This window comes from Oribacterium sp. KHPX15 (genome assembly GCF_900107835.1).
Taxonomy (GTDB): domain Bacteria; phylum Bacillota; class Clostridia; order Lachnospirales; family Lachnospiraceae; genus Oribacterium.
The window spans coordinates 1-115,343 of sequence record NZ_FNRG01000001.1; the positions used below are offsets into that span (position 1 = coordinate 1).

At 44.1% G+C, this 115,343-nt stretch carries 91 protein-coding genes and 1 riboswitch (1 of these 92 running past the window's edge); of the genes, 76 read left to right on the top strand and 15 right to left on the bottom strand.

Features of this window, described 5'->3' with window-relative positions; translation table 11 throughout:
• Positions 1–692: 692 nt before the first annotated feature.
• The 4 genes from BLV86_RS00005 to BLV86_RS00020 all read left to right on the top strand — a co-directional run bounded on the left by BLV86_RS00005 (position 693) and on the right by BLV86_RS00020 (position 6,170).
• The gene (locus tag BLV86_RS00005; RefSeq protein ID WP_090814666.1) at positions 693–1,067 is read left to right on the top strand and encodes a CidA/LrgA family protein; all 375 of its coding nucleotides are present in this window, start codon (positions 693–695) and stop codon (positions 1,065–1,067) included.
• Positions 1,064–1,771 (top strand): LrgB family protein, encoded by a 708-nt coding sequence (locus BLV86_RS00010; RefSeq protein ID WP_090814667.1) that lies wholly within the window; start codon positions 1,064–1,066, stop codon positions 1,769–1,771. Before BLV86_RS00005 ends, BLV86_RS00010 begins: the two co-directional genes overlap by 4 nt.
• Positions 1,772–2,065: 294 nt before the next feature.
• Positions 2,066–4,321 (top strand): hypothetical protein, encoded by a 2,256-nt coding sequence (locus BLV86_RS00015; RefSeq protein WP_090814668.1) that lies wholly within the window; start codon positions 2,066–2,068, stop codon positions 4,319–4,321.
• 250 nt (positions 4,322–4,571) lie between these two features.
• Positions 4,572–6,170: an ATP-binding protein gene (locus BLV86_RS00020; protein ID WP_090814669.1), complete on the top strand. Its 1,599-nt coding sequence runs from the start codon at positions 4,572–4,574 to the stop codon at positions 6,168–6,170.
• A 162-nt stretch (positions 6,171–6,332) separates the two neighbouring features.
• Here the strand turns inward: BLV86_RS00020 and BLV86_RS00025 are convergent, their stop codons facing one another.
• Complete coding sequence (locus tag BLV86_RS00025; RefSeq protein WP_242873198.1) at positions 6,333–8,090, bottom strand: L,D-transpeptidase; 1,758 nt, start codon at positions 8,088–8,090, stop codon at positions 6,333–6,335.
• A 206-nt stretch (positions 8,091–8,296) separates the two neighbouring features.
• Here BLV86_RS00025 and BLV86_RS00030 point away from each other — a divergent pair, with 206 nt between their 5' ends.
• The 7 genes from BLV86_RS00030 to BLV86_RS00060 all read left to right on the top strand — a co-directional run bounded on the left by BLV86_RS00030 (position 8,297) and on the right by BLV86_RS00060 (position 15,256).
• Entirely contained in the window at positions 8,297–9,409 is a 1,113-nt protein-coding gene (locus BLV86_RS00030; RefSeq protein ID WP_090814670.1) for a DegT/DnrJ/EryC1/StrS family aminotransferase, read from the top strand.
• A gap of 10 nt (positions 9,410–9,419) precedes the next feature.
• Complete coding sequence (locus tag BLV86_RS00035; protein WP_090814671.1) at positions 9,420–10,442, top strand: ATP-grasp domain-containing protein; 1,023 nt, start codon at positions 9,420–9,422, stop codon at positions 10,440–10,442.
• A 122-nt stretch (positions 10,443–10,564) separates the two neighbouring features.
• Entirely contained in the window at positions 10,565–11,278 is a 714-nt protein-coding gene (locus BLV86_RS00040) for a glycosyltransferase family 2 protein (RefSeq protein WP_090814672.1), read from the top strand.
• A 5-nt stretch (positions 11,279–11,283) separates the two neighbouring features.
• Entirely contained in the window at positions 11,284–12,555 is a 1,272-nt protein-coding gene (locus BLV86_RS00045; RefSeq protein WP_090814673.1) for a lipopolysaccharide biosynthesis protein, read from the top strand.
• Positions 12,542–13,465, top strand: coding sequence for a glycosyltransferase family 2 protein (locus BLV86_RS00050; protein WP_090814674.1), 924 nt, complete (start codon positions 12,542–12,544; stop codon positions 13,463–13,465). The genes BLV86_RS00045 and BLV86_RS00050 overlap by 14 nt, the downstream gene beginning before the upstream one ends.
• A 35-nt stretch (positions 13,466–13,500) precedes the next feature.
• Positions 13,501–13,926: a DUF2304 domain-containing protein gene (locus BLV86_RS00055; RefSeq protein WP_090814675.1), complete on the top strand. Its 426-nt coding sequence runs from the start codon at positions 13,501–13,503 to the stop codon at positions 13,924–13,926.
• Between the two features lie 28 nt (positions 13,927–13,954).
• The gene (locus BLV86_RS00060) at positions 13,955–15,256 is read left to right on the top strand and encodes an acyltransferase family protein (protein WP_139297862.1); all 1,302 of its coding nucleotides are present in this window, start codon (positions 13,955–13,957) and stop codon (positions 15,254–15,256) included.
• A 338-nt stretch (positions 15,257–15,594) separates the two neighbouring features.
• Here the strand turns inward: BLV86_RS00060 and BLV86_RS00065 are convergent, their stop codons facing one another.
• Positions 15,595–17,076 (bottom strand): DUF2142 domain-containing protein, encoded by a 1,482-nt coding sequence (locus BLV86_RS00065; protein WP_175456403.1) that lies wholly within the window; start codon positions 17,074–17,076, stop codon positions 15,595–15,597.
• A 370-nt stretch (positions 17,077–17,446) separates the two neighbouring features.
• Here BLV86_RS00065 and BLV86_RS00070 point away from each other — a divergent pair, with 370 nt between their 5' ends.
• The 29 genes from BLV86_RS00070 (at position 17,447) to pepT (ending at position 55,059) form a co-directional block, all read left to right on the top strand.
• Complete coding sequence (locus BLV86_RS00070) at positions 17,447–18,631, top strand: acyltransferase family protein (protein WP_090814678.1); 1,185 nt, start codon at positions 17,447–17,449, stop codon at positions 18,629–18,631.
• A 100-nt stretch (positions 18,632–18,731) separates the two neighbouring features.
• The gene (locus BLV86_RS00075) at positions 18,732–19,547 is read left to right on the top strand and encodes an ABC transporter permease (RefSeq protein WP_090814679.1); all 816 of its coding nucleotides are present in this window, start codon (positions 18,732–18,734) and stop codon (positions 19,545–19,547) included.
• A 117-nt stretch (positions 19,548–19,664) separates the two neighbouring features.
• Positions 19,665–20,414: a lysophospholipid acyltransferase family protein gene (locus tag BLV86_RS00080; RefSeq protein WP_090814680.1), complete on the top strand. Its 750-nt coding sequence runs from the start codon at positions 19,665–19,667 to the stop codon at positions 20,412–20,414.
• A gap of 33 nt (positions 20,415–20,447) precedes the next feature.
• On the top strand, positions 20,448–21,590 hold the full coding sequence (gene pheA, locus BLV86_RS00085; RefSeq protein ID WP_090814681.1) for a prephenate dehydratase: 1,143 nt from the start codon (positions 20,448–20,450) through the stop codon (positions 21,588–21,590).
• Positions 21,591–21,604: 14 nt separating this feature from the next.
• Positions 21,605–23,824, top strand: a complete 2,220-nt coding sequence (locus BLV86_RS00090) for an RNA degradosome polyphosphate kinase (protein WP_090814682.1) — start codon at positions 21,605–21,607, stop codon at positions 23,822–23,824.
• A 24-nt stretch (positions 23,825–23,848) separates the two neighbouring features.
• Entirely contained in the window at positions 23,849–24,550 is a 702-nt protein-coding gene (locus tag BLV86_RS00095; protein ID WP_031548240.1) for a response regulator transcription factor, read from the top strand.
• 180 nt (positions 24,551–24,730) lie between these two features.
• A complete protein-coding gene (locus BLV86_RS00100) occupies positions 24,731–25,945 on the top strand; it encodes a sensor histidine kinase (RefSeq protein WP_330373075.1) in 1,215 nt (404 codons plus the stop codon).
• On the top strand, positions 25,929–28,505 hold the full coding sequence (locus BLV86_RS00105) for a hypothetical protein (protein WP_090814683.1): 2,577 nt from the start codon (positions 25,929–25,931) through the stop codon (positions 28,503–28,505). The genes BLV86_RS00100 and BLV86_RS00105 overlap by 17 nt, the downstream gene beginning before the upstream one ends.
• Complete coding sequence (locus BLV86_RS00110; RefSeq protein WP_090814684.1) at positions 28,505–29,467, top strand: ABC transporter ATP-binding protein; 963 nt, start codon at positions 28,505–28,507, stop codon at positions 29,465–29,467. Before BLV86_RS00105 ends, BLV86_RS00110 begins: the two co-directional genes overlap by 1 nt.
• On the top strand, positions 29,445–30,167 hold the full coding sequence (locus tag BLV86_RS00115; RefSeq protein WP_049962222.1) for an ABC transporter permease subunit: 723 nt from the start codon (positions 29,445–29,447) through the stop codon (positions 30,165–30,167). The genes BLV86_RS00110 and BLV86_RS00115 overlap by 23 nt, the downstream gene beginning before the upstream one ends.
• A gap of 141 nt (positions 30,168–30,308) precedes the next feature.
• Complete coding sequence (locus BLV86_RS00120) at positions 30,309–30,776, top strand: VanZ family protein (RefSeq protein ID WP_175456404.1); 468 nt, start codon at positions 30,309–30,311, stop codon at positions 30,774–30,776.
• Positions 30,777–31,064: 288 nt separating this feature from the next.
• Positions 31,065–31,685 carry a uridine kinase gene (gene udk, locus BLV86_RS00125; RefSeq protein ID WP_031548252.1) on the top strand — a complete coding sequence of 207 codons (621 nt, stop codon included), beginning with the start codon at positions 31,065–31,067 and terminating at the stop codon, positions 31,683–31,685.
• A gap of 68 nt (positions 31,686–31,753) precedes the next feature.
• Entirely contained in the window at positions 31,754–33,235 is a 1,482-nt protein-coding gene (gene thrC / locus BLV86_RS00130; protein WP_090814686.1) for a threonine synthase, read from the top strand.
• A 313-nt stretch (positions 33,236–33,548) separates the two neighbouring features.
• Entirely contained in the window at positions 33,549–34,412 is an 864-nt protein-coding gene (fba, locus tag BLV86_RS00135; protein WP_031548256.1) for a class II fructose-1,6-bisphosphate aldolase, read from the top strand.
• A gap of 186 nt (positions 34,413–34,598) precedes the next feature.
• Positions 34,599–36,734 carry a glutamine synthetase III family protein gene (locus tag BLV86_RS00140; protein ID WP_031548257.1) on the top strand — a complete coding sequence of 712 codons (2,136 nt, stop codon included), beginning with the start codon at positions 34,599–34,601 and terminating at the stop codon, positions 36,732–36,734.
• Positions 36,735–37,712: 978 nt separating this feature from the next.
• Positions 37,713–39,629, top strand: a complete 1,917-nt coding sequence (locus BLV86_RS00145) for a sugar phosphate nucleotidyltransferase (RefSeq protein ID WP_090814687.1) — start codon at positions 37,713–37,715, stop codon at positions 39,627–39,629.
• A gap of 67 nt (positions 39,630–39,696) precedes the next feature.
• Complete coding sequence (locus tag BLV86_RS00150; protein ID WP_090814688.1) at positions 39,697–40,986, top strand: PspC-like choline-binding domain-containing protein; 1,290 nt, start codon at positions 39,697–39,699, stop codon at positions 40,984–40,986.
• 89 nt (positions 40,987–41,075) lie between these two features.
• Positions 41,076–43,031, top strand: coding sequence for a BMP family ABC transporter substrate-binding protein (locus BLV86_RS00155; protein WP_044915898.1), 1,956 nt, complete (start codon positions 41,076–41,078; stop codon positions 43,029–43,031).
• Positions 43,009–43,722, top strand: a complete 714-nt coding sequence (locus BLV86_RS00160) for a metallophosphoesterase family protein (protein ID WP_090814689.1) — start codon at positions 43,009–43,011, stop codon at positions 43,720–43,722. Before BLV86_RS00155 ends, BLV86_RS00160 begins: the two co-directional genes overlap by 23 nt.
• Positions 43,712–44,380: a uracil-DNA glycosylase gene (locus BLV86_RS00165; protein ID WP_031548266.1), complete on the top strand. Its 669-nt coding sequence runs from the start codon at positions 43,712–43,714 to the stop codon at positions 44,378–44,380. The genes BLV86_RS00160 and BLV86_RS00165 overlap by 11 nt, the downstream gene beginning before the upstream one ends.
• A 23-nt stretch (positions 44,381–44,403) precedes the next feature.
• Positions 44,404–45,237 carry an undecaprenyl-diphosphate phosphatase gene (locus tag BLV86_RS00170; RefSeq protein ID WP_090814690.1) on the top strand — a complete coding sequence of 278 codons (834 nt, stop codon included), beginning with the start codon at positions 44,404–44,406 and terminating at the stop codon, positions 45,235–45,237.
• 142 nt (positions 45,238–45,379) lie between these two features.
• A complete protein-coding gene (locus tag BLV86_RS00175) occupies positions 45,380–46,180 on the top strand; it encodes an N-acetylmuramoyl-L-alanine amidase family protein (RefSeq protein ID WP_090814863.1) in 801 nt (266 codons plus the stop codon).
• 433 nt (positions 46,181–46,613) lie between these two features.
• Positions 46,614–47,633 (top strand): type I glyceraldehyde-3-phosphate dehydrogenase, encoded by a 1,020-nt coding sequence (gene gap / locus BLV86_RS00180; protein WP_090814691.1) that lies wholly within the window; start codon positions 46,614–46,616, stop codon positions 47,631–47,633.
• Positions 47,634–47,858: 225 nt separating this feature from the next.
• Positions 47,859–49,076, top strand: coding sequence for a phosphoglycerate kinase (locus tag BLV86_RS00185; protein WP_031548274.1), 1,218 nt, complete (start codon positions 47,859–47,861; stop codon positions 49,074–49,076).
• Positions 49,077–49,191: 115 nt separating this feature from the next.
• A complete protein-coding gene (tpiA, locus tag BLV86_RS00190) occupies positions 49,192–49,941 on the top strand; it encodes a triose-phosphate isomerase (protein WP_031548276.1) in 750 nt (249 codons plus the stop codon).
• A 247-nt stretch (positions 49,942–50,188) separates the two neighbouring features.
• Positions 50,189–50,299: riboswitch (SAM riboswitch) on the top strand.
• Between the two features lie 192 nt (positions 50,300–50,491).
• A complete protein-coding gene (gene metK, locus BLV86_RS00195; RefSeq protein WP_031548278.1) occupies positions 50,492–51,550 on the top strand; it encodes a methionine adenosyltransferase in 1,059 nt (352 codons plus the stop codon).
• A 296-nt stretch (positions 51,551–51,846) separates the two neighbouring features.
• Positions 51,847–52,566: a hypothetical protein gene (locus BLV86_RS00200; RefSeq protein ID WP_090814692.1), complete on the top strand. Its 720-nt coding sequence runs from the start codon at positions 51,847–51,849 to the stop codon at positions 52,564–52,566.
• 109 nt (positions 52,567–52,675) lie between these two features.
• Positions 52,676–53,698: a homoserine O-succinyltransferase gene (locus BLV86_RS00205; RefSeq protein ID WP_090814693.1), complete on the top strand. Its 1,023-nt coding sequence runs from the start codon at positions 52,676–52,678 to the stop codon at positions 53,696–53,698.
• 110 nt (positions 53,699–53,808) lie between these two features.
• The gene (gene pepT, locus BLV86_RS00210) at positions 53,809–55,059 is read left to right on the top strand and encodes a peptidase T (RefSeq protein ID WP_090814694.1); all 1,251 of its coding nucleotides are present in this window, start codon (positions 53,809–53,811) and stop codon (positions 55,057–55,059) included.
• Between the two features lie 960 nt (positions 55,060–56,019).
• Here pepT and BLV86_RS00215 read toward each other — a convergent pair.
• Positions 56,020–56,433, bottom strand: a complete 414-nt coding sequence (locus tag BLV86_RS00215; RefSeq protein ID WP_031548285.1) for a type II toxin-antitoxin system HicB family antitoxin — start codon at positions 56,431–56,433, stop codon at positions 56,020–56,022.
• A 28-nt stretch (positions 56,434–56,461) separates the two neighbouring features.
• A complete protein-coding gene (locus BLV86_RS00220) occupies positions 56,462–56,644 on the bottom strand; it encodes a type II toxin-antitoxin system HicA family toxin (protein ID WP_031548288.1) in 183 nt (60 codons plus the stop codon).
• A gap of 543 nt (positions 56,645–57,187) precedes the next feature.
• Between BLV86_RS00220 and BLV86_RS00225 the strand changes: the two genes are divergently transcribed.
• The 4 genes from BLV86_RS00225 to BLV86_RS00240 all read left to right on the top strand — a co-directional run bounded on the left by BLV86_RS00225 (position 57,188) and on the right by BLV86_RS00240 (position 60,734).
• The gene (locus BLV86_RS00225) at positions 57,188–57,451 is read left to right on the top strand and encodes a DUF5640 domain-containing protein (protein WP_090814695.1); all 264 of its coding nucleotides are present in this window, start codon (positions 57,188–57,190) and stop codon (positions 57,449–57,451) included.
• Between the two features lie 322 nt (positions 57,452–57,773).
• The gene (locus BLV86_RS00230) at positions 57,774–59,108 is read left to right on the top strand and encodes an MATE family efflux transporter (RefSeq protein WP_090814696.1); all 1,335 of its coding nucleotides are present in this window, start codon (positions 57,774–57,776) and stop codon (positions 59,106–59,108) included.
• 71 nt (positions 59,109–59,179) lie between these two features.
• A complete protein-coding gene (locus BLV86_RS00235; protein ID WP_090814697.1) occupies positions 59,180–59,836 on the top strand; it encodes a 5-formyltetrahydrofolate cyclo-ligase in 657 nt (218 codons plus the stop codon).
• A gap of 142 nt (positions 59,837–59,978) precedes the next feature.
• Complete coding sequence (locus tag BLV86_RS00240; protein ID WP_090814698.1) at positions 59,979–60,734, top strand: NAD-dependent protein deacylase; 756 nt, start codon at positions 59,979–59,981, stop codon at positions 60,732–60,734.
• Between the two features lie 123 nt (positions 60,735–60,857).
• Here the strand turns inward: BLV86_RS00240 and BLV86_RS00245 are convergent, their stop codons facing one another.
• The 3 genes from BLV86_RS00245 to BLV86_RS00255 all read right to left on the bottom strand — a co-directional run bounded on the left by BLV86_RS00245 (position 60,858) and on the right by BLV86_RS00255 (position 63,370).
• A complete protein-coding gene (locus BLV86_RS00245) occupies positions 60,858–61,832 on the bottom strand; it encodes an RluA family pseudouridine synthase (RefSeq protein ID WP_090814699.1) in 975 nt (324 codons plus the stop codon).
• A gap of 71 nt (positions 61,833–61,903) precedes the next feature.
• Positions 61,904–62,512 (bottom strand): dTDP-4-dehydrorhamnose 3,5-epimerase, encoded by a 609-nt coding sequence (rfbC, locus tag BLV86_RS00250; protein ID WP_090814700.1) that lies wholly within the window; start codon positions 62,510–62,512, stop codon positions 61,904–61,906.
• A gap of 84 nt (positions 62,513–62,596) precedes the next feature.
• On the bottom strand, positions 62,597–63,370 hold the full coding sequence (locus tag BLV86_RS00255) for a ZIP family metal transporter (RefSeq protein ID WP_334292859.1): 774 nt from the start codon (positions 63,368–63,370) through the stop codon (positions 62,597–62,599).
• Between the two features lie 276 nt (positions 63,371–63,646).
• On the opposite strand from BLV86_RS00255, the gene BLV86_RS00260 reads away from it, so the two are divergent.
• Positions 63,647–64,189, top strand: coding sequence for an NADH peroxidase (locus tag BLV86_RS00260; protein ID WP_029201912.1), 543 nt, complete (start codon positions 63,647–63,649; stop codon positions 64,187–64,189).
• A 5-nt stretch (positions 64,190–64,194) separates the two neighbouring features.
• A complete protein-coding gene (locus BLV86_RS18420; RefSeq protein ID WP_256377651.1) occupies positions 64,195–64,326 on the top strand; it encodes a hypothetical protein in 132 nt (43 codons plus the stop codon).
• A 424-nt stretch (positions 64,327–64,750) separates the two neighbouring features.
• On the opposite strand, the gene BLV86_RS00265 is transcribed toward BLV86_RS18420, so the two are convergent.
• Both BLV86_RS00265 and BLV86_RS00270 read right to left on the bottom strand, forming a co-directional pair.
• On the bottom strand, positions 64,751–65,599 hold the full coding sequence (locus tag BLV86_RS00265; RefSeq protein WP_090814702.1) for a TFIIB-type zinc ribbon-containing protein: 849 nt from the start codon (positions 65,597–65,599) through the stop codon (positions 64,751–64,753).
• 505 nt (positions 65,600–66,104) lie between these two features.
• Positions 66,105–67,313, bottom strand: a complete 1,209-nt coding sequence (locus BLV86_RS00270; RefSeq protein ID WP_090814703.1) for a tyrosine-type recombinase/integrase — start codon at positions 67,311–67,313, stop codon at positions 66,105–66,107.
• Between the two features lie 569 nt (positions 67,314–67,882).
• On the opposite strand from BLV86_RS00270, the gene BLV86_RS00275 reads away from it, so the two are divergent.
• The 4 genes from BLV86_RS00275 to BLV86_RS00290 all read left to right on the top strand — a co-directional run bounded on the left by BLV86_RS00275 (position 67,883) and on the right by BLV86_RS00290 (position 71,431).
• A complete protein-coding gene (locus BLV86_RS00275) occupies positions 67,883–68,140 on the top strand; it encodes a type II toxin-antitoxin system prevent-host-death family antitoxin (protein ID WP_031548303.1) in 258 nt (85 codons plus the stop codon).
• A complete protein-coding gene (locus BLV86_RS00280) occupies positions 68,133–68,657 on the top strand; it encodes a cyclic nucleotide-binding domain-containing protein (RefSeq protein WP_031548305.1) in 525 nt (174 codons plus the stop codon). Before BLV86_RS00275 ends, BLV86_RS00280 begins: the two co-directional genes overlap by 8 nt.
• Before the next feature lie 171 nt (positions 68,658–68,828).
• Positions 68,829–70,373 (top strand): 2,3-bisphosphoglycerate-independent phosphoglycerate mutase, encoded by a 1,545-nt coding sequence (gene gpmI, locus BLV86_RS00285; protein ID WP_090814704.1) that lies wholly within the window; start codon positions 68,829–68,831, stop codon positions 70,371–70,373.
• A gap of 170 nt (positions 70,374–70,543) precedes the next feature.
• Positions 70,544–71,431, top strand: coding sequence for a DegV family protein (locus BLV86_RS00290; protein WP_090814705.1), 888 nt, complete (start codon positions 70,544–70,546; stop codon positions 71,429–71,431).
• Positions 71,432–71,484: 53 nt separating this feature from the next.
• On the opposite strand, the gene BLV86_RS00295 is transcribed toward BLV86_RS00290, so the two are convergent.
• Positions 71,485–72,402 (bottom strand): hypothetical protein, encoded by a 918-nt coding sequence (locus tag BLV86_RS00295; protein ID WP_090814706.1) that lies wholly within the window; start codon positions 72,400–72,402, stop codon positions 71,485–71,487.
• Between the two features lie 371 nt (positions 72,403–72,773).
• Here BLV86_RS00295 and BLV86_RS00300 point away from each other — a divergent pair, with 371 nt between their 5' ends.
• The 9 genes from BLV86_RS00300 (at position 72,774) to BLV86_RS00340 (ending at position 86,584) form a co-directional block, all read left to right on the top strand.
• A complete protein-coding gene (locus BLV86_RS00300) occupies positions 72,774–74,864 on the top strand; it encodes an FAD-binding protein (protein WP_090814707.1) in 2,091 nt (696 codons plus the stop codon).
• 261 nt (positions 74,865–75,125) lie between these two features.
• Positions 75,126–75,389, top strand: coding sequence for a 30S ribosomal protein S20 (gene rpsT, locus BLV86_RS00305; protein ID WP_090814708.1), 264 nt, complete (start codon positions 75,126–75,128; stop codon positions 75,387–75,389).
• 225 nt (positions 75,390–75,614) lie between these two features.
• Positions 75,615–77,144 carry an alpha/beta hydrolase gene (locus tag BLV86_RS00310; protein WP_031548315.1) on the top strand — a complete coding sequence of 510 codons (1,530 nt, stop codon included), beginning with the start codon at positions 75,615–75,617 and terminating at the stop codon, positions 77,142–77,144.
• A gap of 162 nt (positions 77,145–77,306) precedes the next feature.
• Positions 77,307–78,365, top strand: coding sequence for an extracellular solute-binding protein (locus BLV86_RS00315; protein ID WP_090814709.1), 1,059 nt, complete (start codon positions 77,307–77,309; stop codon positions 78,363–78,365).
• Between the two features lie 112 nt (positions 78,366–78,477).
• Positions 78,478–80,172 carry a sensor histidine kinase gene (locus BLV86_RS00320; protein ID WP_090814710.1) on the top strand — a complete coding sequence of 565 codons (1,695 nt, stop codon included), beginning with the start codon at positions 78,478–78,480 and terminating at the stop codon, positions 80,170–80,172.
• A gap of 137 nt (positions 80,173–80,309) precedes the next feature.
• Positions 80,310–81,065 (top strand): response regulator transcription factor, encoded by a 756-nt coding sequence (locus BLV86_RS00325; RefSeq protein ID WP_090814711.1) that lies wholly within the window; start codon positions 80,310–80,312, stop codon positions 81,063–81,065.
• 338 nt (positions 81,066–81,403) lie between these two features.
• On the top strand, positions 81,404–82,822 hold the full coding sequence (locus BLV86_RS00330; protein WP_090814712.1) for a hypothetical protein: 1,419 nt from the start codon (positions 81,404–81,406) through the stop codon (positions 82,820–82,822).
• A 280-nt stretch (positions 82,823–83,102) separates the two neighbouring features.
• Positions 83,103–84,929, top strand: a complete 1,827-nt coding sequence (locus tag BLV86_RS00335) for an ABC transporter permease (RefSeq protein WP_090814713.1) — start codon at positions 83,103–83,105, stop codon at positions 84,927–84,929.
• Between the two features lie 2 nt (positions 84,930–84,931).
• Positions 84,932–86,584: an ABC transporter ATP-binding protein gene (locus BLV86_RS00340; protein WP_090814714.1), complete on the top strand. Its 1,653-nt coding sequence runs from the start codon at positions 84,932–84,934 to the stop codon at positions 86,582–86,584.
• A gap of 72 nt (positions 86,585–86,656) precedes the next feature.
• Here the strand turns inward: BLV86_RS00340 and BLV86_RS00345 are convergent, their stop codons facing one another.
• Both BLV86_RS00345 and BLV86_RS00350 read right to left on the bottom strand, forming a co-directional pair.
• Positions 86,657–86,878 (bottom strand): hypothetical protein, encoded by a 222-nt coding sequence (locus BLV86_RS00345; protein WP_090814715.1) that lies wholly within the window; start codon positions 86,876–86,878, stop codon positions 86,657–86,659.
• A gap of 413 nt (positions 86,879–87,291) precedes the next feature.
• Positions 87,292–89,877, bottom strand: coding sequence for a DNA internalization-related competence protein ComEC/Rec2 (locus BLV86_RS00350; protein ID WP_090814716.1), 2,586 nt, complete (start codon positions 89,875–89,877; stop codon positions 87,292–87,294).
• A gap of 202 nt (positions 89,878–90,079) precedes the next feature.
• On the opposite strand from BLV86_RS00350, the gene BLV86_RS00355 reads away from it, so the two are divergent.
• Positions 90,080–90,898 (top strand): mechanosensitive ion channel family protein, encoded by an 819-nt coding sequence (locus tag BLV86_RS00355; protein WP_044915910.1) that lies wholly within the window; start codon positions 90,080–90,082, stop codon positions 90,896–90,898.
• A gap of 671 nt (positions 90,899–91,569) precedes the next feature.
• On the opposite strand, the gene lepA is transcribed toward BLV86_RS00355, so the two are convergent.
• Positions 91,570–93,393 carry a translation elongation factor 4 gene (gene lepA, locus BLV86_RS00365; RefSeq protein WP_090814718.1) on the bottom strand — a complete coding sequence of 608 codons (1,824 nt, stop codon included), beginning with the start codon at positions 93,391–93,393 and terminating at the stop codon, positions 91,570–91,572.
• A gap of 492 nt (positions 93,394–93,885) precedes the next feature.
• Here lepA and BLV86_RS00370 point away from each other — a divergent pair, with 492 nt between their 5' ends.
• The 15 genes from BLV86_RS00370 (at position 93,886) to prmA (ending at position 112,728) form a co-directional block, all read left to right on the top strand.
• Positions 93,886–95,298: a hypothetical protein gene (locus BLV86_RS00370; protein WP_090814719.1), complete on the top strand. Its 1,413-nt coding sequence runs from the start codon at positions 93,886–93,888 to the stop codon at positions 95,296–95,298.
• 150 nt (positions 95,299–95,448) lie between these two features.
• A complete protein-coding gene (locus BLV86_RS00375; RefSeq protein WP_090814720.1) occupies positions 95,449–96,474 on the top strand; it encodes a branched-chain amino acid aminotransferase in 1,026 nt (341 codons plus the stop codon).
• 178 nt (positions 96,475–96,652) lie between these two features.
• Positions 96,653–97,846 (top strand): radical SAM family heme chaperone HemW, encoded by a 1,194-nt coding sequence (gene hemW / locus BLV86_RS00380; protein WP_090814721.1) that lies wholly within the window; start codon positions 96,653–96,655, stop codon positions 97,844–97,846.
• 11 nt (positions 97,847–97,857) lie between these two features.
• On the top strand, positions 97,858–98,448 hold the full coding sequence (locus tag BLV86_RS00385; RefSeq protein ID WP_090814722.1) for a TetR/AcrR family transcriptional regulator: 591 nt from the start codon (positions 97,858–97,860) through the stop codon (positions 98,446–98,448).
• 262 nt (positions 98,449–98,710) lie between these two features.
• Entirely contained in the window at positions 98,711–100,306 is a 1,596-nt protein-coding gene (locus BLV86_RS00390; protein WP_090814723.1) for a sodium/proline symporter, read from the top strand.
• Between the two features lie 303 nt (positions 100,307–100,609).
• Entirely contained in the window at positions 100,610–102,052 is a 1,443-nt protein-coding gene (locus BLV86_RS17685; RefSeq protein ID WP_090814724.1) for a hypothetical protein, read from the top strand.
• A 101-nt stretch (positions 102,053–102,153) separates the two neighbouring features.
• Positions 102,154–103,170 (top strand): DNA polymerase III subunit delta, encoded by a 1,017-nt coding sequence (gene holA, locus BLV86_RS00400; protein WP_090814725.1) that lies wholly within the window; start codon positions 102,154–102,156, stop codon positions 103,168–103,170.
• Positions 103,171–103,416: 246 nt separating this feature from the next.
• Positions 103,417–104,007 (top strand): 3D domain-containing protein, encoded by a 591-nt coding sequence (locus BLV86_RS00405; RefSeq protein ID WP_049962226.1) that lies wholly within the window; start codon positions 103,417–103,419, stop codon positions 104,005–104,007.
• A gap of 229 nt (positions 104,008–104,236) precedes the next feature.
• The gene (gene hrcA / locus BLV86_RS00410) at positions 104,237–105,268 is read left to right on the top strand and encodes a heat-inducible transcriptional repressor HrcA (RefSeq protein WP_031548361.1); all 1,032 of its coding nucleotides are present in this window, start codon (positions 104,237–104,239) and stop codon (positions 105,266–105,268) included.
• Positions 105,269–105,339: 71 nt separating this feature from the next.
• The gene (grpE, locus tag BLV86_RS00415) at positions 105,340–105,984 is read left to right on the top strand and encodes a nucleotide exchange factor GrpE (protein WP_242873199.1); all 645 of its coding nucleotides are present in this window, start codon (positions 105,340–105,342) and stop codon (positions 105,982–105,984) included.
• Between the two features lie 109 nt (positions 105,985–106,093).
• Positions 106,094–107,959 carry a molecular chaperone DnaK gene (gene dnaK / locus BLV86_RS00420; RefSeq protein ID WP_090814726.1) on the top strand — a complete coding sequence of 622 codons (1,866 nt, stop codon included), beginning with the start codon at positions 106,094–106,096 and terminating at the stop codon, positions 107,957–107,959.
• An 80-nt stretch (positions 107,960–108,039) separates the two neighbouring features.
• Positions 108,040–109,164, top strand: coding sequence for a molecular chaperone DnaJ (gene dnaJ, locus BLV86_RS00425; protein ID WP_031548367.1), 1,125 nt, complete (start codon positions 108,040–108,042; stop codon positions 109,162–109,164).
• A gap of 155 nt (positions 109,165–109,319) precedes the next feature.
• On the top strand, positions 109,320–110,129 hold the full coding sequence (locus BLV86_RS00430) for a 16S rRNA (uracil(1498)-N(3))-methyltransferase (RefSeq protein ID WP_090814727.1): 810 nt from the start codon (positions 109,320–109,322) through the stop codon (positions 110,127–110,129).
• Positions 110,130–110,292: 163 nt separating this feature from the next.
• Positions 110,293–111,450 carry a cysteine desulfurase family protein gene (locus BLV86_RS00435; RefSeq protein ID WP_090814728.1) on the top strand — a complete coding sequence of 386 codons (1,158 nt, stop codon included), beginning with the start codon at positions 110,293–110,295 and terminating at the stop codon, positions 111,448–111,450.
• Between the two features lie 213 nt (positions 111,451–111,663).
• A complete protein-coding gene (gene prmA / locus BLV86_RS00440) occupies positions 111,664–112,728 on the top strand; it encodes a 50S ribosomal protein L11 methyltransferase (protein WP_090814729.1) in 1,065 nt (354 codons plus the stop codon).
• A 500-nt stretch (positions 112,729–113,228) separates the two neighbouring features.
• Here the strand turns inward: prmA and thiI are convergent, their stop codons facing one another.
• Together thiI and BLV86_RS00450 are read right to left on the bottom strand one after the other, a co-directional pair.
• Positions 113,229–114,428, bottom strand: coding sequence for a tRNA uracil 4-sulfurtransferase ThiI (gene thiI, locus BLV86_RS00445; protein ID WP_090814730.1), 1,200 nt, complete (start codon positions 114,426–114,428; stop codon positions 113,229–113,231).
• A gap of 97 nt (positions 114,429–114,525) precedes the next feature.
• Positions 114,526–114,768 (bottom strand): HPr family phosphocarrier protein, encoded by a 243-nt coding sequence (locus BLV86_RS00450; RefSeq protein WP_029200623.1) that lies wholly within the window; start codon positions 114,766–114,768, stop codon positions 114,526–114,528.
• 195 nt (positions 114,769–114,963) lie between these two features.
• Between BLV86_RS00450 and mtaB the strand changes: the two genes are divergently transcribed.
• Positions 114,964–115,343, top strand: the beginning of a protein-coding gene (gene mtaB / locus BLV86_RS00455) for a tRNA (N(6)-L-threonylcarbamoyladenosine(37)-C(2))-methylthiotransferase MtaB (protein WP_090814731.1). 1,183 nt of this gene lie beyond the right edge of the window; the window shows 380 of its 1,563 coding nt (coding positions 1–380); it begins with the start codon at positions 114,964–114,966; its stop codon lies off the right edge, out of view.

The following is a 115,343-nucleotide window of genomic DNA, read 5'->3' on the forward strand; positions in this document are numbered from 1 at the left end:
GAGAGTCGTTCCCGAAAAGGGAAATGGTCTCACATGTATCATGATGACCATGAGGCAGGCGATGATACGCAGGAGCTCGACATTAAGATCTCGGGAACTGTGCCGTATGCCATGATTGCTATTTGGATTTGATTCTGACATTCTATTTATCCTTTGTATGTATTTCTGATTTACGATTCAAGATTATATCATGACAGAGTAGGAGTATACAAATGACGGTAACTATAGTGCGGGACTTGTTCCTAGCTTTCACCGGAAAGGAGGTAAATGCAGATGTTGACGATAGAGGGATTAATCGCAGTGATTAGCCTTGCGCTGACCGCGTTCGGTCTTGGATACGCCATCGGACGCAATAGCAAAAACACACGAGAATAGCCGCCCCGGTCGGTCAAACTTAGGCGGCTACTCTTGTAGTTAATTCTTAAGGAAGCCTGCCGTTACCGGTGGCATCCTTTTTATTTCTTTTTACATTCTCATCTTACCATCAGCATAGAAATCTGTCAAACAACCATCAGTCAGATGAAAATACAGTCTCAAATTATACACACATTATTTAGGCTTTTCGTATCTTAATTTGTCTAAATATCATCTTGTTTTGATGTTTGCAGTGGACTATGCTTTCTCTGTTATTATTCTGAGACCTGTCATCACAGATCTGTATACAAACATTATCAAAAGAAGGTGTGTTTAAAATGAAATATGTAAAAGAGGTGGCATGGATCATGGCTTTCACCTTTATCGGGGAGGCTCTGAACAAACTGCTGCCATTACCGATTCCTGCGGGAGTTTACGGGCTTGTCCTGCTACTTGCCGGGCTCATTACAGGAATAGTAAAGCTCGAGGATGTTGAAACAACCGGAGGATTTCTTCTGGATACTATGACGCTAATGTTTATTCCCGCTGCTGTTGGAATCATGAGCGTGACGGACATTCTTCTTCCTGTACTCGTGCCCTATCTTGTGATCATAATAGCCTCAACCGTTATCGTAATGACTGTTACAGGCATCGCTGCATCATTGATCCTCAGGCGGTCTGAAAAAAAGGAATATAAGGAGGTTGCGAAATGAAAGAAACACTGATAAGTGCTGCAGCATGCTCCGACTATTTCGGACTATTTCTCAGCATCGGCCTTTTCATCATTGCCCTGAAACTTAAAGCCAGGTTTAAATTTGCCATCCTGAACCCTTTGCTGGTCTCGACGGTACTTTGCATAATTGTTCTTGTGGTGCTGGACATTCCCTACGAAACCTACCGCGACAGCGCAAAGATGCTCAGTTACCTTCTGACTCCGGCTACGGTATGTCTGGCGGTGCCAATGTATAAGCAGCTGAAGCTTCTCAAAGATAATCTGGCTGCTGTGGCCGTTGGAATAACAACCGGAACCTGCTGCTCCATTCTGAGCATTTTGCTCATGGGAAAGCTTTTTGGTCTTACAGGTGACCACATAGCAACATTACTTCCCAAGTCCATCACAACCGCCATAGGCATGGGCGTATCGGAGGAAGCCGGCGGCATTGTGACCCTTACGGTTGCGGCAATCATCATAACCGGTATTCTCGGAAACATGATAGCCGAGACTATATTCAAGATTTTTCGTATCGAACATCCGGTGGCAAAAGGCCTGGCTCTCGGAACCTCAGCCCATGCGGTTGGAACCGCGAAGGCACTTGAACTTGGAGAGGTTGAGGGAGCCATGAGCTCATTAAGCATCTGTGTAGCCGGAATACTTACGGTTATTCTTGTCCCTTTGGTAAGCGGGACAATTCATTGATGGAAAAACAACGAAAGATATTGTGTTAAAAGAGATAAGAGTTCTTGTTAGAGAGCAGTTGTGGGAAAACCACAGCTGCTTTTTATGTTCAAAGAATGGGTGGTAATGCAACTTGTATTTTGGTAAATTATGCAGAAACCTATCAATAATAGGCGTTATATTTATTAAAAAATAGTAAAATATTGACACTGTTGCTTTAAAATATAAGTATTATTAGATAAAATGTGAACCAGAGAAAAAGCGTGGTTTTAACCGGTGGATACGGAAATCCCGGTTAAAGAAAGGAGAATCCTAGTGAAAAGAAGGAACTTATGTAACACAAAGAAACTTATGGCGGTGATTCTTGCAGCATCAATGATGATGAGTTCAGGGGTTACGGCGTTTGCTGATGCTTTGAGTTTGGGTAGTATAACGTTATCCGAGGATGATAATGTCAAAGTGGCAATAGGCAGTGATAAAATAACTGATGGTAGTGCTAATGATAGTAATAAAGAAGGCGGCAAGGTTGAGACAGAAAAAACCGGTGACGTTAAAGGCGGCGTTTATGCGAGTAGCGAAGATAACAATGATAGTGCAGATAAGGATGCAACGGCTAAGGTAACTGTCGATGGAGATGTTACAAAAGATTCCAGTGGTACCGCAGGTGTTCATGCTGTATCAGATTCAAATTCAAGTACTGGTACAAAAGCGTCCACCGATGTTACCGTAAAGGGTAGTGTTGATGTCGAAACTGATTATGATGCTACCGGCGTTTATGCCAGCGCTTCCAGTAGCGGTACAAAATCAAATGCCACAACAACTGTTGAAGTGAAAGAGGCTGTAACAGCTGTGGGTGAAGAAAGTGCAGTTGGTTTGTCAGTAGTCTCAAATATAAATAATTATGAAGGAAGTGGCAATGCTTCTGCTAATGTTCATGTAGGCAGTGTATCTTCTAATTCAGAAGGAACTTCAGTTGGTATTAGAATTGCTGCGCATAATGAATCAGAAAACCCCACAGCTACCAGCACTGCAACTGCAATAGTAGATGGAAATGTAAACGTTACATCAGATGATGGATCCGCATATGGAATTCAAACATTTGTTACTGATATATATGATGGTTTTATAGATGGAGTTTCTGAAGGTGCAAAGGCTAAAGTTAATATCGGAGGCGATTTAAAGGCCACCAGCAATGCAGATAGTAATTCATCTGCGGTTGCAGAAACAATCTTAGTCGGAGGTGTTTCCGGTGAGCTCAATATAAATGTAGACGGAAGTGTAATACAGAGTGGAAAGAAGGGCGCTGCCATTAGTCTGCCAGACAGTTCTGACGGTAAGATAACCATCACTGTCGGAGAGGATGTTACAGCGACAACGACAGCAGTGAATATCAATGAAGGAGGTGAGGCCTCAGACGGTATAGTAGAGCTCACAGTTGGAGATGAGATTTCAGGTGGAGAACACAATATCGTTTTAAACAATACCGCATCTCTTGATAATGTGAGTATCGCTGTATGGAAGGTTGACACATCTGATGGTAAGAATGTTGTAGATAAAGTTGTTCCTGATGAAGCTTCTTTTAAAGCTGATCATGAAAAATGGGATGCCGCAATGAAAGCTGCGGAATCAAATTATGATAAAGAAGAAATTTATAGACTGAAGGAGAAAGAGCCTAAGCCGTGGGATTACCAAAAATATGAACAGGATACTGAAGCCGAAAAGAAAGTAAACTACATCATCAGCGTACAGTCAGACGTTTCAATCGCTTCAGGTACCAGAGAAGTTAATGGCTATGACACAGCTCATCAGGGTGAAACAGTTACCTTTGCAGTAACAGTTCCTTCCGGTTATGAAATTGAGAATTTCTATAATGTAAGCCCCGGACATATCATTAGCCTTAACAAGGGCTCTGCTGACGGAACCTATCTCCTTACTGTTCCAAGAGGCGGCGGTGTTGATATCGGTGTAACCCTGAAGAAGATTCAGAATGATGTTCAGGCCACTACAAGCAATTCGAATATTCCGGCTACTTTAACCAGCAGTGACAACAGTAAGAAGCATGAGTCAGATGATACAACCGGCACAACCGGCGTACAGAACTGGTCAGTTGGAAATTATTCTGATCCTAATGCGGCTGCAACCATGCAGGCAATACAGGGACTTCAGGTGCATGCTTTGAATCTTGGCGGAGCAGATATGGTTCAGAATGTAGCTGATGTTCTTACACCGGTAGATACCATAACAGCTCTCAACAATTTCTCGGCAAACAATGTAAGTACTCTGGGAACAAATAACATAATGGGTACCGGAGTGGTAGACTTCAAGAGCATGTTCCTTACAGCGGTTACTGATACAGTTGATGTTCCTGTGGCAGCAAGCGTAGCAGCAGGTCAGTCTTACACTGTTATGTTCAGTGATGGAACAAGCGTAGTAGTTCCGTGCTTAGCTAATGGTGTGCTTAACATTCCATTCAATAAGAATGCAGAAGGACTTACCTACATCATTTACGGACTTCAGATGGATCCTACAATGTCCATGGGAATGCCTGCGACAAGCGAGTGGACATATTGATAGATACTGAATAATGGTATCAGGAAATTATTGCAAGACGATTTAAGGCATGATGATATGTTCAGAGCATTCTGAATATCAATATACCTTCTTTTCAAAACAGGACCTCTGTTTCGATTACGGGACAGAGGCCCTGTTTTTTTATTCAACTTAATTGATGTAGGGGGAATCGCTATGCGTTTACTATAATTATGGTATTTAGTATACTGTTATCAAGACGAGTGTTTGAATCATAAAGGAGCGCTGGACCATGGGAGAATTTATCAGAAAACTGCCTGTAGGTATACAGGGATTTGAGAAACTAAGGACTGATAATTTCCTTTATGTTGACAAGACAGAATATATCTACAAACTGGCTCATAATAATGTTCCTTATTTTTTGTCTAGACCCAGGAGATTCGGAAAGAGTCTTTTGCTTTCTGCTATGAAGGCATATTGGGAGGGGAAGAAGGAATTATTTAAGGGACTTGCAATAGAAGAGCTGGAGAAGGATAATGCAGAGGCCTGGAAAAGATATCCCGTATTTTATCTGGACTTTAATGGTGACAACTATTTACAGACCCCTATTGAAACAGTTCTTGATGGAATGCTTTCGGATTGGGAAGCAATTTATGGTGAACAATATAAAGACCGAACCCTGGGGGATCGTTTCCAAAAAGTCATGGAACTGGCTGCTGAAAAGACCGGGTTGAGAAGCGTAGTTCTGATCGATGAATATGATAAGCCGTTATTGGACACGATAAATAACCCGGAATTGCAGAATCATATCAAAGAGGTATTCAAAGGCTTCTTCAGCAGATTGAAGAAAGCCGATGAATCAATTCAGTTTATCTTTATTACCGGCGTTACTAAATTCCATAAAGTCAGCATTTTCAGTGACCTTAATCAACTCAAAGATATTTCCATGGACAAAGAATATGCTGCGTTATGTGGAATTACTGATAGTGAGATAACGAACTTTTTCGACCGGGAATTACAAATGTTGGCGGATTGTCATGGCCTAAGTATTGATGAGTGTCTGGATGCTATCAAAAAACAATATGATGGTTATCGGTTTTATCCATTCTCTGAGGGTGTTTATAATCCCTTTAGTCTGTTGAATGCATTTTTCTCAAAAGAGTTTGGTTCTTACTGGTTTGAAACAGGGACACCGACATTTCTTTTAAGTAAAATAAAGGAAAGCAGATTTGATGTCCGGAAGTTCACAAACAGAACAATTTATGCAGACGAAGCGACCCTGAAGGATTATACGGGAGATACATTGGATCTTATTCCTCTTCTCTATCAGACGGGATATCTTACAATAGCTGATTTTGATAAAAGGCGCAGAAGATATACATTATGCTTCCCGAATGATGAAGTGAAATATGGCTTTGTCGATAGCCTTTTGAAATATTATGTGCCAAAAGCAACATCCGGAAACGGTCTAGATATCTTTACTTTAGATGAATACATAGAAAGCGGACAATTGGATAAAATCAGGGATGTGCTGTCGGGATTGTTTGCCAGCATCACCTATACACGAGAAGATGATCCTTTTGAGCATTATTTTCAGTCAGTAGTCTATCTGCTTGTCATATTGCTTGGGAAGTATGTTGACTGCGAGAGACAGATTTATGATGGACGCATTGATCTATGTATTCAGACAGAGGACTACATTTACTTGTTTGAATTCAAGAGGGATGATACGGCAGAGTCTGCACTTGCACAAATAGATACCAAGGAGTATGCATTGCCGTATATTGCTGACGGAAGAAAGCTCTACAAGATTGGTGTTTCGTTTGATTCACAGTCAAGGAAGCTCGTAGGATGGAAGGTGGCAGAAGCTAGTGATGATCCCGTAGAATAAAGGCCAAGGGAAATGAATTGTGAAAGCAGTTGTGGGAAACCACAGCTGCTTTTTATGTTCAAAGAATGGGCTGTGATGCTGTTTGTTTGGAATTTTGAAGCAAAAAAGAGGTTTGCCGCATTCATGCGACAAACCTCTTTTGGATTAATTGAAACTTTTATTTTACTGTGGCTCTCCGCCAGTCTCACTGGCAGCGGCAGCGGCAGCAGCTTCAGCAGCAGCCTTGGCTGCAGCGTCCTGAGCAGCTGTTACTAAAGGATCTGTAGGATCGAAGGTCTGGTTTCTCGGGATAGCCTGCTGGATGGCATCCTTCTCGATAGGACCCTTGTCCCACTTGTCATTGTAAACTGTAACGGTTGTGCCGTTTGGACAGTTGTTGTAGATCCAAGCACAGTCTACAGCACGGAGACGGATACATCCTCCGGACATTGAGTCATCCATGTAGTTGTAGTAGATGGCATCCATTGTGTTGTAGTCAGGTCTTGAGTAAAGCAGTGAGTGAAGCAGGTAGTGACCCTTAAATCTTGAAAGGAACTGGCAGTAGCAGTCTGTGTGCATGAAGTGCCATCTGTACTTCTCATAGATGCTGAAGGAACCGATAGGAGTATCATCACCAACTGTTACCATGAGTGTCTTGTAAGGAATTGTGAAGTTTCCTGTAGAATCCTGTGCAAGAACGTACATGGTTCTGGTTGCCTTGTTGATTCTCAATGCATAAGCTCCCGGTGCACCCATAACTTCTGAAAGATCCTTAAGAGCTACACCGTTCTCATCAAAGTAAATGTTGTAGCCGTTGACCACATTCCATCCTGTTACCGCAACACCATCGTTGAAGTAGTACTGGTTGGAATCACTGTCAAAGCCCCATCCTGTATAGGAACGACCATCAGCTGTTACATAAATAGTGCCTGATGAGGTATGGTAAACACCTTCGTTAGAAGCATTAGTCATAGGCTTCTCTGTTGAATCAAAGAACTGAACGCCCTTCTTCCAAAGAGCAAGCTTGATACCTACGATATAGCGGTCATCACCGATGGAACCTACTGCCTGACCTTCCTTAGCCCAGTCAGTAACAGTACCGTCATTAAGAAGTGCTCTGTAGTAAAGATCACCGAGGTTGTGTGTATAACCCTTTACACGGATCTGCATTGCGGAAATGATACCCTGGTTAGGTGTAGCCTCCTTTGAGGTTGCCCATGGGCCCCAGCCTGTGCCATTGGAGTAGGTTCTGTAGTACCATCTTCCTACATTTGCATGCTCAAGCATGAAGCTTGTGAAACCGATTGAAGAATATGCGAAGGAATCATTCTTGGAAGTGGTTCCCCAGTCGAGGCGCTTTCCTGATCCGTCATAGATGAAGTAAGAACCCATCGGTACAAGGTTCAGAACAGGATCTGCCTCCATGTTTCCTTCGTTAGGGGTTGTCATGTAGTTGTAACGGATGCCTTCAACATCTGTAGGATCTACAACAGGAAGTGTTTTTGAGCTTGAGCTTGCTCCACTATTATCGGCAAATGATCCTGTTGACTGAGTTGTTGTGGCTGCAGGAAGTGTATTTCCTGTAACTGTTTCGGTATTCTCAGGTGTTCCGGTACTTTCAGTGGTTGTCTGCGGATCCGCAGAAATAACTGCGCCGTCACCTGTGGGCCCTTCAACTGCACCCGGTGTAATGCTTCCTGCAGAAGAGTCCTGAACAATTACTCCTGTCTGACTCTGGTCTATAACCTGGTCTGAGGTTACAGCAGGATCTGCTGCTGTGACAGCATTGGTGGTGATTACGGATGAGTTTGTCGTGGTGTCATCTGCAATTTCAAACTGAGGGACGAGATTGTCGCCGGGGGTTGCAGCAAGTACAGACATGGGCTGAACCATCATGGCAGCTGCTGCAAGGATAGCGACAGTACGTTTCATACTAATCATTTTTTATCCTCCAAAAATATGGAAACTATTTCCTTATTAAAAAATGCACGCATACACTTTAACACAAGCTTTTGGAAAGTGCTAGACGGGATTTACTTTTTATAGGGCATATTATAAAATCGTAAAGTATTGGCAACAAACCTTATCTATTTTTTATAAATATTTCGGAAGAAAACTATGATAAGGAATAAATTTTTGGAGATAAAATGTCAGATATAGAAAAAAATATCATAAATGTAACTAAGGCAAGCCTCCCTCCTCTGGATGAATACACTCAGATGCTGAGGGATATATGGGATTCTGCATGGCTTACCAATATGGGTAAGTATCACGAAGAGCTCAGGGAAGAACTTACGAAGTATCTTAAGGTTGGTTCCCTGCAGCTTTTTGTCAATGGCCACAGCGCCCTTGAGTTCCTGATTCAGGCCATGGAGCTTTCCGGAGAGGTCATTACCACTCCTTTTTCTTTTGCGTCCACAACACATGCCATCGTAAGAAACGGGCTGAAGCCGGTCTTTTGTGACATTAGTTTAAAGGACTATACCATCGATACAGATAAGCTGGAGTCCCTTATAACCGAAAAAACCTCTGCCATAGTTCCCGTGCATGTTTACGGTAATGTCTGTGACGTGGAAAAGATACAGGAAATTGCAGACAGGCATCACCTCAAGGTTCTTTATGATGCTGCCCACACATTTGGTGAGGAGTATAAGGGAAAGGGAATCGGTACCTTCGGGGACGCTTCAATGTTTTCCTTCCATGCCACTAAGGTTTTCAATTCTATTGAAGGCGGCGCTGTTACAACAGGAGAAAATAACGAGAAGCTCATGGCCAAGCTCTATGAGCTTAAAAACTTCGGAATCCTCGGCCAGGAGGAAGTGGCTTCCGTAGGAGGTAACGGCAAGATGAATGAGTTTGCCGCCGCCATGGGGCTTTGCAATCTCCGCCATGTTTCGGAGTATATCGAAAAACGTAAGACAGTATTTGAGAGATATATGGAGAATCTCAGCGGCGTTCCCGGAATCATACTTCCTGAGGAAAATCCGGACCTTAAGCCGAATTATGCCTACATGCCGGTGCGTTTCCACGAGTTCGGAAAATCCAGAGACGAGGTCTGGAAAGCTCTTAAGGGTGGTAATGTTAACGCCCGTAAGTATTTCTACCCATGCATCAATGCCTACGGCTGCTACAAGGATCAGTATGATGTTAATGATACTCCCCGGGCGCTTCTCGCATCTCTTGAGATACTTACACTTCCGATCTATCCGGATCTGAGCCTTGAGGATGTGGACCGTATCTGCATGATGATACTTAACTGAGGAGAACAAAATGAACGAACAAAGAACAGCGCTGGTCACAGCCATCGGCTCCTTTTCCGCGGACGCGGTTATAAGAAGTCTTCATGAGATGGGCTATAAGGTAGTGGGCAGCGACATATATGATAAAGAGTGGGTTGCAGCCTCCCTTGATGTGGACATGTTTTACAAAGCACCCTACGCAAGTGATGAAGAAGCCTACATTTCCTTTATAAAAAAGGTATGTGAAGAGGAGCATGTGGACCGCATCCTTCCACTCATCGATGTGGAGATTGACGTACTTAACCGCCACAGAGAAGAACTGGAAAACGAAAAGGTAACCATCTGCATGTCTTCGAAAGAAGCCATCGAGGTACTGAGAGACAAGTACCTCATGAGCCGTCTGGTTGAAGGTGTTCTTAATGAGATAGAGGAGCCTGAGGTAAAGGGTGCTGTCAGGATCATTCCCACAAAGCTTGCTGAGGAAGTGGATTTTGAGCAGGTTACTTATCCACTTATCCTTAAGCCTGTGGACGGAAGAAGCTCCGGCGGACTTTACCGAATCTACCATGAGGATCAGCTGGGCTTTGCATTTTCAAACATCATCGATCCCGAAAAGCTGAATGATACAAATCTTACCAGATACATCGTTCAGCCTATGATAAAGGGTAATGTTATCACCGTGGACATCCTTCGCGATACCAAAGGAAACTGCAGGGCGGTACCGAGAGAAGAGCTTCTCCGTACGGCAAACGGTGCGGGACTCAGCGTAAGGATAATGGAGGATGAGGTTCTTCAGGATGTATGCTGCAGGATAGCTGAGCGCGCCGGTATCACGGGCTGCGTTAACTTCGAGTTTATCCGCGGTGAGGGCTCAGGAGTTTATTATTTTGTTGAATGTAATCCCCGATTCTCCGGAGGCGTAGCCTTTACGGAGCTTTCAGGCGTTCCCATGATAAAGAATCATATGCGGATTTTTGACGGGGAGAAGATGGAAGAACTTCCAAAACAAAAATGCGGCTTTATGACCAGAAAATATATGGAAATAAAGATGTAGTGTGAAAAATATATTCCATCACTATTTGTGCCGCAGCTTGAAGGCAGAATGGAGATTAATGTGAAAAATACTTTTCAATGCTATATGTGCTGCAGGTCAATTGCGGCGGAATGGAGATCTGTATGGCGGAAGCATTAAAGGAAAATTCAAATAGAGAAAAAGTGCTTTTGGTCATACCTGCCTATAATGAAGCGGAGAATCTTCCGAAGGTTGTGGCAGACATCAGGGCGCAGAAGTTTCCCATGGATTACATCATCATTTCCGACGGTTCAACCGACGGTACTGTGGAGCTTTGTGAACGGGAGCATTATAACTATATATCCCTTCCTGCCAATCTCGGACTTGCGGGCTGCTTCCAGACAGGTATGAAATATGCCTACAGGAAGGGCTACAGCTACGCCGTTCAGTTTGACGGAGACGGGCAGCATCGTGCCGAAGATATAGAAACACTGTATGAGAAGATGAAAGAAGGGGATTATGACATTGTCCAGGGTTCCCGCTTTCTTGTAAAGAAAAAGGGTGGCTCCATGCGTGAGATAGGCTCGAGACTCATTTCAGTGGCTATCAAGATCACCACCGGAAAGACCATAACCGATCCCACCTGCGGATTAAGGATGTACAGCGGACGCGTTATCGACAGCTTTGCCAACAGGCTGAATTACGGGCCGGAACCGGATACCATTTCATTTTTGATCAAAAAGGGTGCAAAGGTTACCGAAGCTCCCGTGACTATAGATGACAGGCTTGCAGGGGAATCATATCTGAAGCCTATGAACGCAATGAAATATATGGCAAGGATGCTCATATCCATACTGGTCATACAGAGCAGCAGGTAAGATTCATGAAAAATATCATTATTGAATCCAACAGAGATTTTATATGGAATGCGTTAGGAAGTCTTATCTATGCAATGGCTTCCATAGTTCTCGCCTTTGCGGTGATACGTATTGCAGGACCTTCAGAGGGAGGAATATTCGGTTTCGGCTTCTCAACCCTTGGGCAGCAGATGTTCATCATTTCCTACTTCGGCATCAGACCGTTTCATATAACGGATATGAAAAGACAGTTCAGCTTCTCGGATTATCTTCTTACCAGGCGGATCACATCGCTTCTGGCTTTTTTGGGAAGCCTTTTGTTCGTCGTCATACAGATGATGGAAGGAAATTATGATATCCATAAGTCGATGATCCTTGTTTTGCTATCCGTATATAAAATCATAGATGGTTATGCCGATGTTTATGAGTCAGAGCTTCAGCGACAGGATAAGCTGTACCGTACAGGACAGTCCCTTGCGTTCAGAACAAGTCTTTCTGTTCTGACATTGCTTCTTGTGCTGCTTGTGTCCGGAAATCTTCTGATTGCGGTTGCTGCAGCAGATGTGATGCAGATTATGGGAACAAAACTTTTTGCCGTGAGAGTTCTCGGAAAGGGACTCGCTCCATCAGAGCGTGAATTCAAAAAATCCTACGAGCTCATATCCTCAACAGCTCTTTTGTTCCTTAGCGTTTTTGTGGATTTTTACATTTTCTCGGCCTCGAAGTATGCCATTGACGCCGAGCTTTCAGATGCGGCTTCGGGGTACTTTAACGTACTTTTCATGCCCACATCATTTATTTATCTCATCGCGAATTTTCTTATCAGGCCAATGCTTACAAAACTGGCGACCTTCTACAGCGAGAACAATAAGAGGGCCTTTGACCGGACTTGTATTTACATGGTAAAGGCGGTTGCGGTCCTTAGTATTTTGATTTTGATCCTGACCTTTATATTCGGACGTTTCGGGCTTGGAATATTCGAATTTCTCCTGGGACCTTCCGCTGATGGAAAGCTGGTGTCAGAATTTATGACATTTGCACTTCTCATAGTTGGCGGCTCACTTTATGCCTTTGCCAATGTTATGTACTATATTCTTGTGACCGTCCGGAAACAGCTTCAGATATTTATAGGTTATGTGATGACGGCTGCGGTGGCGATATTAACGGCAGGCCCCATGGTGAGAAATCAGGGAATGTTTGGCGGCGCTCTTAACTATGTTATGCTGATGTCACTCCTTACGGTTATCTTTACACTGTATACAATAGTTTCGGTGAGGAAAATCAATGAAAACAGTTGATGTTATCATCCCGACCTACAAACCGGGATCCAAGTTCATAAGGCAGCAGGAAATGCTCCAAAAACAGACTTATCCTGTGAACCGCGTGATCATAGTTAACACAGAAGAAAAATTCCTGGACCGAAGTCTCCTTCAGGATTATGAGAATGTCTCCGTGACAGATATTTCGGCTATGGAGTTTGATCATGGCGCCACCAGAAATCTCGGAGTTTCCAAATCACGGGCGGATTATTTCCTTATGATGACAGATGATGCTGTGCCGAAGGACGAACATCTGGTGGAGAATCTTGTGAAGATGATGGAATCATCACAGGATAAGGAAATCGGGGCGGTTTACGGAAGGCAGCTTGCGACGGGAGAGAGCTCAGAGGATGAAAAGTATTCAAGGAACTTTAATTATCCGGCACAATCTTTCGTAAAAACCATTGAGGATCTGCCGCGGCTTGGCATCAAGACCTATTTTGAGTCCAATGTATGCTGTCTTTACAGAAGGGATATTTTCGACAGGCTTGGTGGATTTATTGACCATACTATCTTTAATGAGGATATGATCTACTGCTGCAGGATGCTTAAAGCAGGTTACGCCAGTGCCTACTGTGCCGAAGCAGCGGTTTTTCATGCACATAATTACACCGGCATGCAGCAGCTGAGAAGAAACTTTGATCTGGGAGTTTCTCAGGCGGATCATCCGGAGGTATTCGGAGGCCTCAAGTCAGAGGGCGAAGGCATTAAACTGGTAAAGGGTAATGCGGCTGCACTTATGAAAAAAGGAAAGCTTTTTTCGGTGGTTAGACTCATTTGGGTTTCCGGATGCAAGTATATAGGTTTCAGGTTGGGAAGGAACTATAAGAAGCTTTCAAAGAAAACCATATTGAAGCTTACTATGAATAAACACTATTGGGGAAATTGATTTCTAAACAACTATTTTTGAGGAGAAACAGTATTATGATGACACCGCTTTTCAGAGCTGTACTGGTGGTCGCATCTGTCGGAACATTGACAGTGGTCCTTAACAGGATACACAAGGCAAAACTGAATATTGAGGATTCTATATTCTGGATTCTTTTGGTATTCATGTTCGTAGTGTTCGCGGTATTTCCTGTGGTGCCGGATGCCCTGGCAGGACTTCTGGGTATTTACAGCACTGCCAATTTCCTGTTCCTCTTCATGATATTTATCCTGATCATGAGACTTTTTTCCATGAGTATGAGGGTGAGTTCTCTGGAGGACAAGCTCAGGAATCTGGTTCAGGAGCTGGCGCTTAAAGAAAAGAATGAAATGGATGATAAAACATTGAGATCCTCAGATGATCGGGGAGTCTCTTCAGTGAAGGCTCATGAAAGACTTGAAGATGAAAAGCCGGCAAAATAAAACGGGACATCAGAACAGGGTGAAGGAAATGACATCAGTTAAGGGCGAGAAACAAAGATATCTTTTATGGGATATATTTAAGGGCTTTGGAATAGTGTTTATCGTTTTCGGTCACACCGGAAAGGTTGGCGGAGCCATAGTATATCTTTTTCATCTGGCTCTGTTCTTTTTTGTTACGGGATACTTTTTCAATGAAGAAAAGTATGGACGGGATCCTTTCAGGTATTTTGGGAAACGTATAAAGGGAACCTGGGGAAGGTACATGCTGTACTGCATTTTCTTTGCAATTACCCACAACTTCTGTGTGGTACACGGTCTAATGACACCCGGTTCAGTGATTTATGACGGACCTGAGTATCTGAGATCCATCATGGGCAGTATGGTTCTTGAAAGACCTGAGCTTTATTCGGGCCCCATGTGGTTTGTGCCTCTGTGGCTTTTGGGTTCGGTGCTTTTTGCCGGAGTTATATATCTTTCAAATAAGATTTCCGGTGCTTTCACAGCAGCTGCCGCTGCAGATGAAAAGAGTCTCAGAGATGATGAGGAGTTATCCAATGTGAAATCCGCATCGGATCTAAAGACCGGAGGCATGGATGTAAAAAAGCTTGTGGATTTAGCCAATATACGTAAAAAAGCTGTATCACAGGAATATCGGACATTTAAAAACATAAGTATAGTTGTGATGTCTCTCTTATGCCTTATTGTAGGACTCTATGCGGTTGATAAGGGCATTAACATTCTCTATCATATGGAGCTTGCTTTTGTGATAGAGCCGTTTTTTGCTTTCGGATATTTCATGAAGAAATACCTTCCGAACTGGCAGGACAAGCTTGGCTGGCCCATAATGATTCCGGCAGTGGTATTGATCTATTTCATCTTCAATAAATTCATAGATGCGGGAATATGGTTCGATCTTGCAAGCCAGGATATCTTTGGGTGCTGGTACTATGTTGGCGGAGTTCTCGGAATACTCTTCACCATTATGCTTTCAAAGCTTGTTGAGAGAGTAGAGGTCAATGATAAGCTTCCGGAAGACAGTAAGCTAAAACTCTGCCCGCTGTTTACGAAGGGACCGAATCCTGTAGCGGCGCTTCTTGCAGCTGCAGGTAAATACAGCTTCGATATCATGGCACTCCACATCTTTGTTTTCAAGATGCTTGATATGCTGCTCAGGAAATTATATTACAGGGATCCGGGTATGGATCTGTCTCAGTATCCTTCGCCTTTATCTCAGCAGTGGTGGGTGCTTTATCTGGTGGTGCCGGTGCTGGTACCGATGCTCGTGGGCATCATGATTGACAGAATAAAGAGCAGGATACGAGGGAAATAGTCCCATTTAAAAATATTTGGGATATTTGACCCTCAAGAAGATATCCGGAATTGAGGTCAACAATATTAAGCTCCCATATTGACTCATATCTAATGTTTGCAGATTTGTAGTCAATATGGGAGCTTTATATTTTTGACTCAATAGCAGGATTTTAATAATTGCGGTCATGATGATACTTCACAATCGTTGACTTGCTTTGGAATTTTACATAATTTGAGTCAAAGAGGCACTAGGAGATAGATGACCTCTTTTGGAAAAAGCATGATTTGAGTCAAAGAGACACCTTCAAAGTGTCTCTCGTGACTATTTATTTATATCGTGGATGAGTGGTTATCTGACTACAGCATTCTTGAAACGACAGTCTGGTAGCATCCTACAAGCACTATTCCATCCATCAGGATTTCCAACAGGAGGAAAAGGTTAGGTACGGATACTATAGCATTCGTTGCAGTTCCGCTATTTATCTTCAATGTCTTACTGGATTTTTCTGCCAAATTCCTGATCCACTTTGCCCGGAAGCAAAGCAGCAACACTGGCAGGTAGGGGAGGAAGTACCTTCCCTGGACTCCTAAGATGTAGAAGGTGTCTGCCGGGGTGTAGGATAGCAGCATGCTGGTGAGCAGTATAAAGGTCAGGAAAACAACGGTTCCTGCCATGATAATTCTTTTCCATATTTCCGGAACCGGTTCATCATGGTCATATGCTCCGGTGAGTATCGCGCCTATCCAGAATACAAAAAGGAAAGGTGTAGGTGTTATCAGGCCTCTGTCAAAAGCTCCAAGCCACATACCGACTGTGGTGCCCAGATATTGGGTGCCAAGAATCTGGAAGGTATTTCTGATGATGCGGAACACCAAAGTTTTATCCCGGAGGAGCTCCGAAAGATCATGAAGCTTTACAGTGTTTACTTCTCCTGAAGAAGTTAGCTCCGGTGCCTGGGTCACGCCGGAAGCATTGATATAACGAAGCACTTCACGGAGATTCACAAGCACGATGGAGCCGATTATCAATGCTCCGATAAGCAAAACTGTCATACCCCATCTCACAAAGCTCGGCTTCTTCCACTTTTTTATCGGAATCATGAGGCATAATGCAAAAAGCGTTGAGTATATCATCTTGCAGGGAGACAGAAGCACCGCAAGAAGCCCCATCTCCACGATGTCCCTGATTGTTATCATACGATTCTCACTTCCGACAGCGTGGTCAAGAATCACCGCTGTAAGGTAAAAGCTCAGCGCCATGATGTAGGAGTCATAGCTGTAGCTTCCCGCAATTTCAAGTGCCATGGGAAAAAGGGATACGGCAAAAAACACCTTCTTTCCGACGGGAGTCCTTTTCACGGAAAGCGCTCCGAGAACTGAGAAAAGTAAGAGGTTCATAAACCTTCCCAAAAACAGAAGTCCAAAAGCGCTGAGATTTACAAACCTTGCCAGTGTGATCCCCAGGGCCGGCATAAGATATGCAAGTGGAGTTGTTGCCACAGGCTGCTGCAGGGTAATGCTTTCTCCTTCTTCTCTCACGCCGAAGAAACCATAATCATGTATTTCCTTGTAAACTGAAGCGTCCAGTGTCTGGCCGATAACCGTTGCTTTATTCCAGTCATTGTCTCCGGGCCAGTTTACTATGTATTCGTCTTCCTTTCGGATGATGACATTTCCATCCGTATCCCTTGCGGGCTTAAGCATCAGCTTATTTGAAAGTTCATAAGCTCCGACGAAATGCAGCACTTCATCCGGGGCCGAAAGAGGCGGGAGCACCGCCGTAAAGATCATGCCCATAATAAGGATTGTCAGAAAATATATCTTATGAAGCTTAAGCATCTGATGTGCGCCCCCTGAATTCCAAAAATCTTCTAAACAACCAAAGCATATCATATTAGGGGTGTCAATTGAACTATTATATCCCGTCCGGAAAATGCAAGGGATGTGTGCCGGCCCACTCGATTGATAGCACATCGTGAGCGGTTTGTCCGTCTTGTTCGCACTGACGTGCGCCCGATACGGACAAACCACTCCCAATGTGCTCTCAACTCGCAAGCCTTGGCCCCCATCCCTTGCATTTTCCTACATTTCGATGTCGTCTCGTAATAGTTGTTTCTTGAGATTTTTATACGTTTTTAGTAGAGTTATTTAATAAAAAGCAGATTGGATATGGCTTTAAATAAAACGAATAACATTTTATGGGGTTTTTATGTCAGAGAAATCAGCTTCAAAGAGGCTTTACTATCTTGATTCATTGAAATATATCTTTTGTCTTATTATTTTCTGGACTCACTTTACGGGAGCTTTCTGGACAATGTGTGAGATTAAGCCGGATCTTCGTCCGGAGCTCCAGGCGCTTTTTCTTCCGCCGCTTTCCATACTGGTGGATTCAAATCTGGCGCTTTACGGGTTCTGTATGCTGGCAGGGTACCTGGCGGCACATAAAAAGATATCGTCTTTGAAAGACCTGCTTGTACAGTTTATCACAAGATATATCAGGTTTGTGATTCCGTTTTTCTTTATAAATCTTATTTCGTTTGTGATTTACTACACCATCGGATTTCCAACTGTCATTTCCAGTCAACTTCTGAATAACAGCTGGATAGGCACTTTCTACAATCATGCGCCAACCTTAAGCGGGCTCATCACTGCCTCACTGACCATGAGCGGCGAACTGAATGGCCCATTATGGATGATGAAGTACATCTTTTTCGGAACCTGTTTTATCTTTTTATATAATTTTGTAAGGGAACTCATAGAAAAGAAAGCATCATCCGGATCAGCGGCGGCAGTTATTATTTATGACATTATCTGTCTTCTTTGTATGATCTACAGTTTTTTTCATCTCCCGGAGCCAAACTTCTTCCACTTTCATCTGGTGCTCATGGGTGTAGTGCTGATGCGGATTAATGAACATATACAGAAAGGCAACAACTTCATGTTCCTGCCTGTTGCGATAGTGCCTGTATTTCTGGATGCCGGAGGACTCACCAATATCCTGTTTCCTTATATACATGCACATTTTCCGGAAATGAGTAAATACTTCATCTGGAACATGTACTGGGTAATAGGCTTCAGCTTTTTCCTGATACTGGGCATAATACATTCGCCCGCATTACAAAAAGCTTTGGAGATAAAGCCTTTGAGAACATTGGCTCCCTCTAACTTCTCAATTTACCTTATTCACTTTCCGCTCATAACATGCTTTTCACTTCACCTTTATATACTGATGGTGAACCGTATATCCTACAGCAAAGAGTTCATTATTTTGGCGATCACCACCTTTACAGCCCTCTTTGTAATAGCCTGGATTTATGAAAACACAGTAGGAAAATTTCAAAACAGGATGATAAAAAAGATAAATGATACAATAATGAAAACCATCTGTTTATAAACCTGTAATATTAGGAAATACCTCAAAAAAGTGGTATAATGAGTTATTAATATTTTTCGAGGAGTTATAAAGAGGCTTATTACAGAGCCCTTGTAAATATATGAAATATTTAAAACAACTGATAAGGGATATCATCGGGAGAAGGAGGATGATCCTGGATCTCGCAAAGTCAGATTTCCGAAAGAGATTTGTTGGATCCTATTTCGGGATCATCTGGATGTTTGTCCAGCCTCTCGTTACGGTAGCTATCTATGCTTTTATTTTCGGACCCTACGGCTTCAAATCGGCGCCTCCGGTTCCCAACACAAGCTACGTAATCTGGCTGATTCCCGGCCTTGTTCCCTGGTTTTACTTCAGTGAAGCCATGAACACCATAACAGGAATACTTCATGAGTACAGCTATCTCGTGAAGAAGGTTGTATTCCCTGTGGAACTTTTGCCCATCATAAAGCTGGCATCCTGTTTTTTTGTACACCTTTGCTTTATTGTCATTATGGTGGCGGCGTACCTGATCTCCGGAAAGATGCCGCAGCCAAGCTGGATACAGATCCTATACTACAGCTTTGCGGCTTCCGTTCTGGCATTGGGACTTGGTTATCTTACAAGTGCTGTTAATGTCTTCTTTAAGGACATGCAGCAGATAGTAGGGATAATGCTTCAGTTCGGCATCTGGATGTGCCCCATTATGTATGATGAGACATTATTCACAAGCCGTGCACCCTGGGTCGGAACAGTACTTAAGCTTAACCCGTTTTACTACATCGTTGCAGGGTACCGTGATTCAATGCTGACAGGGGATCCGTTCTGGATGAGACCCACACTGAGCATTTACTTTTGGGCTGTTACCCTCATCATATTTTTCATGGGACTCGGATTCTTTAAACGGGTACGCCCGCATTTCTCGGACGTTCTTTGAGAAAAAATCCATGTTCCCGGATAACGTTATACCTTCCCTAAATCAAATATATTTATTTGCATTAAGGGCATTGATTTAAGCTCTTCATGAAGAAGAGTCAAGATTCAGGAGGAATTCATGATTTACACAATACTTGCATTAGCGCATTTAATCTTTTTCTTCACAATCGGTGATATTTTTAATGCCAAAAAAATAGAAAAAGTTGAGGACAGAAGAGAAAGATCTCTTGCAACCCTTAATAAGGTGCAGGTGTTGTTTCGCAACATTCTGAATTCCTGCAAGGTTACTTATGATGTTGAAGGAATGGAGAACCTTACAAACATTCCAAAGGAAGAGGGAGTTATGTTTGTGGGTAATCACCGCTCCTATTTTGACGTGGTCATAGGCTACACACTTGTAGACAGACCTACAGGTTTTGTTGCAAAGATAGAGATGCAGAAGATTAAGCCTCTGGCAAGATGGATGGACTATGCAGGCTGTCTCATGATAGACAGAAACGATCTCAGGCAGTCCCTTAAGGTTATTCTTACAGCAATAAAGTACGTGAAAGCCGGGATCTCCATTTACATTTATCCCGAAGGAACACGTTCTCATAGTGAGACGGAGGAAGAAATGCTGCCGTTCAAGGAAGGCTCCTTCAAGATCGCAGAAAAGGCCGGCTGCAAGATAGTGCCGATTTCAATGATACACACCAGAGAAGTTTTGGAATCCCATTTTCCTTTTATTCATCCTCAGCACGTTAAGGTAAAGATCGGAGAGCCGATACTTATGAGTGAGCTTACGGAAGAAGAAAGAAATCATATCGGAAGCTATGCCAGAGACAAGGTTATAGAGGGCATAAAGGAATTGAAAGCAAAAGAAGCTTAAAGACATAATTCAGAGACTGAAAGGGACCGACACATGGAAAACAAAGAGACACTTCTGGATATCAGGGATCAGCTTGACACCATAGACAGAGACATTACCCTGCTTTACAAGAAACGTATGGATCTCTGTGCCAGGGTTGCTGAAGTAAAGATCAACAGCGGAAAAGCAGTTTTTGATCCTGCGAGAGAACAGCAGAAGCTGGATTCGGTAGCGTCTTATCTGGAAAGTGATTTTGACAAGAAGGCAATTAAGGAACTGTATCGTCAGATGATGACCATTTCCCGGAGACTTCAGTTCGGTATCATGACTCAGCACGGAAAGAACTTTGATTCCGGTTTTTCGAAAATCAGCGAGATAGATAAGACAGGAAAGAAGGCTGTATATCAGGGTGTGGAAGGTGCCTATGCCCAGCTTGCGGCATTCAAATGTTTCGGTACAGATTATGACATAGAAAGCGTTCATACCTGGAAGGACGCAGCGGACATGGTGAGAGCGGGGAAAGCCGACTATGCAGTGATCCCTATCGAAAATTCAAGCCATGGCGTGGTTTCTGACAATTTTGACCTGATGATAAAATATCCCGAACTTGCTATAATAGAGGAAGTAGATTTAAAGGTAGAACATGCACTTATGGGTGTAGAGGGAGCTTCCGTTTCGGGACTTAAGGAAGTATATTCCCACCCTCAGGCATTGGGACAGTGCAGCGATTTTTTTGATGCCCATCCCGGTATAAAGCCGGTTCCGGTTATCAATACAGCGGTTGCTGCCAAGTACGTGAAAGATAAAGGAGATGCAACTATAGCTGCATTAGCCTCGGAAAGATCTGCCGAGCTTTACGGTCTCAACATTCTTCAGAGATCAGTGAACCAGCAGAAAACAAACACCACAAGATTTCTCGTTATCGGAAAGGACAAGGTTTACACCGATAAGGCAAAGAGGATAAGCCTCTGCTTTGAAGCTCAGCACGAGCCGGGAGCTCTGTACAACATCCTCGGAAACTTTATTTTCAATGATGTCAATATGACTATGATCTCATCCCGTCCTATTCCGGAACACATCTTTGAGTATCGCTTTTTTGTTGATATCGAAGGAAGACTTGACATGCCAAATGTTATCAATGCAATTTCCGGCATGGGGGATCAGGTGTCAGAATTAAGGATACTCGGTAACTACTGATAAGGGAGTTTGCCATGGCATTTAATACTAAAAATGTTTTTGATCCGGGTAACTACACAAATCGTGAATTAAGCTGGCTTGACTTTGATGCCCGTTGTCTTTATGAGGCAAGGAATCATGACGAGCCTTTGTTTGAGAGACTGAAATTTTTAAGCATTACCGCCTCCAATCTGGATGAGTTCTATACCGTCAGAGTGGCTTCTCTCAAGGATCAGGTCAATGCCGGATATCTGAAGAAGGATATAGCCGGTATGACACCGCAGCAGCAGCTGGATGCCATCTCGGAAAAGGTTCAGGGATTTATGAGCCTGCAGTATTCAACCTACAACAGGTCCATACTGCCTGCCCTCAGGAATCAGGGACTTTACCTCATCTCCGAGCATGAGAAGCTTACTGAAGAGGAAGGCGGGTTTATCGATAAGTATTTTAAGGAGCAGGTATATCCTGTTCTTACACCGGTTGCTGTGGATTCCTCAAGGCCATTCCCGCTGGTGCTTAACAGAACCCTGAATATTGCGGCTCTGGTTAAACCCAAGAAGGTAAAGGGAAAGAGCATTACCAGCAAGAAACATAAAAAGGCAGCCGGCCTCGACATCACCCAGGACAACTTCGAGTTTGCGATGGTACAGGTGCCGAATACTCTTCCGCGTCTTGTGGAGCTTCCTGAGGAAACATTGGCAGACGGAAAGAAGCAGAGGGTCTTCATATTGCTGGAAGAGATCATAGAGCGTAATATGGGACTGCTGTTTGCGAATTACGAGATAGTCTCTACCCATTTGTTCAGAATCATGAGAAATGCCGACCTCAGTATCGATGAAGAAGAGGCAACGGATCTTCTTGAAGAGATAAAGAAACAGCTTAAGCAGCGCCGCTGGGGCGAAGTAGTGCGTCTCGAGGTGGAGGACACCATAGATAGGCGGCTTCTCAAGGTACTCCGTAAAGAGCTTGCCATTGAGAACAAAAATGATGTTTACAGGATAAACGGCCCTCTGGATCTCACCTTCCTTATGAAGCTTTATAATGTGGAAGGCTTTGAGCATCTGAAGACTCCGCCGTATGTTCCTCAGCCGGTACCGGCTCTTGATAATGAGGATTCCATATTTAAATGCATCAGGCAGAAGGATATCTTTGAGACCGTACCGTATGAAACCTTTGATTCGGTTGTAAGGCTTATTAAGGATGCCTCGAAGGATCCGGAAACCCTGGCCATAAAGATCACACTTTACAGAGTGTCGGGTAATTCCCCCATAGTAAAGGCTCTGGAGGAGGCAACCGCAAACGGCAAGGATGTTACTGCTCTCGTAGAGCTTAAAGCCCGTTTTGATGAAGAGAACAATATCCAGTGGGCAGAGCGTCTGGAAAAAGCAGGTGCTCACGTTATCTATGGACTTGTGGGACTCAAGACCCACAGTAAAATTGCTCTTGTAGTCCGCAGGGAAAAAGATGGAATCCGCAGATATGTGCATCTTGCAACCGGAAACTATAATGACAGCACGGCCAAGCTTTATACCGATCTCGGTATCTTCACCTGCCGTCCCGAATTTGGAGAGGATGCTTCCAATTTCTTTAACATGATCTCCGGATATTCTGAGCCCGAGAACTGGAATGAACTGATTCTGGCACCTTTATGGCTCAGAAAATGGGTATTGAAAAAAATACGTAAGGAAATAGAGAACGCAAAGAAAGGGCTTCCTGCTAAAATAACAGCAAAGATGAACTCACTCTGCGATCCTGAGGTTATAGGAACTCTTTATGAGGCCAGTCAGGCAGGAGTCGAGATAGACCTTATAGTCAGAGGTATATGCTGCTTAAGAGCCGGCATACCAAAACTCAGCGATCATATACGTGTGAGATCCATAGTCGGATATTTCCTTGAGCATGCCCGTATTTTCAGATTTGAAAACGGCGGGGATCCGGAGTATTATCTCGGAAGTGCAGACTGGATGCCGAGAAACCTTGACAGACGTATAGAGATTGTGTTCCCTGTTCATGACAAAGACATTCAGAACAGACTTCAGCATATCCTGGATCTGGAACTTGCGGATAATGTTAAAGCCTCTATCATGGATGAGAAAGGTGAGTATCATCACCCTGACCTGAGAGGCCGCAAGCAGATAAATTCCCAGGAGCTTCAGTGCAAAGAAGCCATGGAGCAGAGCAAAAAGCTGAAGGGCCGCAAAAAGTCTGAAAAGAAATTATTCAAACCAGTAGAACATAAAGATATTAAGAAGTAAAGACAAAAAGTAAAAGGAGTAGTTATGCCACAGATTAATATTCTTGTAGTAGATGATGAAAAGGAGATCGCCGAGCTTGTTGAGATTTATCTGGTAAGTGACGGATATAAGGTGTTCAAAGCCTATAACGCCGAGGATGGACTCAGGATTCTGGATGAGCAGGAGATCCACCTGGTACTCCTTGATATCATGATGCCGGGCATGAACGGTCTCGAGATGTGCAAGAAGATCCGTGAAAAGTCCAATATCCCTGTAATCATGCTTTCAGCAAAGTCCACAGACCTTGATAAGATCGTGGGTCTTACCGGAGGAGCTGACGATTACGTTACTAAGCCCTTCAATCCTCTGGAGCTTACAGCCAGAGTGAAGTCACAGCTTCGCAGATATACACAGTTAAATCCGAACGCTGCCAACCAGTTCACTAACAATGAGATAACCATCCGCAACATGACTATCAATAAGGATAATCACAAGGTTATCATCGACGGAGAGGATATAAAGCTTACACCTATTGAGTTTGATATACTCTTCCTTCTGGCTTCTCATCCCGGTAAGGTATTCTCCACAGATGAGATATTTGAGAAGGTATGGAACGAAAAGGTTTATGAGGCCAATAACACAGTTATGGTCCATATCCGTCGTCTCCGCGGAAAGATGAAGGAAGACAGCAGAGAAAACAAGATCATTACCACCGTTTGGGGCGTTGGATATAAGATTGAAAAATGATTTTAAGCCGGACGGAGCACTGCAGACGCAGGAGTTCCTCCGGCTTTATTTGTAGAGTGCTATCGGTGTCATGGGGAACGGTCCTCAATTGTGATTGCCACCGGGGACGGTTCTCAACTGCGAGAACCGTCCCCGGTAGTATACCCATGGCAGAGAATCATTGAGAGGTGAGACAAAGCCTTGGATAACGAAAAGAAACAAAATACCGGCAGGATCAGTACAGGGCGCGGTTACATGATGCAGATTATTGCAAATATAGGCGTTTCGGCAGTGATCACCGCAGTTCTTGAGGTCTTTCTGGTTACCAACATTACAGCCATCACAAGTTTTCTTTATCAGACGGGAAACGACTCGCAGACAGTGAAACGTTTTGCTTTCGGGTCTACGATAAGTGTCCTTCTTTTTGTGTTGTTCGGAATAGCTGTTTTTTCTTTTATCTTTTTGATGATGCAAAGGAAAACCGCAAGAGACATTGAGACCATCGCCAATGCGGTGCAGCAGATTTCGGAAGGGGATCTCACCACAAAGCTTGATGTTACAGGTGAGGGAGAGCTGACAGAGATTGCCGAAAACATCAGCCGCATGGAGAAGGATATAAGGGATCTCATTGAGAAGGAGCGAAATTCGGAGCAGTCAAAAACAGACCTTATCACCAATGTTGCTCATGATCTGAGAACTCCTCTTACATCAATTATCGGATATCTGGAACTACTCAGAAAGAACAACAGCATTTCTCCGGAAATGAGACAGAAATACCTGGATATAGCCTACAACAAATCGGAGAGACTTCAGAAGCTTATCGAAGAGCTTTTCGGATTCACCAAGCTTTCCTACGGAAAAGTGAACCTGAACATCAAAGAGGTTGATATAGTAAAGCTCCTGGCACAGCTGCTGGAGGAAAGTTATCCTAATTTCGCGAAGAACGGGCTCAGCTACGATTATGTTTCCAATACCGGATCCCAGATCATAGAAGCAGACGGTGACCTTCTGGCCCGGCTTTTTGACAATCTTATCAATAACGCCATCAAGTACGGCAAAGAGGGTAAGAGAGTAAAGGTGAATCTGCGTGCCGACAGAGAGATCGTAACCATCAAGATCGTCAATTACGGTTATGTGATTCCGGAAAAGGAACTGCCGCTTATTTTTGACAGATTTTACAGAACGGATCACAGTCGTACCACTCAGAACGGCCCCGGCGGAACGGGACTTGGACTTGCTATCGTTAAAAACATTACCGACATGCATCATGGTGCGGTTTCGGTATCTTCTGATCTTTCGGGAACAGTTTTTACTGTTAAGCTGAAGATCCACTTTGAGGAAGGGAAAGAGAATTTTGAATCCAGAAATATTGAATCCCACAATCATGACTCAAGAGGTTATGACTACAGAAGATAATGTAAGGCTCTCGTTACGCCTGCTTTCAAAGATAAAGATTATTTGCGCCGTGCTTTTCATGGTGATGGTATTTCCTCTGATAACAAAAGCGGATACCATTGACCTTTCCGTCACCTACGGGTATCAGAATACTGCCAAGGCCGGAAGATTTCTGCCCCTGAGCATTACCATAGAAAATACAAGCGAAAAGACTTTTTCAGGTTATATCCATGTGTACATGGTGGAGTCTGAGAACAGTGTTTATGAGTACAGATACAGGAAGACCGTGGAAGGAGAATCCGAGGATGTGCTTTCGGCTACCGTATCCCTCAGTTCCGGAGTGAATCAGATTCTGGTGACCGCGGAGGATTCCAAGGGAGAATTGCTTGGCTCAAGGCGAGTGGGCCTGGATGTGGCGGGCTCTGACGCGGAACTGATCATCGGCCTTATTTCCCAGAGTCCCGAAACCCTTACCTACCTTGGCGGTGTTGGTATCAATAACGGTATCCTCCGCACGAGAACAGTAACTCTTGACACAGAAAATCTGCCGAAGGACAAGAAAGAGCTTGACCAGCTGGATGTCCTTTTTATTTCCGACTATAACATTCATCTTATGACGGAGATCGAGGCTGAAACCATAATTGACTGGGTTAAAAGTGGCGGAGTCCTGGTTTTGGGAACAGGAGCAAAAGGAAATTTTGCTCTTGCGCCATACTTTGACGGTTATCTGAGGGAGCCCCTCATGCCGGGAGAAATGAAGCTCAATATGGGAGAGCAGTATTCCGGAGGATCCAATAAAAATATCCTTGATCTCAATGCTTCTGCCGTGACACTTACACGAGGAAGAGAAGTGATGTATTCCGACGGTGTCCCCATTATTTCTACTGTTACGGAAGGGACGGGAGCTATAGCTGTCTCAGGTTATGATTTTTGCGATATTCAGAGATTCGCAACGGATCAGATGTTCTATGTGGACGATCTTTTTAAGGCGATACTGGGACAGAACCGTCTGGACAAGCTGTCTGTTGCGGCATCGGAGAGAAGTCTCAAGCGTTACTGGGATATTCAGGCTCTTATGAATATGAGTGATCTCAGTAAGATCCCGGAACCTTTGTTTTATGTGACAATTCTGTCTGCTTATGTGCTTCTGGTGGGGCCGGGTCTTTATTTCTACCTCCGGACCCATGACATGATAAGGCTTTACAGACCCGGAGTTATAGTGGTTACTGCTCTGGCTGCCATGCTCGTATGGGTAATGGGCGTTGGAACCAGATTCTCAGGCCCATTCCTTACATACGCAAAGCTCAATGAAGTGTCCAAAGACAGCATTAACGAGATCGATTATGTAAATCTGAGGTCTCCCTATAACAGCACCTATACCTTTGATGTAAAATCTGAATACTATGTATATCCGGTGCTTAAAGGATCCGATTATAACGGAGATATCCAGGAGCTTTCTTTGGATTCGGAGACCGGACACACTACCATCAATAATGATCGTGACAAAACTGAGATAATCATTTCCAGGACAGATACGTTTACCGGAAGATATTTTGAGTTTAACACGAAAACACCGAATCCCGGAGGCTGCTTTACCACAGATATGGTGTACTCAAACGGCAAGGTGCAGGGTGTGCTCAAAAATGACTCGGACTATGAGCTTTCTGATGCAGCCATCCTTATCTATGGCAAGGTTATCCTTATAGGGAAACTTGGAGCAGGTGAGGAAGTTGACCTGTCGGGAAAGGACATTGTCAATGTTCCCGTCGGGGATTATCAAAGGATTGCCGATACAGTTACGGACGGTGCAAATTTCAGCTTCCTGAAATATTATATTTCCAACAACATGGCGGGATATTACGGGGATGCAAGACTTGTGGGATTTGTCCGTGAGAGCGGCCTGGGAGAACACTTAAGTTTCTCAGATCAGCTTAATTATGACAGCTACGGAGTCAGCATGGTGGTGGCATCCCTTCCTCTGGACACAAGGGTCGGGGATGAATACAGCTACAGTGTTATGTCTACGGACCCTGAGATCAGGACCGGAGATTATGACATCAGTGACAACACTATTTCTGGCGTGGTTCCTGCAGTTCTGGCTTACCACCTTGGAGAGGGCGATAACATTAGCAGTATAACCATAGAGAGTCTGAGCTCCGATGATTCAGGAAATCCGAACCACAGGATAGGAAATCTGAGACCGTTTAAGGGCTCCTTAAGCTTCTATAACAATCGTACCGGCGGTTTTGATCCCGTGGACATAGGAGATGGAGTTCTGAGCGATAAGGAGCTTACCTACTATCTTGATGAGGATAATGTTCTCGTGGTGAAGTATACACCGGGCGAGCAGAATCTGGGCATCGATGAGAGAATGTATCTTCCGATGATCACTGTCACCGTGAAGGAAAATGTTACTGTCATAAATCAGATACTTGAAAATGAAGTCGGAGGTGAGCAGCAGGAAGGTGAAGGACCGCTTCCGCTGGATGCCGATGGAAGTGTTGTTGCCGACGAAATTGCACCGTCGGTTCCTGCGGCTGTTCAGGAGACCGTTTCCGAGACTGAGAAAGGAGACAGCTGATGATCTCCCTTGAAAATGTAAAAAAGACATATGGACATATAAATGCTCTTGACGGGCTTACTATGCACATAGAAGACGGTGCCATGTATGGTTTTGTCGGTCCAAACGGAGCCGGCAAGACCACAGCAATCCAGATGATGTGCGGCCTTGATTTCCCTGATCAGGGCGTTGTCATGGTGGATGATATGGAAGCCGGTTCCAATGTCCGCAGACTTAAGAAAAGGATAGGATATGTTCCTGATTACACCGGAAGCTACCCGAATCTCCGCATCATAGAGTATATGGATTTTTTTGCGGACTGCTATGATATTAATGAGCCGAAGATAAAGAGGCGCATTCAGAAACTTCTCAATATGGTAGGACTTGCCGACAGGCAGAACCAGTTCATGGATTCCCTGAGCCGCGGAGGCCAGCAGAAGCTCAGCCTTGCAAGAGCCCTTATCCATGATCCGAAGATACTCATACTGGATGAGCCTACTGCAGGTCTTGATCCCAATACAAGATTTGAGTTCCGGCAGATAATAGCAAACCTTGCTGATACCGGAAAAACCATAGTGATTTCGTCCCATATACTTAACGAGATTTCTGAACTCTGTACCGATATAGGTATCATTGATCAGGGAAAAATCGTTATGGAAGGAAAAATCGAGGATGTACTTGATCAGGTTAATGCTTCGAACCCCATCATCATCTCAGTCTCGGGTAATCTTAGTTCGGCGCTTACTACATTGCGGGCTGACAAGATGGTTAAGTCTGTGAGCATCCGTAACAAGGATCTCCTTATCACATACGGGGGTTCAGACCGGGATGAGGCTCTGCTTCTGAAAAAGCTTGTTGAGGCAGGGGTTAATATCAAAGGTTTCCATCGTGAGAAGGGAAATCTGGAGTCGTTGTTCCTGCAACTTACGGGAGCCAGGGAGGAAAGGAGGGTGACCTACTATGAAGCTGAGTCCGATTTTTAAAAAGGATGAGATAACAAGCGTCAGAAGATATTTTCTTCCTTTTCTTATCACTCTGGTAAATGGCTGCCTTGCCTTTCTTGTACTTGTGAATCTTTTCTATGTTTCGAAAAACGCAAGAGCAACGGGGGAGATATCTTATATCAATTTCCTGAGAATCTACTATATCGCAGCAGCAGCTGAACTGCTCCTTATACTTCTCATAGCACCGGCCCTTACCTCTTCTTCCATTTCGGGAGAAAGAGAGAGGAAGACCCTGGGCCTGCTTCTGACGACTCAGCTGGATCCCTGGGATATAGTGATCGGTAAGTTTCTGGGAGCATTGAGTACACTGCTTCTTCTGGCCATCACCTCCATACCCATACTTTCAACTGTGTATATATATGGAGGGATTACACTTACCGAGGTTTTGCAGTATACAGGGGCCCTCATGGTGACGGCAGTCTTTTGCACCAGTGTAGGGATCATGGGAAGTTCTCTCGTAAACAGTACTGCAGCGGCCAATGCCATAGCGTATGTGATCATATTTATCAGCTATGCATTGATTATAGTGTCATATATATTTAAGGACGCCATGGGCATAAGTGAGGCGAGACTTATTTCTGAAGCAGTAGCCGCTATGCTCCTGTTGTCGGCATTTATGCTTTACATCAGTAAGAGACAGATTACGCCGCGAAGGAGAAAGAAGATAAAGGAAGGATAGAAGAAGCTCGGATTTGGACATAGGTGACATGAAGAAATGACTTTTATTGAGCCAATCAGATTGACGCCGGCATATCAGATATTCCGGATAAAAAACATTGATATATGAGGAACAAATCGACATATGATCAGAGAGGTAAATATGAGCAGTAGGCGGTGGATATTTCTGGTGCTGACTCTGCTGTGGATGCTGGTGATATTTTTAATGTCTTCGCAGCCTGCTGATGACTCCACTGAAACGAGTTTGTATGTGGGAGAAACCATAGGAAAAGTTTTTGTGCCGGGATACACCGGGTGGTCACCGGAGGAACAGATTGAATTTGCCGAACATATCGATCATCCTGTGAGAAAAGCAGCCCATGCCACGGAGTATACGGTACTTGGTATCCTTTTGTTTATGACCTGCCGGAGCAGTTTTGGAATGAATCTTAAAGATTCCTTCAGGATAGCTTTTTTAACAGGAACAATCTATGCCGCAACAGATGAGTTTCACCAATTGTTTGTGCCCGGAAGAGCAGGAATGATCTCTGATGTTCTCATCGATTCCATGGGAGTATTGTTTGGATGCCTCGTGATCTATGCCTTGTACAAGGTTTTCAGGAAGAATTGAAATGTACTCTCAGAGAATGTGCCGCCAATTCTTAAGTGGTCATGATACAATGTTGATCCGATGACAGATTAACAAAGCTTTTAAATATATCAGTGCTATAACTGGGATTTATACAACCGGGGTTTTGCCCCGGTTTTTCTTTTGTCTTCGGTTGAAAAGGACTTATGGATATGATTATAATGATGTAGAAACTCTACGGGACAGGTGAAAAGGTGGCAGTACAACCCGACGGTGGAATCTGCTCCCGAGGTATCGTTGTTTCAACAAAAACACAGAGGTGTAATATTTATGAGCTGTATTATGATCGGCATCGCCGGCGGTTCCGGTTCCGGCAAGTCAACATTTACAAACAGGATCAAAGCTGAATTCGGAGATAAGGTAACTGTCATTTATCATGATAATTACTATAAGTCCAATGACGGAATACCTTTTGAGATACGTCAGAAAAACAATTATGATTCTCCCGAGGCATTTGAAACGGATCTTCTGATCTCACATTTAAAGGCCCTGAGACGTGGAGAAACGGTACAGTGTCCGGTTTATGATTATTCACAGCATAATCGTACAGACAAGACCGTAGAACTTAAGCCTTCAAAGATAATCATTGTGGAAGGCATCCTGGTTCTTGAGAATCCCGAGCTTCGTTCACTTTTTGATATAAAGATTTATGTTGAAGCTGATGCCGATGAGCGAATCATCAGACGAATCATCAGGGATGTTAAGGAAAGAGGCAGACAGGTTGAGGACATATCCACCCAGTATCTCACAACCGTAAAGCCTATGCATTATCTTTATGTTGAACCTACAAAGGCTATGGCGGATATCGTCATCAACAGTGGAATGAATGATGTGGCATTCGATCTTATGAAAACAAAAATCAGCAGTCTTTTAAAAAATGGAGCCGATTAGACCTGCATCTGTATGGCAGAAACAAACGGCAAAAACATACGTATATAGATGAGGAGGAAACAGTACCAATGCTTTACAATAGTACACGTGGCGGAGAAACAGGCCTGCAGGCATCAGAGGCTATACTTAAGGGACTTGCCGATGACGGCGGATTATTTATGCCGGAGTCACTTCCGAAGCTTTCAAAATCTTTAAAGGAGCTCAGCGGCATGTCCTATCAGGATCTTGCTTATGAGGTAATGAAAGAGTTCCTTACGGATTTCACGGAGGAGGAGCTTCGTCACTGCATCAACTCTGCTTATGACGAGAAATTTGAGACTCCGGAGATAGCTCCCCTTGTAAAGAAGGACGATGCATATTTCCTTGAGCTTTTCCACGGAAGAACCATTGCCTTTAAGGATATGGCACTTTCCATACTTCCTCACCTCATGGTGACAAGTGCAAGAAAGAACAATGTTACCGACAAGATCGTTATCCTTACAGCCACCTCCGGCGATACCGGAAAGGCTGCCATGGCAGGCTTCAGTGATGTGCCGGGTACAGAGATCATAGTTTTCTATCCTTACGGCGGTGTATCAAAGTTCCAGGAGCTTCAGATGCGTACAGAGCCGGGGCTCAATACTCATGCGGCAGCTATCCATGGCAATTTCGATGATGCTCAGACAGGAGTTAAGAAGATATTCGGAGATAAGGAGTTCGCAAAGAAACTGAAGGACAAGGGTGTTATCCTGAGCTCTGCAAACTCCATCAATATAGGACGTCTCGTTCCCCAGGTTGCATACTATGTTTATGCTTACGCCAAGCTAATTGCCACAGGTGAGGTCGAAGACGGTGAGAAGATCAATGTCTGCGTTCCTACAGGTAACTTCGGAAACATCCTTGCGGCTTACCTCGCAAAGCATATGGGTGTTCCTATCGAGAAGCTGATCTGTGCTTCCAATGAGAACAGAGTGCTTACCGATTTCTTCGGAACCGGAAAGTATGACAGGAACCGTCCGTTTATCCTGACCTCAAGTCCTTCCATGGATATCCTTATCAGTTCAAATCTTGAGCGTCTCATATATCTCAGCACAGGTCGTTCCGCTGAGAAGACAGCCAAGCTTATGGCTGACCTTAAGGAGACCGGCGTTTACGAGATTACTGATGAGATGCGTTCCTTTATCAAGGATTTCGTGGGTGGCTATGCTGATGAGGAGTCTGTATTTGCCTCCATCAGGGCTCTCAAGGAGAAGACCGGTTATGTTATCGATCCTCACACAGCGGTTGCCAAGGCGGTTTATGATAACTATGTTAAGGAAAGCGGTGACAAGACAAAGACTGTTATCGCTTCGACAGCGAGTCCTTTCAAGTTCTCTCCTAATGTCATGAAGGCCCTGGGCGAGAACGGCGATGATGAGGATGTGTTCAAGGTTATCGATGCGCTTCAGAAGATTGCGGGTGTTCCCGAGCCGAGAGCAATTAAGGATGTACGAAGCGCGGAGATTCGCCACAACACAGTCTGTGAGATAGCAGATATGGAAGATGTTGTTGAGAAGTTTCTCTTCGAATAAATGATATATGGTTTGCCGGCAGCATTTTTAGAATGTTGCCGGCTTTTTTTATAAGTATAAAATATATGGTTTTTGTATATTTTTAATAATGCAGAGTACCATATTGGCGGAAAAAATGCTATTATAGACCAAGATGATTTTTTCACCGCTAATTTGTTTAGTGATGATATTTTCGGCTTTTTGGAAAAATGGTATTTGTAAGGGCATGATGCGAAATTTTTAACAATCTTTTATGTTCTTATAGAAATACAATACATAGTATGTTAATATATTAACAGGCTATGTAAAAGTAATTACATTAGGAGGAAATCAAATGTTAGTAAACGCAAAGGACATGCTGGACAAGGCACTTGCAGGACACTATGCAATCCCACAGTTCAACATCAACAATCTCGAGTGGACAAAGTCAATTCTTCTTGCTTGTGAAGAGTGCAAGTCACCTGTAATCCTCGGTGTATCTGAGGGTGCCGGCAAGTACATGACAGGCTTCAAGACAGTAGTTGCTATGGTTAAGGCTATGGATGAGTCTCTTGGAATCACAGTTCCTGTAGCTCTTCACCTTGATCACGGTACATACGAAGGCTCCAAGGCTTGTATCGAAGCTGGATTTACTTCTATCATGTTCGATGGTTCTCACTATGATATTAATGAGAACGTTGAGAAGACAAAAGAACTTGTTAAGACTGCTCATGATTTAGGCATTTCTATTGAGGCTGAAGTTGGCGGCATCGGTGGTGTAGAAGACGGTGTTGCATCTGACGGTGAGAAGGCTGATCCTAATGAGTGCAAGATGATCGCTGATCTCGGAATCGATTTCCTTGCTGCAGGTATCGGAAACATTCACGGTGTATATCCTGCTGACTGGAAGGGTCTTGATTTTGATGTTCTTGCAGCTATCAAGGATAAGATTGGTGAGCTTCCACTGGTTCTTCACGGCGGTTCAGGTATCCCTGAGGATCAGATCAAGAAGGCTATCTCTCTCGGTGTTTCAAAGATCAATGTAAACACAGAGCTTCAGCTTGTATTTGCTAAGGCTACAAGAGAGTACGTTGAGGCTGGCAAGGATAAGGAAGGCAAGGGCTATGACCCTCGTAAGCTCCTTAAGCCGGGCACAGAGGCTATCATTGCAGAGTGCAAGAACAAGATCAATATCTTCGGTTCTGCTAACAAGGCTTGATAAGCAAAATAATAAATTTTCAAAAGCTGTCGGAATGAAAGTTCCGGCAGCTTTTTCATCACATTAACCAATGTCTTTAATGAAAAGCAGAATATTTTTTTCTTGCCACACTGTTATTCGGTGGTTTACAATCAGCACAGCACAACTAAATATACAAAGACAAGGGTGTTAAAAGGAGATTTGAGAATGAATGATGTTCTGAATGTTGCTGAAATCTTTGGCGAAGATGTATTCAACGACAAGGTTATGCAGGAACGTCTTCCGAAGGCTGTTTATAAGAAGCTTAAGAAGACAATCACTGAGGGCTATGAACTTGATCCGACTATTGCTGATTCCGTTGCTCAGGCTATGAAGGAGTGGGCTCTCGAGCATGGCGCCACTCATTATACCCACTGGTTCCAGCCGCTTACGGGTATAACTGCCGAAAAGCATGATTCCTTTATTTCAGCTGCCGATCAAAACGGAAAGGTCATCATGGAGTTTTCCGGCAAAGAGCTTGTCCGCAGTGAAACAGATGCATCATCTTTTCCTTCCGGCGGACTTCGTGCAACATTCGAGGCCAGAGGTTATACCATCTGGGATTGCACAAGCCCTGCATTTTTACGCCACGAAGGTGATAACAGAGACATTGTCACCCTTTGCATTCCTACTTCTTTTTGCTCCTTCGGCGGTGAGGCGCTTGATACCAAGACTCCGCTTCTCCGTTCAATGCAGGCTGTAAATGAACAGGCCCTGCGTATTCTTCGTCTTTTTGGAAATACAAGCTCTAAAAGTGTCAAGCCTTCTGTAGGTGCCGAGCAGGAGTATTTCCTCGTAGATCGTAACAAATATTTAAAGCGTAAAGACCTTATCTATACAGGCCGTACCCTGTTTGGCGTGATGCCTGCAAAGGGTCAGGAGCTTGATGATCACTATTTTGGTTCCATCAGACACAGAATCGCCGAGTTCATGCGTGATGTAGACATTCAGCTTTGGAAACTCGGAGTAACGGCAAAAACAGAACATAATGAAGTTGCACCGGCACAGCATGAGCTTGCGCCTGTTTATGATGAGGCAAATCTTGCTGTAGATCATAACCAGCTGTTGATGGAGGTAATGAAGAAGACTGCGCCCAAGCACGGCCTTGAGTGTCTTCTCCACGAAAAGCCATTTGAAGGAATCAATGGTTCCGGTAAGCACAATAACTGGTCACTTACTACAGACGACGGCATTAACCTCATGAGCCCGGGAGATACACCTCATGAAAATGTTCAGTTCCTGTTGGTTCTGGCCTGCGTTCTTGCGGCGGTTGACAAGCATGCGGATCTTCTCAGACTCAGCGCCGCAGACGTGGGAAATGAGCACAGACTGGGAGCTGATGAGGCACCTCCTGCAATCATTTCCGCGTTTATCGGAACACAGCTTGAGGATGTGGTGGAGCAGCTCATCGGTCAGGGCTACGCTACAAAGTCAAAGAAGGGCAAGAAGCTTCCTACCGGTGTCAACACCATGCCGGATCTCTATGCTGACGTTACAGACCGTAACCGTACATCACCATTTGCCTTCACCGGAAACAAATTCGAGTTCCGTATGGTAGGTTCCAGCGATTCCATTGCCGAGGCCAATATAATCCTCGATGCAATAGTGGCTGAGCAGTTCAAAGAGGCTGCGGATGTTCTTGAGAAGGCAGAGGATTTCAAAACTGCTTGCCACGACTACATTAAGAAGCTTCTTACAGAGCACCAGAGAATCATCTTCAACGGCAACGGTTACAGCGAAGAGTGGGTTAAGGAAGCCGAGAGACGCGGACTTCCGAATCTTCCGTCAATGGTTGATGCCATACCTGCACTCACAACCGAAAAAGCTGTTAAGCTCTTCAAAGAATTTGGCATTTACACTCAGCCGGAGCTTGAGAGCCGCACAGAGGTTGAGTATGAGCACTATGTAAAGGTAACCAACATTGAAGCCCGTGCCATGATCAATATCTCCGGAAAGCAGATTATTCCGGCGGTTATTCACTACACCACAAGACTTGCGGATTCTGTGAATAAGGTCGTGAAGGCCTGCCCTGATGCCAATGTTTCTGTTCAGAAGACTCTCCTTGAAAGAGCTTCAAAGCTTCTCGGGGACATGGAGGATGCACGTACCGATCTTTACGAGAAGGTTGAGAAGTACGGCAAGGAGAAGAATGCCGAGAAGAAGGCTCATAAATACCACGATGTTATCGTTCCTGCCATGAAGGCTCTGAGAGCTCCCGTTGACGAGCTTGAGCAGATCGTGGACAAGGATCTGTGGCCATATCCAAGCTATGGCGACCTCATCTTCGAGGTTTCTGAGCCGTAAATGTATTATAAGACGGACGAGAAAATGCAAGGGACGCGTGGCGGCCCACGAGATTGAAATGGTGCAGAAAATGCAGGGGACGTGCGACGGCCCACGAGATTGAAAGTACATCCTAATAGGCGTGTCCGTACCCGATCACACTTACGTGTGTCGTGTACGGACACGCCTATTAGTCTGTTCTTTCAACTCGAGAAAGGAGAAAATGCCATTGGAATGCGCTACGCGCAGGCATTTTCGTTTGATTTCGGCTTACGCCGAAACAGCCTCGCCGCCTGGGGGCATCAGCATTTCTTACGAAACGCTGATAAAGCAAGCCTTGCCACCCATCCCTTGCATTTTCTCTGACTTTGACTGACTGTTCCTTGCCTCAAAATTCGATTTTGGGAATATAGGTCATGGTAAGGTTGATAGTTCCTTGCCTCAAAATTCAAATTCTGGGATATAAGTCATGATAAGACAGATCCTTTCTTGACTCATAATCTGATTTTATGGAAATAGGTCATATATAAGTGGACTCATTCATGACCTATAACTCCATTATTTAGATTTGGGTCATGATAAGACAGAGGGTTCCTTACCTCATAATTTGTTTTTTGGGATATAGGTCATGGCAAGACTGATCTCTTATTGACTCATAATTCGGTTTTTACGAAATAGGTCATGTAGAAGCAATTAAACCTCATGACCTATAACTCATTTTTGGAGATATAGGTCATTGAAGATCATATTGTTCATTGATTCATATTCCGTAATGGAGATATAAAGTCATTTTTTATACCGGGTAAAGAATTTCTTATACCGGGTAAATGAATTTGAGACCTTAATGTGACGATGGTACATAAGGTGAATACTTGAAATCATGAGAAGATGATGGTATCATGTTCAAAAACAAGGAAGATTTTGTTGATTTGAACAAAACATGAGGCGTATTGCCGAAGGAAGAGATACGAGTAAGGCGTATTGCCAGAAGGAAGAGATATGAGTAAGGCGAGCAGGGAATCGATTATTATTTTAAGGACTCTTTTTGAAAACAGGGAGAGTACCCAGAGGGATATTGCACAGCAGCTGGAGGTGTCGCTGGGGAAGACCAACAAGCTTATAGCGGAAACGGTTGAAGAGGGGCTTCTGTCGAAGGTGGAGAGCTCGGAGGGAAGGGGAAGAAATGTCTCTTACGAGATAACCGAAACGGGAAGAAGGATGCTGGAGAAGTATCGGGTGGAAAGAGCGCTGATACTGGCTTCAGGATTCGGATCAAGGTTTGTGCCGCTTACTTATGAGACACCCAAGGGACTCCTTGAGGTTTTTGGGGAGCGCATGATCGAGCGTCAGATAAGGCAGCTTCATGAAGTGGGGGTCAGAGACATTACCATCATGGTGGGATACCTCAAGGAGAAGTTTGATTATCTCATCGATAAGTATGATGTAAAGCTTATCTATAATCCTGAATACAGTGATAAAAATACGCTTGCGACTTTGTATCATGCGAAGAATGTCCTTAAGGGTAAAAACTGCTATATTCTGTCTTCCGATAACTGGATGAGGGACAATATTTATCACAGTTTCGAGGCGGATACCTGGTATGCGGCAACCTTTATGAAGGGGGAGACCCGTGAGTGGGCCATGGAGACCGGGAAGAACGGTGCCATAAAGGATGTGCGCGTGGGCGGCTGTGACAAGTGGTGTATGTACGGTCCGGTTTATCTCACAAAGGAATTTTCGGAAGCATTTCTTCCGCTTATTGAAGCTTACTACAAGATGCCCGGAACCGAGCAGTTCTACTGGGAGGATGTTCTCATCAGAAACCTTAAGAACCTTCCGGATATCTATATTAACAAGCAGCCGGAGGGCGTGGTTTACGAATTTGAAAACCTGGAGGAGCTCCGACGTTTTGACGAGAAGTATGTTAACAATTCAGGTTCCAAGGCCATGCAGCTGGTTTCGGAAATATTCGGAATTCCGGAGTCGGAGATCATAAACATTAAGTGCCTGAAGGCGGGTATGACCAATAAGTCCTGGTATTTTAATGTTTCGGATTCGGAGGAAATCTCTGAGAAGTACAGGAACAAAGCCTTTATATGCCGTATCCCCGGACCCGGAACGGAGAAGCTTATTAACCGTCGGCAGGAGGGTGAGGTTTACAAAGCTGTGGCAGGACTTGATATAACTGAAGAGCTTGTGTATTTTGACGCGGAAAGCGGATACAAGATTTCGAGATATTATCATGGGGCAAGAAACGCGGATTTTGATAATGTCGAGGAGCTTTCACAGTGCATGTCGGTGCTCAAAAAGCTTCATAATTCCGGCATAAAGCTTGGTCATGATTTTGACCTTAAGAGAGAGCTGGGCAATTACGAAAAGGATATAAAAGAGGCGGGGGCGGAGGTGCCCTACGAAGATTATCCGGCTGTAAGGATGAAGGCTGAGGAGGTTCTCGGCTGGATCGATTCTCTGAACAGACCGAAGACCATAGCTCATATTGATTCTGTAAAGGATAATTTCATTTTTACTGATGAAGGCTTAAAGATGATCGACTGGGAGTATGCGGGAATGGCGGATCCTTTGCTGGATCTTGCTATGTCGGCGATCTATTCTTACATGAGCTTCGATAAGGCGAAAGAGCTCGTCAGGGTGTATGCCGCGGCACCGACAGATGCACTTACAGAGCCAGAGCTGCAGAAGATTTTCGAGTCACGTGGAGGCATTGCCCTAAATGGACTTTCACCGGACGACGCTTATGCAATTGTGATTGCTTATATGGGTCTCGGCGGACTTCTCTGGGCGCTTTGGGGGATTTACAAGATGGCTCTGGGAGAAAGTTTCGGAGATTACACCCTTAAGATGTACAGGTATTTCAAGGACTCCTACAAAATCTTACGAAAACTAGAAAAATTTTAATGTAATAGAAAAAGACTTACGCTTGAATGCGTGATAAAATTTCTATAGATGATTTTGGGGGTGTCTTATGATTAAGAATATAAAATCAAAACTGGGAATAGCCGGACTTAGTATCGTGATTGGATGCAGTGCTTTTGCATCGATGGCATTTGCCGGCTGGGGTCAGAAAGACGGAAAATATTATTACGTAGACGAGTCAACCAACGAAAAGATCAGCAATAAGTGGATACATACTTCTTCAGGCTACTACTACATCGGAAACGATGGATACATGGTAACGGGCTGGAAGAAGATCAATGATAACTGGCACTATTTCAGAAGCAACGGCCTCATGGCAACCGGCTGGAGACAGATAGACAACAAGTGGTATTATCTTCAGTCAGACGGTGTTATGCAGACCGGATGGCTCAAACTCACAGAAGGTACAGAGACCAAGTGGTATTATCTGAAGTCCAACGGAACCATGACTACAGGCTGGATCGAGCTCAACGATAAGTGGTATTATTTCCAGCCGGGAGACGGAACCCTCGTTATGGATTCCTGGGCGAAGATCGATGGCAAGTGGTATCGTTTTGAGTCCAATGGTGTTATGCAGACCGGATGGTATTCCAACAACGGTTCTTACTATTATCTCAATGCTCAGGGCGTTATGCAGACAGGCTGGAAGAAAGATGCTTCCGGCAATAAGTATTATCTTGATACTGAGAACGGCAAGATGGCTCAGGGCTTTAAGGAGATCGATGGCGCGAAGTACTATTTTGCACAGAACGGCAAGATGGTAGTGGGATGGCTTGAGTATGAAGGCTCTTACTATTACTTCAAGGATGGCAAGATGCAGAAGAACAAGACTCTCACCATTGACGGCACTGAGTACAAGTTCAACAGCGACGGTGAATGCACAAGTTCGGTAGACGGAGTTTCCGTTACACATGCATCAACAGGATCATCAGACAGCTCTGATTCTGTTACATCACCGGGAGGAACAACCTCAGGAAGCAGCAGTAGCAGCACAGTATCCGGCAGCAATGGAACCAGCACAACTACAACAACCACAACAACCACTACAGTGACAACAACAGGAAATACCGGCACAACAAATGCTGCCTCCACAACACTTGCAAGCGGCACGGTTGGTGAAGGACCTGATTCCAATACTTCAGTAACTACATCACCTTCTTCCGGCACAAGTGCCGTAACCGCAACATCGCCATCATCTTCTACATCTACTTCAGGCAATGTTGTTTCAGCAACGGTTGCTCCGTCGGATACTACCACATCAACTACTAATGTGTCCGCTTCCGTTAACAGTGGTTCTTCAGTAAACATAAATGCAGGTTCAACAACCGGACCTAAGTGATTAAAATCCGTGGCATAATTTGACACTGGTACAATTGGAAAGGGATCAGGCTGTGACAGGTCTGATCCCATTGTTTTTAAGGGAATTAAATGATCGAAGATTACTCAAAAGCAAAACGCAGGGGAGATGCACAATATCGTAAGGATGTGACCGGCGGCAGATATCCTTATCTGACGGCACTTGATGATATGATCGCTTCTGCCGATATAGTTGCGGAAAACAGACTGGGAGTGATGGAGATACCGATCTCCGCGATCTCCGGGACCAAGACCCGCGGCAGGCAGGAGGCATTTGCCACCAATTTCATGCCCATTCTTGACTTGAATACAGAATTTGCCATGAAATGGAGTTCTCTTTATGATGCAGCCATGAATGAAGGCATCAGAGACGCCATACTGGTTTATGAGTACATGGGCCGTTTTTATGTACAGGAGGGAAACAAGCGTGTTTCCGTATCCAAATTTATCGGTTCGGATTCCATAATGGCGGATGTCATCAGATTTATGCCCGATAGGACAGGCAGCAAAGAGGACAATATCTATCATGAGTTTGTTGAGTTCTTTAAGGCAGCGGGATTTTACGGCATCAGATTCAGCGAAGAAGGACAGTATCAGAAGCTCTGTGATGTTCTGAAACTGCCAATGTCTAAGCCCTGGGACGTAGAGGTAAGAAAGAGCGTCAAGGCAGCCTTCAGCAGGTTCTCCAAAATTTTCATCAAGAAAGGCGGAGACCGTCTGGAGATGAAAACAGGCGATGCATTTTTACTGTATCTCACGGTATTCGGACTTTACAATATCCAGGATGTATCCAATGCCCAGATTGAAAAGAATCTCGACCAGATCTGGCAGGAATTCCTGAAGGAATCGGATGATATAAGCCTCGTTAAGGAACCTGAGCTTCTGGAAAAGCAGGAGAAGCCAAATATTTTCAACATTTTCACGTCTAAGGGCTTCAGAGGCGATGTTCTGAAGGCAGCATTTATCTACGAAAAAAGTACTGAGAGTTCAAGCTGGGCCTACGGGCATGAGCTGGGACGTGCCTATCTTTCCGAAAAGTTCGGTGAGCACATAGAAACCATGGTATATGATGACTGCGGAACGCCGGAGCTTGTGCATGAGGCTCTGGAGAAAGCCGCGGAGGCCGGTGCCCACGTCATCTTCACAACTTCGGGAATGATGATAGACGAATCCGTAAAGGCGAGAGTGGAGCACCCGGAGATATACATTCTCAACTGCTCCGTAAATACAAATTACAACACTATACGAACCTATTACAGCCGTATGTACGAGGCGAAATTCATCATGGGAGCCCTTGCGGCATCACTGACAGACGGTCATGACATAGGATATGTTGAACTTTGTCCCCAGTATGGCACTCTTGCCAATGTCAATGCCTTTGCCATTGGTGCCCAGTTGATAAATCCATATTCCCGCATACATTTAAAGTGGATGGAGCTAAAGGATTCAGACTGGAGAGAAGAACTCAGAAGAGAAAACATTATCACCATATCGGGTCCGGAGCTTACACCGCCCAAGGTTTCAGGAAAAGAATACGGCGTTTACATGGTATCGGACGGGGACGTTGTCTCGAACATTGCCATGCCTATATTTGACTGGGGCAGGTTCTATGAGATCATCATAGACTCCATTTTGAGCGGAACCTGGGATAACTCAACCCTGACAAAGGATCATAAAGCTCTCAACTTCTGGTTTGGCATGAAGTCGGGGGTAGTGGATGTCATTCTGTCGAGAGAGCTTGGCTATGCTTCAAGAAAAATGACAGAGGCGCTTAAAAAAGGTATAGTTGAAGAGATGTTAAATCCTTTTGACGGAGAGTTACGGAGTCAGGAGGGCATCATCAAAAAGGAAACAGACCCGAGATTGTCCGGCGAGGAAATAGTGAATATGCGTTGGCTTAATGACAATATCATAGGCACCATTCCTCCTATAGAGGCATTCAACGACAGAGCACAGTATCTTATGCGCATAAGCGGATTTATGACAAATAAGGGAGATGTGAGTGATGAAGGTTCTTCTGATCGCTGACGAAGAAAACAAGGTGCTATATGAGCATTATGATCCGGAAAAACTACGGGAGGTAGATCTCATCTTATCTGCGGGAGACCTCGATGCAAGATATCTGGAATTCCTTGTGACCATGGGACACGCGCCCCTTGTTTATGTTCCGGGGAATCATGACAGTTACTACGTGGACCATCCACCTATGGGGTGTGACTGCGCCGATGACAGGATCATTGATTTCCGCGGACTAAGGATACTTGGACTTGGGGGTTCCATGAAATATAAAGAGGGACCGTACCTCTACACCGAAAGGGAAATGGAGAAGAGGATAGAACGTCTGAGGCGTACCATAATGCTTTATAACGGTTTTGACATCCTGCTGACTCATGCCCCCGCAAAGGGCTATGGAGATCTCGAGGACCTGCCTCATCAGGGATTTCAGTGCTTTAATGACCTCCTCATGAGGTATAAGCCCAAATACATGATCCACGGTCATGTTCACGGGAATTACGGGAAATTCAAAAGGGTACAGGTTCATCCGTCGGGAACGGTTATAATCAATGCTTTCGACAAGTATGATCTCAACATAAAGAAGGATGATCACCCGGAGGAAGGTAAAACAGGCTCCCTGCTGTACGATCTTTACAAGAACGTGTCTATGGGACGCCGGAAGTATTACCCTCAGCTCCACGGAGAGGAAAATGATGATAAATAACGACTGGGAGGCTTTGCTCAGGCCTGAATTTGAGAAGCCTTATTATAAAAATCTGTATGAAAAGATAGACCGGGAATATAAGACAGAAAAGGTTTATCCCCCGGCAGAGGATGTGTTCAATGCTTTCCTCTATACTCCTGTGAGTAATGTGAAGGTGGTGATCCTCGGGCAGGATCCCTATCATGAACCGGGGCAGGCCCACGGACTTTCATTTTCCGTAAAGCAGGGCATAGACATTCCGCCGTCACTGGTTAATATCTATAAAGAGCTTCATGATGATCTGGGGTGTTACATCCCCAACAACGGCTACCTGAAAAAATGGGCAGATCAGGGCGTGCTGCTTCTGAACGCGGTTCTCACCGTCAGGGCTCATGAGGCAAACAGTCATAAGGGACTTGGCTGGGAAGAGTTCACGGACGCCGCCATTAAGGCGCTTAATAAGGTGGACAGGCCTATGGTCTTTATACTGTGGGGAAGGCCGGCACAGATGAAGCAGGCCATGCTTGACAATCCGAAGCATCTGATACTGAAGTCACCGCACCCGAGTCCCCTCAGCGCATATCGAGGATTCTTCGGTTCAAAACCTTTTTCAAAGGCCAATGCCTATCTCGAGGCGAATGGGTTAAGTCCGGTTGACTGGCAGATTGAAAATATTTAATTTTTTTTTATAAAGGGGTTCATATGAGTTTTGTAGAAATACTAAAGGTTTTGGTTTTTGGACTTGTAGAGGGATTCACCGAGTGGCTTCCGGTTTCCTCCACCGGTCACATGATTCTTGTTAATGACATCATCAAGCTTCGTCAGCCTGCGGAATACTATGAGGTATTCCAGGTTGTGATACAGCTTGGGGCAATACTTGCGGTGGTTACCACATTTTTCAGGCAGTTATGGCCCTTTGAAACAAGACGCAAAGGGGGCATCGGCCTTGCTCCCGCAAAGGTTGAGCTCTGGATCAAGATAATCATTGCCTGCCTTCCCGCAGCAGTGCTGGGACTTCTTCTGGACGATTTCCTGGACACCTACCTTTACAATGGATTCGTGGTGGCTCTTACTCTTATCATCTACGGCGTGGCATTTATTCTCGTCGAAAAGAGAAATGAATTAACCACCTTTTCTGTCAGAAGAGTAAGTGAGCTGGACCTCAAAACCGCATTATGGATAGGTTGTTTCCAATGTCTCGCTCTTATACCCGGAACCTCACGTTCAGGTGCTACCATAATCGGAGCCATGCTTCTCGGTGTTTCCAGAACAGCTGCCGCAGAGTTTTCTTTCTATCTTTCCGTACCTGTGATGTTCGGAGCAAGCCTTCTGAAGCTTCTCAAGAGAGGCGCGGGATTTAATGCGGTTCAGTGGTTCTACATGGTACTCGGAATGCTTATCGCTTACCTTGTAAGTGTATACTGCATAAGCTTCCTGATGAGATATATCCGTAAGCACAGCTTCACGATTTTTGGCTATTATCGTATAGCTTTGGGCGTCATAGTTCTCATATGGTTTGCCGTTTCAAAGGCCTGATAAGCGTGTAAGAAATACTTAAGAGGGACGTAACCGATTGTCGGTTGCGGGCCCTCTTTTTTTGGATTATTCTCAACATGTGATTATAAATAATCTCGGCCCGGCCGAAGTTATATTTATAAGGTATTTGAAAGAGGAAGAAATGAAGAGGATAAAGGTAGCAATTGCAGCCGTTGTCATGTCACTGTGCATGAACGTTTCTGCATTGGCAGCGACTGACATCGGACTGAATCTTGACTGGAAGTACGCTGAAAACTCAAAGATCAATACTGGAAGGGCAAGGCTGTATACAAGCGAAGCCGCCGATAAAAAGAATATCACCATAGCTGTGGATGCAGGGCATGGAACAGCAGGGGGAGAAGATGTGAAGATCCTTTGCCATCCTGACGGATCGGCAAGAGCGGATGGAAGCACAATATGCGAAGCTGTGCCCCGGGGTATGACATTTCAGGATAAAGTAACCGAAGCAGACGCAAGCCTTATGGTGGCTGAAAGCTTTAAAAACAAGCTTCTTTCCGAAGGATATGACGTGCTTATGATAAGAGATGGTGAAGATGTGCAGCTTGATGATGTGGCCAGAGCGGTTCTCTCCAACAACAAGGCAGACTGTCATATCTCCATTCATTTCAATGATTCATCAAGCGGTGTGGGAGCGTATTACGTTTCTGCCCCGGATAAGCTTAAAAAGCTTGAGCCGGTATCCAAGTACTGGAATAAGTCAAAGAAGCTTGGTGACAGTCTGATCTCAGGACTTGAGGCCAACGGAGTAAAGATCAGCTCCGGCGGCAGTGTGGAAGAGGATGTGGTGCAGACAGCTTATTCTTCTGTTATATCGGCATATGTAAAGCTCGGCGACAAGACCGCAGACCACTCAAAGGAAGCCTGTGACAAGTATGCTGAGGGGCTGGTTCTCGGGGTAAACAAGTATTACGGATTTGCGTGATAAATTACATAAAGACATTTTGCGGCAGCAGGACATCTGAAAAAGGATGCCCTGCTGTTTTTGTAACTGCCTGCGATTTATAAGGATGCCCTGCAGTTTTTGTATTTGCCCACGATTTATTTTTTGATTGTGGGAGCCGCTCAGCTTTGAGCGATTAAAAAGAATCAGTGAGTATTCTCGCTTGATTTTTTACCTATTGTGAAAAAATAAATTTTATATAGTGTTTTTATAAAATCCGGTTATGCAATATTGAATATGTATGATTTTCTTAGGATATATAGCAAATATTTGCTGTGAAATTTTTCACAAAATTACTGTTTTGCACTTGCAAAAATACATAACATGACATACAATATGTTTGCTGACGGAAATTTCATCCAAACAGCATTTGCAACATGCATTTTTTATTATAAGTATCAGGAGGATATTTACTATGGCAGTTAAAGTTGCTATTAACGGTTTTGGTCGTATCGGTCGTCTTGCATTCAGACAGATGTTTGGTGCAGAGGGATTTGAAATCGTTGCAATCAACGATCTTACAAGCCCTGAGATGCTTGCACATCTTCTTAAGTACGACAGCACACAGGGTCGTTACGAGCTTTGTGACAAGGTTTCTTACGGTGAGGATTCAATCACTGTTGACGGAAAGAAGATCACAATCTACAAGGAAGCTGATGCTAAGAACCTTCCTTGGGGACAGCTTGGTGTAGACGTTGTTCTTGAGTGTACAGGTTTCTATACAAGCAAGGATAAGTCACAGGCTCACATCGATGCAGGCGCTAAGCACGTTATCATTTCTGCTCCTGCAGGAAATGATCTTCCTACTATCGTATATAATGTTAACCACCAGAACCTTACAGCTGATGACAAGATCATCTCAGCAGCTTCTTGTACAACAAACTGCTTAGCTCCTATGGCTAAGGCTCTTAATGATCTCGCAGCTATCAAGTCAGGTATCATGTGCACAATCCACGCTTACACAGGCGATCAGATGACACTTGACGGACCTCAGAGAAAGGGCGACAAGAGACGTTCACGTGCAGCAGCAGTTAACATCGTTCCTAACTCAACAGGTGCAGCTAAGGCAATCGGCCTTGTTATCCCTGAGCTTAACGGAAAGCTCATCGGCGCTGCTCAGCGTGTTCCGACACCTACAGGTTCAACAACTATCCTTACAGCTGTTGTTGAAGGAAATGTTACAAAGGATCAGATCAATGCAGCTATGAAGGCAGCAAGCAATGAGAGCTTCGGTTACAACGAGGATGAGATCGTTTCATCTGATATCGTTGGAATGAGATATGGTTCTCTCTTTGATGCAACCCAGACAATGGTTCTTCCTCTTGACAACGGAACCACACAGGTACAGGTTGTTTCATGGTATGACAACGAGAACTCATACACAAGCCAGATGGTTCGTACTATCAAGCACTTCGGAAGCCTTCTTAATAAGTAATTATCCTTGAAAGATAAATAAGACATGACTTTGAAGAGGTCCGGCCTATATGGGCCTGGCCTCTTTTTCTTGTAATAAGTTATAGTAAATACAACCATAATTGACAATTTAAAGAAGATTTTTGCACATGCTTTTGTCAAAAAACACAAATGGATGAAAAATCTTCTATAATATTAAAAGAGAAAATAAAATCAGAGAGATATTTCTCTCAAAAAGGAGATTCATATGGCAGGATTAAACAAGTTAACAGTCGATGATATCGATGTTAAGGGCAAGAGAGTACTTTGCAGATGTGATTTCAACGTTCCTCTTAAAGAGGGCAAGATCACAGACGAGAACAGACTCGTAGCAGCACTTCCAACAATCAAGAAGCTTATCGCTGACGGCGGAAAGGTTATCCTTTGCTCACACCTTGGAAAGGTTAAGACAGAGGAGGACAAGCCTTCAAAGACACTTGCTCCTGTAGCTAAGAGACTTTCAGAGCTTCTCGGACAGGAAGTTAAGTTCGCAGCTGATCCTGAGGTTGTTGGTGCAAATGCCAAGGCCGCTGTAGCTGAGATGAAGGACGGAGACGTTATCCTTCTTGAGAACACACGTTACAGAGCTGAAGAGACAAAGAACGGAGAGGCATTCTCAAAGGATCTTGCTTCTATCGCTGATGTATTCGTAAACGATGCATTCGGAACAGCTCACAGAGCACACTGCTCAAATGTTGGTGTTACACAGTTCCTTAACGGTCCTCACGCTGTTGGTTACCTTATGCAGAAGGAAATCAAGTTCCTTGGACAGGCTGTTGAGAATCCTGTACGTCCATTCGTAGCTATCCTTGGCGGCGCTAAGGTTGCTGATAAGCTTAATGTTATTTCTAACCTCCTTGAGAAGTGCGATACACTTATCATCGGCGGAGGTATGGCTTATACATTCGCTAAGGCACAGGGCTATGAGATCGGTACATCTCTTTGCGATGAGACTAAGGTTGATTACTGCAAGGAAATGATCGAGAAGGCTGAGAAGCTTGGCAAGAAGCTCCTTCTTCCTGTAGACGCTGTTACAACAGACCACTTCCCTGAGCCAATCGACGGACCTATCGACACAACAGTTGTTGATATCGACAAGATCCCTGCTGACAGAATGGGTATGGATATCGGACCTAAGACACAGGCTCTTTATGCTGATGCTGTTAAGTCAGCTAAGACTGTTGTATGGAACGGACCTATGGGTGTATTTGAGAACCCTACTCTTGCAGCCGGAACAAAGTCAGTTGCACAGGCTCTTGCAGATACAGATGCTACAACCATCATCGGTGGTGGTGACTCAGCTGCTGCTGTTAACCAGATGGGCTATGGCGACAAGATGACACACATATCAACAGGTGGCGGAGCTTCTCTTGAGTTCCTTGAGGGTAAGGACCTTCCTGGCGTTGCTGCTGCAGACAACAAGTAAGATATTGTTAATGTCTTTCCGGAGGACATGAGATGTTCTTCGGAAAGATTGATTTAGAAATACATAGAATTTTTTCTGATGTATGACGGTAAGTCATATATAGAATGGAGTTTATATGAGAAAGAAAATTATTGCCGGAAACTGGAAGATGAACATGGTTCCTTCAGAGGCTGTTAAGCTTGTTGAGACATTAAAGCCACTTGTACAGAATGATGATGTAGACGTAGTTTACTGTGTACCTGCAATTGATATCATCCCTGTAGTTGATGCTGTAAAGGGCACAAATGTTCATGTTGGTGCTGAGAACTTCTATATTGAAGACAAGGGTGCTTTCACAGGTGAGATTTCTGCTCCTATGCTTAAGGATGCAGGTGTTGAATACATCATCATCGGACACTCCGAGAGAAGAGATATCTTCGGTGAGAATGATATCCTTATCAATGCAAAGGTTAAGAAGGCATTTGCTTCAGGTCTTAAGCCGATTCTTTGCTGCGGTGAGTCTCTGGCACTTCGTAAGGCCGGTACTTACAAGGAGTGGATCGAAAGACAGATCACCTGGGATCTTGACGGTGTGACTGCCGATCAGGTTAAGGAGCTTGTTATCGCTTACGAGCCTATCTGGGCTATCGGAACAGGCGAGACAGCTACTTCAGATCAGGCTGAAGAGGTTTGCAAGCTTATTCGTGACCTTATTGAAAAGCTGTATGATGAAGATACTGCTGAAGAGGTTCGTATACAGTACGGCGGATCAATGAATGCAGGCAACGCAGCTGAGCTTTTGTCCAAGCCTGATATCGATGGCGGACTTATCGGTGGTGCTTCACTTAAGCCTGACTTCGGAAAAATCGTTAATTACAACAAGTAATTTTAATCCCACGGTTACAAAACCGTGGGATTTTTGCTCGTTTAGGGGTGAAGTCACTATACTGAGGCTTAGGGGATGACTCATACCACAGTTTTGACTATAATCCAAACAAATATCAGCCAGACATTTATAAATATCGGGCGAATGCCGATGAAAATAATATGGGTAAACCGTACGGCTTTATGTTTTTTTCAGATACCTGTTGACAAACCGGGTTCTATTGCATACAATATGCCGTACAAATGAATACTTATTCAGAGTCGGTGGAGCTACATAGGAGCTATGAAACCGCAGCAACCCCGGAAAAACCGGAAGGTGCTAACCTGAGCGAACTATTTTTTGTTTCGAACAATAAGAGGATGCTTATTACAAGCCAGTCGATTGTTCGACCGGCTTTTTTTGTACGATATTGTGGCCATAGATATGGTTTACTTTCGTAGGCAAACTTATAACCACATAGTACATAAAGCAGCAGGAGAACATTTCTCCAACCTGATTTTTTAGGTATTTCGAAACACCAGGACGCCACGCGTCAGAAAGGACTAATTAAATGTTATTTTCATCAGAGCAGGTATCAAACGGACACCCTGACAAGATCTGCGATCAGATTTCAGATGCCATCGTTACAGACATCTTACAGCACGACAAGGCAGGTCGTATCGCAGCAGAGACAACTATTAAGGACTGGGAGGTAACTGTCCTTGGAGAAGTTACCACAAACTATGAGCCCGATTATGAGAAGCTTGCCAGAGACGTTCTTAAGAATATCGGCCTTACAGATGTTGATAAATACAACATTCGCATTCTTATCTCTAAGCAGTCTCCCGATATAGCCATGGGCGTTGATAATGATGGCGCCGGAGATCAGGGTATGATGTTTGGATATGCCACAAACGAGACTGAAGAGCTTCTTCCTATCCCTTATGTTCTTTCCAACAGAGCACTTCTTAAGCTTAGAGAGTACAATATCAAGGATGGCTTCAAGAAGTTCCGTCCCGATGCCAAGGCACAGGTATCTTTTGACTATGATACACATCGTATCGATACCTTCCTTATCTCTACTCAGCATGCTGAGGAAACTTCTCTTGACGAGGTTCGTGAGATAGTTTCCGGTATCATGAAGGAGACTGCAGAGGAAATGGGTCTCAATACTGATTTCCGCATCCTGGTTAATCCTACAGGCCGTTTTGTAATGGGTTCTTCCTTCGCAGATTCAGGACTTACAGGACGTAAGATCATCGCTGACACCTATGGCGGGGCTGCTCACCACGGTGGCGGAGCATTCTCAGGAAAGGATCCAAGTAAGGTTGATCGTTCAGCCGCTTACATGGCACGTAAGATTGCAAGAGATATCGTTAAGGCAGGAAAGGCTGACCGCTGCGAAGTACAGCTTGCCTATGCCATCGGTGTTGCAGAGCCTGTTTCAGTTTACGTTGACTGCTTCGGAACAGAAAAAGAAGACCGTAACAAGATCTGGGATGAGATAAAGCATAATTATGATCTTACTCCAAAGGGCATCATCAATTCCCTTAAGCTTAGAGATGTTAACTATAACCTCGTTTCAAGCTACGGACACTTCGGCAAGCCTGAGCTTCCCTGGGAGCAGTAATAATTCAATAACAGTTAATCAATCGGGCATGATTAAGCTGTGCCAAACAGAACAAACTTCAGCCATACTAAAGAGGCCTCAATTAATTCACAAAAAATTGGCCACGATTTACTTCAGACCAATTTGGCCTAAATCTATTCTGACCCATGGCTGAACAGTTCGGAAAAATATGCTAAAATAATGCAGTCACGTAAGTGGCTGCATTTTTTCGTTTATAAGTTATCCACCGGGGACGGTTCTCGCCGGCGAGAATCGTCCCCGGTGGATAAGACCAAATAACCTATAGGGGGCTTTAATTGAAGTTTTCATCCGATAATTCCAAAAACAAAAAGCATACACTATGGCATGACTGGCTGACCTACGACTTCATAGTTGGAATAGCGCTTCAGCTTTTGCTGTATTTTGTAGCCATGTTCGTTTGGTCCATGAGATTTCCAAAGCTGTCCTTTGAACGTACTCCTATATTAAATGTTCATTATCTCGTCATGTTTCTGCCATTTATTGTCGGAGTCTTCGGGCTATGGGCCAGAACCTATGAGCTTCCGGTTTGGGCAAAGTTTTTCACAAAAGTCTCCCTTCCGGTGCTGATACTTGGTGTAATCTCAGCTGTGGTTTTATGTATAGTACCGCCCTATTGCTCCAGTACCACAAAAACTGAGCAATACATGATTGTAGACAGAGATGTGGATGCAGAGAGCTTTGACATATGCAGACATATATTTCCCTCCCACATCTCAGGAGCACCTTCAAACACCTCCTACCGCTACTACAAATACAGCAGTATCCTGGAAGACGACTTCCACCTGAGCCTTGGAGAAACCCTTTCTTCTGAACAATTCAAAGAAGAAAGCGACCGCATACTTGCTCTGGATATCCTGAAAGATGCTGACTTGTCCACCTCAAAGGATATCACACTCATAGATACCACTCTGAACGGTGATTTAATCGTTCACATAACTTTGGATTCCGCCTACAATCGGATAATATATGCCGCTGGATACAATCGAATCAAGTGACCCCACAATTTTGCCAATTCCATAAGTGAGATTTTTATAAATTTATACCCAAAATTATTGTATACTTATACTCAATGCGTCAAACACTTTATCAAAGGGGGATGTTCATATGCCGATCAAAGTACAGAATGATTTACCGGCTAAGCATATACTGGAAAGCGAAAACATTTTTGTAATGGATGAAAAGCGTGCTCAGTCTCAGGAGATACGACCACTTCGTATATGTATCCTGAATCTGATGCCGTTGAAAGAAGATACAGAACTTGATATTTTAAGGGTACTTTCCAATTTTCCCATACAGACGGAAATTACTTTTATGAAGGTGGCTTCTCACGAGTCAAAGCATACGGATGCTTCCCACCTCAATAAGTTCTACATAACACTGGAACAGATCAGGGATGAGTACTTTGACGGCCTCATCATTACGGGAGCTCCGGTGGAGAAGATGCTTTTCGAAGAGGTGGAGTACTGGGATGAGCTTAAGGAGATCATGGACTGGTCTCTCACACATGTATTCTCGACGTTCCATATCTGCTGGGCGGCTCAGGCAGGTCTTTACTATCATTATGGGATAGAGAAGGTAATGCTTCCGAAGAAGCTTTCCGGCATTTACCGTCAGAAGGTTCTTCACCGCAAGAAGATGATCATGAGAGGAATGGATGATTATTTCTACGTTCCCATTTCCCGATATACAGGTATAGACGAGGATGCAGTTCGTAAAAATCCGGAACTGTATGTGGTGGCTGATTCTGTAGATCCCGAGGAAGGCGGCATTTACATGGTTCTCGCCTGCTCCAGCAGACAGATCTTTATCACCGGACACTCTGAGTATGACAAGTACGATCTTGATAAAGAGTACAAGAGAGATGTTGCAAAGGGCCTGAATCCTGACATTCCGGTTAACTACTATAAGAATGATGACCCCGCTCAGGAGCCTGTTCTCAGCTGGAGATCCACTTCGAATTGTACCTACACAAACTGGCTCAATTTTGTATACCAGGAGACACCTTATGATCTTACAGAGCTTAAGCCGGTTAAATGTGACAGCTATGTTTCGGTAGGAAATCACTTTAGTGAGAGGGATACGACTCTGACATTTAAAAAGACCGAAGAGCAGATAGATAATTCATAAACTCTGCTATTTTGAGGCATAGAAAGCATCAGCATTAGCCAACTTACAGCTGTGAGTTGATGCTTATGTGATAAATATTCATTAAGAAAAAATCAGAAAGGCAAATTTCAGTGGACGTTTTAGAAAGATTTATTGAATATGCAAAGATAGATACCAAGTCAAGTGAGACTACAGGTACTCACCCGTCAACAGAGAAGCAGTTCGACCTTGCGAGACTTCTGGTTAAGCAGATGGAAGAGATGGGAGTAAAGGATGTTCGTCTCAGTGACAAATGCTATGTATACGGAAGAATCCCGTCTAACCTTGGCAGTGAAGAGTCAGCGATAACACCGAAGCTTGGATTTATCGCTCATATGGATACATCACCTGCAGCAAGCGATACCGGCGTAAATCCCCGTGAGATAAAGAACTATCAGGGCGGAGACATCGTCCTAAATGTTGAGAAGAAGATAGTTCTGTCGCCGAAGACTTTCCCGAAGCTTAACACTATGATCGGTGCAGACCTTCTGGTGACTGACGGAACCACACTTCTCGGTGCAGATGACAAGGCAGGAGATGCCGAGATCATGGCCATGGCAGAGTACCTCCTTACTCATCCTGAAGTAAAGCATGGCGAGATCCTCCTTGGATTCACACCGGATGAGGAGATCGGAGAAGGCGCGGATTTCTTTGATGTGGCAGAATTTGGAGCAGATGTGGCTTTCACGGTTGATGGTGGAACTCTCGGTGAGATCGAGTATGAGAATTTCAATGCTGCCTCCGGAAAGGTTGAGATCACAGGTGTTAATGTTCACCCCGGAGACGCAAAGGACAAGATGATCAATGCGCTCCTCGTAGGTATGGAGTTTAATGCATTGCTCCCTGCTGATCAACGTCCGGCACTGACCGAAGGCTACGAAGGCTTTTTCCATCTTGTGGGCATGGAAGGTGATGAGGCTCTTACAAAGATGAGCTATATCATCAGAGATCATGATAAAGTAAAGTTTGAAGAGAAAAAGAAGGTATTTCAACAGGCTGCGGATAAGCTTAATGAAAAGTATAAAGAGACAGCAGCGCACGTAGACATTGTAATAAAGGATCAGTATTACAACATGCGCGAGAAGATCGAGCCGGACAATATGTATCTCATAAGTGCGGCGGAGAAGGCATTCAGAAAAGCAGGAGTTGAGCCTGTGACAAAGCCTATCCGCGGAGGCACCGACGGCGCGAGACTCAGTTTCATGGGGCTGCCCTGTCCGAACCTTTCAACCGGCGGCGAGAACTATCACGGAATATATGAGTATCTCAATATCAACTCCATGAGGAAGATGGTGGAAGTGCTCATTAACCTGACGACGGATATGGTGGGAAAAAAGAAATAAAAATATGGCTATGCATACTAACAAGTGAGCTTGCCTTCGGAAGTTTTTCTGTCCATCGGTAAATGTACCCGATGGCTTCGGTGGATATTAGAGAATTAGGCACTATAAAAGGACCCTCCTTAAGGGTCCTTTTAATATTAAAATTTAACAAGTTTCTTAATCAATATTCTATTTTCGGCTAACTAATACAACGGAGTATTCTCCTTTCATTGTATTAGGTATGATAGCTTACTACGACAAAGCTTTGTGCTATGTCTGCTTCTATACCCAGTAACAAATAGATTTGTAAGACTAATCGTTAACTTTTTAATATTTCCCGAAGATGATGTCCACGTTTCAAGAAGGTTAAATTATAGGAGAAACACTCCTCAGCTGAATAACATGACCACTTGACGTGCTGTTATCATTTTATCTATATTACCTTACCTGAACTACGGAGATATCATCCAATAACTGTGCTGGCGTCATCGTTTTCATACCTCTGCTTTCTACAGTTTTCTGAAGTGATGTTTTTTATGATCTCGACGGATCATCATCGCTTTTGTTAACTCGATCACCCTTTCTCGTCAGGTGATGTGTTAACCCGTTCTTTATTGTGATTTAATGTTAACATGCGGAAACGATTTTGTAAATATCAAAACGCAAGGAAAATATTTTTATTTTGTAAGATTTCACCGATTTTGTAAGTTTTGGAGAGAAGGCTTTATGGCAACGGGGGGTGGTCTCGCGCCGGACGAAAAAATGCGTCTTCATGCCAACGGCCCACGGTGTTGAAAGTACATTCCGCGAACAACGTCCGCCATGGACTAAACACTTACGTGTTTGTCCCTGTCGGACGTTGTTCGCTCCATGTTCTTTCAAACCGCAAGCCTAGTTGGCATTGAAGACGCATTTTTTCTGTGTTTTGAAAACGGTAAACATGGTTTTAAAAGTACTTTATTGTTGAAATCAAAATAATTTTTATCCTTTAGCTCTTGTTTCATTCTCTGCTTGTTTGAGTAACGCATCTTGGAGTATTTTTGAGAAATTGATGTTGTTCTTTTCACCGTAGGTGTTAAGCCAGGCCGGAATAGTTATGTTCTTTCTTACTGTTTTGGTGCTATATTTCTCAGCGTAAGCGTTCATATCAAGGGATAGAACGCTTTTGAAGCAGTTAGGATCGTCAAGTTGAACATCAAAGAATGGTGTGGCAGAAGGAATGCTGTTTCCTTCTTCGAGTTCGCCCAGAATCCAGCCACTGGCAGCATCAACTGCCATGTCTATGGCTTCGGCAAGGTTTGGTCCTTCTGTAACGCATCCGGGAAGATCTGGTACTGTCACAGTGTAGCTTCCATCATCGTTAGGATCAAAGATTGCAGTATATACGAGTTTCATTTGTTTCCCTCCTGATAAAACGAGAAATTTATTTAAGGCCTGCTTGTTTGAGAATAGTGTTTGCTGTTTTGATATTTACATCTCCTGAATGTATAGGAAGAGTGATCTTTCCGGGCTTAGTAGGGTGCTTAAACTGTTTGTGAGAACCTACCTGTGAAACTGGTATCCAGCCATCAGATCTAAGTAGCTTTTCAAGTTCTCTTGATGTCATGAACTTCCTCCAATTATGATTATGCGTATTATGTGTATGATAGTCAATATAAACCTATGATAAATCGTTAGTGTCTCGGAAATTATTTATGATACGGTGAATTGTGGCAGATAAATACCTTTTACTATAGATTTTTAAAGACTGAAAGATTTATTAATAAGAAACGAGAGTCCTGCTTACACAGGACTCTCGGATAATTTTCTTTCGGATAATCCTAGCTGGCTTGTGGTTACTTATCGAACCCACCAATGGCTCCATCGCACAAAGCAAACCAGCTCTCCGTGCAACCTCAACGCTCAAGCATACCTCATGTGCATGCTTATCTGTGTCCAATATAATTCCTTATTTGGGTGTAGTCAATAATTGCAAATCATCTTTTATAGATAATTCATATCGACATTTGGATGATATCACAATTTGTTGCGTTTTCATATTGTCTAAATTTAGACTATATTGGTAGTTGAATTGTGTTCTCAAAAAAGAGATACGTACGGAAAACTTAAGAGTTAACAGGAAACGCTTAAAGCCAAAGAGTATCTGACCATGGAAGATCTGGAAGGACTCTGGAGCATTGACGAAATCACCTCTTACAGATTCAAGAAGAACGGCACCGGTGCGCTGGTACTTCCGGAGCACAGCTACAGCTTCACCTACACGCTTGAGGAAGACATCCTCGAGATGGATTTCGAAAAAGAAAAGCTCAGGGATTCAACCTTCAAGGTATCTGTGGTTGACGGAGTTATGAACCTGCAGTGCCTTGACGAATTCTTTGAGAATGAGTTCGTACTTGAGAAGAGCGAAGATTAAAACCAATATCTATTCATGTTTGAAAGGATGCACAATGTGGAGACATTGGCATCCTTTTTCGTACTGGAAATTTATATAAAGCATTCAAAATGTGATAATGTCCGGAGAGAAGCATTCGTTTATTTTCATAGCTGTTGCGCCGGGAAGACAGGATATTATAAAATGATGTAAGTAAGGGTCAAACAAACAAAATCATGCGCTTGTGCAATAATTTAAGACTTTATGATCCGCCCGGGCGATTATTAAAAACAGATATATATCCAGCCGGAAAACTCATGACCTTCAGGTCATGGGATGAATGGCGTCATATAGAAAACGAAGTATGAGATCAAGGATTCATTTATCAGAGTATTTTACATATGGTAAGCTGTTGAGGTTTACATTGCCATCCATTGCCATGAATATATTTGCCTCGCTGTATATCATTGCAGACGGATATTTTGTTGCCAATTATGTTGGTAAGACAGAATTTGCTGCTGTAAACCTTATCATGCCGGTACTGAATATATTGGGAACCATCGGTTATATGTTCGGTGTCGGGGGCAGCGCTTTGATCGCGAAGACCCTGGGGGAACAGAAAAAAGAACGGGCAAACCGGCTCTTTTCTCTGATTGTGATGGTATCTTCCTGTCTTGGCTTTTTTCTGCTTGTGGTGGGTTTTATATTTATGCCACGTATTACTGCGATGCTGGGTGCTGAAGGGAAGCTTCTCGAAGACAGCATACTTTACGGACGGATATTTATCCTGGCTCTGCCTGCATGGATATGGGTGTATGAGTTCCAACTGTTCTTTGTGACTGCTGAAAAACCGGGACTGGGTCTTGCCGTTACAGTATGTGCGGGATTTAGCAATATTGCCCTGGATGCTCTGTTTATAATCGGTTTCCGCTGGGGACTGGCCGGCGCTGCTGCGGCCTCAGCATTAACACAGGTAGTAGGTGGTGTATTCCCGCTTATCTACTTTGCGCGGAAAAACAACAGCCTGCTGAGACTTGTTAAACCTGAATGGAATGGCAGGGCGGTTTTTAAATGCTGCACAAACGGCTCTTCGGAATTTATGGCGGAAGCCGCAGCATCTTTAGTGGGGATCATTTACAATGTTCAGCTTCTTAAGTATGCAGGTGAGGGCGGAGTTGTGATTTACGGCATCCTGATGTATGTAAGCCTGATCTTTACCGCCATGTTTGTGGGGTACTCCAATGGAGTAGGACCTGTTTTAGGCTATCATTACGGCGCTCAGAATCACGGAGAACTAAAAAACCTGTTGAAAAGAAGTCTTTTGATCATCGGCCTTACATCTGTTCTGATGTTTATTCTTTCGGAATTGATTGCATATCCATTTTCAGTATTATTTCTGCAGGGTTCGGAGGAGCTGCTGCCGGAAGCCTTGCATGCTTTCAGGATCTTCTCCGTTGCATACCTTTTCACGGGAATTGCTATTTTCGGATCGGCTTTCTTTACTGCCCTGAACAACGGACAGATATCGGCATTGATTTCCTTTCTGAGGACGTTTGTGTTCGAGCTTGGAGCGATTCTCATGCTGCCTTTGCTGCTCGGAGTGGACGGTATATGGTGCTCCACTTTGTTTGCTGAGCTGATGGCAGCTGTAACCGGCGGCATCTTTATGGTTGCTTTGAGGAAGAAATATCATTATTAGATTTATAGGAATGGTGCTACCCCGGTACAGTTTTGACAGTTGAGAGCTTCCGGGGTGGGAATGTGTGAATTATGGACAAAAAAGAGCTGCGGGCGTTGATCCGCGAAAAAAGAAAAAACCTTACAACAGACTATAAGGACAGGGCCAATGCTGAGATCGCCACAAGGTTTCTGCTCTATCCTGTATTTCAGCAGGTGGATTCGATTTTCTGCTATGTAAATACACCGGATGAACCTGATACGAGAGCCATCATTGAGACCGCATTTCAGATGGGAAAGATGGTGACGGTGCCGAGGTGTAAGCCGGGACCGGAGCATATCATGGAGGCGGTTCAGATTCAGAGCTTTGATGATCTGGAGCCGGGAACCATGGGTATCCTTGAGCCGAAAGAAGGGCTTCCGGTCATTGACGGCTACAAGATTGCGCTGGCGGTTGTTCCATGCATTTCCGCTGACAGATGGGGCGGCAGACTGGGGCATGGAGCGGGATACTATGACAGATGGCTTCATGGACTCGATATCTACAAGTACTGCCTGTGCTTTGAAGAACTGCTTTCGGAGAGAGTTCCTATGGAGCAGAATGACATTAAGATGGACCGGGTTTTTACAGAGGATAAGATTTATAACCCGAGGGTTCAGAGTGAGGATACTTTGGGAGAGATAAAAAGGGATGCTGTGAAAAGCGGACTGACAGAGATCCTGAAAAGTCTGTTTCCGTGGAAGAAGTGATGCTGAGTGTTTGCATAAAGACATTTCAGTGAAGGATTTAAAATAGTATTCCTGGGAAGATTCGATTTTTTGCAGATGTATTTCTGCATTTTGGGATAGAGATTTAAATAAGAGTTAATAATAATTATTGAAGGAGGGCATGATGGACGAGCAAAAAATCAAGAGACTAAAGGAAATGATAGACGATTCGAAGAATATCGTTTTCTTCGGCGGTGCGGGAGTATCAACGGAAAGCGGAGTTCCGGACTTCAGAAGCAAGGACGGCCTTTACAATCAGCATGACGTTCAGTTCGAGAAGTATCACCCGGAATATCTTCTCAGCCACAGCTGTCTCGTGAATGAGCCGAAGGTTTATTATGAATTCCACAGGCAGAAGATGGATACGAGAAAGATCGAGCCAAATTTCGCTCACAAGTATCTTGCGGAGCTGGAGAAGAAAGGGAAGCTGAAGGCTGTGGTGACCCAGAACATTGACGGACTTCATCAAAAGGCCGGAAGCAAGGAGGTCTACGAGATCCACGGAAGCGCCCTCAGGAACTACTGCATGCATTGCGGCAAGGCTTACCCTGTAGACTATGTTTTTGATTCCCCCGAGCCTATTCCTCATTGCGAGTGCGGAGGCATTATCCGACCTGACATAACCCTTTATGAAGAGAGCCTTCCTGAGGTTGCTGTGAGAAAGTCTGTTAATGCTATCGCCAATGCAGATATGCTCATAATCGGAGGAACCTCGCTCACGGTGTATCCGGCGGCTTCCTATATCAATTACTTCGAGGGAAAATATCTCGTTATCATAAACCGTGACGCTCTTAAAGTCAGATCCGGAAACCAGGAAGTATTGATGATAAATGACAGCATAGGGGAAGTGTTTAAAAAGCTTTCGGAACTTGAGAAATAAATCAGTCTGGTAGTGGATTTATAAATAGCCTGAGGGGCGACCTCCGGCCTTTTACTTGCAATGAAAAATACCGTATATCAAAAAATCAGGTTAGCACAACAGGTTTGTTTGCTAAGAAGTAAGTCAGTTGAATTCCGGAAACAAAACCTGCATGTCTTCAGGTAATGCCGCGGTAAAGTTCATGGGCTCTTCGCTTATGGGATGCTTGAAACTAAGCTTCCAGGAGTGAAGGGCCTGTCTTTTTATATAGCGGTAATCCGGGTTATAGAGGAAATCTCCTATCAAAGGATGCCCAATGTACTTCATGTGAACTCTTATCTGATGCGTGCGTCCGGTTTCAAGCTTCAGGGCTATGAGACTCAGATCCTTTTCGCTGTCGTACATGAGAGGCTTAACGTGAGTTGTGGCGGGGTCTCCATTGGCATAATCCACGATTCGTTCTATAACAGAGGCATCCTTTCTCGCGATGGGGGCGGATATGGTCATGTCGAAGCCTTCAAGTGAAGAAGGGTAATGTTTAAGGCAGTCTCTCACATCGCCCTGACAGATGGCGATATACTGACGGTGTATGGATCGCTCCCTGACAAAATCCCCGAGTCTTGCCGCTGCATGCATGTTTTTGGCTGAAATGAGGAGCCCGCTGGTGTTCTTGTCAAGCCGGTTAATGATGCGGTTCACGTAGGTGTCGAAGTGAAGGACATGGTGAGTGTAGAAGCAGAGAGCATTGGCGAGAGTATCATCGTAGTGCCCCATGGAAGGATGTATGGGCATGCCGGCGGATTTGTCGATGACCAGAAGGTCCTCATCCTCATAGACGATGGACAGAGGAAGCTCTGTTTCCACCACATTCTCGCCGGATTCAGTTTCCAATATATTGCAGGTGAGTTCGTCACCTTCATGAAGCATGGCTTTGAGCCAGGCCTTATCATAATTAAGCAAAAGCCCCGGAACATCCGAAGGAATCAGGTCTGTTCCTGTGTTTCGGAGATGGTATATAACTGATCTTGAATAACCCATGGAACGAAGAAAAGCCTCTACGGTCTTGCCGTGGAAGCTTTTCGGGATTGTATAGGTTAGTACTCTTAGATTTTTTGGCATATGATTTCTTCGCAGGTTGATGAAGTAAGTGATACTTGGCTTTTGCCGGGTATCAACTCCTGCAGAGCTGCTTATACATTGAACTTAAATGTATCCTTGAGACCAAGCCACTTCTGGTCCTTGTCTGAAAGGTTGAGGGCGGTTCCGTCGTCCATGGCATAGCCTTCGGCGGAAGCATTACCCTTGTACTCACCTGTGAGATGAGGCCACTGAATGTTTATCTCGGGATCGTTCCAGGCAAGGCCGCCTTCGTCTCCGGGATGATAGAAATCGGTGACCTTATAGCAGAACTCGGCAACATCGGAGAGTACCAGGAAGCCGTGAGCGAAGCCTTCGGAAATGTAGAACTGCTTCTTGTTCTCCTCTGTGAGCTCAACTCCGAAATACTGTCCATAGGTTTTGGAACCCTGACGGAGGTCTACTGCAACATCATATACTGAACCCTTGATGACGCGAACAAGCTTGCCCTGAGGGAACTGCTTCTGGAAGTGAAGTCCGCGAAGAACGCCCTTGGTGGACATGGACTGGTTGTCCTGAACGAAAACCATGTCGAGACCTGCTTCATGCATGTCGTTTTGATTATATGTTTCTACAAAGTATCCGCGGCTGTCGCCATGGACGGTTGGCTCGATAACATAAAGGCCTTCTATAGGTGCCTTGGTAACTTTAATCTGTCCCATTTCAACTCCTTGAAAAAAATAGAATTATTTAGCCTTAGTATTATAAATCGGTTAATGAAAAAAATCCACCCGGGAAAATATCAATCAGCCAAGTCCCACATCCAGTGCCATCATAAGTATGAATCCCAAAGCAAAAGCGATGGTTCCTATGTTTGAATGCTCGCCCTCAGACATTTCAGGGATTAGTTCCTCTACTACAACGTATATCATAGCTCCCGCTGCAAAACTCAGAAGATAGGGCATGAGAGGGATGAAAAATCCTGATGCGGCGATCACCAGAAGTGCGCCTATCGGTTCAACGATTCCGGACAGAACACCATACAGGAATGTCTTGACTTTGGGAACGCCTTCGCTGAGAAGCGGCATGGAAACTATTGCGCCTTCGGGAAAGTTCTGTATCGCAATACCGATAGCCAGAGCCAGGGCGCCCGAAAATGAAATCGTACTGTTTCCGTAAAGCCAGCCGGCACAAACTATTCCCACAGCCATTCCTTCGGGAAGATTATGGAGAGTGACTGCAAGGACAAGCTTAGTTGTTCTCTTAAGTCCGCTTCGTGGGCCTTCCTCGCATTTGTCCAGATGCATATGGGGTGTAACCATATCCATGACAAGAAGGAAAAGCATTCCTGTTCCGAATCCTATAGACACAGGAAGAAATCCGAGTCTCCCCATTTCCGCAGTCTGATCGAGAGCAGGAAGCAGAAGACTGAAAAAGGATGCAGATACCATAACCCCTGAAGCAAATCCTGTCAGGGCACGCTGCATCGTTTGCCCCATCTCTTTTTTAAACAAAAACACACTGGCAGCTCCCAGCGCTGTTCCCAGAAACGGGATAATGATTATACTCCACATAGACATGAGCTCCTTTCTTCAATGATAGTGTATACAGGGCGTTTCTGTCCACGATATTTCTATGAACCTGTCTGAATCAACAGTGAAAAAGCGAACAGATACATTATAGTTTTAGTTAGGCAAAACAAACATCTTTAGCTAAAAAAATAATGAAAGATATTTTCACTATATCATTGACTAATCTATTAAATATGGGTAGAGTGATATTAATTGAAAACGGTTATTACATCAGTTTCCGAGGACACCGGAAACGATGAACTAAAGAAAAGGAGAGTACGAAAAATGAAGACATGGGTTTGTTCAGTATGCGGATATGTTTACGAGGGTGAGACACCTCCTGAGAAGTGCCCTACATGTGGAGTTCCTGCATCAAAGTTTGTTGAGCAGGCAGGAGAAATGACATGGGCAGCAGAGCATGTTATCGGTGTAGCGGCTGATGCTCCGGAAGATATCAAGGCAGACCTTCGCGCTAATTTTGAAGGTGAGTGCACAGAGGTTGGAATGTATCTTGCTATGTCAAGAGCAGCTTTCCGTGAGGGTTATCCTGAGATCGGTGAGTACTACAGGACAGCAGCATTTGAAGAGGCAGAGCATGCAGCTAAGTTTGCAGAGCTTCTCGGCGAGTGCGTATCAGCATCTTCAAAGGAGAATCTTACAGTTCGTGTAAAGGCTGAGAACGGCGCTACCATGGGTAAGACAGATCTCGCTAAGAGAGCTAAGGCTCTCAACCTTGATGCAATCCACGACACAGTGCATGAAATGGCTCGTGATGAGGCAAGACACGGCAAGGCATTTGCAGGTCTCCTGAAGAGATACTTCGGATGATGCTTATGGAGAAAGATAAAGATTTTAACAATAAGCTTTTGGCGTTTACATTCTTCTATGCAGTGGTCATATATGTTTTCTGCCTGGGATTTTACTTCTGGGACAAGCATATAAATTATAAAGAAATCAGTGGATAATTGGGGGTCTGTTGATTTCTTAGGTACATTGAGGATGTAAATCTAAGCTGGATGAAGAGGGAACGGAGTGATCTGATCCCTCTTTTTTGTGTGTCCGGGAAATGTCTTTTAAATGGTACTTTTATGGTACTTTTACATGTTTCTATACATTATATTTTCTCTGAAATGGTACTTGCGTAAATGGTACTTTGTTACGGCTTCAGTATACCACAAATATTGCTATGATAAACTTTAATGCTTTCATTTTATACCTCCATAGAATGCAAATACCTCTATAAGCTCCATATAAGCCTATACAAGCCACTTTGTTTTAGGCGTAAGAACGTTTGTTCCCCCGTTTCAAAAGCGCTTATATGAAGCTCCTAGAGCTTTATATTTACATATGGTACTTAAATACAGCATGTCAGAGACCTGTTCCAGTATTTCACTTTTCAAAATAGTAAAGTATGATTTTTACATCCTTTTTGAAATAGTCTCCGGTTTTAAACTCTGTTTTACCATCTATCAGAATGTGTTCAATGGCATTATTGTTGTCAAAGATCCCTGCCTTCTCCAAGGATACCTCTGTACTGATATTTGTGAAACCAAGATTTTTAAACTGTTCCTGTACTTCTTGATAGTTCTTTCCCTTGAATGAACTTGATGAAGACGGCATAAAAATATTGTTTGGATCATTTAAATCCTGCTCTTTTCTCTTTTCTTCTAATAATTTCAAGTAAGATTCACGTTTAGCATCCCACGTAGTCTTATCGTTTTCGGATAAGCCATTACCGTGGAGTTTATTTACATTTAATAACGCTGTATCGTAATCCTCATTTTTGATAGCTTCATCTATAGTTATCTCCAGTTGTTGGAGCTTGGCGATTTTTTCGTTATTTTTCTTTTCATACATGTGGAGAGACAAATATAATATAGAAAAATACAATAGTACTAGTGCAGCGATTATTATAATCTTGATATTAGCTGGTCCCAATTTAGTACGGTTTTCAAATTTTTTATAGTCATACTCCAGTTTGGCTCGTTCGGTGTTGCGCTTCTCCTGCTCAAAAAGTCTTTTTGTCTTCTGCAATTCCTGCTCGAGAACTCTTTTTGTTTGCTGTGCCTCCTGTTCGTAGACTCTTTTTGTTTTTTCTCTTTCGGCAAGAACCATTCCAAGCGTATCAAAATCAATTAATATCTTCTGCCCACAAAAAGGACAATAAGCACTAAGGTTATCTAGGTCAACATTAAGGTGTGCCCCACAATTATTGCAAGTCATTTTTACTATCTGCATCTTTCATACTCCTCTTCCATATTGCAAACAATTCAATTCCAATAGCTATATCGACAAAAAATTCAAAAAATATATTCCAAGCAACATAAATAATAAAGATTATTACATATAACCAAGACTATGATAATTAATATAGACAGCCCTGAATATTAATATTGAATATTAAGGGGTACAATAAAGAGAAGCCAGCATAAGCTAGCTTCTCCGGTTATAATCAATCATATATGGCATATATTTAAAATAACTGAAATCTGTGGAATGCGTTAAATCAAGCAAAGCCATCATATAAATGGTCTCTTTGCCTGATGTGAAATATATTGAATACAGAAAGGCTATACCAGACATGATTGGTATTAGTGGTTTAATGTGTATGGCATCCACAAAACCTATCATTTCAAGCATCTAAAACTGTTTTTAGATTATGGTCTATAAGTCAAGCTTTGGCATATATCAGTGCTGGCAGCTTTTTTTATAAAATGGGGTCTTCTCTAGTGGTCGACTATAATCATAATTGGTTCAAGTTCTTCTGAAGCACAGCAATACCTGTCTGTGATACCGCAAGATAATAAAGCTGAGTCACATGAATATTTCCATGCCCCATCTGATTGCAGAGAAGATGAGTAGGAGTGTTCATTTCTGCCATAAGAGTGCCGTAAGTATGGCGAAGATAATGATACTTAAAGTTTATATTCAGCTTGCTCTTTATCTCTCTTGTCGGATACTTCATAGAATTCACAGTCTGAATTGTTCCATCTGGAAGACAATTCACAAGTTCTGTGCAGGAAATCATGGAACCATCCAAATCTTCTATAAATCGCTGTTTCTGCTGTCTGACCGCTGCATAGGTTACAGAATCTTTCATTGCTTGCTTTTTCTTGGCTTTCAGATGTTCAATAAGCTTATCGCAGAGATAGATTGTCCTATTGGCGTTTCGAGTCTTCGGAGGAACTAGCTTTATTAAACTGTCTTGATACTGTTGCTGTCTGTCAATCGTAATAGTACCATTCTCCAAATCTACGTGATCCCACTTGAGACCGAAACATTCATTGATTCTAAGACCACAGAAGCGACCAAGCATATAAGCGGTCTCTGCATTCGTTCCTTCAAAGTATTCATCTAAAAGAGCAAGTTCTTCATGGGAGAAGGAAACGATATCTGTATCATCATCCGTACGGAGCTTCGGCATATGTATCTTAGTGTTTTTGTTTACACAGAGCTTATTGTAGGTGTCTACATCAAGATAGTTTCGTGAGTATGCCTGACCGAAAATAAGATAGAACATTTTCAAGAAGGATTCTGTGTACTGATAGGAGTATTCGTTCTCATAATAAAGAGAAGAAAGGTAATCATTAACCTCTGCAACAGAAATATCATCCACAAAGCGCTTGCCCCATTTATCACAGAGATGATTTTTCCATAAAGAATCTTGTTTTAGTATAGTTTTATATGCTCTGTCCTTCCTTCCGTTCTGGCAGTATTCATCAAAAACTTCCTTCACTGTTCTTCTGTAAACCTTATGTTTTCGCTCCATTTCTATATGTACAGAAGTAATTGCGGCAGCCCTAGCCTTTGTAGCAGCTGCTTGAGATTTCAACTTACCGCCAAATTCATCTGTAGTCTTTTTTCTGGAAATTCGTTTTCCATCAATCAGAATTGAAAAACGATAAGCCCAGAATCCATTATCCATCTGATAAACACCGTTCTTTGTTGCCATATTATATACCTCCAAAATGGTACTTTTGTGGTACTATTTACGTCTGTACGGCGTTCAGAGAAGTGCTATAATGGTACTAGGACATTTATAAGACGTTTCAAAGATATACCGATTTCCAAGGCTTATTGTCCTATCCATAGTAAGACCTCAGAAGTTTTGTTCTCGATACGGTACTCTGCGAGGCAAGGCATGGAAAGGCATTTGCAGGACTTCTCAAGAGATACTTCGGATGATAGTCCGGTCTCTGTAGGTAGTGCATATGGATAAAGACAAGGATTTCACTACAAAACTGATGGCGTTTACATTCTTTTATGCTGTGGCCATATATGTATTATGCCTGGGATTTTACTTTTGGGACAAGCATATAAATTATAAAGAAATCAGTGGATAATTGGGGGTCTGTTGATTTCTTAGGTGCATTGAGGATGTAAAACCAAGCTGGATGAAGAGGGAACGGAGTGATCTGTTTCCTCTTTTTTGTGTGTCCGGGAAATGTCGTCATGGTTGATGCTATATCATAATTATGATAAACTTATGATAATTTATGATCACAATTTTAGGAGGCATGTATGGTTAATATAAGACCTGTTTCTGATCTTAGAAATAAATTTGCAGATATAGAGAATGTTGTAAAAGATGGCGAACCTGTTTTCTTAACTAAGAATGGCTATGGTTCTATGGTGGTTATGAGCATTGAGACATATTCAAAGTTGACAAAAAATGTTGAACAAGCTTTGTCAGAAGCTGATGAGTATGCAGCCACAAATCCTGAGAGATTAACTCATGATGAAGTGTTTGGAAGATTAAGGAGACAAATAAATGGGTGAGATTACATACGATGTAAAACCCGGCGGAATGAAAAGGTACCTTGCCGGAGACATTATATTTAAGGAAAAGGAAATTCATCCATACATGTACAAGGTGCTGAAAGGCAGTGTGGCCCTGTACGTAAATCACGAGAAAGAACATGAGAATGTTTTGGGAATCCTCGAGGAAAACAGATTTTTCGGGGAGATATCAATGCTTACAGGGCGGCCGCAGGTTTATACGGCGGTGGCATTAAATGACGTTCTTCTCATGCGGGTAAGCGAGGAGCAGCTGGAGTCCTTCCTCAGTGAGAACCGGGGTAACACTCTGGGTATCATGAAAAGCATGGCAAGGATCATAGTCACCCAGAGTCTGGACATTTCCATGCTCATGGAGGATCTGAATGAGATACTTAAGGATCTGCCGGATGAGAATGCCCTGGATCCGAAGGTTGTAACGAGACTGAAACAATACCAGTTAAAATATGTAGAGAAAACGTACAACCCGGAAGATTCGTTCTTTTCGGCAGAAGTATAAATGACGAGACTGAATTCCCCGGTGCAAATCCCGATGGAAGAATCATTTTTCCCGGCAGATATTAAAATGAATTGTATATTTTTTAACAAAGTTAGCGTCGGAATCATTGACGCTAACTTTTATTTGGTATAAACTACAGAAAAATCTAATTAAAAAAGAGGTAAGGTTATCATGACAGATAAGAAACCAGTAGTACTTCTGATCCTTGATGGTTATGGCATCAATAAAAATCCGGAAGGTAATGCCATAGCTATGGCCCAGACTCCGGTTATGGATAAACTTATGGCAGAGTGCCCATTTGTTGAAGGACAGGCATCAGGACTTTTCGTAGGTCTTCCTGACGGACAGATGGGAAACTCAGAGGTAGGGCACATGAATATGGGTGCAGGACGCATCATATATCAGGATCTTACACGTATAACAAAGTCCATCAATGACGGTGATTTCTTCACAAATCCCGCACTTATGAATGCAATCGAGAATTGCAAGAAGAATGATTCCGCTCTCAACATGTTCGGACTTGTTTCCGACGGCGGAGTTCACTCACACATTGAGCACATCTTCGGAATCCTTGAGCTTGCAAAGAGAAACGGTTTAAAGAAGGTTTATCTCTATGCATTCCTTGACGGCCGTGACACACCACCTGATTCAGGAAAGAGCTTCCTTAAGCAGGTTGAGGACAAGATGGCAGAGCTCGGTGTCGGTGAGATCGCTATGATCTCCGGCCGTTACTATGCTATGGACCGTGACAAGAACTATGACCGTGTCGAGAAGGCATACGATGCCATGACAAAGGGCGTAGGTGATAAGGCAGCATCAGTTACAGAAGCTATCGACAAGTCCTATGAAGCAAAGGTTCTTGATGAGTTCGTGGTTCCATGCGTTATTGAGAAGGATGGAAAGCCTGTTCACGTAATCACAGACGGAGATTCCTGCATCTTCTACAACTTCCGTCCGGACCGTGCACGTGAGATGACTCACTGCTTCTGCGACGACGAGTTTGATTTCTTTGCAAGAGGCAAGCGCCTGGATACAAAGTTCGTATGCTTCACAGATTATGATCCTACAATCCCTAACAAGGAGATAGCATTCCCGAAGCAGTCCATAACAAAGACTCTAGGTGAGTATGCTGCATCCCTCGGACTTAAGCAGCTTCGTATCGCCGAGACAGAGAAGTATGCACACGTAACCTTCTTCTTCAACGGCGGTGTTGAGGAGCCTAATGAGGGTGAGGACCGTGTACTGGTTCCTTCACCAAAGGATGTTCCTACCTATGACCTCAAGCCTCAGATGTCATGCCCTGAGGTATGCGACAAGCTTTGCGACGCTATCAGATCAGGCAAGTACGATATGATCATCGCTAACTTCGCAAATCCTGACATGGTTGGACACACAGGTGTAATTCCTGCAGCAGTTAAGGCCATCGAGGTTGTTGATGAGGCTGTAGGTAAGGTAGTAGACGCCATTAAGGATGCAAACGGTCAGATGGTCATCTGTGCAGATCATGGTAATGCTGACATGATGATCAACTACGAGACAGGCGAGCCATGGACAGCTCACACAACAAATCCTGTTCCATTCATCCTTGTCAACGCTGATCCTTCATGGAAGCTTCGTGAGGGCGGCGCACTTTGCGACCTTGCTCCTACTCTTCTTGAGATGATGGAGATTCCTCAGCCGGAAGAGATGTCGGGAAAGTCACTTATCGTAAAATGATAGGCTGATGCAAAGGCTTTGACAGTTTATAAAAAAGATAGTACAATGGCTCGGCGCGATTGTACTATCTTTTTTCGCGATATGATATGTGACTTCTGATGCAAATCGGGCTGAGCATTTTCCTGCCTGATACGCTGAGATTTATTGATGTTTAGATAGAGGTGTTATTAATGAGAATTGGAGTTTCTACAGATTCCGGGAGCGGCATCACACAGGAAGAAAGCAAGCAGCTCGGAGTTCGTGTTGTTCCCATGCCCTTCCGTATAGATGGACAGGAATACTTTGAAGATATAAACATTACCAGAGAAGAGTTCTTCGAAAAGCTCAAGAATGACTGTGACATATCAACTTCACAGCCAAGCATGGAAGACGTAATGAAGGTTTGGGACGAGCTTCTGGAAACCTGTGATCAGGTGGTTCACATTCCTCTTACCTCCGGACTTTCAGGCTCAACTCAGACAGCGATAATGCTTAGTCATGAAGATAAGTATGAGGGAAAGGTATTTGTTCCCGATGATAAGGGAGTTTCCATAACCCAGAGACAGTACTGCATATTTGCAAAAGAGCTTGCCGCAAAGGGCTATGACGGACAGCAGATCTGTGACATTATCAACCGTGAATCTACAAGCAATCAGATCTATATCGGTGTTGATACCCTTAAGTATCTCAAGAAGGGCGGACGTATCACTCCCATGGCGGCTGCCATCGGAACCCTCCTTCACATCAAGCCGGTTCTGGGTATCACAAACGGCGGAAAGCTTGATTCCTTCACCAAGGTGAGAACCACCAAAATGGTCAGAGAAGCCATCATTAAGGGCCTTAAGGCTGAACTTGAGGGCCGTCTCAATGATAAGGATATGAACAACTGCTACGTTTGCGTTGCCTACACAGACAACCCCGAGCAGGCGGAAGCATTTGCAGAAGAGCTGAAGACAGAGTTCCCGGACAGACTGAATCTGGAGATCGTTGTAGCTCCTCTGTCACTGCTTATCAGCTGCCACATCGGACAGAATGGACTTGGCGGTGCGGTTATCGAGAGACCGGTGGAGTTGAAATAAATTATTTATAAGCAGTAAGAGGGCATCCATTTTTAATGGATGCCCTCTTGCTTTTACGCCTGCTTTATCACGGAATTTGGCTCAACGGTTTCCCAGGTTCCGTCTGCATATTGAAGCTTGATGCCGACTATGGCGTATGTTGAAACCGTCTTACTCAGCCAGAGATGATCCAACAGCACAAAATTGTTGAAGGTCCTTGCATTATCGCTGACAGTGACTAATGAGGTTTTGTGAACATTACCATCCTCACCCAGGATATATTGTCCGAGAGAGTAGGGGTCGTCGGGATAGAATGGACCTGTTACCGACTGCTCGACGGTGGAATTGCCGGTTATTTCACAGGTGGCAACATTATGCCTTGCGTCATAAGGAGTTACTGTAAAGACTATTGCGTTAATGATTTTACCGGAGGAGTTAATAAAGTAGATGTTGGGGGAAATGCCTCCGTCCTTAGTCATATGTGCTTTCATGTACTGGATTTCAATGGGCTGCATCGGGATGTAGGAGCTGCCGGCATAGCTGTACATGGCTGCTGTGTTAAACCCTGAGGCGCCGGTGCCTGAAGCTGCTGTAGTATCAACGCCTGCTGTTACTGAGCTGCCCTGATAGTTCTCAACCCATTTTCCGTCTGCCCCCACATAGTAGCCGTCCGGGGTCCGGGTGTCGGTCAGCATTTTCCCGCTGTAATCCACGTACTTGTCATCAATCCATTTATCGGTAGCCAGATGTCCTTTCTGATCAAAATAGTACCAGCTGTTATCGATAAGGGTCCAGCCTGTTGCCCGGTAGCTATCCTCTTTTAAATAATACTGATAACCGCTGTCGTAGTACCATTCACTGGTCAGGGGCTTCTTGCTCTTATCCCAAAGCTTCCAGCCCAGGGCGTCCTGATGCCACTCGACGGCATAAGCTGTAAAGGAAGACATTATCAAAAAAACCGCTGTGAATAATCCAATACATCTTTTAAGCATTTCATCCCCCAAATACTTTGTGCAAGCAACAAGTGCTTACTCAAAAAAATTTCTGATATGGCCGGTTATATCCTGAACGAATAAAAATACGTTTCGATATAAACCGCTACATTCTTTATCGGCCGGGAAATAACAAATATAAAGCAACCGTAACAAAATGAAACACTATTAAAAATTGATTAAACTGTAACAAAATGGTATGATTCCACCTGATTATTCGTTATAATATACAAGGCATAACTTTATGTAATACATGCTAATGCTCAGAAATGTCGGTGAGCGGGGCCCCAAAACCCGCCGAATTCGTATATTTATGTATTGGCTGTATAAAAATAGTCAAAAGCTATTATTTAAATCTAGGAGGATCTATTATGTCAGAAAAATTAACTAGGCGAGATTTCATCAAGGGAATGGGCGCTACTGCAGTGATCGCAGGTCTCGGTTCCCTTACAGCCTGCACAAGTGGTGCGGGAACACCGGAAGCAACTACAGCTGCCGCTACAACAGCTGCTGCAACTGAGGCCGCTACAACAGCCGCAGCCGCTCCTGCAGGTGGTGCTCTTTACACACCCGGTACTTACACAGCAGGTGCAGATGGAATCAGCTCAAAGGTTACAGTTACAATGACTTTTGATGAGTCATCAATCACAGAAGTAAAGATCAATGCAGACGGTGAGACACCTTCAATCGGTGGCGCAGCTGTTCCTGATCTTGAGAAGGCTCTTATGGATGCACAGGCAGCAGAGTTTGATGCTGTATCAGGTGCAACAATCACATCTGATGCTGTTAAGAAGGCAGCAGCTAACTGTATCGCACAGGCAAAGGGCGAGGCTACTGCAGCAACAGGAGAGCTTATCCCGACAGGTTCTGATGAGGACTGGCTTGGTGAGGAGCCTGTAGTTGATGATGCTGACGTAAAGGAGACTATCGATACAGATATACTTATCGTAGGTGCAGGTAATGCAGGTATGATGGCAGCAGCTTATGCAGCTTCAAAGGGACTTAACTTCCGCGTTATCGAGCAGAATGCAGTAGTTCAGGATACACGTCACTGGTACGGCGCTATCAACAGTTCCGCAGCTATCGCAGCAGGTTCACATGTTGATAAGAAGAAACTCCTTTCAGAGATCAGCCGTTATGCATCAGGAAAGTGCGACCAGAGAGTAGTTAAGTTATGGCTTGACGAGTCAGCAGCAATGCATGATTTCGTAGCAGGCATCCTTGAGAATGAGCCATACAACTGGAAGTGCGACTTCACATCAGGTGAGGAAGCCCGTTGGCCGGACAGCGATGAGAATACCACTTTCGTATTCCCTGAGCAGGAGCACAACTACAGAGCTTCAGAGTCTGAGTATGGAATGCAGAGAAACGAGGTATTCCTCGAGGTTATCCAGAAGGCAGGCTATGATGTAGATTTCAAGACAGCTCTTGTTAAGCTTGAGAAGGATGATACAGGAAGAGTAACAGGCGTTATCGCTCAGAACGTAGATTCAGGCGACCTTATCCGTTACAATGCCAAGGACGGTGTTCTCCTTGCATGCGGCGGATATCCCGGCAACCCATTCATGATGGAGCAGCTTGATCCGCTTGGAACTTCTGTTACAACAGCATGCTCTTTCAGCCCTGCTGATAAGGGATACGGAATCCGTGCAGCAGTTTGGGCAGGTGCTCACCTTGATGCTGAGTCAGCTCCTATGCTTTTTGACCGTGGTCTCGTAGCTCCGGGCGTTGATTCCGGCTATGTTGAGAGCGAGTCTTCCTTCGGCGGAAAGGCATTCCCGGGAACTGTAAGACAGTACAATCCCGGTACACAGCCATTCCTTAAGGTTAACCGTCATGGTCAGCGTTTCGCTAATGAGTCCAGCCCATACAACGATATCGTTTATGCAGCAGCTCATCAGCCGGGTCATGTATATGCTCAGATCATGGATGCAAACTACATGGAGGATATCAAGAGATTCCATACTATCGGATGTTCAGCACAGTCAAGAAACATCCCTGGCTATGTAGACAAGCAGCTTGAGCAGTACGGTGAAGAGGGCGAAGGCCTGATCTTCAAGGCTGACACCATCGAAGAGCTTGCTGACAAGCTTGGTTTCAAGGATGAGGATAAGACTAACTTCCTTGCAACAGTTGAGCGTTACAATGAGCTCTATGACAAGCAGGAGGATGAGGACTTCGGTAAGATGAAGGTTCGTCTCTCTGAGCTTAGAACAGCTCCATTCTATGGCTGCTGGCTCGGTGCATCACTCCTTACAACAGAGCAGGGTATCTCTATCAATGACAAGACACAGGCTCTTGATGCTGAGAACAAGCCGATTCCGGGTCTTTACATCGGCGGCGATATGTCAGGTTCATTCTTCGCAAACAACTATCCATGTCTCATGGCAGGTATCGCTTGCGGACGTACACTTACATTCGCTATGAAGTCCATTAAGGAAATGGCAGGAATCGAAGAGTAATTTCGTTCCGTTATATGAATCTCTATATTCAGGTGGGGGTTTCCAATAGTTATTCAGGGTCAGGCATCATGCCTGGCCCTTTATTCATGGATTTTCCCGGTGGGAAACACGGTGGGAATCTCGAAAATTCATTTTTTTAGCACTTGACACAAATGGGGGTTTTATATATGATAGTTGAGCGTGTTTTCAAACTGTCCGTGTCCGGTACTTGAAAAATGCACATGTAAGATATCGATATCAGGTGAAAGGAGATATTTCCAAATGGCAAATATTAAGTCAGCAAAGAAGAGAATTCTTGTTGCAGCTACAAGATATGAGCGTAACAAGGCTATCCGTTCAGAAGTTAAGACATACATCAAGAGAGTATATGCAGCAGTTGAGGCCGGTGATAAGGCTAAGGCTCAGGACGCTCTTAAGATGGCTCAGAAGAAGATTGCTATGGCTCACAGCAAGGGCATCTACAAGGCAAACAACGCTTCAAGAAAGGTTGCTAAGCTTTACAAGGCTGTAGATTCTATGAACTAATTTGCGCGAAAGGCGCACAGAGATCTTTGATCAGGATTTCTGTTTTCAAGTCGTTCTTGAAAAATTACTTTGTAAGTAACGTTACTCACGAAGACCCGCGGTTAACCCACCGCGGGTTTTTTTATATCCACCGGCTTTTATGTAAGGTGTTTCAATAATGTTTTTTCTCTGATAAAATAGAAAATATTGTAAAGAATTATTGTTCCAAAATTGGAGGCAGAAACTATGATCATCATCAAAGATGGAAATGAAACCGAGACATTTGAAGAAATAAAAGATTTCACTGAAAAGTACACAAAGAAGCAGGGGCTTGGAAGCCGTGATGAAATGCATATAAATCTTGTTATGGAAGAAATGATGGAGATAACAAGATTATCCGGAAATGTAAATGACAGGTGCTTCAACATAGATGGAGATGGACATCTTTGTGCCCTTACCATGGAACTTACCCCCGGAACCCTCCAGGATATTTCCTTTGAAAGTTTATCCGGAGTTTCTCAAAAATTAAAGGTTCTTTTGGGCACAAGTTTCGAAACCGTAGAAATGAATGAAAAAGCAGCGGAAGAAATAGGTGTTCGCCGTGCGGATAAGGAAACACTCCTTGAAATGGATTGTGAAGATGTAGAGGAGGCGTATCTGTGGACTCTCGACAGTTACAACATGGCTTCCTTCAACAAGTATATCGATGGAGACGAAGAGGACTGGGTGGCATTATCAGCTTCCATTCTGTCAGCATTGACCAAAGAAGTAAGAGTGCTTATTCTTAAGGGCTGTATCCTTTTCTCGGTTATTCTTGATTTTGACAGTAAAGCCGGCGAAAAGAAGAGCTATGGAATAAGTCCTGAGTTCGCAGCGCTTTCAAAGGTTCCTGTTGTGAAGACCAGGTTCCAGGTTAAACTTGTGGAGCTTATGTACAAGGGCCTTCCTAAGAAAGTGACAGCACCATTGGGTATGCGTCTTGACCGATTTGAAATCCCTGTTCCCACTTCAACAAAGGGGCAGATTGAGACTCTTGTATATGTACCATTTGCAGTTAAGGACAAAAAGGATGCGCCGGTCATCCTGTTCCTTCATGGCGGTGCCAACCTTTTCCCTGCGCTTCCTTACCATTATAAGCTTGCAGAGAATCTCGCAAAAAAGACCGGCTGCAAAGTTATGCTTCCAATGTATGATCTCGCACCTTATCGTCAGCCGCCTGTTCAGATAAAGGAAACATTTGAGGTATACACTGAACTCCAGAACAATCCGGAAAAATATGCCATAGATCCCGGAAAAATCTTTGTGATCGGAGATTCGGCAGGAGGAACCATGGCGGCAGCCATTACCCTTCTGGCAAGAGACAAAGGACTTAAGATGCCTAAGGGAACACTTCTCCTTTATCCGTCTCTCGATATGAGATTTAAAACGGACTCTATGAATAGTTTCTCAGACGTTCCAGTCATAAACGGTGATTCAATCAGTGCTATCAGAAAGATAGTTCATTCTGACAGAGAGGAAGGTCTGAAATACCACTATTCTCCTGCAGAAGTCGAATCACTTTCGGGTCTTTGCCCCATGTATGTGGAAACCGCAGAATTTGACGCTCTGCATGATGAGGGTGTTGAATTCGCAAAGCGCCTTAAGGAGCAGGGTAATGTTGTAACACTGAACGAAACCCGCGGCACAGTACATGCCTTTGACATGGCAAAGGACAGCAGCATCCAGAGAGCAGCCGTTGATGCGAGAGCTGATTTTATAAAAGGTCTTTTGAACTGAGATTTTAAAGATGTCCTCTTTTCAGGGGGCATCTTTTTTCGTGAGTTCGATATCAGGCAGCTGAGCATCTATCAAGCTGAGTATCCGACAGGCTTGCTTGTTATACATTTTACAGTGTGACATAATGGTAGCAGAGGTTATTTTCGGTAAAGAGGCAATGGGATGAAAAGTCTGTATAATATATTTTTAAAAAAGACTCTGACAGTTGTAATTATAACGGCTTCCCTTTTCCTGTCCGGCTGCGGAGGGAATCAGCGGGAACATGATATAGAGTTGCTTTCAGAGAAGTACAGTGTGCCGGAGGAAAAACAGCTTACGGTTTACACTTCTCACAAGGAGGAGGTTTATCTTCCGGTGATCACGGAATTTGAAAATACTACCGGCATATGGGTGAATATAGTTGCCGGTGGAACTTCGGAGATGTTCGACTTGATCGAGTCCGGAGAGGGCAGTGACTGTGACATCATGTTCGGGGGAGGCGCAGAGTATTACGAGGCAAAAAAGGAGTTATTTGCACCTTTCAAAGTGGCGGAAAGTGATATTCTTGACAGCCAGTATCTTTCTTCTGAAGATTTATGGACTCCCTTTACCGAGCTTCCTATCGTATTTATTTACAATCCCAAGCTTGTGGAAAAGAAGGATGCTCCCGGGAGCTGGAGGGATCTTTTTGATGAACGTTTTAAGGGGCAGATAGCATTTGCGGATATGGAGATTTCGGGAACCAGCTATACTATAGTCTCTCTTATGTCGCAGCTTTTTAATGAGACACCGGAAAAACTAATCCAGGAATTATATGAACAGCTTGACGGCAATGTTCTTGATTCTTCCGGTCTCGTTATTCCCTATGTGGAATCAGGCAGATGCATGGTGGGGATAACATTGGAAGAAACTGCAAAAAAATATATGGCAAATGGTTATGAAATCACCATGACATATCCGGAGGAGGGAACTACGGCCCTTCCTGATGCCTGTGCCATAGTAAAGGATGCACCTCATAGTTATAATGCCGGGAAATTTCTTGATTTCATCATAGCCTATGATACTCAGAAGTATGCTGCAGAACATTTCCACAGAAGATCTGTGAGAAAGGATGTGGAGTTGTCTAAGGATTATGAGGAAGTGAAGCTTTTGGATTTTGATATAAAAAAATCGGCAGCTGATGAGAATAGGGCTATGGACGCATGGAGAGCTGTCAGGGCATCAGGCAGGGAGCATCCATAAGACCTGTGTCGGTGTATAAGATTAAATGGCAGAATGAATTTTACAAACAGTACGAAAAACACCCGAAAACAACAGAACCCCTGTCATGTAAGATGGAAAGGAGCAGACCTACATGGGACTTGGATTTATAAAACAGTCTTTTAAACGGCAGATTTTTGCGGTCTTTCTTTTGGTACTGCTTCTTATCGTGATACCCGGAGGGATACTTACCATACAGACCTTCCAGACCAGAGTCAGAATCGACTATGAAAACAGAGATCTGGAACAGCAGAGATTTGTTTCTGACAGGATAAGCGGGATGCTGGAGCTTTCAAAGACCGCCATGGAGAATCTGAGCCGGAGTCGGGTGATAAAAGAGGCACTTCGGACAGGAAGCAGCAATACCATAGATGTGTATTCGGAACTGTATCGCGGGACTGAAGATATCAGAAATTTTGCGGTGATCGAGCTATACAGAGGAAGCAAATGCCGTTACAGCACCGGAACGAGTAATGGCAGCCTTATGTCTTCAGATTACTATTGGATGCTCAAAGAAGCTGAGGCGGGAAAAGATGTGGTGGCGTATGCATTGAACTCATCGGCAGTTGATGCGGGATCGTCGCTCCTTATGGTGAAAAAGGTACTTGATGACCCCGAGCCCTGCTTTATAATGATAAGGCTTTCACAGGATCAGGTAAAGGAACAGATCAAGGATGGCATCAATGCCCGTGACGGTTTCATACTTGCAAATAAATATCTGAGACCCTTCTGTCTTATCGGCACGGCTGAGGACGGAATGGTTCTCTCGAAGGTCAGAGAAAATCTTCTTTCTTCGCGGGCCTACAATTCAGAGATCAGGGACAATGTCTACCTCAACGAGCTTTCCGGAACGGAGCTTCTCTGCCTGTATATCACACCTCCGGTGCTGGAAGAGAGTGCTGTTAATGCGGGATACCGGGTACTTCTTTTGCTGGTACTGTTTGGTATGATTGTGTGCTTTATCGCAGCATCAAAATTCAGTGAATTTTTCTCAAGGCCTATAAATGAGCTTTACCGGGCCATGAAAAGGTTCAGAAAAGGCGACTTCGATACGAAGATAGAACTTGACCGGGAGGATGAGTTCCAGCAGCTTGCGGTTGGTTTCAACAAGATGACAACTCAGCTCAAGGAGACCATGGAAGAGCAGGTCAGAGCGGAAAGAAAGGTGACCGAAACCAGAATCGCCATGATGCAGGCGCAGCTCAATCCGCACTTCCTGTACAATACTCTCGATACCATAAAGTGGGCCGCAAAGGCAAACCAGGTGTCGGAGGTGGCAACATTAGCCTCCTCTCTTGCGGGGATTCTCAGGTACAGTATTTCCGGGAAGCAGTTCTCGCCTCTTGAAAAAGAGCTTGAAATGATCAGGAGATACTGCGACATCCAGAGGATAAGATTTGATGACTGTTTCACTCTGGAGACTGAGGTCAGTGAGGAGCTGCTTAATGCTGTTGTCCCTAAACTCATACTTCAGCCCCTTGTTGAGAATTCAATAATACACGGTATGGAAGGACAGAAGGACGGAAGGATAAAGGTCAGGGCATTTGCAGAAGAGAATCTTCAGATTGATATCGAGGATAACGGCAAAGGCATTTCCGACGAATACATTAAAGCCCTGGAGACTGACGATGAGGAAACCCTCAAGGGGCATCTGGGACTCAATAATGTAAATACCATCATCCGTATGTACTACGGAAAGGAGTACGGAGTTAAGGCATCAAGGAGAGAGGAAGGCGGAACGCTGATCACGGTGAGGGTGCCGTTGGAATTTGGAGAAATAAATGAGTGACAGATATGGGGCGATTGGATCGATATCTATATGTAAGATATTTTGGCTAAAAACCAGAGCTGATAGATGAGAAGGCTAATATTAAAAGACACTTCATCTGATAAATTATGATATCGAAAAGATAGAAAGAGCGATATATGATTAAAGTAATGATAGTAGATGATGAACGTTTTGTGAGACGTGGTATCATTCAGGAAACCGACTGGGAACTAATAGGTTGTGAGGTGGTGGCGGAGGCTGCAAACGGAACCGAAGCACTGGAAAAAGCCGGAGAAGTAAGACCGGATCTTGTGATCTCTGACATCAGGATGCCGGAGATGGACGGGCTGGAGCTTGGAGAAAAACTGATGGAGCTTTATCCCGGGATAAAGCTGATCTATCTCACTGCTTACAGCGACTTTGAATATGCAAGAAAGGCACTTCGGGTAGGGGCTTCTGATTATCTTCTCAAACCCTTTGAGGACGGAGAACTTGAGAGCACCATACAGAAGCTGGTGCATTTCGAGACTATGAAAGAACAGGAAAAGGAACCTGATATACTCGGGCTTAAAGATAAGTCGGAGGTAGGCAACAAATATGTTCTTGAGGCAATAGAGTATATTGAAAAGCACTATAAGGATCCGGAGTTTACATTGGCAGCCCTTGCCGAAAGCATCAGTGTAAGTGACGGACATATCAGCAGACTGTTTAAAGCGGAAACCGAGTGCAGTATAAACAACTATCTCACAAAGTACCGCATCAAAAAGGCCATGGAGCTTCTTAAGGATGTGAAGATCAAGGTGTATGAGGTGGCGGATCTTGTGGGATATCAGGACATCGCCTATTTTTCCAATACCTTTAAGAAGCTGGTGGGAAAGACTCCTTCGGAATATCAGATGCACGGATTAGAATGATCCGGTTATACGCATATAATCCGGTGACGATTTTACTGACGGATAATTCACCCAATATAAGTCAGTGTTATAAATGATATCCGGTGATGATTCCCGTCATTTCGTGATATTTCCGGAGAGATACTCGTGGATATGTGAGAGATATTTGGCAAAGTGCAATAACAGGTTTATACATGACATCATTTTCATTGTGAAAATGATGTCATTTTTTTACAAGATTTATCAGAGTAGTCATATTTTGATGTGAGAATTGCACAACTATAATATTGAACATAGAGTTACAAATGTGCAAAGAGCATAAGAGTTTTGCACGGGACGTATTTTAAGGAGGACAAAAAGTGAGAAAGATTTTATCAACAATTCTGACAGTATCCATTCTGGCTACAACACTGGCAGGCTGTGGCGGCGGATCAACAACACAGGCTACAACTGCAGCGGCACCGGCTGAGACAAAGGCGGCAGCAGAGACACAGGCTCCTGCAGCAGGCGGCACAGAAGAGAAGAAGACAGAGAACCTTACAGGTATCGATGCCATCATTGCAGAGGCTCAGACAATGTCTCTTGAAGAGCTTGCAAAGAAGGCCATAGAGGAGTCAAACGGAAAGACCTTCTACGGTGTAGGAAACTCCAGCCGCGGTAAGTCAGCACTTCCTGTATTCATTGAGTATTTAAAGACCATCGATCCATCTTACAACATGGAGTTCGAGTGGCAGCAGCCAAAGAACAACAAGATCTTTGAGCAGCTCACTTCCGATTCACTGAAGAGTGAAGGAACATTCGCAATGACACTTATCCAGGACGGAAACCAGATTCAGTCCAAGATGGTAGACACAGATATTCTTAAGACCTTCGTTCCGCTTGACTGGGCAAAGGCAAACGGAACAACTCCTGATGACTACACAGGATTCCTTCCGCTCCAGACACTTAACAAGGTATTCATGTACAACTGCACGGGATCTGCAGAGTTCAAGAACTGCTGGGATTTCGTATACGAGGGATCACATCCGTTATTCATGGGTGTTGACTCAGAGATCGTCGGAAAGAACTTCCTTATGATGCTCACAGAAGACAAGTATGCTGACTGGCTTAAGGCAGCTTATGACAAGCTTGATGATACCAAGAAGGCATATTTCGAGCCGACAATCCAGTCTGTTCAGGCAGATGCAGCTGACCTCGGACTCGGCGCAAACGGTGCATATGCACTTGCATGGATCAAGCTTTGGGTAGGCAACTACAACGAGCAGACAGATGACGGACCGATATGCAACACACTTGTTGATGCATCAGCTAAGGATCAGTCAGGTCTCCTGGTTTATTCAAAGCTTCGTTCAGTTGAAGAGTCTGCAACAGTTTCTGTAAACAACATCAAGGTTGCAGCTTATGAAGACGGTTACACAGGTATCGGCGGATACGGCTACTGCCATTATCTCTTCCTTACAAAGAACAGCCCGCTTCCATGGACAGCATGCGCATTTATCGCTTATATGACATGTACAGAAGAAGGATTCGATGCATGGGGCAAGGATATGGGCGGATACTCAGCTAACCCTGAAGTATCAAAGGCAGTTGAAGAGAAGTATCATCATTCAACAGGCGGCGGAGATGAGTTCCCTGCAAAGAATGACCGTGGCTATGACTGGTGGACAGGCGAAGGCGAGGGCGAGCTCGTTCTCGAGGATCCTGCATACTGCTCAGAGGTATCATTCTCAGTAGGAAGCTGGATCGACGTACTTGATCGTTATACACCGGGACAGTAAATCGCTTAGCGGGCAGGCGCAGGGATCCGGACAGTAAATATGTCAGCTCAGGCTGACCCGGATCCGGTGCTCCCGGGCGATAATTTAATCAGGATGTCGCTGCCAAAAGCGGCATCCTATTTTAAAGGAAAAAATCAGATTTCTGTTAAAAGAAAATGAAGTGTCAGACCCTCGCTGATATTATTTCAGATGGGCTGGCGAAGGAAAGTAAAAGTTTAGACGGTGGACCATGGGGACGGAGTCTGAACTGTTACGAAGGAAATAATGAGAGGGAAAGGCAATGGAAAAACGCATTCAACCTGATAAGGGAGCGATATTCAAGAATTCGCTGAAGACCTGGTTCTCCCAGCCCCAGAATATAATATTGCTCTTATTCGGAATAGTACTTACATTCAGTACAGTGGCACCCATAGTTGCCATCGTGGAGGACACCTTCAAGATACATCCCGGTACCATAGATCAGCATCTGACCGGAAGAGTTTCGGGATATACCATAGTGAACTACATCGATCTGTTCACTTCCAGACTGGCTAAGACAAATCTTTGGTTACCGCTTTTAAACACCGTGATCCTGTCGGTATGCACCTGTTTCATATCGATTCTTTTCGGAGGTTTGTTCGCATTCTTAGTCACAAGAACAAACATGAAGTTCAAGAAGTATCTGAGCTCCATCTTCATCTTCCCATACATCATGCCTCAGTGGACACTGGCGGTTGTATGGCAGCACATGTTTTACAGCAACAAGGTAACGGGAACTTCAGACGGACTTATCGCCGCGATATTCCATACCTATTTCCCACACTGGTGGTGTCAGGGAGTCTTCCCAAGTGCCATGGTTCTGGGACTTCACTACGCGCCCTTCGCCTACATTCTCATCGGCGGAATCTTCAAGAACATGGACGCTAACCTCGAGGAAGCAGCTACGATACTTGATACTCCGAAATGGAAGATAATGTTCAAGGTAACACTGCCAATGATCAAGCCGGCTATCCTGTCAACCATCCTTCTGGTTTTCGGAAGCGCCATGGGAAGTTATCCGGTTCCTCATTACCTCAACCTCACCACACTTTCAACAAAGTACATCTCACTGAACAGTAAGTACACCGGTGAAGCAAGTATCCTTGCCATCATCATGATGGTATTCGGCGTACTGATCCTGGGTATGAACCAGATGAGTTTGAAGAGCCGTAAGAACTATACAACCGTAACCGGAAAGTCAGGACAGCTTACGAAGATTTCCATTGGAAATGCCGGAAAATACATTGTGGGAATCATCTTCATTCTGATCACTTTCTTCACAAGTATCTGGCCTATCATCCTCTTCGCGTTGGAGACATTCCTTCCGAACCCGGGTGACTACAGTTTCCTTTACACAGGAAATATGGCGCATCTCACTACCAAGTGGTGGATGACAAATGAGAACATTACCGAGAACGGAATGTATGGTCAGTCCGGAATTCTTTACAACAAGACCATCTGGCATGCATTCTTCGGAACACTGTTCCTTGCAGTGGTATGTGCCCTTATCGCAGGTACCATCGGAACACTTATAGGTTATGCGGTTGCCAAGAACAGAAGAAGCAAGTGGGCAAACTACGTTAACAATGTAGCATTCCTGCCATACCTCATGCCATCAATTGCAGTTGGTGCAGCATTCTTCATCCTGTTCTCAAACGAGCACATCAACCTGTTCAATACTTACACACTGCTTATCATCGCAGGTGTTGTTAAGTACATACCGTTCGCGTCGAGAAGCTCGCTGAACTCCATGCTTCAGATAAGTAACGAGCTGGAAGAGGCGGCCATCATTCAGAACACACCATGGATAAAGAGAATGTTGAAAATCATCATTCCTATCCAGAAATCATCCATCATCAGCGGATACATGCTTCCGTTTATGACATGTCTCCGTGAATTGTCACTGTTCCTGCTGCTCTGTACACAGGGCTTCATCCTGTCAACAACACTTGACTACTTTGATGAGATGGGACTTTATGCATTCTCAAGTGCCATCAACCTTATTTTGATAGTGACGATTTTGGTATTCAATACATTGGTAAATAAGCTGACAGGAGCTAGTCTTGACAGTGGAATCGGAGGAAAGTAATCATGCCTGAGATTAAGTTGGAAAACATCACAAAGAGATGGGGAAAGTTTTTCGGTGTAGATAATGTAAGCCTGAACATCCCTGACAATTCATTCATAACACTTCTGGGACCTTCAGGTTGCGGTAAGACCACTATCCTTAGAATGATAGCCGGCCTTGAAACACCGACTGAAGGAAGGATCACCATCGGAGATACAGTTGTATTTGATTCTGATGCCGGAATCAATGTTCCGCCAAACAAACGTAAGGTGGGCTTCCTGTTCCAGAACTATGCACTTTGGCCCAACATGACGGTTTATGAGAATATCTCCTTCGGACTTAAGAACATTAACGAAGAGATGCCGGATGTAGATATTGAAGCAAAGCAGACAGGAGATATGATCAGATCCCTTCAGAACGGAAACAAGGTGAAGGAGATCGTTTCAGAATGCTTCGATAAAAACGGAAAGCTGGATGAGAAGAAGGCTCTGGTTAAGCTTATTGATGCATTTTCACTTTCCATCTTTACTGCGAAGGAGCTGTTTGATCTCAAAATCCATGAGGCTCAGGAGCCTAATGCCGCAGCACAGAGCAAGCTCGCGGATTATGAGAAAAAACTCGAAGATATCAAGAAGAAATATGCCGGCGAAGGCAAAGAGCTTAACGAAAAATTTGAGATAACCCAGGGCGGCAAGGTTTTGGAGACCAAGAGAAAGCTCACAAAGGAAGAGATTGATTCCAGAGTCAGAGCATGCTCAAGAATCGTTAAGATCGGTATGTTCATGGACAGATATCCTGCAGAGCTTTCCGGTGGTCAGCAGCAGAGAGTTGCCATCGCAAGAACTCTTGCTCCGAGACCTCAGGTGCTTTTCATGGATGAGCCTCTTTCAAACCTTGATGCTAAGCTCCGTCTCGAAATGAGATATGAGCTCCAGAGACTTCATGTAGAGACCGGAAGTACCTTCGTATATGTAACTCATGATCAGATGGAGGCCATGACTCTGGCTACCAGAATCTGTCTTGTGAACAATGGTGTTCTTCAGCAGTATGCTGCACCTCTTGAGGTTTACAACAAGCCTGCAAATCTTTTCGTTGCAGATTTCGTAGGTAATCCTTCCATGAACTTTGTTGATGCAAAGGGAACCCAGAAGGAGGACGGAAGCTTCGAGGTAGATATCCTTGACGGAATAAAGGCAGAATTTGTTCCTGAAGTAAAGATGGATATCACTGAGTGGAGAAGTAAGAGAGATCAGGCAGACCGTGAAAAGGAAGAACTTGAAAGAGAGAGGCTCAGCCGCAAGGGTGCGGTTGAAAAGACCAACAAGGATGAGGTTTTCAAGTATCATATCCAGAAGGTTACCGAGCAGGATGACAGCCTTCTTGATGAGCCTGTGATCACAGACGAAGATTACGTTATCGGTATCAGACCTGAAGCTATAGATATCGAAGAGGATGGCAGCATCGAGGCTACAGTTTATGGTGCCATGCCTACAGGTATGGAGTCTACCCTCAAGCTTAAGATCGGTGATTTCCTTCTCACAGGTGTTATCTTCGGCGGCATGATCTACCAGATCGGCCAGAAGGAGAGAATCGAAATCACAGGAAAGAACATCCTTCTTTTCGACAGAAGATCCGGAAGACTTATCGCTAACGGAAGTCTCAGGATAAAAGGATAATAGATTATTTTTTGTAAAGAAGCAGCCTCGGGGATTGCCCCCGAGGCTGCTTAAATGGAACTATTAATGGTGTCAACTTGCTTCTGATCTTGCAGGAGCAGCATCTTCATAGAAATCATCCTGATCAGAAATAAATTCAAGTATATCTGATGTTAAAGCGTTTGGGTTTTCATTCATGAAGCCTTCTACGGCTTTAAGACGTGATTCCTTCTTTTTTACATATGTCAGTACTGCAACTATAAAACTGTAATAAGAATCTTCTACATTGTTTAAACGAATTGCAAATTCTTCCATTTTTTTCCTCCTTAATCACCATCATATACCCTTTGATAAATATTGTAGTCATTGAATCCGTGATTCTCAAACCAATAGGTATATGGTCTGCCATCAATGCCAAACGATATATGCGCCGCAATGCGTTTTTTGCAGTACTGCGCATAATAGATTTGATTGATTTCAGAACATATTTTACGATACTCTTTTGGGGCAAGCCAAAAACGGGGCCTTGAAAAAGGAAACCCATTAGAATCTATCGGTAAATCTGTAAATTTCAAAATATAAACCTCTCTAACATTTGATGATTTCAAGTTAGAGAAAGTCCCGAAGGACTCCCTCTGTTTTTCTAAAAAGGACTCCTTCTTAGTTAGAAGTATAACATAACCGTAATGTCCTCTCAATCTTTGCTAAAATATGGTTCAATCCATTAATTATGGTGGTATGACTTTGTTATGGTTTATCGGATAAATCACTTTATAGCTTTTTCCATCGCTTGTGATCTGTACCTCTCCGTTTTTCACTGTTTCGAGGATTTTGACGTCATGGCTTTTCAGTATTTCTAGTGTCTCCTTATGAGGATGACCGTATCTGTTATTGTTTCCGTAGCTCATGATAGCAACTTCGGGGGTCATGAAATCAAGAAGTTCTTCAGATGTGCTTGTGGAGCTTCCATGATGACCGACTTTGAGGATATCAATATCTGGGGTTTCGATGATTTGATCGGATAACAATCCATCAGCGTAGTCAAGCATTTTGTATTCGCATTCCTTATCCATGTCGCCTGTAAAAAGCATGCTGAAATTTCGGTAGTTTAAAAGCATGCCGATGGAGTGACTGTTGGCTTCTTCGATGTATTCGCTGGTCAGAGGATAAAGGCCGGTTAGCTCCAGATCCTTAAGCTTAAGTTTGCTGCCTGCACCGAAATATCGTATTTGGGTATCTTTTGCCAGTGCGGCATTTTTCAGCTTCTCATATCTTTCGTCACTTTCCGCAGGCAAAGGCAGCACCAATTCTTTGATCTGTATCTCATCGCTTTCTTCAAGAAGATATAGTATGCCGCTGTAATGATCAGAATCGCAGTGGGTGATAAAGGTTATATCGATCAAATCTATTCCCTGGGACTCGAAGTAGGGTATCAGCATATCCTCGGACAGCTTTTTTTCCGAGGTTGACCCACCGTCAACGGTTATCACCATATCCTCATATCTTATGACCAGCCCATCTCCCTGACCTACGTCAATGGCGGTTATCTCGAGACCGGAGGGTGGCTTTCTTATGAGCAGAAAACACCCGGTCAAAATAACAAGTACAGCTATTTTAGGCATGATGGAATACAAGTGCTTTGTTTGCCGTGACATGAGGTTCTTTTTCTTTAGGGTTTTCATATAGAGTACCGTGAGAATCAGTATGCTGAGCAAAGAATAGTAGACTATGATGCTTCGGATATCCGGTCTTCCCAGAAGAAGTGAGGAATAAGGTATCTCTTTCATCGCGATGCACAGGTTGTTATAGAACCTGAGAGTATAGTGTCCAAACCCAATCGAAGCTATTCCGAGCATCACTGAAAAGAAGGATAATGTCACTGCCAGAAGCCCGCTGTAAACTACATAACTCATCAGCGGCAGGACGATGAGATTAAGTAAAAGTCCGTATAATGGGAATCTGAAAAAGTGATACAGGATAACGGGCAGAGTCATGATCTGTAAAAACAGAGACATATAGACACCGTTTAAAAAGCTGTTTTTAGGATGAGGCAAAAGGTTGCCGATACCCAAGGCAAAAACCGCCATAAAGCTAAGCTGGAAACCGGAGCTGAAGATGATATAGGGCTCGTCCATGACCAAAAGGATGCAGGAAAGTGCCAGTGCAGTCAGCATGTCATAGCTTCTTCCGATAGCTGCTCCCAGGAACTTCATTAGTAGCATGATAACAGCACGTATGGCAGAGCCTGAGCTTCCTGTGAAGATTCCATAAGACAGGATCAGCATTGCACCACCCACTCCCGCAATCTTTTTGGAAGCGCCGAAGCGTCTTAGAAGATCATAGAATCCCGCTCCGATTATGGATAGATGAAGACCGGACACTGCAAGGATATGAGCGATGCCCATATCCTGATAAAGGTCTCGGATTTCTTCATTCATTTCGGATTTTTCACCTACAAGTATAGCTTTATAGATTCCCGAATCCGTTTCATCGGCAACTTCATCAAGTTGACCGCAAATCAGGTTTCTGAACCTTTGAAGTCCGGCCTTGAAGGGCTCAGGTTCACCGCCTATGACTTCAGCGCAGTCACCGTACAAGGAACCGCTTATGCCGAGAGTCCTATAGTAAAGTTCAAAGTCAAACTGTCCCTCGTTTCGAACACCCTCCGGTGGGATGACTGTACCGTAAATCTTCACGATTTCGCCGGGAAAAGGTCCCGTATCCGTTGTATAGAGAGAATTATCAGTCTGAGAAGTCTGATGGTCCTTTGGAGGATGATCTTCTTCGCTTGAAAATACTACTCCGGTATTTTGCGAAATTTGATTATCAGAGTAAGAGATTTTTGCATCAGAGTCCTCCTGCTTCGAAAGGTATACCATCACAGTCCCTACCGGCTGATCATATCTCTTTCTCATTTTCTCCGAGGCATCTGCCGGTAATGTTTCGGAGCTGCCATAGGCGCTGGAAAGAAGAGCATCCTTAAGAACGATTTTCTCGCTTTTGGAACCGGAGGTGTGGCTTATAACAGTGCCCTTGATGGAGACATTAAGATCCTCGAAAGCCGCAATACGTTTCTGACAGTTATCGATTGTACGGCATGAGTATTGATACCTGATGACTCCCGATATGAACATAACAAACAGGAGTGTCGCAGCACCCCGCTTTAGTCGCTTGCTTTTTAAACCATGGAATAAAATACCGCTGAAAAGAACTCCCGCGGTAATTTCAGGAAAAAGCCCTGCCTCTCTTGCTGTTACACACACTCCAAGTACGAACACAAACGCAATCAGAAGCAATGGTCTTTTGTAGTTCATAGGAACACATCATAGCAGAAGATGGGCGGGGGTGCAAGGTCCGATATAATTTATTGCAGAAATCCATCAGGGACGGGGCTGCCAAAATATCTTAACTGATATTATTTTTTTTGATAAAATCGAAACTAATGAAATATATTCGTGAGGCTTTAATCATTGAAATTCTATGTGTAAAAATGTTTTTCTAAAAAAGGAGGTTCTTATGTTTAACGTGGAAAAAGTAATGTCGGAGATCACAACTATCAGTATGCAGGCGGGAAGTAAACTGCTGCTGGCACTCATCATTTTTGTTGTCGGACGCATCATAATAGGTCATATCATGAAGCTGGTGAAAAAGATTCACGCCATCGGAAGCGCAGATAAGACTGTGGCAACCTTCATTATAAGCGGCATAAACATTGTCCTTAATATCGTTTTACTGCTTAGTATCATCAGCGTTCTTGGAGTGCCCATGGCATCGGTTATCACCATCCTTGCTTCTGCAGGCATGGCCATAGGTCTTTCTCTTCAGGGTGCCCTCAGCAACATTGCCGGCGGAATTATGCTTCTCATTTTCAGACCCTTCAGTGTCGGAGAATACATCCAGGCAAACGGTGTTGAGGGAAGTGTCAGAGCCATCAGTATCATGTACACAACTCTTCTCACAAACGATAATAAGAAGATAATGATCCCTAACGGCGAGCTCATGAACAAGAGCATTACCAACTGCTCATCGGAGGAGCTTAGAAGAGTGGACCTTCAGTTCAGCACCGGAAAGGGCGAGGACATCGTAAAGATCCAGAACATCCTTCTTGAGGCTATGAAGTCCAATGCCAAAGTCCTTACAGACTCACCTGCCCATGCTCCGTTTGCTTCCATTGACGGCGGTACAAATGAATCCATAATCTTCACAGCCAGAGCCTGGGTTAAGAGCGGTGACTACTGGACAGTGTACTATGAGCTCATGCAGGAGATTACCAAGGCCTTCGGCGCTGCGGGAGTTTCAACACCGGCAGTGAAGATGGTGACGGTGCAGAACTGAGAGATTGCAAATCTTTGGATGATAGAAAATCTTGAAAGATTGTAAATCTTTGGATGATTGTAAATTTTTGAAAGATTATATTTCTTTGTAAGATTGGAAAATGCAGCATTCAGAAATATGAAGCATTAAAAGAAGACGAGAGAGCTTAGCTGGTTTGCTAAGCTCTCATTTATTTTTTTCAAGCAATAATCAGATAATAATTATTCGGAATGTACTCTGACAGGCTTTCATAAACTTGAAGCTTTCGGGTCTGCGTGACTGCAATCCGTCTTTCCTCAATATAAGTCATTGCCTCAGTTTATCGTTCTTGACCACGATTAGTGGTTCTTCGATATGAGTCATATATGCTACAGACAGAATCTGACTGCAATGGGATAATTCTTCAAATTGAGTCATAGTCTCCGGGCTGATTGTTTGACTGCAATAAGATAATTTTCCAAATTGAGTCATAGCCTCCGGGCTGATTGTTTGACTGCAATGAGATGATTTTCCAAATTGGGTCATAGTCTCTGGGCTGATTGTTTGACTGCAATAAGATAATTTTCCAAATTGAGTCATAGCCTCCGGACTTTTTGCTTGACCGCATTTCGCTATTCTCTGATTTGAGTCATGATTATGTTATTTCAGGTCTGAACCCTGGAGGTCGAACTCAGAAATGCTACTTCTATCTCTTATTCCGAATCCAGCTTCAGCACTGACATAAATGCGCTCTGCGGGATCTCGACATTACCGAACTGGCGCATTCTGCGCTTTCCTTCCTTCTGCTTCTCAAGAAGCTTCTTCTTACGGGAAATGTCTCCGCCGTAGCACTTGGCTAGCACGTCCTTACGAAGGGCCTTAACAGTCTCTCTGGCCTGAATATGTCCGCCGATGGCAGCCTGGATAGGAATCTCAAAGAGCTGTCTCGGGATTTCGTTCTTCAGCTTCTCGCACATTTTCTTTCCGCGCTCGTAAGCAGAATCCGCGTGAACTATGAAACTGAGGGCATCAATGATCTGACGGTTTACAAGTATATCAAGCTTCACCATCTTACTGGTCTGATATCCCTTCAGGTCATAGTCAAAGGACGCATATCCCTTGGATCTTGACTTTATGGCATCAAAGAAATCATAGATGATCTCATTAAGAGGCATATCGTATTTAAGGATGGCACGGTTTGCCTCGATGTATTCTGTACTCTTGTAAACACCTCTTCTCTCCTGGCAGAGAGTCATGATGGAACCCATGAACTCTGGTGTAACCATTATCTCTGCATCTACAACGGGCTCCTCCATGTGATCAATTTCAGAAGGATCCGGAAGGTTTGCAGGGTTGGAAAGCTCAATCATAGTGCCGTCGGTTTTGTAAACATGATATACAACCGAAGGCGCTGTGGTTACGAGATCAAGATTGTACTCTCTTTCAAGTCTCTCCTGAACTACGTCAAGATGAAGGAGTCCCAGGAATCCGCATCTGAAACCGAAGCCGAGTGCCTGTGAGGTTTCCGGCTCGTACTGAAGGGCGGCATCATTAAGCTGAAGCTTTTCGAGGGCGTCACGGAGATCCGGGTAACGCATGGTGTCTGCAGGATAAATTCCGCAGTAAACCATGGACTGAACCTTTTTGTATCCGGGCAGCGGCTTCTCTGCAGGGTTTGCGGCATCCGTAACTGTATCACCAACCCGGGTCTCGCGGATATCCTTGATGGAGGCGGTAATGTAGCCGACCATGCCGGCGCTGAGCTCCTCACAGGGGATAAATCTTCCCGGAGCGAAATAGCCAACCTCCGTAACATCAAACTCAGCCTTGCTTGCCATAAGTCTGATCCTGGTTCCGACCTTAACTCTTCCTTCCTTTATCCTGCAGAAAATGATAACTCCTCTGTAGTTGTCGTAAAGGGAATCGAATATAAGTGCCTGAAGCGGATTGTCAGGTGAACCTTCCGGAGCCGGAAGCTTCTGTACGATGGCCTCCAGAACCTCCTCCACATTTTCGCCTGTCTTAGCTGAAATCCGGGGTGCGTCAAGAGCCTCGATGCCGATGACATCTTCAACTTCGTTTGCAACTCTTTCAGGGTCTGCAGATGGAAGATCGATCTTATTGATGACCGGAAGTATCTCCAGGTCGTGATCAAGTGCGAGGTAAGTATTGGCAAGGGTCTGAGCCTGTATACCCTGGGTTGCGTCCACGATCAGGATGGCTCCGTCGCAGGCCGCAAGGGAACGGGAAACCTCATAGTTAAAGTCAACGTGTCCCGGAGTATCGATGAGGTTCAGGGTGTATTCCTTTCCATCCTTCGCAGTATAGATAACGCGGGTGGTCTGAGACTTGATGGTGATACCGCGCTCCCTCTCGATGTCCATGTTATCCAGCACCTGGGACTGCATCTCTCTCGCCGTAAGAGTGCCCGTCATTTCGATGATACGGTCTGCCAATGTTGACTTGCCGTGATCGATATGCGCAATGATACAAAAATTTCTGATTCTTGACTGATCAACGTTTATATTTTCTGCCATGTTATTCCTTTATAAATGTGTTAATGTAAGCGATCCGGATATCGGTCGTCCGCATTCAAGCAGGCTACGATTCTGACCGCGTTCCCAAACATGCAGTTCGGGTATATTTCTTCGTTTTCGTTCAAATATCCTATCATAAAGTATGTGGATTTGCCAATATAATGATTGATTCTGTACCTGAGTATGCTTGGATAAAAAAATAACAATAATGTATATTTTCTGCTTTTCTTTTTGATTTTTTTGACGATTAAATAGACAAGGAAGATTGTGTTTATCTGAGTATATTAATGCAGCAGATCAGAAGAAACGGAACGTGAAGAAAAATCTGATTGAGTTTTACGAAAGGAAGTTGATTATGAGAAGGAATTTCAGGAAAGCAGCAAGTTTGGTTACGTCGGAACCAACAACGGTGTAGTATATTCCAATAGTGCCTATGGACTTGAAGAAGGGGAGTTTTACGCAGGCGTTGAAAACAATGCCAAAAAGGGCGTTGTGGTAGATAACAGCGGCCTCATCGGCAACAACTATGGATTGGTAAAAAACAATTATTCTGATGCAGTAGTCATAGCTAACGCCAACAAAGTTGAAACCAATCAGGGCGTAATAATCAGAAACTATGGTACGGTTGATAAGAACCAGTCAGATGACTACGACCAGGGCATTATCTACAACTACGGAGAGGTGACAGAGAACGACGGCTACATTGGCGGTAATCATAAAGACGTAGGTACAAACACCGGACTTGTGGACGAGAACTTCGGTAACGTCGCAACAAATAATGGCGACATCGGCAGTGAGGAATTTGGCGGAAACTATGGTGTTGTAAGCACAAACAACGGAACCGTATACATTAACACCGGTAAGATACTGGAGAATAAAGGCAAAGTTATCGATAATGCTTTCGACGGAATTGTGGGAAACTACGCCGGAGGAACCATCGCCGAGAATAACGGTACTGTTTACAACCTGGGAGGAAAAGTCACAAAGAACATCGGAACAGAATACTTCTCGGTTTCCATCACAGGCGGCGGAAATACCACTCATCAAGGCGGTAAGTTTGCAACCAGCGAAGATTATGATGGTAACTGGCTTGGGACAACCGGAACAACTCAATCCTCAACTACTATTAAAATAACTCCCAATGATGGTTTTAAGATTGAACACTTCAGCATTCCGACAGAATACGATAAATATGTGAAAGCTTTCGATAACGGCGACGGAACCTGGACACTTGAGGTTAAATCAGGGTTAAACATCAAGCTTTCTATTCCTGATGCCTCGAAACCTGTGATAAATGTAGAACCGGAACATGACAATCAGGATGACTATAAAGCGGATGTAAATGTTAATCCGGTTACAAATCAATGGACTATGATATCTCGGGCAAACGGTGAAGCAGCCAATAACAATGCAGCTGTTATGGACCCTGCAGTTACTCCTTCACTTGGCGACGGTTTACTTTCGGTGGACCTTTCGAAATATACCGAGTCACTCAGTACACCGGAAGCAATGTGCAATTTTGCAGCAGCAGGGGTTCAGACCTTAGGCACAGAGAATATCAAGGGTACAGGAACCATCGATTTCAAGCATGCATTTGACGGCATGGAAGTTGGCACTTTAAATGTTCCTGTAACCGCTGATGTTAAGAATGGTATTACATACAGAGTTATCTTAAACAATGGCGACACGGCGGATGTGGTTTGCAGCATGGACGGAGTTCTCAGCATTCCTGTAAATGTTTCGGAATGGGCAATTACATACATTATCTACAGTCTTGATATGAATCCGTCTTCAGTCATGATGCAGCAGAAGGCCGATATCACGGCAAACACCACGGGACAAAATGCGGGACTTACAGCCATGGCACCCATGACTATGTCAGGTAATGCGCAGCAGCAGATATAACCGCGAGTTTGGATATAAAACATAAAAATAATCTCCGATTATAACTTCTATAATATTTTTATGTATTTTATCTCGTTGAAATAGAGCTTTTTTGAGACTATACTTTACTGAGAAAACAACATAAAAGTGTTGTGAAAGGAGATTACGGATATGGCTAAAAAGAACCTTGATTGGGCAAATATCGGTTTCGCTTATCATGTAACTGATAAGAGATATGTTTCAAATTATAAAGACGGCAAGTGGGATGCAGGTGCCCTCATTGATGATCCTAATGTGACACTTAACGAGTCAGCATGCGTACTTCAGTACTGCCAGCAGGTATTCGAAGGCTTAAAGGCTTATACCTGGGAGGATGGTTCAGTAGTTTGCTTCCGTCCCGACCTTAATGCAGACAGAATTTACGAGTCGGCTCAGAGAATTGAGATGCCTCCGTTCCCTAAGGAGCAGTTCATCGATGCCGTTGATCAGGTTGTAAAGGCCAATATCGACTGGGTTCCTCCATATGGTTCAGGAGCTTCCCTGTATCTGAGACCTTACGAGTTTGGTACAGGCGTAGTTATCGGTGTTAAGCCTGCAACTGAGTATCAGTTCAGAATCTTCACAACTCCTGTAGGTCCTTACTATAAGGGCGGCGCAACACCTATCGCTATCCTTGTATCTGATTTCGACAGAGCAGCACCTCGCGGAACAGGTTCTGTCAAGGCAGGACTTAACTATGCAATGAGTCTTCATTCATCAGTACTTGCTCACCAGGCAGGTTATGCCGAGAATCTTTATCTTGACCCGGCAACAAGAAGTTATGTTGAAGAGACAGGCGGTTCCAATGCTATCTTCGTTGATGCGGATGGCAAGCTTGTAGTTCCTAAGTCACCGTCTATCCTTCCTTCCATCACAAGACGTTCAATCGTTTATATCGCAGAGCATTATCTGCATCTTACTGTTGATGAAAGACCTGTTAAGTTCGAGGAGATCAAGGGCTTCAAGGAGTGCGGTCTCTGCGGAACAGCAGCAGTTATCTCGCCTGTTGGCCGTATCGTTAACGGTGATGAAGAAATCCTTCTTCCATCAGGTATGGAAAAGGCCGGCGAGGTTATCGGCGAGCTTTACAGCACCATCACCGGTATCCAGAGCGGAAAGATCGAGGCACCTGAAGGCTGGATCCACCACGTTTGCTGATAATAATGTTATATTACTAAGCCTGTCGCGTTGCGGCAGGCTTTCTTTTGTGCGATAATGCTTTCAAGTGCATGCCGTGCCGATACGAGCATGTGTTTGGAAGCTGACTACATCGAACAGCTTTGCTGCGAGATGTGCGATAATGCTTCCAAAAATCAATTAATCTAACAGGTGCATCATGCTTGAAACAAAGATCATTGACCCAACAGACAAGAAACAACTTGAGCTGTATATACATATTCCCTTCTGCGCGAAGAAGTGTAATTATTGCGATTTTCTGTCCTTTCCGGCCCGGGAGCAGGAGCACAGTGAATATGTTGACAAGCTTTGCGGGGAGATAGAACTCATATCGAAAAAAATTCCATCAGAGCGGGAGATATCAACCATCTTTATAGGGGGAGGTACTCCGTCTCTTATTGATCCGAAACATATAGTGAGGATCATGAAAACCATAAGACAGCATTTTCGCGTAAGGGAGGATGCTGAGATTACTATTGAATGCAATCCGGCGTCAACATTGGCCTACAAATTTACACTATACAAAAATGCAGGTATAAACAGACTTTCTATCGGACTGCAATCCGCCGATAACCGGGAGCTTAAGACCCTTGGCCGTATACATATCTATGAGGATTTTCTCAAGTGCTTCCAGAATGCAAGGATGGAAGGATTCGGGAATATAAACATTGACCTTATGAATGATATTCCGGGGCAGACGGAAAAGTCATGGCAGGATACTCTGAAGCATGTGCTAATGCTTAAGCCGGAGCATGTGTCCATTTACAACCTCATAATTGAAGAGGGCACCCCTTTTTATGATATGTATAATGCCGGTCAGCTTCCTCTTCCGGGAGAGGAGACAGCGTCTGCAATTGATGAGATAACCCGGACTATAACCGGGAAGTACGGGTTTGAACGCTATGAGGTTTCAAACTACGCTAAGCCGGGCTTTGAGTGCAGACATAATTATGGTTACTGGTCCAATGTCGAGTACATTGGCTTCGGACTGGGAGCAGCTTCTTACTACGATAATCGTCGTTGGAATAACACAAGAGATTTTAAGAAGTATATGGAGCTTAATTTCCATATGGATATGAAGAACGGCTGGGCAGAGCTTCACACAGATGTACAGGTTCTCGACAGAAATGAGCAGATGGAAGAATTTATGTTCCTGGGACTTCGGCGTATAGAAGGCGTTTCTGAGGTTGAGTTTAAAACAAGATTTCAGGTGGATATAATGAGCGTGTTCGGAGATAAGCTTTCGCAGTATGTGAGTCAGGGACTGATCCTGCATGAGGGATACCGTTACCGCTTTTCGGACCATGGCATGGATGTGTCCAATGTAATTTTGAGTGATTTTCTGTTGGATTGAAAGGCGACATTATGGCGAAAAAGAATGGCAGAAATACAAAACAGAAGATAGTATCTGCGGCATGGAAGCTATTTTATGAGCAGGGGTATGAGGACACTACCGTCGATGACATTGTCTTTGAATCCGGTACCTCGAAGGGGTCCTTTTATCATTATTTTGAAGGGAAGGACGCACTTCTCGGCTCTCTCAATATCCTCTTTGATGATAAGTATGAAGAACTTGAGAAAACCATGGATCCCGAGATGCATGCCATAGATAAGCTTATTTATCTCAATCATGTTCTCTATGAACTGATTGATTCATCGGTATCTGTTGAGCTTCTGACAAGACTGTTTTCCTCGCAGCTTATAACCCATGGAGAGAAGCATTTGCTTGACAGAAAAAGGGCGTATTTCAAGGTGCTGAAGCAGATTGTGAAGGAAGGGCAGGCAAAGGGAGAAGTCAGGGATGACATAGCTGCCAACCAGATCGTAAATGATTATGCCATGTTTGAAAGAGCGCTATTATATGACTGGTGCCTTGAGGACGGGGAGTATTCTCTCATCAGAAATGCAGACAGACTTATGCCAATGTTCCTTAATGGATATAGAATTTCAAAGTGATTCGTAAGCCAAACTTCTTTGACTGTTGAAGGTTTTAAAAAATTTCTTTTATTGGACTTTGGTTTGAACTATATTTAGTCTATATAAAAATTAACGTATTTACGCTAATAATCATATAATTGTATTAACGGAGTATGGACTTTGGTCTATACTCCGTTCTGCATTTTAGTCTATCGGAAGTTATGCTATAGTACAAAGCAAATCATAATTCATGGGAATAGATTTCGTATTGAGACATTCCCATAAAGAAAGGGAGAAAAGTATGACTAGCGAAAGTATTTTTATTTTACTGTCAATCATTGCTTATCTTGGAATCACAATTTGGATAGGTGTTTATTTCAGCAAAAAGGGATCTGCATCTGACACCGCCAATTTTTATCTTGGAGGACGAGGGCTTAATCCTATAGTTACAGCTATGAGTGCCGAGGCTTCGGATATGAGTTCATATCTTCTCATGGGACTTCCGGGACTCGCTTATCTTGCAGGTGTTGCAGAGGTAGGCTGGACAGTTATCGGACTTGCGGCAGGAACCTATCTTAATTTCCTGTTTGTGGCAAAGAGACTTCGTGTTTATTCGGAAACCATCGGAGCCAACACGGTGCCGCAGTTCTTCTCAAAGAGATATGATGATAACAGAAATACATTATCCTGCCTTGCAGCTATTGTAATTCTTATTTTCTTTATTCCGTATACAGCATCAGGGTTTAAGGCGGTAGGAACATTATTTAACAGTCTCTTTGGATGGGACTATCATATGGCAATGGTACTTGGTGCGGTTGTTATCATTGGTTATACAGTTATGGGCGGATTCATGGCAGTATCAACCACCGACCTTATCCAGTCCATCGTAATGACTGTGGCTCTTTGCATTATCATTGTATTCGGTATATCCTGCGCAGGCGGACTCGGCACTGTTATCAATAATGCCAAGGAGCTTCCCGGATATCTCAATCTTTCACAGGGCTACGATGCGGCTACGGGAACAGCCGGAAGCTTCGGAATTCTTCCTGTTATATCCACTCTTGCATGGGGACTTGGATACTTCGGTATGCCTCATATCCTTCTCAGATTCATGGCTATCAGAAATCCTGAGGAGATTAAGATCTCAAGACGTATCGCTTCCGTATGGGCTCTGCTTTCCATGCTGGTTGCTGTATTTATCGGTATCATCGGCTACAGTGTATCTGTAGCGGGAGAGATCCCGTTCCTTACAACCGGGTCAGAGTCTGAGACTATCATCATTTGCCTCGCAAATCTTATGGGTAAGAATGGTGTATTCTTTGCAATCGTTGCAGGTGTTATCATGGCGGGAATTCTTGCGGCAACCATGTCAACCGCAGATTCACAGCTCCTTGCGGCATCCAGTTCTATGTCAGAGGATCTTCTGCGAGACTTCCTCCACATCAAGATGGATGATAAGACTTCTATGAAGGTTGCAAGAGGAACAGTTGTGGCTATAGCTATCATTGCTCTTTTCCTTGCATGGAATCCAAACAGCAGCGTATTCAGAGTAGTATCCTTCGCATGGGCAGGTTTCGGAGCAGCTTTCGGACCGGTTATGATCCTTGCTCTTTTCTGGAAGAAGAGTACACGCGGCGGTGCAACAGCAGGAATGTTTGCCGGCGGCGCAATGGTATTTATCTGGAAGTTCCTTGTTGCTCCTATGGGCGGTGCATTCGCAATCTATGAGCTTCTTCCTGCATTTGTAGTTGCATTTGTTGCAGACGTTGCAGTTTCCAAGGTGACCTTCGAGCCTGCAAAGGAAATCCAGGATACCTTCGACCTCGTAGTTAAAAAGTGCAAAGGCGAGAACAGCGCAGCGTTTTCAGAAGCAAAGCTTGCAGATGCGGAAATCTGATAAAAAATAAAAACAGCCCGCCGGGGATTGGACATATGTGTCCATCTCCGGCGTTTTTTTGTTGCACGGACTGCCTGTTCTGATTGATAGCTGCATAGAACCACTTAGAGTTCAGACTTTGGATTTTCCCGACCGGGCGACCCGGTTTATGATGGATGCCCACCGGCTCTGACCTTCATGTGCCCCGGCGGAACCGGTCTTTCAGGATTTGGAATGATTAGGAAATATTATTTACTTTATGGCGATTAAAGAATAAAATATTTTACAGAGTATTAATGAAAGCTTTTAACAAGGAGGGGCATTATGAGAAAGAGACACCTATTGATGGCGATGATCATCGCAGGATCCATGTCAATGCTTGTGGCTTGTGGCGGCGGTTCGAAGGAAACCGAAACAGCAGCAACAACAGCGGCAGAGACAAAGGCTGCAGCAACTGAGGCAGCTAAGGAAAAAGAAACCGAGAAAAAAGCAGAAACAGAGGCAGCTACAGAAGCGGCAACAGAGGCTGAGAAAAAGGCCGAGGCAGACAGCGCTGATGTAGGTAAATTTATAATCTATGAGTATGAAGCGGGCGGACATCCGGTAACTCATGAGATGCTGGTTGAAGCAGGTATGGGCGACACATATCTGGAGCTCTATAAGGACGGAACCGGAAAGTTCAATCTGTTCCACAGCCTTCTGGATATAACCTGGGAACCCGGTGAGATCACTGTTTACGGCACAACAAAGTATCCTTATGTGCTTGAAGGCGATACATTGAAGCTTGATATGCAGGATGTGGCTCATTACACCATGGTGCGTGATGACGGATCAACTCCTGCAGAGACTGCTGCAACAGAGGCATCCGAGAGTAAAGACGAGACCGAGGAAGCTAAGGAAACAACAGAAGCGAAGGATAATGCTTCCGAAACAGAAGCAGCCGCAGATTCCGGAAAGAAGGTTCCTGACGGAGTTGCTTCCGGAGACGGTTTGGTAAGCGAAGAAGATCTTCAGAAGGGCTATGTATGGCTCAATAAGGTTGCAAAGGATGTTTTCAATCTTACTTATGAAGATCTGGCAGATCATTTCGGAGTAGAGGGTGAGTTTGACAAGGAAGAGTATTCAGACCACATGCAGCGCAACAAGCGTTACTATAAGTGGATTTCCAAGGATGACTCAAATCACTTTATCTATGTTAACTTTGATGAGAAGGATGCAGCGAAGGAGCCCGGTGTTTATCGTGTAAGCAGCTTTAACACCAGCGGTTTCAGCGGATCAGATGCAGAAGCAAAGTATCTTGATGCAGTTAAGGCTGAGGCAAGTGATGCAGATAAAGCAGCAACTGCCAATGCCAAGATGAAGGACTTCACCATAGAGATAACTCCATGGGGAAATAAGGATGACATTGTTAAGGTCGGTATGCAGATTCCTGACTCAGGATGGGCTTATGATGAGAAGAAGGCGCATCTTGTAGAGAACGAAGACATTAACTCTTTCGGGGCAGGATTTATCCAGTTTAAAGTTGAAGAAAACCTGGATAAGTTTGATACCTATAAGGAGAAATTCGAGAACTACAAGGACATCGATGACCGTGAAATCGGTGGAAAGACCTTTAAGGGACGCACCTACAAGAACATAGGTTATGAATGGACAGAGTACCTTGCCCAGCTTGATGATACTCATGCTGTATCTATCGGTATAGTAAGAGTGGATCTCAGCGACGGAACCATGGGTGACAAGATCCTCAATTCTGTAAGCTTCAAATAAGTCAACATAATATATTTTGGCAATCTCCCGCTTGTGTTAAGTCATAAGCGGGAGATATACTTTTATAAGATTTATGAAAATCATGATTCATCGGGGTATATATGGCATACAAGAAAAAAGAAAACGAAAATGATTATCAGCAGCTAGGAACTGACCTTAAAAGCGGAGATTTCAAGCCCTATTATCTTCTTTACGGTGAGGAGGAATTTCTGAAGCTTTCCTATAAAAAAGCTTTCCGTAAAGCCTTCGGAGGAGAAGATGGAATGGCATATAACTTCTTTGATGGCGCGCCGGATGTGGATGAACTGATAGACATTTTAAATACCATTCCTTTTACTTTCGGGGATAATAACGGGAGACTTGTGATAGTAAGTGACAGCCAGTGGTTCAAAAAGGCTCCGCCTGAGAAGCTTTTGAAATATCTTGATGATATTGAGCATTTTCCTGAAACTGCTCACCTTATGTTCATCGAGAAAGAGGTCGATAAAAGAGGAAAGCTATACAAGATAATACAGAAAAACGGTTTTGACTGTGAACTTGGATTTCAGGATCATGCCCAGCTTGGAAGATGGGCAGCCCGATATCTCACAAATGCCGGAAAAAAGATCAGAAATTCAACCATGGAGCTAATCCTGGGTAAAACAGGAAACAGTATGGATAATATCGCTTCAGAGCTCGAAAAGCTGATCGCATATACGGGAGACCGTGACGTGATAGAGGATCAGGATGTGGAGACTATCTGTTCCCAGAATGTTGAAGACAGAGTCTTCGACATGATCACAGAGATGAGTCTCGGAAATACTGAGAAGGCGATGCAGTATTACGGAGATCTGCTGACACTTCAGGAAGCACCCATGAAGATACTGAGTCTTATGAGGAGAAATTTTAACCAACTACTTCTTACTAAAGAGTCGGTAACAAAGGGCATGAACGGGCAGGAAGCTGCCAAATATGTTAATGTTTCTCCCTGGATCCTGGGCAAACTTCAGAACCAGGCTAAGCACTATTCACTTGAAAGTATCGAGGATTATTTAAGCAGATGCCTGGAATATGATGAGTCCATAAAAAGCGGAAATCTGACCGACAGAATGGCGGTGGAACTTCTGTTAACGGTGTAAAATTCACCACTTTGCTTTCATTTTTCGTAAAAAACTTTAGAAAAATTTTAGTTGACCGTTTTTTGAAGCTGTATTAAGGTCATAGCGTCGTATGTTGCAAAATCGTAGAAAAATCGCCTGGTTTTAAGGCGATTGTGATTCCTTATTACGGAGAGGTATGCTGGTTTGATCAGGCAGCAATGACCACTCTGCGGCAGTGCATTTTACTGCAGCTTAAGTAAGGATAACCATAGGAGGAACAATTATATGAAGATGGCAGGGCTAAAAACAGCTGCGGCAACGTTTTTTATTACCGCGTTGGTTTCAACTTCTGCTTTGGCGGCTGCTACAGCCCCCACAGGTACAGAATGGAGTGATGAATCTCTGGTTACGGGTTATGAACTTATTCAAACTTCGGATTCTGAAATGGATGCAGAGATAGAGGCTGAAATGATTGCCGAACAGCAGCTTGCGGAGCATATAAAGGCTCTTGAGGCCGCGGCTAAACAGTCAGCAAGTTCACCGGTTACGAAAGTGGGAAGTGTTGTTACTGAGGAAACTACGCATTACAAGCGTGGAAATATGATCGGCAATTTCAAACTCACGGGATATTATGGCGCAGGAGTTACCTATTCGGGAGCATATACAACTGCCAATCATACAATCGCCGCAGATCTCGGCGTTATCCCTATGGGAACAAAGGTATTTATAAATGACACTGTTTACACAGTAGAAGATATCGGCGGAGCAGTTAAGGGTAATCTCATAGATGTTTACTATGATACCTATGCAGAGGCTGCCGGTGTTACCGACAGAGGCTGGCAGTACGCAGATGTGTATCTGGCAGTGCCGGTGTAATAAGGATATAATACTTTAGTTGGAAGATGGGTTGATGACCTCGATTAAACTAAAACCAGTAAAGAAGCATCGTTCTAAGATGCTTCTTTTTTTGTTCAGTTCATTCTTTATTCACAATTGCTTTTCGCTAAAGTTCTTGACATAGATTTACAAGGCGAGTATTATAAATTTCAGATGTTAGCACTCCAATATTTTGAGTGCTAACAAAAAATCAGAAGGAGGCGGAGAGATGGAACTGGATCAACGTAAGGTTGTTATCCTTACCACGATAATCAAAAATTACCTTGAGACCGGAGAACCGGTTGGTTCACGAACCATAAGTAAGTATTCAGGTTTGAATCTCAGCTCTGCCACCATCAGAAATGAAATGAGTGATCTGGAGGAGATGGGGTATATAGTTCAGCCTCATACTTCGGCAGGCCGTATCCCCAGTGACAAGGGCTACAGATTTTATGTTGACCAGCTCATGGAAAACCATAAGCATGAGATTGACGATGTAAAAACCGAGATGTTTGAAAAGGTGGATCGTCTGGAGACAACATTAAAAACACTTGTCAGAAACCTTGCGGAGAATACCAAATACGCAGCGGTGGTTACAGGACCCTCTATCAGAACCAACAAGATCAAGTTTATCCAGACTTCTCTTGTGGATGCAAGGAGACTTCTTCTTGTCATCATGATGCAGGGCAATATCGTAAAGACCTCATCTGTGGTTTTGGACGGCGCTGAGGAGCTTGATTTCAACAGAGTCCTGAGCATTAACATGCTGCTCAATGATGTGCTTAACGGACTGAGCGTTGAGGATATCACCGAAGGCCGTATCGGACAGCTTCTTGCAAGGACAAGCTATAAGGGTACTGTAAAAGCCATAGTTGACAGCATTCTCAATATGCTGGATATCAATCTCGGAGAGAGTCAGATATATACTTCCGGAGCAACCAACATTTTCAAGTATCCGGAGCTTGTGGATTCCGATAATGCATCAAAGCTTATAAGTGCATTCGAAACAAAGGATGAACTTGCTTCTCTTGTGAAGGAAACTGAGGCTCATGCCGACGGGAAAAAGCCTATACAGGTTTACATCGGAGAAGAGTCTCCGCTTCAGAACATGTCCGACTGTTCGGTGATAACAGCCAATTACGAGCTTGGAAACGGACTGAAGGGAACTATAGGTGTCATAGGACCAAAGCGTATGGACTATGAAAAGGTACTGGAGATACTCAGTAAGCTTCAGAGTGAGATGGATCAGGCATTTCAGTAGCTAAGGTTAAAAAGGCTGCAGGGCAGCTTAAGATATAAAGATCCGGTAAGGATTAAGGACAGGAGGTTATCTTGAAGGACGAAGAAATAAAGAAGTCTTCCGAAGAACAGGGTACAGAAGAAATAAAAGAAGAAAATGTTGAGGAGACCATGGAAGAGTCTCAGGAAAACAAGGAAGCAGCAGAGGACTCTGAGAATGCGGAAGCTTCAGAAAATGATGAAGCTGAGGCTAAAGATGATGAAAATGCGGCTGAGGATGACGAAACCGTAAAACTCAAGGAAAAGTACGAGGCAGAAATAGCCGATCTTAAGGATAAATACACAAGGCTTTATGCGGAGTTTGACAATTTCCGCAAGCGTACTGAGAAGGAGAAGATTCAGAATTTCGACTTCGGTGCCAGAGAAGTAATTGAGAAGCTTCTTCCGGTGGTTGACAATTTTGAAAGAGCTCTCGGAACTGTTGAGAAGGAAGATGAAGAGGATGCTTTCACGAAGGGTGTTCAGGGCATCTACAAACAGATTGAAAAACTGTTTGAGGATCTTCAGGTCAAAGCCATCAAGGCTGAGGGCGAGAAATTCGATCCGAACCTCCACAATGCAGTTATGACAGATACAGAAAGCGACGTGGAAGAGGATACAGTCACACAGGATCTTCAGAAGGGATACACTTACAAAGATCAGGTTATCAGACACAGCATGGTTAAGGTGAAAAAATAGTAAAGCCTTAGAAAGCATGTTTCAGTAACACTCGGCAGGAGCAAAGAGTTCCGCCGTTATAAAATTATAAAGAAATCAAGTTTTGCAATAGATAGAAAAGGAGAACATTATGGGAAAGATAATTGGAATCGATTTAGGTACAACAAACAGCTGTGTAGCAGTTATGGAAGGTGGAAAGCCTACTGTTATCGCAAATGCAGAGGGTCTCAGAACAACACCTTCAGTTGTGGCATTTACAAAGAATGGTGAGAGACTTGTAGGCGAGCCTGCAAAGCGTCAGGCTGTAACCAATGCTGACAGAACCATCGCTTCTATCAAAAGACATATGGGTTCAGACTATAAGGTAAGCATTGACGGTAAGGACTATACTCCTCAGGAGATTTCAGCTATGATTCTTCAGAAGCTTAAGGCTGATGCAGAGGCTTATCTTGGCGAGAAGGTAACAGAGGCTGTTATCACAGTTCCTGCATACTTCAATGATGCTCAGCGTCAGGCAACCAAGGATGCCGGAAAGATCGCAGGCCTTGATGTTAAGCGTATCATCAACGAGCCTACAGCTGCAGCTCTTGCTTACGGTCTTGATGAAGGTAAAGAGCAGAAGGTTATGGTTTATGACCTTGGTGGTGGTACATTTGATGTTTCTATCATCGATATCGGAGACGGTGTTATCGAAGTTCTTTCAACAAACGGTGATACCCGTCTTGGCGGTGATGATTATGATAACCGTATCCAGAACTGGATGGTTGAGGAGTTCAAGAAGGCTGAGGGCGTAGATCTCAGCAAGGACAATATGGCTCTTCAGAGACTTAAGGAAGCAGCTGAAAAAGCTAAGAAAGAGCTTTCTGCTTCAACTACAACAAATATCAACCTTCCTTTCATCACAGCAACTGCTGAGGGTCCTAAGCATCTTGATATGACTCTTACAAGAGCCAAGTTTGAGGAGCTTACATCTGATCTTACAGAGAGAACAGCAGTACCTGTACAGAATGCGCTTCGTGATGCAGGACTTACATCAGGCGAGCTTGACAAGGTTCTCCTGGTTGGTGGTTCAACACGTATGCCTGTTGCTCAGGACAAGGTTAAGCAGCTTACAGGAAAGGAGCCAAGCAAGACTCTTAACCCTGATGAGTGCGTAGCTATCGGTGCAGCTATCCAGGGTGGTAAGCTTGCAGGTGATGCCGGTGCCGGTGACGTTCTTCTTCTTGATGTAACACCACTTACACTTTCTATCGAGACACTTGGAGGCGTTGCTACTCCTCTTATAAAGAGAAATACAACAATCCCTACAAGAGCATCTCAGGTATTCTCAACTGCTGAAGATAACCAGACAGCTGTAGATATTCATGTAGTACAGGGTGAGCGTGAGTTCGCAAGAGATAACAAGACTCTCGGTCAGTTCAGACTTGACGGAATCCTTCCTGCAAGACGTGGTATGCCTAAGATCGAGGTAACCTTCGACATCGATGCAAACGGTATCGTTAATGTTTCTGCAAAGGATCAGGGAACAGGTAAGGAGCAGCACATCACAATCACATCCGGATCTAACATGAGCAAGGATGATATCGATAAGGCTGTTAAGGAGGCTGCTCAGTATGAGGCAGCTGATAAGGAAAAGAAGGAAGCTATCGAGACAAGAAACGGTGCTGACTCTATCGTATTCCAGACCAAGAAGGCTCTTGAGGACGTAGGTGATAAGATTTCAGGTTCCGATAAGGCACAGGTTGAGGCTGACCTTAAGGCTCTCGAGGATGTTCTTGCAGCTAATCCGCTTGAGTCCATCACAAAGGACGGCGCTGAGAAGATCAAGGCAGCTCAGGAGACACTTATGAAGTCTTCACAGGCTCTCTTCTCAAAGGTTTATGAGCAGGCTCAGGCAACTCAGGGTGCAGCCGGTGCTCAGGGAGCAGCAGATCAGGGTGCTCAGCAGAGCAGTGCCGATGACAATGTTGTTGACGGCGACTTCAAGGAAGTATAAAATCATTAATCGTTGTTTTTTGAAATGCCTCCGGCGCATTGCGTCGGGGGCAAATGTTGATATATTGCTAGGAGTAAAACATGGCAGAACAAAAGCGGGACTATTATGAGGTCCTCGGTGTAGATAAAAATGCTGATGATGCAACCATAAAGAGAGCTTTCCGTAAGCTTGCTAAAAAGTATCATCCGGACGCAAATCCCGGTGATGCAGCTGCGGCAGAGAAGTTCCGTGAGGCAAATGAAGCATATGCGGTTCTTTCAGATGAGCAGAAGAGAAGAGCATACGATACTTACGGTCATGCTGCATTTGATGCAAACTCAGCTGCAGGACAGAGCAGCGGCTTTGGCGGATTTGATTTCGGTGGAATGGATTTCTCGGATATATTCGGAGATATCTTTGGCTTCGGCGGATCCCGTGGAGGTTTTTCTTCATATGGAGGCAGTGCGGCTAATCAGGCAACTCGTGGGCAGTCTATCCGTACCGGAGTTCGTATCACTTTTGATGAAGCCATCAAGGGCTGTAAAAAGACAGTTAAGATAAGATATAAGGATGAATGCAAGAAGTGTAACGGAACCGGTGCAAAGCCCGGAACACAGCCTGAGACCTGTACAAGATGTAATGGCCGCGGCCAGGTGGTTGTGACAAGACAGAGCATGTTCGGAACTATACAGCAGGTAACTACATGTCCTGATTGTCAGGGATCCGGAAAGATCGTTAAGGAGAAATGTCCTGACTGTCATGGTGAAGGATACATTACAACTCAGAAGAATATCGAGATCACTATCCCGGCCGGCATCGATGATGGTCAGACCCTTCGTCGTTCAGGCGGTGGAGACCCCGGAACAAACGGTGGCCCGAGAGGAGATCTCCTCGTGGATATAGCTGTATCACAGCACCCGTTCTTTAAACGTCAGGGTACAAACATTTACTCTACAGAAGAGATCAGTTTTGCAACAGCTGCTCTCGGAGGAAAGAAGGTTATCCGTACAGTAGACGGTAATGTAGAGCTTCAGATCAAGCCGGGAACTCAGTCCGACACAAAGACAAGACTGAGAGGCAAAGGCGTTCCAAGCCTTAATAATCCGGATGTTCGCGGTGACCAGTACGTTACCATAGTTGTAAATATTCCTTCCTCACTCAACAAGGAGCAGAAGGAAGCTCTCAAGGCCTTCGCAAAGACCTGCGGAGAGACAATAGATGCATAAATGATATAATGCTTAGCCGGTGGCAAGGATTCCCGATAAAGAGAATCTTCGTCACCGGTTTTATTTCTATCCCTGATTAAGGGTTTTACTTTTTGAGCCTACTTGTTATAATAGCGAAGATTTTATTGATACAGTTCGTGTGAAAGCAGGTTGATATGCATCATTTTTTTGTAGACAGATCTGATATAGATACAGATGCCCGCAGAGTCCGTCTGACAGGTGACAATTATAATCATCTGAAGAATGTCCTTCGTGTGAGGGTGGGTGAAAAAATACTTATCTCTGACGGTGAAGGGACGGACTATGAGTGCGATGTGCTTGAAGTCCATGATGAGAATTACATAAAAGAGGCAAGAGAGACAGGGGATTCTTCTGTAACCGAGCCGGAAGTGATTCTGCATATAAACTTTGTGGAAGAGATACATGAACTTCCTGCCGACATATATCTTTTCCAGGGACTTCCCAAACAGGATAAGATGGAACTTATAGTTCAGAAAGCAGTAGAACTTGGAGCTCATGCGGTGATTCCGCTGGATTCGAAAAACACGGTCATCAAGCTTGACGATAAAAGACAGCAAAAGAAAACCGAGCGCTGGCAGGCTATAGCGGAGGCCGCTGCAAAGCAGTCCAAACGGTCCATTATTCCTGAAGTGATGCCTGTGATGAAGTGGAAGGCGGCAATGGAATTTGTGAAGGATTTTGACCTTAAACTTATTCCCTATGAAAATGCCAAAAGCATTAAACACACCATGGATGAACTCCAAAAGCTTCCGGATCATGGCAAGATAGCTGTATTCATCGGCCCTGAAGGAGGCTTCTCCGATTCAGAGATAGATGATGCTCTTCAACATGGTATAGAACCCATTACTCTTGGCAAACGTATTCTCAGGACAGAGACTGCTGCCATAACCAGTCTCAGCGTACTGATGCTGATGCTGGAGGCAAAAGCTGATAAAGACCTATAAGGCGTGGCAAGGAACCATGAATGCTTACCGAAGTTTTGAGCTGTGATCAGTAAAGATATCATAAAACCGGAATTGCGTTATGATGACGAGAGCCGCAAATGCATCGTATTTACAGTCGCAGAAATAAATGTGTCGAAAAGGTTTAGAACAGGATTAATAAAAAATGAGAGAAATATATTTTGATAATTCAGCCACAACACGGGTTTATCCTGAGGTTGTGGAGCTTATGAAGAAAACAATGGAGGAGGACTACGGTAATCCCTCTTCAAAGCATATAAAAGGATTTGATGCGGAGAAATATTTCCGTACAGCACGGGAGCAGGTTGCAAATACCCTGAAGGTTAAACCCAAGGAGATAATATTTACATCCGGTGGCACAGAATCAAACAATACCGCCATCTTCGGAACTGCCCTTGCAAAACGCAAGCAGGGAATGCATATCATATCTTCACAGGTTGAGCATGCAGCCATCTATAAGCCGCTGGATACATTGGCAGAACTTGGATATGAGATCACATATCTTCCGGTAGACAGCAAGGGTCATATAAATCTCAATGACCTGAGAACCGCCATAAGACATGATACGATCCTCGTTACTATAATGCATGTGAACAATGAAATCGGTGCCATTGAGCCTGTTGAGGAAATAGGAAAGATCGTTAAGGTATGTAATCCCAACACCTGGTTCCACACAGATGCTATTCAGTCCTACGGAAAACTGACCATACGTCCAAAGAAGCAGAACATCGATATGCTCTCTGTATCAGGTCACAAGATTCACGGACCTAAGGGCGTTGGATTCCTTTACGTAGATGAGAAGATCCGCCTGAGACCCATGATCTATGGAGGAGGACAGCAGGAAGATATGCGTTCCGGAACCCACAATGTTCCCGGAATCGCAGGTATGGGACTTGCGGCAGAACTTGCTTACAAGGATCATGATGCGAAGATTGCACGTATCATGGATATAAAGAACTACTTCATAGATGAAGTATCAAAAATTGAAGGAGTAACCGTGAATTCGGAGAGAGGAGATTCCTCGGCACCTAACATCGTATCTGTCTCTTTCGAGAAAGTTCGTGCAGAAGTACTTCTCCATGCGCTTGAAGAAAAGGGTATCTACGTAAGCTCGGGTTCGGCATGCTCATCAAATCATCCCGGCATATCCGGAACCCTGAAGGCAATCGGAGTAAAACCTGAGCTTCAGGACTCCACCATCAGATTTTCCTTCGGAGTATTCAATGAAAAGGAAGAGGTCGACCTCTGCATGGAAGCACTGAAGGAACTCGTTCCGGTGCTCAGAAGATTTACAAGATTCTAATGAGCCAATGAGATCTGTTTTTGCAAGTCGGATATTAAGGCTTCAAAAAGCAGAGTAAATATTAAGATAGATGATTTATAGTGTTATTAAGCAGTGGGAATTGTAGAACAGCTTAATTCAGATAGAATTGCAATACATTCAGATTTACAATCCGGATAATGGCTTCTTGATATTTCATATGTGAGAAGTACGGAATAACGAAAGGCAACTAATATGGTTTGGAGAAAATTCACTATTCATACAACTACTGAGGCAGAGGATATCCTGAGTGCGAATCTTGCGGACCTCGGACTTGACGGAGTACAGATAGAAGACAAGATCCCTCTTTCCGAGGATGACACCAAAGGCATGTTCATTGACATCCTTCCAGATATCGGACCGGATGACGGAAAGGCAGATGTAAGCTTCTACGTAGAAGTGCTGTCACCTGAAGACAAGCAGGACAGAATCGAGAAAGCAAAGAAGTATATGGAAGACCCATCCGTAGACGCAAGTTATATGCCGAACACTTCTAATGTCTACACTCCTGCAGAATTGAAACAGCTTCTTCAGGATGTTGAAGAGATGATAGCAGAAATGCGAAACTATTGTGAAGTAGGAGAGGGAACCATCGAAACCTCGGAGACAGAAGATAAAGACTGGATCAACAACTGGAAAACCTTCTTCCATCCATTCACAGTAGGGGACATTCTCATAAAGCCAACCTGGGAAGAAATCCCCGAAGGAGACGAAGATAAGCTCCTCATAGAAATAGATCCCGGAACAGCCTTCGGAACCGGAATGCATGAAACAACCCAGCTCTGCATCCGTCAGCTTCAGAAATACATGAAAGAAGGTGACGAAGTTGCCGACATCGGAACAGGCTCCGGCATCCTCGGCATCACAGCCCTCAAGCTGGGCGCAGGTCATATCTATGGCACAGACCTTGATGAAGAAGCAGTTCCCGCAGTCCGAGACAACCTGAAAGCAAACAACCTTCCTGAAGACAGCTTCGACATGGTAGTCGGCAACGTCATCGGGGACGAGAAAGTCAAGTCTGACATGGGTCTCGGCAAATACGACATTGTCGTTGCCAACATCCTTGCCCCGGTCATCGTCCTCCTCACCGGAGAAGTAGCCCCTCTCCTCAAAAAAGACGGCCTTTTCATAACCTCCGGCATCCTCAACGAGCGCGAGCAGGAAGTAGTCGAAGCCTTCAAGAGCCATTCAGACATCTGGGAAATCCTAGAAATCAACCACCAGGGCGAATGGACCAACGTCACCGCCCGCAAGAAATAACCCTTGTTATTATCCCCCTCTGCCGATGATTAAGTCAATTTAAAAACAAGCTACCTCGATTAACACAGCTAAGATAAAGAAAATCACAGGTGCTGTTTATGATAAAAATGAATCTGTGTGGAAATTATAATACTGAGTCTCATATCAGTCTCATCAAAATGAGACTATGTATTAATTGAAAAATGCTGAAATGGTGGGATTTATATAGGAAAGTCTCATTGTAGTCTCACCATAGTATCACTGAGTCTCATGCGTAAATGAGACTTTATGAGACTTAGTTATAAAATCTATATATGAGACCTGTCCCAGCACAGGCTGCCAATAAAGTGAAGAAAATGCAAGGGATGTGCGGCTAGGCTTGCGAGTTGAAAAGACACCGGGCGTTCTATGTACGAACCAGATGCACGTCAGTGCAGCTGGGGCGAACATAGAACGCCCGGTGTCTTTTCAATCTCGTGGGCCGTCGCGCATCCCTTGCATTTTCTGTACCATTTCAGTCCTTATCGGCTTTTACCCGCACACCATATCAGCTCAGCTTCGTTAACCGCCTTCTCGACCATAGGCAGCATCTCGTCATAGACTATCTGCTCCGATTTACGGATCTTCTCCGGAATAGGCTTCGTAACCGGATGCTTGGCAACAAAAATCGTGCAGCAATCCTCAAAAGGCTCGATAGAAGTCTCGTAGGTTCCGATCTGCTGTGAAACCTCAACAATCTGCTGCTTGTCAAAAGCGATAACCGGACGATAAACCGGAAGCTTGCAAACCTCATTTGTACATACAAGAGACTGCATGGTCTGGCTTGCGACCTGACCGATGGATTCTCCCGTGATAAGAGCTATACAATCGCGCTTCTCTGCAATAGCCTCAGCGATACGCATCATATATCTTCTCATGATGATGGTAAGCTCCTCATGAGGACACTTCTCATAAATCTTAAGCTGGATGTCAGTGAAGTTAACCACATGTAAAGCTATAGGTCCTGAGTAAAGGGCGACCTCATTGGCAAGATCGACAACCTTCTGCTTTGCACGCTCTGAGGTATATGGAGGTGCATGGAAGTAGGTTGCCTCAAGAACGGCACCACGGCGTGCGATCATGTAACCTGCCACAGGACTGTCTATTCCGCCTGAAAGAAGCAGCATGGCCTTGCCGTTTGTTCCCAGAGGCATACCCCCGACACCCGGGATGATCTCGGAGTAAATGTTTATAAACTGGCGGATCTCCACGCGGATAATAACCTCAGGATTGTGAACATCTACAGAGGTATTGGGGAAAGCTTCCAGTATGTCGTGACCGAGCTCTGCGTCGATCTCGTTGGACTGCATCGGGAACTCTTTATCGGCTCTTCTTGTATTTACCTTGAAGGTAAGCTTACGGTCGCCGTAAACCTCCTTGAAGTAAGAGATAACCTTGTCTGAAAGAACCTTGTAGTCGTGGGTTGAATCCATCTGGATCATAGGGCAAATGGACACTATTCCAAATACGTGCTGAAGGGCATCCACTGTTTCCTCATAATCATAATTTTCTGATTTAACTGTGACATAGATACGTCCGCGCTCGCGATATACTTTAAAATCGCCTTCGGCGCGCTCAAGCTTTTTTCTGATGTCATGAACCAGGGCATCCTCGAACACATAGCGGTTCTTTCCCTTGGTGCCTATCTCGGCATACTTGATAAGAAAGCTTTGGTAATGCATAGAACTCCTTTTCTTATAACAGAAACTGAGTGCGTACTGATATGTACGCACTCAGCTTGACACTTGTTGATTTCCCGTTAAAATAAAACGATATCGATCACTCTGAAATGATATATGGTGTCAGAGCGGAAAGAATCTCTTCCATACGAACTGCATCAGCGTGGATGTTAAGATCGATAGGCTTTGAAAGGTCCAGTGAGAAGATACCCATGATGGACTTTGCATCGATAACATAACGACCTGAAACAAGATCGAAATCTACGTCAGAGAACTTTACGAGTTCATTAACGAATGATTTTACTTTATCGATAGAATTAAGTGAGATACGAACGGTTTTCACGATGAAATCCTCCTTAAAATAATATTTATCAGTGATCATTTTTTAAAACACTTATACACTGATAATTCTAGCAATAACGAACTTCAAAAGTCAATAGAATGTCAAAGTTTCCTAAAGGAAAACAAGGATTCAGGTGATGGTTCGGCCGGTAAACGGAGACACTTCAGACATTAGAAACAGGATATATTTCCAAACATGAATAAAAAGAAAGATATGGAACTGAAAAATAAGAAAGCAGCAATGCATAATCTTGGGTGCAAGGTTAATTCATACGAAGCCGAAGCTATGATCCGGGAGCTGAGGGAAGCGGGAGTCGAGATTGTTTCCTGGGATAAGGGTAAGGCAGACATTTATATCATTAACACCTGCTCTGTTACAAATATTGCAGACCGGAAATCCAGGCAGATGATACACAAAGCCCGTGCCATGAATCCTGATGCGGTGGTTATAGCAGCGGGATGTTATGTCCAGGCAAAAGCTGAAGAACTGAAATATGATAATGCTGTTGACATCCTGCTGGGTAATAATGAGAAGGGCAATCTGGTGAGTGCGATTGAAAAATACTATCTGGGTGA

Coding starts and splice junctions, on each gene's coding strand:
- BLV86_RS00005 (WP_090814666.1), top strand. CDS start 693: ATGAAATATGTAAAAGAGGTGGCATGGATCATGGCTTTCACCTTTATC.
- BLV86_RS00010 (WP_090814667.1), top strand. CDS start 1,064: ATGAAAGAAACACTGATAAGTGCTGCAGCATGCTCCGACTATTTCGGA.
- BLV86_RS00020 (WP_090814669.1), top strand. CDS start 4,572: ATGGGAGAATTTATCAGAAAACTGCCTGTAGGTATACAGGGATTTGAG.
- BLV86_RS00025 (WP_242873198.1), bottom strand. CDS start 8,090: ATGATTAGTATGAAACGTACTGTCGCTATCCTTGCAGCAGCTGCCATG.
- BLV86_RS00030 (WP_090814670.1), top strand. CDS start 8,297: ATGTCAGATATAGAAAAAAATATCATAAATGTAACTAAGGCAAGCCTC.
- BLV86_RS00035 (WP_090814671.1), top strand. CDS start 9,420: ATGAACGAACAAAGAACAGCGCTGGTCACAGCCATCGGCTCCTTTTCC.
- BLV86_RS00040 (WP_090814672.1), top strand. CDS start 10,565: ATGGCGGAAGCATTAAAGGAAAATTCAAATAGAGAAAAAGTGCTTTTG.
- BLV86_RS00045 (WP_090814673.1), top strand. CDS start 11,284: ATGAAAAATATCATTATTGAATCCAACAGAGATTTTATATGGAATGCG.
- BLV86_RS00050 (WP_090814674.1), top strand. CDS start 12,542: ATGAAAACAGTTGATGTTATCATCCCGACCTACAAACCGGGATCCAAG.
- BLV86_RS00055 (WP_090814675.1), top strand. CDS start 13,501: ATGATGACACCGCTTTTCAGAGCTGTACTGGTGGTCGCATCTGTCGGA.
- BLV86_RS00060 (WP_139297862.1), top strand. CDS start 13,955: ATGACATCAGTTAAGGGCGAGAAACAAAGATATCTTTTATGGGATATA.
- BLV86_RS00065 (WP_175456403.1), bottom strand. CDS start 17,076: ATGCTTAAGCTTCATAAGATATATTTTCTGACAATCCTTATTATGGGC.
- BLV86_RS00070 (WP_090814678.1), top strand. CDS start 17,447: ATGTCAGAGAAATCAGCTTCAAAGAGGCTTTACTATCTTGATTCATTG.
- BLV86_RS00075 (WP_090814679.1), top strand. CDS start 18,732: ATGAAATATTTAAAACAACTGATAAGGGATATCATCGGGAGAAGGAGG.
- BLV86_RS00080 (WP_090814680.1), top strand. CDS start 19,665: ATGATTTACACAATACTTGCATTAGCGCATTTAATCTTTTTCTTCACA.
- pheA (WP_090814681.1), top strand. CDS start 20,448: ATGGAAAACAAAGAGACACTTCTGGATATCAGGGATCAGCTTGACACC.
- BLV86_RS00090 (WP_090814682.1), top strand. CDS start 21,605: ATGGCATTTAATACTAAAAATGTTTTTGATCCGGGTAACTACACAAAT.
- BLV86_RS00095 (WP_031548240.1), top strand. CDS start 23,849: ATGCCACAGATTAATATTCTTGTAGTAGATGATGAAAAGGAGATCGCC.
- BLV86_RS00105 (WP_090814683.1), top strand. CDS start 25,929: ATGACTACAGAAGATAATGTAAGGCTCTCGTTACGCCTGCTTTCAAAG.
- BLV86_RS00110 (WP_090814684.1), top strand. CDS start 28,505: ATGATCTCCCTTGAAAATGTAAAAAAGACATATGGACATATAAATGCT.
- BLV86_RS00115 (WP_049962222.1), top strand. CDS start 29,445: ATGAAGCTGAGTCCGATTTTTAAAAAGGATGAGATAACAAGCGTCAGA.
- BLV86_RS00120 (WP_175456404.1), top strand. CDS start 30,309: ATGAGCAGTAGGCGGTGGATATTTCTGGTGCTGACTCTGCTGTGGATG.
- udk (WP_031548252.1), top strand. CDS start 31,065: ATGAGCTGTATTATGATCGGCATCGCCGGCGGTTCCGGTTCCGGCAAG.
- thrC (WP_090814686.1), top strand. CDS start 31,754: ATGCTTTACAATAGTACACGTGGCGGAGAAACAGGCCTGCAGGCATCA.
- fba (WP_031548256.1), top strand. CDS start 33,549: ATGTTAGTAAACGCAAAGGACATGCTGGACAAGGCACTTGCAGGACAC.
- BLV86_RS00140 (WP_031548257.1), top strand. CDS start 34,599: ATGAATGATGTTCTGAATGTTGCTGAAATCTTTGGCGAAGATGTATTC.
- BLV86_RS00145 (WP_090814687.1), top strand. CDS start 37,713: ATGAGTAAGGCGAGCAGGGAATCGATTATTATTTTAAGGACTCTTTTT.
- BLV86_RS00150 (WP_090814688.1), top strand. CDS start 39,697: ATGATTAAGAATATAAAATCAAAACTGGGAATAGCCGGACTTAGTATC.
- BLV86_RS00155 (WP_044915898.1), top strand. CDS start 41,076: ATGATCGAAGATTACTCAAAAGCAAAACGCAGGGGAGATGCACAATAT.
- BLV86_RS00160 (WP_090814689.1), top strand. CDS start 43,009: ATGAAGGTTCTTCTGATCGCTGACGAAGAAAACAAGGTGCTATATGAG.
- BLV86_RS00165 (WP_031548266.1), top strand. CDS start 43,712: ATGATAAATAACGACTGGGAGGCTTTGCTCAGGCCTGAATTTGAGAAG.
- BLV86_RS00170 (WP_090814690.1), top strand. CDS start 44,404: ATGAGTTTTGTAGAAATACTAAAGGTTTTGGTTTTTGGACTTGTAGAG.
- BLV86_RS00175 (WP_090814863.1), top strand. CDS start 45,380: ATGAAGAGGATAAAGGTAGCAATTGCAGCCGTTGTCATGTCACTGTGC.
- gap (WP_090814691.1), top strand. CDS start 46,614: ATGGCAGTTAAAGTTGCTATTAACGGTTTTGGTCGTATCGGTCGTCTT.
- BLV86_RS00185 (WP_031548274.1), top strand. CDS start 47,859: ATGGCAGGATTAAACAAGTTAACAGTCGATGATATCGATGTTAAGGGC.
- tpiA (WP_031548276.1), top strand. CDS start 49,192: ATGAGAAAGAAAATTATTGCCGGAAACTGGAAGATGAACATGGTTCCT.
- metK (WP_031548278.1), top strand. CDS start 50,492: ATGTTATTTTCATCAGAGCAGGTATCAAACGGACACCCTGACAAGATC.
- BLV86_RS00205 (WP_090814693.1), top strand. CDS start 52,676: ATGCCGATCAAAGTACAGAATGATTTACCGGCTAAGCATATACTGGAA.
- BLV86_RS00215 (WP_031548285.1), bottom strand. CDS start 56,433: ATGAAACTCGTATATACTGCAATCTTTGATCCTAACGATGATGGAAGC.
- BLV86_RS00220 (WP_031548288.1), bottom strand. CDS start 56,644: ATGACATCAAGAGAACTTGAAAAGCTACTTAGATCTGATGGCTGGATA.
- BLV86_RS00225 (WP_090814695.1), top strand. CDS start 57,188: ATGGAAGATCTGGAAGGACTCTGGAGCATTGACGAAATCACCTCTTAC.
- BLV86_RS00230 (WP_090814696.1), top strand. CDS start 57,774: ATGAGATCAAGGATTCATTTATCAGAGTATTTTACATATGGTAAGCTG.
- BLV86_RS00235 (WP_090814697.1), top strand. CDS start 59,180: ATGGACAAAAAAGAGCTGCGGGCGTTGATCCGCGAAAAAAGAAAAAAC.
- BLV86_RS00240 (WP_090814698.1), top strand. CDS start 59,979: ATGGACGAGCAAAAAATCAAGAGACTAAAGGAAATGATAGACGATTCG.
- BLV86_RS00245 (WP_090814699.1), bottom strand. CDS start 61,832: ATGCCAAAAAATCTAAGAGTACTAACCTATACAATCCCGAAAAGCTTC.
- rfbC (WP_090814700.1), bottom strand. CDS start 62,512: ATGGGACAGATTAAAGTTACCAAGGCACCTATAGAAGGCCTTTATGTT.
- BLV86_RS00255 (WP_334292859.1), bottom strand. CDS start 63,370: ATGTCTATGTGGAGTATAATCATTATCCCGTTTCTGGGAACAGCGCTG.
- BLV86_RS00260 (WP_029201912.1), top strand. CDS start 63,647: ATGAAGACATGGGTTTGTTCAGTATGCGGATATGTTTACGAGGGTGAG.
- BLV86_RS18420 (WP_256377651.1), top strand. CDS start 64,195: ATGGAGAAAGATAAAGATTTTAACAATAAGCTTTTGGCGTTTACATTC.
- BLV86_RS00265 (WP_090814702.1), bottom strand. CDS start 65,599: ATGCAGATAGTAAAAATGACTTGCAATAATTGTGGGGCACACCTTAAT.
- BLV86_RS00270 (WP_090814703.1), bottom strand. CDS start 67,313: ATGGCAACAAAGAACGGTGTTTATCAGATGGATAATGGATTCTGGGCT.
- BLV86_RS00275 (WP_031548303.1), top strand. CDS start 67,883: ATGGTTAATATAAGACCTGTTTCTGATCTTAGAAATAAATTTGCAGAT.
- BLV86_RS00280 (WP_031548305.1), top strand. CDS start 68,133: ATGGGTGAGATTACATACGATGTAAAACCCGGCGGAATGAAAAGGTAC.
- gpmI (WP_090814704.1), top strand. CDS start 68,829: ATGACAGATAAGAAACCAGTAGTACTTCTGATCCTTGATGGTTATGGC.
- BLV86_RS00290 (WP_090814705.1), top strand. CDS start 70,544: ATGAGAATTGGAGTTTCTACAGATTCCGGGAGCGGCATCACACAGGAA.
- BLV86_RS00295 (WP_090814706.1), bottom strand. CDS start 72,402: ATGCTTAAAAGATGTATTGGATTATTCACAGCGGTTTTTTTGATAATG.
- BLV86_RS00300 (WP_090814707.1), top strand. CDS start 72,774: ATGTCAGAAAAATTAACTAGGCGAGATTTCATCAAGGGAATGGGCGCT.
- rpsT (WP_090814708.1), top strand. CDS start 75,126: ATGGCAAATATTAAGTCAGCAAAGAAGAGAATTCTTGTTGCAGCTACA.
- BLV86_RS00310 (WP_031548315.1), top strand. CDS start 75,615: ATGATCATCATCAAAGATGGAAATGAAACCGAGACATTTGAAGAAATA.
- BLV86_RS00315 (WP_090814709.1), top strand. CDS start 77,307: ATGAAAAGTCTGTATAATATATTTTTAAAAAAGACTCTGACAGTTGTA.
- BLV86_RS00320 (WP_090814710.1), top strand. CDS start 78,478: ATGGGACTTGGATTTATAAAACAGTCTTTTAAACGGCAGATTTTTGCG.
- BLV86_RS00325 (WP_090814711.1), top strand. CDS start 80,310: ATGATTAAAGTAATGATAGTAGATGATGAACGTTTTGTGAGACGTGGT.
- BLV86_RS00335 (WP_090814713.1), top strand. CDS start 83,103: ATGGAAAAACGCATTCAACCTGATAAGGGAGCGATATTCAAGAATTCG.
- BLV86_RS00340 (WP_090814714.1), top strand. CDS start 84,932: ATGCCTGAGATTAAGTTGGAAAACATCACAAAGAGATGGGGAAAGTTT.
- BLV86_RS00345 (WP_090814715.1), bottom strand. CDS start 86,878: ATGGAAGAATTTGCAATTCGTTTAAACAATGTAGAAGATTCTTATTAC.
- BLV86_RS00350 (WP_090814716.1), bottom strand. CDS start 89,877: ATGAACTACAAAAGACCATTGCTTCTGATTGCGTTTGTGTTCGTACTT.
- BLV86_RS00355 (WP_044915910.1), top strand. CDS start 90,080: ATGTTTAACGTGGAAAAAGTAATGTCGGAGATCACAACTATCAGTATG.
- lepA (WP_090814718.1), bottom strand. CDS start 93,393: ATGGCAGAAAATATAAACGTTGATCAGTCAAGAATCAGAAATTTTTGT.
- BLV86_RS00375 (WP_090814720.1), top strand. CDS start 95,449: ATGGCTAAAAAGAACCTTGATTGGGCAAATATCGGTTTCGCTTATCAT.
- hemW (WP_090814721.1), top strand. CDS start 96,653: ATGCTTGAAACAAAGATCATTGACCCAACAGACAAGAAACAACTTGAG.
- BLV86_RS00385 (WP_090814722.1), top strand. CDS start 97,858: ATGGCGAAAAAGAATGGCAGAAATACAAAACAGAAGATAGTATCTGCG.
- BLV86_RS00390 (WP_090814723.1), top strand. CDS start 98,711: ATGACTAGCGAAAGTATTTTTATTTTACTGTCAATCATTGCTTATCTT.
- BLV86_RS17685 (WP_090814724.1), top strand. CDS start 100,610: ATGAGAAAGAGACACCTATTGATGGCGATGATCATCGCAGGATCCATG.
- holA (WP_090814725.1), top strand. CDS start 102,154: ATGGCATACAAGAAAAAAGAAAACGAAAATGATTATCAGCAGCTAGGA.
- BLV86_RS00405 (WP_049962226.1), top strand. CDS start 103,417: ATGAAGATGGCAGGGCTAAAAACAGCTGCGGCAACGTTTTTTATTACC.
- hrcA (WP_031548361.1), top strand. CDS start 104,237: ATGGAACTGGATCAACGTAAGGTTGTTATCCTTACCACGATAATCAAA.
- dnaK (WP_090814726.1), top strand. CDS start 106,094: ATGGGAAAGATAATTGGAATCGATTTAGGTACAACAAACAGCTGTGTA.
- dnaJ (WP_031548367.1), top strand. CDS start 108,040: ATGGCAGAACAAAAGCGGGACTATTATGAGGTCCTCGGTGTAGATAAA.
- BLV86_RS00430 (WP_090814727.1), top strand. CDS start 109,320: ATGCATCATTTTTTTGTAGACAGATCTGATATAGATACAGATGCCCGC.
- BLV86_RS00435 (WP_090814728.1), top strand. CDS start 110,293: ATGAGAGAAATATATTTTGATAATTCAGCCACAACACGGGTTTATCCT.
- prmA (WP_090814729.1), top strand. CDS start 111,664: ATGGTTTGGAGAAAATTCACTATTCATACAACTACTGAGGCAGAGGAT.
- thiI (WP_090814730.1), bottom strand. CDS start 114,428: ATGCATTACCAAAGCTTTCTTATCAAGTATGCCGAGATAGGCACCAAG.